This is a genomic window from Pseudaquabacterium rugosum, from assembly GCF_038066575.1.
Lineage (GTDB): Bacteria > Pseudomonadota > Gammaproteobacteria > Burkholderiales > Burkholderiaceae_C > Pseudaquabacterium > Pseudaquabacterium rugosum.
Genome location: NZ_JBBUTF010000014.1, coordinates 56,808 through 169,710, shown reverse-complemented (window position 1 = coordinate 169,710; position 112,903 = coordinate 56,808). Strand labels below are relative to the sequence as shown.

Below are 112,903 nucleotides of genomic sequence, written 5' to 3'. Positions count from 1 at the left end.
GCGGGGTCGCAGGCGACGGCCCGCGGGCCCGCCCCCGGTCCCGCGCTGACGCCCGCCGGGCGCACCGGTCGGCGGCCGCCGGCCACTTTCTTGCTATGGTCCCACGGCCTGTCCGGTCGCGCCCCGGCACCCGCCGACCGCGCGACGGCCCGGATCCCCGCCGTCTTCGCCCCGCCCCGCACCATGACGATCCACGCCCTGACCTCCCCGTCCACCGCCCGCGCCGCCACCGGGCGCCGCCGCCTGCTGGCCGCCGGTGCCACGCTGGCCCTGGCCGCGCTGCAGGCGCTGGCCCCCGCCCACGCCGAAGGCCAGCCCTACCGGCTGCTGGTGGGCTTTCCGGCCGGCGGCGGCAGCGACGCCATCGCCCGCGTGCTGGCCGACAAGCTCAAGGACGAACTGGGCGCACCGGTGCTGGTCGAGAACAAGCCCGGGGCCGGCGGGCAGCTGGCCGCACAGGCGCTCAAGACCGCGCCGGCGGACGGCCACACGCTGTTCCTGACCCACGACCACACCGTCTCCATCCTGCCGCTGGTGGTGCGCACGCCCGGCTTCGACACCGCGCGCGACTTCGTGCCGGTGGCCGGCATCGCCACCTTCGTCAACGCGCTGGCGGTGGCGCCGGGCACGCCGGCGAAGTCGGTCGGCGACTGGGTGCAGTGGGTCAAGGGCCCGGGCGGCGGCAAGGGGGCGGTCGGCATCCCGGCACCGGCCTCGGTGCCGGAGTTCCTGGTCAAGGTGCTGGCGCAGAAGTACGGCCTCGACCTGGTGGCCGCGCCCTACCGCGGCAGCGCGCCGCTGATGGCCGACATGATGGGCAACCAGGTCGGCGCCGGCATCGCGTCGATCCCCGACTTCATCGAGCACCACCGCCAGGGCAAGCTGCGGGTGGTCGCGGTGCTGGGCCCGGGCCGCCAGCCGGCGCTGCCCGAGGTGCCGACGCTGGGCGAGCTGGGCCTGGCCGGCTTCGAGGAAACGCCGTTCTACGGCGTCTACGCACCGGCCGGCACCCCGGCGCCCCAGCTGGCCACGCTGGGCCAGGCCCTGGCCAAGGTCGTCGCCCAGCCCGAGGTGCGCGAGCGCCTGACCGCGATGGGGCTGAACGTCGGCTGGCAGAGCGGCACGCAGCTCGGCCAGCGCGAACGGGCCTACGCGGCCGGCTGGGCGCGCATCATCAAGGCCAGCGGCTTCCAGCCGCAGTGAGGCGACGGGCGGTGGCGTGACCTGCGGCTGCGGCTGCGCGCCATGGCTGGGGGGCGGGTGGGCTGGATGGACGCGCAGGCCGGATGCCCGGATGCCGGGTCGTGCTTCAGTGCTTCAGTGCTTCAGTGCTCTGGATGCCCGGATGCCCCAGGTGCCGCGATGCACGACGGTCGCGGCGACCGTCGTCGCGCGCACGCCACGCCCGGCGTGCGGCACACCGCCTCGGCGTGACGGAATGCCCGTCCGGACCCGGCCTGACGTGACGCCCTCCACGGCGGTCATCCGCCGTCCGACCGCGGCGGCCTAGCATGCCGGCGTCGCGGACGGACGACGGGCACGACCCGCATCCCGGCACCGCGACGTCCCGCCATCCGGCCGGGCCCGCCGCAGGTGACGGCCGTGCCCCGGCCACCACTCGCCCGAGGCAGTCCATGAGCATTTTCGGCAGCATCCTCTCGAAGCTGGGTTTCGGTGACAAGACCGAGGCCGCCGCACCTGCAGCCGCCGCCGCGCCGGCCGCACCCGAGGCCAGCGCCGCGCCGGTCGCCGCCGCGGCGCCGGCCGTGACCGCGATCAGCGTGGTCGATGTCGTCGCCCACCTGGAGAGCGCGGCCGCCGGCCACGCCGAAAAGCTGAACTGGAAGACCTCGATCGTCGACCTGATGAAGCTGCTGGGCCTGGACAGCAGCCTGGCCGCCCGCAAGGACCTGGCCACCGAGCTGGGCTGCCCGGCCGACAAGATGGGCGACTCGGCCCAGATGAACGTCTGGCTGCACAAGACCGTGCTGCAGAAGCTCGCGGCCAACGGCGGCAACGTGCCGGCCGAGCTGCTCTGAGATCCGCGCGCGGGCCGTACCGCCGCCCGCGCCGCCCTCGCAACAGCCCGAGTGGCCGCCCACGGCGGCCGTCAGGCGGCCGGTCCGACCTGCGTGCGTTCCGGCGGGTCGCCCGGACGGGCGTGGGGCGCGGACCGTGGGGCCAGGGCCCCGTGCCCGACACGGCCGGAGCCGCCACGGCCGAGGCCCTGACGCTCAGGGCCGGTCAGGACCGCTCAGGCCGGTCGGGGCCGCTCGCCGCGCACAGCGCGCGCGCCTGACGCGCCGCCACCCGTCCCTCGTCGGTCGGCACGACCCAGATCTCGGTGCGGCTGTCGGCCGCGTCGATGCGGCACACCGTATCCCCGGTGGCCGCCCGGTTGGCCTGCGCATCCAGCCGCAGGCCGAGGAAGGCCAGCCCCTCGACGAGCCCGGCGCGCACCGCCGCATCGTGCTCGCCGATGCCGCCGGTGAAGGCCAGCAGGTCCAGACCGCCGAGCACCGCCGTCAGCGCGCCGGCCTCGCGCAGCAGCCGCCGCGCGAACAGCGCCAGCGCCCGCTGCGCGCCGGCATGGCCTTGGGCGGCGGCCGCATGCAGCACGCGCATGTCGGCCGACAGGCCGGAGACGCCCTTCAGGCCCGACTCGCGGTAGAGCAGCCGCTCCAGCGAGGCGGCGTCGTCGCCGTGGGCCAGCAGGTAGAGCAGCACGCCGGCGTCCAGGCTGCCGCTGCGCGTGCCCATCATCAGACCGTCCAGCGCCGAGAAGCCCATGGTACTGGCCACGCTGCGGCCGTCGTGCACCGCGCACAGGCTGGCGCCGTTGCCCAGATGGGCCAGCAGCGCGCGGCCACCGGCCCAACGCGCGCTGCGGGCGGCCAGCTCGCCGGCCAGGTATGCGTAGCTCAGGCCGTGGAAGCCGTAGCGGCGCAGGCCGGCGGCCTCGGTGCGCGCCGGCGGCAGGGGCAGCAGGCGCTCGACCTCGGGCTGGCCGGCGTGGAAGGCGGTGTCGAAGCAGCCGATCTGCGGCACATCCGGAAAGGCCGCGCGCAACGCCCGCACGCCGTCCAGGTTGTGCGGCTGGTGCAGCGGGGCCAGCGGCGACAGGGCCGCCAGCCGCGCCAGCGCCGCATCGTCCAGCACCTGCGGGCCGTCGCCCTGCGCACCACCGTGGACGATGCGGTGGGCCACCGCCAGCAGGCCCTGCGGCGCATGGTCGACGACCGTGGCCTGCAGGCGCTGCAAGGCCGCATCGAAGGCCCCCGCCGCGCCGGCACCCTCCGCGGCACCGGCGGCCTGGGCGGCAGCGGCCACGGCCGGGCCCTCCCCCCCGAGCGCGGGCAGCGCTCCGACGGTGCGCTGTGGCTCGATGTCCAGCGCCTGTTCCGGCCCGCCGGCCAACCGCCAGCGCGGCCGCCCACCCGGCTCCAGGCCGCTGGCCTCACCGGCGAAGCAGGCCGGTCCCGTCGCCGGATAGAGGCCGAACTTCAGCGACGAGGACCCGGCGTTGACGGCCAGCACCGGGCGGGGATCGGCCCGCTGCGGCGTGTCCGCGCCCGCTCGGCCGGCCGCCGCGGGATCGGCCGCGCGGCTCATGCCAGCGCGCCGGTCGGCGACGTGCGGCCATGGCGCGCATGCAGCGCGGCCAGGGCGGTCGAGGCCATGCGGGAGGTCGCACCGTCGGCGCGGCTGGTCAGCGCGATCGGCACCCGTGCGCCCAGCACCACGCCACAGCTGGCGGCACCGGCCAGGTATTCGAGCTGCTTGGCCAGCATGTTGCCGGACTCCAGATCGGGCACGACCAGGATGTCGGCCTGACCGGCCACCGGCGAGACGATGCCCTTGATGCGTGCGGCCTCGGCCGAGATCGCGTTGTCGAAGGCCAGCGGGCCGTCGAGCAGCGCGCCGCTGATCTGGCCGCGGTCGGCCATCTTGCACAGGGCGGCCGCGTCCAGCGTGCTGGCGATGTCGGGCGTCACCGTCTCGACGGCCGACAGGATGGCCACCCGCGGCTGGGCGACGCCGAGGGCCTGCGCCAGCTCGATGGCATTGCGGATGATGTCGGCCTTGTCGGCCAGCGTGGGCGCGATGTTGATCGCCGCGTCCGTCACCAGCAGCGGCTTCGCGTAGGCCGGCACCTCGAAGCGGAAGACGTGGCTGAAGCGCCGGCCGGTGCGCAGCCGCGGCTGCTGCAGCACGGCACGCATCAGTTCATCGGTGTGCAGACTGCCCTTCATCAGCATCTGCACCCGGCCCTCGGCGGCGAGGGCGGCGGCGCGCTCGGCCGCGGCATGGCTGTGCTCGACCGCCTCGACCGGCAGCCCGCCCAGGTCCAGCCCGGCGGCCGCGGCCACCGCCTGGATGCGGGCCGGTGGGCCGACCAGCAGCGGCGCGATCAGGCCCCGGGCGGCGGCGTCGAGCGCGCCGCGCAGCGAGCCCTCGTCACACGGGTGGACCACCGCGCAGGGCACCGGGCCGCCGGCCGCCAGCGTCGGCGTCAGCGCGTCGACCCAGGCCTGCAGCCGGCCCTCGGGATGGAACAGGTGCAGCGTGGGCAGGGCCGCGCGCGGCCGCGTGATCTTCTCGGTCGGGGCCTTGACCTCGGCCAGGCCATCGACCACCACCTCGCCGGCCTGGTTGCTGACGCGGCAGTCCAGGCGCACCGTGTGGTGGGCCGGATCCTTGTCGCGCACCGTCAGCTCGACGCTCAGCGTGTCGCCCACGCGCACCGGGCGGCGGAAGCTCAGGCTCTGCGACAGGTAGATCGTGCCGGGCCCCGGGAACCCGGTGCCCAGCAGGCTGGAGATCAACGCGCCGGCCCACATGCCGTGGCCGATCACGCCGTGGAAGCGGGTGTGCTCGGCATAGTCCGGATCGACGTGGGCCGGGTTGACGTCGCCCGAGACCAGGGCGAAGGCCTGGATGTCGGCCAGCGTCAGCTGGCGCTGCAGCCGCGCGCTCTGGCCGGGCTGCAGCTCGTCGAAGGTCCGGTTCTCGATCAGGTCGTCGGCCTGGGCCATGGTCTGCGCGTCGGAAGACGGTGTGGGGAGGAGGATGCGGCCCGCGCCCCGGGGCGCCGCGGCCGCGCAGGATTCAGCCGACGGCGTGCAGGCCGCCGTCGACGTAGAGCGTCTGGCCGCTCATGCCGGCCGCGCCCGGCCCGAGCAGAAAGGCCGCGGCGTCGCCGACCTCGGCCAGCGTGACCAGGCGGCGCAGCGGCGCGCGCCGGCGCGCATCGGCCATCAGGCCGTCGAAGTCCGTCAGACCGGAGGCCGCGCGGGTGGGCATCGGTCCGGGTGACAGCGCGTGCACCCGCACCTGGCGCGGGCCGAGCTCCAGCGCCATGTAGCGCACCATCGACTCCAGCGCGGCCTTGACCGGCCCCATCAGCCCGTAGTGCGGCACCGCCTCGACCGCGCCCTGGTAGCTGACCGTCAGCAGGGTCGCGCCGTCGGCCGGCCAGTGCGGCTCACAGCAGCGCGCCAGCTCGGCGAAGCTGTGACAGGACACCTGCATGGCCTGGGCATAGCCCTCGGCACTGGTGTCGATGACGCGGCCGTGCAGCTCCTGCAGCGGCGCCCAGGCGATCGAGTGGACGGCGAAGTCGAGCCGGCCCTCCAGCAGCTCGGCGGCACGGGCCACGGTGGCGGCCAGCGCGCCGGGCTCGCGCACATCGCATTCGAGCAGCGGCGCGCCGATCGCGTCGGCCAGTGGCTGCACCTGGGCGCGGGCCTTGGCGTTCAGACAGGTCAGCACCAGGCGCGCGCCCTGGATCGCGCAGCGCTGGGCGATGCCCCAGGCGATGCTGTGGGCATTGGCCACGCCGAGGATCAGGCCATGGTGGCCCCGCAACGGGGGCAACCAGCGGGGCATGGCGTCGAGCGGCTCGGCCGCCGCATCGGCAAGGGACGGTGCATCGGGGCACATCGGCGGACTCCTGTGCGGACGCCCCGGTCGCGGACCATCCGCCCGGCCATCCTGCTGCAGTGCAGCATAACGGAGCCCGCCCGTGGACAGGATGTCGGCGCGATGACGCCCCCACGGTGCTTGATGCGCATCAAGCGTCGGCCCGGCGCCAGATGGGGTGAAATCAGCCCATGCCACATGCCGACGAGGACATCGACCGCCGCCTGACCGATCTGGAGGTCAAGGCCTGCTACCAGGACGACCTGCTGGAGACGCTCAACCGCCTGGTGGCCGAGCAGAGCGCGCAGATCACCCAGCTGCGCATGGCGCTGGCCCGGCTGGCCGAGCAGCAGTCCGATGCGCGGCCCGAGGGCTTCCGCAGCCTGCGCGACGAGCTGCCGCCGCACTACTGAGCGCTGGCCCGGCGCCGGACCGCGGGCGGCCCGGCCGTGGGACTCAGTCCGCCAGCACGGACGCCATCGCCTCGGCCACGCGGCCGACGTTGGCCTGGCTCAGACCGGCGATGCACATGCGGCCCGAGGCGATCAGGTAGACCGCGTGCTCGTCGCGCAGGCGGGCGACCTGCGCGGCGCTCAGGCCGGTGTAGCTGAACATGCCGCGCTGGGTCAGGAAGTAGCTGAAGTCGCGGCCGGGCAGGCGGGCCACCAGCGCGTCGTGCAGCGCACGGCGCATGGCGGCGATGCGCTCGCGCATCTCGGCCACCTCGGCGGTCCACATCGCGCGCAGATCGGCCTCGCCCAGCACGCGTGCCACCAGCTTGGCGGCGTGGATGCCGGGGCTGGAGTACAGGCGGCGCACGGTGTAGGCCAGCTGGCCGCGCACCAGCCCGGCCTCGGCGGCGCTGGTGCACACCACCGTCAGCGCGCCGCAGCGCTCGCCGTACAGGCTCATGCTCTTGCTGAAGCTGTTGGCGCAGAAGAAGGTGATGCCGGCGTCGGCCAGCGCGCGCACGGCGTAGGCGTCCTCGTCGATGCCGTCGCCGAAGCCCTGGTAGGCCAGGTCCAGATAGGGCAGCAGCTCGCGTTCCTTCAGCACCGGGATCAGCGCCTGCCACTGGGCGGGCGTCAGGTCGACGCCGGTCGGGTTGTGGCAGCAGGCGTGCAGCAGCACGATGCTGCGCGCCGGCAGCGTGCGCAGCGTGGCCAGCATGTCGTCGAAGCGCAGGCCGCCGGTGGCCGCGTCGTAGTACGGGTAGCGGTTCACCGTGATGCCGCTGCCCTCGAACATCGAGCGGTGGTTGTCCCAGGTCGGATCGCTGACCCAGACCGCGCTGTCGGGCAGCCAGGTCTTGAGGAAGTCAGCGCCCACCTTCAGGCCGCCGGACGAGCCGACCGTCTGGATCGTCACCGTGCGGCCGTCGGCCAGCGCCGGATGCGCGGCACCCAGCAGCAGCTGGCCGACCTCGGCCCGGCAGGCGGCGTCGCCTTCCATCGGCAGGTAGGGCTTGGCGCCACCGGCGGCCAGGATGCGCTTCTCGGCCTCCTGCACGCTGGGCAGCACCGGCAGGCGGCCTTCCTCGTCGAAGTAGATGCCGATCGACAGGTTGACCTTCTGCGGCCGGGCATCGGCCATGAAGGCGTTGACGACGGCGAAGATCGGATCGCCCGCGTAGGGCTGGATGTGCTCGAACATGGCGAAGAGGGCCGGCGACCGGCCGTTGCAGGGTGGGCGCGGAATGAAAGCGTGAATTGTCGCGTATCAAACCGCCTCAGGCGGCCGGCGTCGGGGCGGCCAGCGCCCGTGCGATGGCCTCGTCGAGGCGGGCCGGGGCGGTCTGCGGCGCATAGCGGTCGATCACCTGACCGTCGCGGCCGACCAGGAACTTGGTGAAGTTCCACTTGATGGCCTCGGTACCGAGCAGGCCCGGCGCCGCGCCCTTGAGCCAGCGCATCAGCGGATGGGCGGCCGGGCCGTTGACCTCGGTCTTGGCCAGCAGCGGGAAGTCCACGCCGTGCTCCAGGCTGCAGAAGGACGCGATCTGCTCCGCCGTGCCGGGCTCCTGGCCGCCGAACTCGTTGCTCGGCACGCCCAGCACGACCAGGCCGGCCTCGCGGTGGCGCGCCCACAGCTGCTGCAGGCCGCCGAGCTGGGGCGTGAAGCCGCAGCGGCTGGCGGTGTTGACCACCAGCAGCACGCGGCCGTCCCAGTCGCGCAGGCGCAGCGGGCGGCCGTGCAGATCGGTCAGGTCGAGGTCGGGCAGGGCCATGGCGGGAGCGGGACGGATCAGGCGGATCGGGTGCGGCGTGGACGGACCGCGCCGGGCTCAGTGCGCGTCGTCGCTGCGGGCGATCTGGAGCAGGCGCTCGACCTCGCCCCGGTGCTCGACGCAGTTGCGCAGGTGCCAGCGGCGGATCAGCTCCATCACGCCGGCCACGACGAGGCCGAAGACGGTGATGGCGATGAAGGTCGACAGGCCGAAGCGCGACATGCCGGCGTAGAAGGCGCCCAGGCCCAGGATGCAGGCCTGCTCGTTGAAGTTCTGCACCGCGATCGAGCGGCCGGCGCCCATCAGGTTGTGGCCCCGGTGCTGCAGCAGCGCGTTCATCGGCACCACCAGGTAGCCGCCGGCCGCACCCAGCAGGATCAGGAAGGGCACCGCCAGCCAGAGGTTGGTGACGAAGTTCAGCAGCACCGTCAGCAGGCCCAGCGCGATGCCCAGCGGGATCACGCCGACCGCGCGGTCCAGCCGCATCTGCATCGAGGCCGCCACCGCGCCCAGCGCCGTGCCCACCGCCACCACGCCCTGCAGGCTGGTGGCCTGGGTGGTGGTGTAGCCCAGCGCCACAGCCGCCCAGGCCAGCACCAGGTAGCGCAGATTGCCGGCCACGCCCCAGAACAGCGTGGTCGTGCCCAGCGAGATCTGGCCCAGCTTGTCGTGCCACAGGCGGCGGTTGCAGCCGGCGAAGTCGCGCACCATCGACAGCGCGCTGCCGGTCATCGGCACCAGCGGCGCCTCGGTGCGCGGGATGCGCAGGTTGAACAGCGCGGCGATCACGTAGACGAAGACCAGCACCGAGATCGCGGCCTCGGGTGCGGTGTCGATGCCGGTGCTCAGCAGCGGGACATCGAAGGCCAGCAGGTGCGGCGCGACGTGCGGGCCGACCAGCTGGCCGCCGAGCACCGCGCCGAGAATGATCGAGGCGATCGTCAGCCCCTCGATCCAGCCGTTGGCCTTGACCAGCTGCGAGGGCGGCAGCAGCTCGGTGAGGATGCCGTACTTGGCCGGCGAGTAGGCCGCCGCGCCCAGGCCGACGATGGCGTAGGACAGCAGCGGGTGGCTGCCGAACAGCATCATCAGACAGCCCGCGACCTTGATGGTGTTCGAGATGAACATCACCTTGCCCTTGGGCAGCGCATCGGCGAAGGCGCCGACGAAGGGCGCCAGCACCACGTAGAACAGCGCGAACATCGGCACCAGGGCGGCGCGCTGCCATTCGGGAGCGCCGCCGGTGCGCAGCAGCTCGACGGCGGCGATGAAGACGGCGTTGTCAGCCAGCGAGCTGAAGAACTGCGCCGACATGATGGTGGAGAAGCCTTTTTTCATCGTCCCGCGCAGTCAACCCAACGTCATTCCGGAAACTGCCGGCCGGACCGGCGCCGACATCTGTACGTCCGCGCCGACCGCCGGTCTGGATTGCGCGCATCCGCCGCCACCCGAGATCCCCGCCGGCGCCGTCCGCGGAGGGTAGGCCGCGCACAGCACCGTCGGTGCGGCGCGCGTTATAGCACGCCCCTGTCCCGCGTCCTGTGCCATCCGGGAACGCCACAGCGGCGGTGGACACGGCCAGCGCCGCGGCGCGACAGGGCCGCCCCCCGCCCGAACGGCGGGCCGGCCCGCACCGCCCCCGGGCGCGCCGGGGGCTGGCTGGCAGAATCCGGGCCTTTCCCAACGCAGGCTGCCCGCCCGACCCGCCGTGCCCCGCCCGATCCAGGCCCTGATCCATGTCGCGGCGCTGTCGCACAACCTGGCCCGCGCCCGCGCGCTGGCGCCCGATGCCCGGCTGTGGTCGGTGGTCAAGGCCGACGCCTACGGCCACGGCATCGAGCGGGTGTTCGACGCGCTGCGCGCGGCCGACGGCTTCGCGCTGCTGGACCTGGCCGAGGCCCAGCGCCTGCGCGCGCTCGACTGGCGCGGCCCCATCCTGCTGCTCGAAGGGGTGTTCGAGCCGCGCGATCTGGAGCTGTGCTCGCGCCTGGGCCTGTGGCACGTGGTGCACTGCGAGCAGCAGATCGACTGGCTGAGCCGCCACAAGACCCACGAGCCGCACCGCGTCTTCCTCAAGATCAACAGCGGCATGAACCGGCTGGGCTTCACGCCGACGGCCGCGCGCGGCGCCTGGGTGCGGCTGAACGCGCTGCCGCAGGTCGACGAGATCTCGCTGATGACCCACTTCAGCGACGCCGACGGCCCGCGCGGCATCGCCCACCAGGTGCAGGCCTTCGATGCCGCGACGGCCGACCTGCCCGGTGAGCGCTCACTCTCCAACAGCGCGGCCATCCTGCGCCACCCGGCGCTGTCGGTCGGACGCAGCGACGGCGCGGTCACCCGCAGCGACTGGGTGCGCGCCGGCATCCTGCAGTACGGCTGCGCGCCCGACTTCCCGGCGCACGACATCGCCCACTGGGACCTGCGGCCGACGATGACGCTGAGATCCGCGCTGATCGCCACCCAGCAGCTGCAGCCCGGCGAGCGCGTCGGCTACGGCGGCACCCATGTGGCCGAGCGGCCGCAGCGCATCGGCATCGTGGCCTGCGGCTATGCCGACGGCTACCCGCGCCACGCCCCCGGCGGCACGCCGGTGCTGGTCGACGGCCGGCGCTGCACGACGGTCGGCCGGGTGTCGATGGACATGCTGGCGGTCGATCTGACGCCGGCCCCGCAGGCGGCCATCGGCAGCACGGTCACGCTGTGGGGCGAAGGCCCGCAGGGCAGCCGGCTGCCGATCGACGAGGTCGCCCAGGCCGCCGGCACCATCGGCTACGAGCTGATGTGCGCGCTGGCACGGCGGGTGCCGGTCAGCGTGGTCTGAGCGGCCCGTGGCCGGCGGGAGCGCCGGCACCGCGCGGCCGTGGGCCGCGGGGCACGGACCGGACGCGGCTCAGGCCGCCCGGGCCAGCGCGGTGTCGATGGACTGCGGCAGGTGGGCCGCCGCGCAGGGGCGGTGGTAGCGGAAGCCCTGCATCGCCTCGCAGCCGAGCGCCTGCAGATGGGCCTCCTGCGTCGCCTGCTCGACGCCCTCGGCCGTGCAGGCCAGCCCCAGCGCGCGGGCCAGGGTGACGATCGCACCGACCAGGGCCAGCGCCTGGCCGGCATCGGCCGCGGCCAGGGGCGCGACGAAGGCCCGGTCGATCTTCAGGCGGTCGAAGCCGTGGCGCTGCAACTGGGCCAACGACGAATGCCCGGTGCCGAAGTCATCCAGCGCCAGCCGCACGCCCAGGGCCCGCAGCGCCCGCAGCACGTCGGCCACCTCGTCGCCGGCCACCGCGCTCTCGGTCAGTTCGAGCTCCAGGCGCTGCGGCGGCAGACCGCTGTCGTGCAGGGCCGCGGCGACGTCGTCGACCAGCCCGGGGCAGCGCAGCTGCACCGGCGACAGGTTGACCGCCACCGTCAGCGGGCGGGACCAGCCGGCCGCATCGCGGCAGGCCTGCCGCAGCACCCAGCGGCCGATGTCCAGGATCTGCCCGCCCTCCTCGGCCAGCGTGACGAAGATCGCCGGCTCGACGGCCCCGTGGTGCGGATGGCGCCAGCGCAGCAGCGCCTCGGCGGCCAGCGGCCGGCCGGCCGGGCCGTCGACGATCAGCTGGTAGTCCAGCATGAGCTGGCCATCGCGCAGCGCATGGCCGAGATCCTGCAGCAGCAGCGCGCGCTGGCGCGCCCGCTCGCCCAGCACCGGCGTGTACAGCGCCCAGGCGTCACGGCCGCGGTGCTTGGCCGCGTACAGCGCGATGTCGGCCGCACGCTGCAGCGCGTCGGCATCGGTGGCATGGCGCGGCGCGGCGGCGATGCCCAGGCTGGCGCGCACGTTCAGCTGCAGGCCGCCGAGGCGCAAGGGCGCGCGCAGCGCCGTCAGCACCGCCTCGGCGCGGCGGGCCAGGGCCTCGTCGCGCCACTCACCGGGCAGCAGCAGCGCGAACTCGTCCCCGCCGAGACGGGCCAGACAGTCCGGCCCGCCGCTGCAGGTCGCCAGCCGCCGGGCGACGGCCTGCAGCAGCTGATCCCCGACGGCATGGCCGTGGCCGTCGTTGATCGCCTTGAAGCGGTCGAGGTCCAGCATGATCAGCGCCGCCGGTTGCAGGCTGCCGTCCTCGCGCCGCAGCTGGCGCAGCCGCTCGTTGAAGCCGAGGCGGCTGGACAGGCCGGTCAGCACGTCGGTGCGGGCCAGCCGGCCGAGCGCCAGCTGGTGCTGGTGGGACTCGGTGACGTCGATGCCCACGCCGCGCCAGCCGGCCGCCGCGCCATCGGCCGCCCGCAGCGGCTTGGCACTGAGCGACCACCAGCGCTGCACGTGCTCGTCGCGGCGCACCGGCAGCAGCAGCTCGCGGAACGGCTTGCCCGCAGCCAGGCGGGCGTCGAGCTGGCGCAGGGCGGAGAAATCCACGCCGGCGCCCGCCAGCGTGTCGCTCAGACGACGGCCGGGCAGCTCGGCGGGCGGGCAGCCCAGCCAGTCGGCCAGCCGGGGCGAGGCATGGGTCAGCCGGCCCTCGTCGTCACAGTCCCAGAACCAGTCGCGCGAGGCGCCCTCGACGTCGTCGAGCAGCAGCTGCAGCACATGGGCCTGGCGCTCGGCGTCGAACTCGCGCCGGCAGGCCTGCACGAACTGGCGCGAGATGTTGAGGATGGTGACCAGCAGCAGCAGCACCCAGAGCAGCAGCGCGATGAAGACGGCCGTCTCCATGCGCCGCGGCATCAGCGCCAGGGTGATGACGCCGATCACGCCGTGGACCAGGATCCAGACCGCGGCGGCCTGCGGCAGGCGGGCGCGTCGCAACGCCCCGCCGCACATGGCCCCGACCGACACGCCGGCGATCATCACCCGCAGCGTGTCGTCGCGGTGCAGATAGAGCCAGGCCAGACCGCTGCCGAAGACCGCCGCCTTGAGCACCAGCCACAGGCACAGCGGCGCGAGGCGGAAATCGCGCGGCCCGCCGCCCCGCGTCTCGGACGAGGACTCGGCCCGCTGGCCGATGCCGCGCCCCAGCAGATCACAGCCCAGCATGGCCAGCAGCCACAGCGGCGCCCAGGCGGGCGGGGCCGGATCGGCGGCCAGCACCGCCGCAGCCACCACCAGCAACACCACGTCGCCCAGCCAGCCGGTGACGGCCACGCTGGCCGCCTGCAGGTTCAGCAGGCGCCGTCGCTCGTCGGGCGTGGCCTCGGGCAGGGTCCAGCACAGCCGCAGCACATGCCCGTACGCGGGCCGGACACGGCGGGGAGCGGCGGCGGTCGGGTCGGGCGGCATCTTCAGCTCAAAGACAGCAGGGGCCCGATTTGTAACAGCTGTACGACACGGGCCGGTGCCGGCCGTCGTGTGTGATGGCGGCGCAACGGCCGATGGCGCGCGGTGAATCCAGGGTGAGCCCCGAGCCGGCGTGGCCGGCTTCGGCACGGGCGCTGCCGATAATCCGCCGATGAGCACGCCTGTCCCGCACCGTCCGCCGACCTCGGGCCGCCGCCTGCCGCGCTGGGCCCGTCGCACGCTGCTCGGTGCCGGGCTGACCGTGGCCGGCGGCATCGGGGCCGGCGCGCTGGCCCTGGCCTGGTATCTGCCGCAGCTGCCGCCGCTGGACACGGTGGTGAACTACGTGCCGCGCGAGCCGCTGCAGGTCTACACCGCCGACGGCCAGGAGATCGCCCAGTTCGGCAGCGAGCGGCGGCGCTTCACGCCGATCGAGCGCATCCCGCAGCGCATGCAGGACGCGGTGCTGGCGGTCGAGGACCGCCGCTTCCACGAGCATGCCGGCGTCGACCTGCGCGGCATCGCCCGCGCGCTGCTGGCCAATCTGGCCGGCCGGCGGGAAGGCGCCTCGACCATCACCCAGCAGGTCGCGCGCAACTTCTTCCTCAGCTCGCGGATCAGCGTCGACCGCAAGATCCGCGAGGCGCTGCTGGCGCTGCGCATCGAGCGCGAGCTGGACAAGCCGCGCATCCTCGAGCTGTACATGAACCAGATCTTCCTGGGTCAGCGCAGCTACGGCTTCGCGGCGGCGGCCGAGACCTACTTCGGCAAGACGCTGGAGCAGCTCGATGCCGGCGAGATCGCGATGCTGGCCGGCCTGCCGCAGAACCCGTCCTTCGCCAACCCGGTCAGCAACATGGCGCGCGCACGCAAGCGCCAGGCCGAGGTGCTCAAGCGCATGGTGGCCGCCGGCGTGATCGACGAGGCCGAAGCCGAGGCCGCCGCCGCCCGGCCGCTGCGTCTGCGCTCACCGCTGCAGGTCGACGTCCATGCCGAGCACGTGGCCGAGATGGCCCGCCAGGCCGTGGTCGAGCGCTTCGGCACCGCCGCCTACGCCCAGGGCCTGCGCGTCTACACCACGCTGCAGGCGGCCGAGCAGCAGGCCGCCTGGCAGGCGCTGCGCCGCGGCGTGCTGGCCTACGACGCCCGCCAGGCCTGGCGCGGGCCGGAAGACACCGAGAGCCTGCCGCCCGAAGGCGACCCCGACACCGAGCGCGCCGCCGCCCTCGCCCTGCGCGACCGCCGCGACGACGACCAGCTGCGCCTGGCCATCGTGCTCAAGGCGTCCCCGCGCGAGCTGCAGCTGCAGCTGGCCAGCGGCGATGCCCTGACCCTGCGCGGCGAGGCCCTGCGGGTGGCCACCCCCGGCCTGGCCGCCCGGGCGCCGGACGCGCTGGCCGTGCGCCGCGGCGCCGTGCTGCGGGTGATGGCCGACGACAAGGGCGTCTGGCGCGTCGTGCAATGGCCCGAGGTGCAGGGCGCGCTGGTCGCGCTCGATGCGGCCAGCGGCCGCGTGCGCGCGCTGGTCGGCGGCTTCGACTTCGTGCGCCAGCCCTTCAACCACGTCACCCAGGCCCAGCGCCAGCCCGGCTCGTCCTTCAAGCCCTTCATCTACGCGGCGGCGATGGAGTACGGCTTCTCGCCCGACTCGGTCGTCAACGACGCCCCGATCGAGACCGCCGACGGCTGGAGCCCCGGCAACAGCGACGGCCAGTACGACGGCCCGCTGACGCTGCGCCAGGCGCTGGCGCGCAGCAAGAACACCGTCAGCGTGCGCCTGCTGCAGACCATCGGCGTGGCCGATGCGCTGGCCTGGTCCGGCCGCTACGGCATCGAGACCCGCCGCCAGCCCGACAACCTGACCCTGGCGCTGGGCGCCGGCAGCGTGAGCCCGATGCAGCTGGCCCAGGCCTACGCGGTGCTGGCCAACGGTGGCTGGCGCGTCAGCCCGCTGCTGATCGCGCGCATCACCGACGCGCGCGGCCAGGTGCTGTACGAGGCCCCGGCGCCCGCCGCGCCGACCGAGGAATCGCGGGCCGTGCCCGAGCGCAACATCGTGCTGACCAACAGCCTGCTCAACGACGTGACCCGCGTGGGCACCGCCGCCCGCGCACAGGCCCGCCTGGGCCGCAGCGACCTCTACGGCAAGACCGGCACCACCAACGACGCGGTCGACGCCTGGTTCGCCGGCTTCCAGACCACCGGCCGCCAGGGCGTGGTGGCGGTGTCGTGGATCGGCTTCGACCAGCCGCGCAGCCTGGGCGAACGCGAGAGCGGTGGCGGCCTGGCCCTGCCGGTGTGGATGGACTACATGGCGACCGCGCTGCGCAAGGTGCCGGCCAGCCCGCCGCTGCGCCCGCCCGCCGAGCCCCCGCTGCTGCTGCCCGGGCTGACCCTGGTCGGCGGCGACTGGCGCTATGACGACTGGACCCAGCGCGAGCGCCACAGCGGCATCGGCCTGGATCCGGAAGCGGCCGCCTCGGAGGCCGAGGACGCCGCGAGCGCCGAGAGCCCGGACGCCCCCGCGGCCAGCGCCCCCCCGGGCCTGCTGCCCGGCGCACCGGCCCTGCCGCCGGCCGACCTCCGGCGCTGAACGGGCGCCGAGTGCCCGGTACCCGGCGCCGGGTGCGCCGCCCGCCGGCGCCTCAGCGCCCGCCGCTGACGTCGAGCAAGGTGCCCGTGGTGTAGCTGGCCTGCGGCGAGATCAACCAGACGATCGCCTCGGCCACCTCCTCGGCACGGCCGGGACGCTGCATCGGGATCACGCTGGCCGAGCGCTGGGCGCGCTCCGGCTCGCCGCTGTCGGCGTGGATGCCCGTGTCGATGATGCCCGGGCGCACCCCGTTGACGCGCACCCCCTCGGTCGCCAGCTCACGCGCCATGCCGACGGTGAAGCTGTCGATCGCGCCCTTGCTGGCGGCGTAGTCGACGTACATGGCCGGTGCGCCGAGCACCGCGGCCATGCTGCTCAGATTGACGATGGCGCCGCCGCGCCCGCCATGCAGCGTGCTCATGCGGCGCACCGCGGCCTGGGTGCACAGCATGGTGCCCAGCACGTTGACCTCGAACATGTGGCGCCAGCGGGCCACGACCATCTCGTCGAGACGGCTGCGCCGCGCGACGATGCCGGCGTTGTTGACCAGGGCGCCGAGGCGGCCGAGCTCGACGTCGATGCGGGCGAACATCGCCTGCACCGCGCGCTCGTCGGCCACGTCGGCCCGCACGGTGATCGCCCGGCGGCCGCAGGCGCGCACCGCATCGGCGACCCGGCTGGCAGCATCGATGTCGCGGCTGTAATTGACCGCCACGTCCCAGCCGGCCTGGGCGGCCAGGCGAGCGGTGGCCGCGCCGATGCCGCGTCCGGCGCCGGTGATCAGGAGAACCTTGTCGGAAGCGGGGACGGGGGACGACGGTGACATGGATCGATGTTACAGCCGGGTCTGTCCTGGCAGGCCGATCCCCCCCAGGCTGGAATTGACGGGCGTCAAGTCCGTGCCGGCCCGCCGTCAGCCGGCGCTGCAGCGGAAGCTGGCCGCCTCCTCCGGGTCGCCGCCGCCGTAGCGCGGCACCCGCGGCCAGGGGCACAGCGGCCGGCTGCGCACCGGCGACCAGGCGGCCGGCCGCTCGCCATTGTCCGGACGTGTCCGCGCCTCGATGCGCTGCGGGGCTTCGCCCTGCTCGACCCAGTCGGTGAGCGCCTGCAGCGCGTCGAAGCGATCGGTGGCGGGTCCGCCCTGGCAATGGCCCATGCCAGGCACCAGGAACAGGCGCGCGGTCTCGTCGGCCGCCCCCTGGCCGAGCGCCGACTGCACCTGCTCGATCCAGCGCGTGCTGTCCCAGGGCGAGACCACCGCATCGCCGCTGCCGTGGTAGATCAGCAGCCGCCCGCCGCGCTGGCGCAGCGTCGCCATGCGCTGCGGCAGGTCGGCCGGCAGATCGAACAGCTCGCGCGCCGAAGCCTCGTAGGGCGCGATGCGCAGGCCGGCCGCGCGCGCCGCCTCGTCGAGGTCGAGCTGCTGCAGGAACTCCCGCAGCGCCTGCGGCGTGCCGGCCACCGTCTGCGGCGGCGTGCGCCACAGATAGGCCAGCGCCGCACCGCCATGGATCACGCCGATGGGCTGCTGCTGCCAGGCCTCGATGTCGGTCTCGAGTTTCCAGCGTCGCCAGGCCGCACTGGCGATGCCCACGTCCAGCGGCCAGTCGACATAGAGCGCCTGACCGGCGCGGCTCTGCGGCCCGCCGAGCGCGACGCGCAGGGCCTCGACCTGCTCGGCACGCAGGCAGTTGGCCCCGGTGCCGGCGGCGCCCTCGCGGCAGCGCAGCTCGTCCCAGCGCAGGCGGGACTGGCAGCGGCGGACATCCAGCACCTGGCCGTCGCGCAGCTGGTCGAGCACATCACAGCGCTCGACCACCCAGTCCGCGACACGGCGCAGATCGACCGGGCTGAAGGCCCGGCGCAGGTCGTCGCCCAGGGGCTGGAACTGGCGCAGGTCCCAGGCATGCTGCAGCGCGGACGCGGTGGGCCGCCACTGCGGCGCGCCGGCCAGATAGCCGTCGTAATCCTGTGGCCGGCGGGCGGCGGCGGCCAGCACCTGGCGGCCGCCGTCGCTGCAGCCGGCCGCGTAGCGGTGGCGCGCCGGCTGGCGGTAGTAGGCGCCCACCATCCGGCCGGCCAAGGGCGCGAGCGCGGCCGCCGCATCGCCGGCCAGATCGCGGCGGGCCTGGGGCTCCAGCGCGAAGACGAAGGGCTGGACCAGTCCGTAGCGCGACAGGCCGTCGGCCTGGGCATCGTGGCCCTCGTCCGAGGCCAGCACCGCCCAGCCCTGGCTCAAGGCGTCGTGCTCCTGGACACCGAGACGGCCCCAGGCCTGCGGCGCCTGGCCACCGGGGCCACCGTCGAAGGTGTGCAGCAGGCGGCGGTTCCAGCGCTCGGGCAGGCGCAGCTCGAAGCGGATCGCGTAGTCGCGGCCATCGGCGCCGGTGCGGCGGTTCAGCCGGCCCTGCACCACGCAGTGGGCCGGATGGCCCTGGGCATCCGCCTCCTGCGGGCGCACCCGGTCCAGGCGCAGAGCGGGATGCACCTGGCGCAGATCCCCGAGCGCATCCGGCAGATCACGGCAGCCGATGGCCGCCGCCACCCACACCGGCTGCGCGGCGGCCGAGGCGATCGCCGCGGCGGCCGGCGCGGCCTTGGCGACCTGCGCCACGCCGGGCAGGGCGGGCGGCACCAGCGGGCCACGCGGCGTGCCCCACAGACCGTTGAGCGCAGCGCCGAGGCCGCAGGCCGACAGCAGGCTCGTCGCGCCACAGACCGACAGCCAGACCAGGCCGCGGGTCACGGTCACGGCGCGCGCCGGCGTGAGGACCGGACGGGGCCGGTCGCCATCGCGGTCACGGGTGGCACCGCGCAGCGGGGCGGACAGGTCGTCGGAATCGCAGGGCATCGGCGGATCGCACGGGCGCAGGAAGGCGGGTGCGGCCATCGTGCACGGCGAGCCGGGCCGGCCATCGCCGGATCAGCGCGACCGGTGGCCGGCTGTTCGGGGTGTTTGGGCGGCTTCGGTGGCTCCGGTGGTCCGTGCACCGGCATCGGCACGGCGGCCGCTGCGCCCCGCGGGCAGCGGCCGGAAACGACGACGGGACGCCGAAGCGTCCCGTCGCGGGGTGTCCGATCAGACGGTGGCCGCCACCCGCCAGGGGCGACCGCCACCCATCCGCATCAGAACGTGTAGTTCACGCGCACGCGGCCGGTAACTTGCGTCGGCGAGCCACTGACCTTCGAGTAGGCAACCGCCGGGGTGATCGTCGCTCCCGTGTCGAGCAACTGGAAGACCAAGGCCGTATAAACGTTGTGTTCGGTCTTGGTGTTGTCGTTCTTGTCCGAGATGTAGCCCAGACCGAAGTTGCCGAAGGTACCGTTCAGGCCGACGCTGGTGCCCTTGACCTTCACGCCCAGGGCGTTCTCGACCTTGCCCGAATTGACGCTGGCGTTGACGGTGCCGCCGGCAACCGGCACACCGACGGTGACGCCCAGGCCGCTGATGGCACGCTTGGCAGAGGCACCACCAGAGCCCGGGCCAATCTTGCCGGCGTCCACCCCGGCGCGCACGACCATACCGTTGGCGCTGTAGGTGACGACAGGACGCACGGCGACGGATTGGTTATCGCCGATCACGCCCAGCTCGACCGACAGCGCGGACGATGCGTTGAACGTTGCCGCAGCGTGAGCAACATCGCTCGCGAAACGACCGCGCAGCACATTGCGGTAGCCGCTGACGCCAGCATCTTCAATGATCGTGTCCTTGCCGACCATGAACAGGTCCGCAGCTTCGAAACGGCCCAGCTTCAGGTCGGCGGAGGCGTTGCCGAACTGCACCCAGACGTCGTCGGTCGCGACGCCGCCGCCCTTCTGGCCCAGGAAGCTCACACGACCGGCGACGAAGCCGCCCTTTTCGGTCTTGCCGGCGACGTTCAGCTCGACACGACCGGCTTGACGGAAGCCCTTCTCAGAAGAGCCATCGGCCTTGGCCTTCGAGGCATAGTCGGTGTCCATCTCGATGTTGGCATCGACGCTCGGCGCGGCGAAAGCCAGGCCGGACAGAACGGTCAGAGCAGCAGCGGCCGTGGCCTTGATCATGCGGGTCATGCGAAATCTCCTGTATGGAATGGCAGCACCAGACAGCGGTGCCTTCTTGAGCGTCCCGTTTGCGAGACGACACTCAGGACGAACGGATTGAACCCGACAAGCGTGCAGAACTGAAAGCGCGACCTGCAACGGTTACGCGTGATTCCACCCGGCCCCTCGTCTCCAACCCGTTGTCACAAAACGGTTATTTTTATGTTTGACCGGCCTTCACCGGATCTTTACCGAGGCCCGAAAACTGTCGTAGTTACACAACAGTGCAGGCGGAACGTGCTGATTCGCAGCCTCACGCCCCGCCTGTGGCGGCCTTACTTCGACACCGGGAAGCCGAACTCGGGGCCCTTGGCGATGCTCTCGGGCCAGCGCTGCATGACGCTCTTCTGCTTGGTGTAGAAGCGCACGCCCTCTTCGCCGTAGGCGTGCATGTCGCCGAACAGGCTCTTCTTCCAGCCGCCGAAGCCGTGCCAGGCCATCGGCACCGGGATCGGCACGTTGACGCCGACCATGCCGACCTCGACCCGGCGCGAGAACTCGCGCGCGATGCCGCCGTCGGTGGTGTAGATCGCCACGCCGTTGCCGAACTCGTGGGCGTTGATCAGCTTGAGCGCCGAGGCGAAGTCCGGCACGCGCACGCAGGCCAGCACCGGGCCGAAGATCTCTTCCTTGTAGATCGTCATCTCGGGCGTCACGTGGTCGAACAGCGTGCCACCGGTGAAGAAGCCGCCCTCGAAGCCCGCCACCTTCAGGCCGCGGCCGTCGACCACCAGCTGGGCGCCTTCCTCGACGCCCTTGCCGATGTAGCCCTCGATGCGGTCACGCGCCTGGGCGGTGACGATCGGGCCCATCTCGGCCTTCAGGTCCATCGGGTCGGTCACGTTCAGCGTGCGGGCGCGCTCGGCCACCTTGGCGACGACCTGGTCGGCGATGTCGCCGACCAGCACCGCCACCGAGATCGCCATGCAGCGCTCGCCGGCCGAGCCGTAGGCCGCGCCGACCAGCGCGTCGACGACCTGGTCGACGTTGGCGTCGGGCATGGCCACCAGGTGGTTCTTGGCGCCGCCGAGCGCCTGCACGCGCTTGCCGTGCTTCGCGCCGGTCTCGTAGATGTACTGGGCGATCGGGGTCGAGCCGACGAAGCTGACGGCGCGCACGTCCGGATGGGTCAGCAGCGTGTCGACGGCCAGCTTGTCGCCCTGGACGACGTTGAAGACGCCGTCGGGCAGACCGGCCTGCTTGAGCAGGCGGGCCATCAGGATGGCCGGGCTCGGATCGCGCTCGCTGGGCTTGAGGATGAAGGCGTTGCCGGTGGCGAGTGCGACCGGGAACATCCACATCGGGACCATGCAGGGGAAGTTGAACGGCGTGATGCCGGCCACCACGCCCAGCGGCTGGCGCAGCACGTGGTTGTCGATGCCGGTCGAGACCTGGTCGGTGAAGCCGGTCTTCAGCAGCTGCGGCACGCCGCAGGCGAATTCCAGGATGTCGATGCCGCGGGCAACCTCGCCCTGGGCGTCGGTGAAGACCTTGCCGTGCTCGGCGCTGATCATCGCGGCCAGCTCGTCGCGGTGCGCGTTCATCAGCTCCAGGAACTTCAGCAGCACGCGGGCGCGGCGGATCGGCGGCACGTCGGCCCAGGCCGGCTGGGCCTTCTTGGCGCTGGCGATCGCGGCCTCGACCTCGTCGACCGATGCCAGCGCGACCTGGCGTGCGACGGCACCGGTGGACGGGTTGAACACGGCCTGGCTGCGGCCGCTGCGGCCGGCGACGGCTTCGCCGCCGATGAAGTGACCGACGTCGGCCGAGGAGGTGAAGGCTGCGGGTGCGCCCATGGTCGTGATGCTCCGTGACGAGGGGGGATGGGGAATGGACGGCAGTCTAGGCAGCCCCCCGGAACGCGACCAGACGGCCGGCGCTGGACTTGTTGTTCACGAGACTGAACAATCCTCCGTGAAAACGCTGAACAAACCCGCCGCATGAACCCGTCCGCCCCTGCCGATCCGCCCACGGCCCCGACCCGGGTCCCGGCAGACGCCACACGGCCATCGACCGGGCCCGGGCCCGACGCGGCCGCTCAGCCCAGCCCGCAGGCCGGTGCCAGTGGCGACGGCCCGACCGCGCCTGCCGGCAGCGAGGCAGCGCCCGCACCAATGGCCGATGCGCGGCGCGACGTGCGCGTCGAGAGCCTCTGGGGCCATCTGCACTGGCTGGGGGTGCTGGGCCTGCACGGCAGCTACACCGCCGCGGCCCGGCGGCTGGGCGTCAGCAAGGCCGCGGTCAGCCAGCGCATGGCCGAACTCGAACGGGCCGCCGGCGTGCCGCTGGTCTCACGCACCACCCGCAGCGTGCGGCTGACCGAGGCCGGACAGCGCCTGGTCGACGGCACCGGCAGCGCCTATGCGCAGATCGCGGCCGCCTTCGCCGGCATCCAGGACCTGGCCTCGGCGCCGCAGGGCCGGGTCCGGGTGACGGCCCCGGTGGCGCTGGCCCGCCAGCAGATCATGCCGCTGCTGCCGGACTTCCTGCGCGAGCACCCGCAGGTGCGCATCGAGCTCGATCTGTCGGACCGGCTGGTGGCGCTGGCCCCCGAGGGCTTCGATCTGGCCATCCGCCACACCCACGCGCCGCCCGAGACCCACGTGGCCTGGACGCTGTGCGCGACGCGCTCGCTGCTGGTGGCCAGCGCCGGCTACCTGCAGGAGCGTGGCGTGCCGGCCGTGCCCGGGGATCTGGTGCGTCACGACTGCCTGCACTACCTGCGTCCCGGCGACACGCCGGCCTGGCAGTTGCAGCATGCGGACGGCCGCAAGCAGACGGTGCCGGTGGCCGGCTGCCTGGCCGCAGGCAACAGCGAGATCCTGCGCGAGGCGGCGATCGCCGGCCTGGGCATCGCCCTGCTGCCGGACTTCAGTGCGCAGGGCGCGCTGCGCGACGGGCGGCTGCGGGTGGTGCTGCCGGACTGGCAGCCGGTGGGCAGCTTCGGCGGCCAGCTCTACGCGATCCGGCCCTACAGCCCGCACGTGCCACGGGCGGTGCAGGCGCTGGTGGCCCATCTGCGCGAGCGCCTGCGCGCGGGCTTCGCGCCCTGAAGGTCCCCGTCCAGGGCAAAAAAAGAGCGCCTGCCAGTTGCCCGGCAGGCGCGCAAAGTCCTCAGAAAGGACGTCGTTGGGACAGGTTGCCGATGACGGCGGCCTTCAAGACGGTCGCTCAGGCCTCGCACCCCAGCCCCTGGACGATCCGGGGCGCTGGCGGCGGCTACCGCATCCACAGACCTTGCGGCCTGTAGGCATGCGCACACTATGCCCTTCAAACCGGGGGGCATGACATCCCTAAATCCACCATCGCGGCGCTTGACAGATTCTGATAACAGCCAACCCGCCCACGATGCGCGTCATGGGCGGGCCGTCGGTCTGCCGCCGAGCGGGGCGTCGCGGGCGACAATGGCGCATGCCTGCCAAGCCCCCTGCCCCGCCTTCACGCCCGCCGCGCCGCGCCCCGCCCGCGCAAGGCCCCGCTCACGCGCCGCGCACCGCGCGGCCGGAGGTCGCCGCCACCGGGCGGGTGCTCGACCTCGACGCGCTGCAGGCCCTGCTCGACACCTTGCCCGCCACCTTCGACGGCCTGGACGTGGTGCAGATCGACGGTTATCTGTGCGGTCTGCTGCTGCAGCCGCAGCCGGTGCCCGAGGCGCGCTGGCTGCCGCCGGTGATCGACCTCGACGGCAAGCAGGCCCCGACCCGCTTCGACCGCGAATCCCTGGCCGCCACGCTGCGGGCACGGCTGGACGAACTGCACCAGGCCATCGCCGGCCGCCAGTGGTTCGACCCCTGGATCTACGAGCTGGACGAGGAGGCCACACCCGGTGAAATGGTGTTGCCCTGGGTCGCCGGCTTCGCCACCGCGGTCGACCTGTTCCCGGCGCTGATGGACGAACACGAGGACGCGCTGCTGGAGCCGCTGGCCACGCTCTACCGCCACTTCGATCCCGAGGACCTGGAGGACGCGGACGAACTGCTGGCCGAGATCGAGACCCTCGCGCCGCCGGAGAGCCTGGACGAGGCGGTCGAGGACCTGGTGCGCAGCGTGCTGCTGATGGCCGACGTCGTGCATCCGCAGGCCGCCGCGCGGCCCGCGGCCCCGCGCCAGGGCGCGGGCGCGCCGCTCAGGCGCCGTACAGGCGCCGCGCCTGCAGGCCCAGACCGCGCGCCACCGAGGCCAGACGATCGCCGTGGACCACGCGGGCCTGCGGACAGCGCGCCGCGATCGCCGCGGTCAAGGGGCGCAGGCCGGTCGAACCCCCGGTGAAGTACAGCGTGTCGACCTGATCGGCACGCAGGCCGGCCCGCCGCAGCGTCTCCTCCAGCGCGTCGGCGATGCGGCGCAGGTCGGGCTGCAGCGCGGCCAGCGCCAGCGGCGCGTCCAGCGGCAGGCGCAGGCCGCGCTCGATGTCGTCGACGGCGAGTTCGGCCGCGGCGGTGGCCGCCACGGCATCGACCGCCTCCAGCGCATCGGACAGCGCGATCTTGGCGCCCTCGGCGCGCGCCAGCAGCGCATGGCCGAGCTGCTCGCGCAGCACGTGCAGCAGGCGGGCGTGGTGGCGCGCGTCGGCATAGTCGCCCTTCATGCGCGCGATCTCGGCCACCCGCGACGGCTGCTGCGCGGCATGCACCAGATGCCAGGTCGCCAGATCGAAGTAGATGCGGCTGGGCACCTCGCGGCCGCTGGGGCCGCGGGTGCGGTAGCCGCAGGCCGGCAGCAGCAGGGCCAGATCGATGTGGCGGTCGAAATCGGTGCCGGCCACGTGCACGCCGTGGCTGGCCAGGATGTCGTCGGCACGGTCCAGGCGGGCACGGCGTTGCGGGCCCACGCGCACGATGGAGAAGTCCGAGGTGCCGCCGCCGATGTCGGCCACCAGCACCCGCTCCTCGGCCTGCAGGCCAGCCTCGTGGTCGAGCGCCGCGGCGATGGGCTCGAACTGGAAGGCGACCTCGCGCAGGCCGGCGGCCCGGGCGGCGGCTTCCAGTTCGGCCTGGGCCTGGGCATCGCGCTGCGGGTCGTCATCGACGAAATGCACCGGGCGGCCGAGCACCGCGTGCTGCGGCAGCGGGCGATCGGGTGCGGCCACGCGGGCCTGCTCCAGCAGGCGGCCGAGCAGGTGGCCGACCACGTCCTGGCCACGCACCGCATGGCCGGCGCCGATGTCGGTGGCCTGGCCGGCCAGCGCACTGCCGAGGATGCTCTTGATCGAGCGCATCAGCCGGCCTTCACGGCCCTCGCGGTAGGCGGCGAGCGCGGCGCGGCCGTAGAGCCGGCGCGGCGCCTGGGCGCCGCGGGGCAGGTCCTCGATGTCGTAGAAGACGGCACTCGGCAGGGTGACGTCCGCGCCTTCGAGGGGCACCAGGCGGACACCGTCGGCGGCCTGGGCGTCGGCCAGGGCCAGCGCCGAGTTGGAGGTACCGAAATCGATCGCGCACCAGTCGGCGCGGACATCCGGGCGGGATTCAGGGGCAGCGCCGGGACGCGCGGGAGACGAGACGGGATCGGACATGTGCGGGCATTCTAGGAGGCGGGCCGCCCGCCCGGCCCGCCGCGGCGGCGCCGCGCCGGGGGCCTCAGCCGCGCGCGGGCACCGCGACCATCGGCCGGCGCGCCGGCAGATCGCTGCCGCAGAAGCGGAAGTCGAGTGCCGGCTGGCGGCCGCTGATCAGCTCGGCCATCGCCTTGCCGGAGCCCGCGCCATGGGTCCAGCCCAGCGTGCCGTGGCCGGTGTTCAGCCACAGATTGGGCAGGCGGCTGCGGCCGATCAGGGGCACGTTGTCCGGCGTGCTGGGGCGCAGGCCGGTCCAGTAGTTGGGCTCGGAGGTGTCGGCCACGCCGGGGAACAGCTCCTCGTAGCGGCGCACCAGGGCCTCGCAACGTGCGCGGGCGGTGCGGCTGTCCAGGTTCGTGTCATAACCGGCCATCTCGGCGGTGCCGGCGATGCGGATGCGGTCGCCCAGGCGGCTGATCGCGATCTTGCGCGTGTCGTCGAGCAGGCTGACCACGCTGGCGGCCTCCGGCCGCTTGAGCTTCATCGTCGCCGAGTAGCCCTTGGCCGGGTACAGGTTGAGCGAGACGCCGAGCGGACGCAGCAACGGCACGCTGTACGAACCGAGCGCGACGACGAACTGCGCGCCCTCCAGGCGCTGGGCCTGGCCGGTCAGACGGTCGCGCAGGCGGGCGGCGACGACGCGGCCGCCGGCCGTCTCCAGCGCCTCGATGTCGGTGTCGAACATCATCCGCGCGCCGGCCTCGCGGCAGCGGCGGGCCAGCTGCTGGGTGAAGACCAGCGCGTCGCCCGATTCGTCGCTGGGTGTGAAGGTGCCGCCGTGGATGTTCGGGCCGAAGGCGGCCAGCGCGGGCTCGACCTTGAGCACCGCCTCGCGGTCCAGCACGCGGCGGTCGACGCCGTACTGGCGCATCAGCTCGGCGGCCTTGGCGCCGGATTCGAAATCGGCCTGCGACGAGAAGAAGTGCAGGATGCCGCGCTCCAGCCGGTCATAGACGATGCCGGTGTCGGCGACCACGGCCTTGAGCGCCTCGTGGCTGTAGCTGCCGAGTGCCACCAACTGGCGCACGTTGCGCGCGAAGGCCGCGTCCGAGCACTGGGTCAGGAAGCTCAGGCCCCAACGCCACTGCTGCGGGTCCAGCCGCGGGCGGAACAGCAGCGGCGAATCGTCACGCAGCAGCCACTTGGCGACCTTGAGCGGCGCGTCCTTGCTGGCCCAGGGCTCGCAGAAGCTGACCGAGATCTGGGCGCCGTTCGCATAACTGGTTTCCAGCGCCGCATCGGGCTGGCGGTCGACGACGATGACCTGGTGGCCGGCCTGCAGCAGATGCCAGGCAGTGCTGATGCCGATGATGCCGGCACCGAGCACGACGATCGGGGCGGCGGAGGAACGGGTCGGGGACATGGCGGGCTCCGGTGCGGGCAGCGATGCCGGCATCTTCGGCGCGAGCGGCCGTCGACATGAAGCGGCATTCATGGAATTCCGACTCCATCAGCTGTACTGATGGAAGCCGATGGCCCGACCGACCCGATCCGGCCGCGCCCGCCGAGGCGGCGGCCCCCAGGCGCCGATCCACTCATCCCCCCCGGACACGTGATGTCGTGCGCACCGGACACGGCAGGACCGGGGGATCCGGCAATTCGTCGCAGCGCTGTCATCGACCTGATGCCAGACTGTTTCCCCATGCGCGCTCGTGGTCAGCGCGGCGTCCTGCGGTCCGGGACGCCGATGCCCGCCCTGCCGCGCCCACCGGCACACGCCGACTGCAACCCCCCATTTCCGTCCGACCATGGCCCTGCCCGCCCTGACCTCGATGACCCGCTGGTTGCGCCAACGCGGACGCGGTCAGGTGCGAACGCCGGAGCCCGCGGATCTCGGCACCGCCTTCGGCATGGAATGCTGGCTCGATGAGTCCGCGCCGGCGCCGCTGGGCGCCTCCGCGCCGGCGGACAAGCCGGCCGGCCGCCGCTGGTGGCCCGGCCGTCGCCAGGGCAGCGGCCAACGGTGAACCCGGCGCGGGCGTGCTGAACTGATCAGTTCACACGGCGTCCGGGAGGTTCACGGCGGCGTCCACAGGCGTAGACTCGCCCGCCGTGAGCACCAAACTGAGTTTCCGACAGAAGGTCCATCTGGCCCGCGAGGACGCGATCGTCACCGCGGTCAAGCGCCTGCTCGCCGACAAGGGCTTCGACCTGATGACGGTCGACGAGGTGGCGGCCGAGGTCGGCATCGCCAAGGCCAGCCTCTACAAGCACTTCCCGTCGAAGGAGGCGCTGGCCGCCGCGGCGATGGTGCAGGTGATGGACAGCGCGCTGGCCGAGAGCGCGCGGCTGCAGGCCGATGCCGGCCTGGATGCCGGTGCGCGGCTGCGGGAGATCACCCGCTGGACGCTGCGCACGCAACTGGCCGGCGAGATGCCGACGCTGCCCAGCGAAAACTCCAGCCTGCGCGCCGCCCTGCTGGCCCACGAGGGCTACATGACGCGGCTGATGGACTTGAGCGACCGGCTCGGTGAGTGGATCGTCCAGGCCCAGGCCGACGGCACGATCGATCCGGCGCTGCCGCCGGAGGTCGTGCTCTACACGGTGTTCGCCCGCGCCTGCGACCCGGTGGTCGGGTTCCTGAAGGCCGGCGGGCGGCACGACGATGCGGCCATCGTCGAACACGTGATGCGCAGCTGCTTCGGCGGCCTGCAGACGCGGCCGCCGAGCGCCGCGTGATCAGCGGATGATCAGCACCGGGGTCTTGCAGTGGGCCATCACCTTGGTGGTGGTCGAGCCCAGCACCAGCGTGCCCAGCAGGCCGTGGCCATGCGAGCCCATCATCACCAGATCGAACTCGCCCTTGGCGGCGACGGCGGCGATGACGTCGGACGCGGCGCCGGTCTTGGCGACGAACTCGGCCTCGATCTTCTGCTTCTTGAAGAAGGTGCGGATCGGCTTGAAGACCTTGTCGCTCTCCTCGGCGTAGTAGCCCTGCAGCGTGGCCTTGTCGAGCACGGCGGCCGCGCGCGGCGGCACCGGGGTGGCCACGTGCAGCAGCGTGTACTGCTGCGTCGGGCCCAGCCATTCGTCGTGGGCGGCCAGATAGGCCAGCATGCGCTTGGTGAACGGGCTGCCGTCGACGGGCACGAGGATCTTCATGGGGGCTCCTGGTTCAGGGTGAGGTCAGTATCGCGCCAGCCGAGCGGCCGGGCTTGTCGGACATCAAGGGCGAAGCCCGGTTCCGCCATGCCGGTGGCCGGTGGCCGTGCACAGGCCGCGTGCGCTCACGCCACGGTCGGCAGCGGCACCTCGATCAGGCGCAAGGGGTCGTGGCCGTCGGCCTCGCCCTTGCGCGCCAGGCCGCGGGCCTGGCTGATGACCCGGGCCGGTGCGCGGCCCTCGCCGCGCTCGACCGCGTAGTCGTGACGGCAGTGCACATGGCCGTGCAGCCACAGGTCGGCCAGCGGGATCAGCGCATCGTCGGCATTGCAGAAGCTGGCGGTGCCGGGCTGCTGGCCGAAGCGTCGATCGCCACTGCGCAGGCTGGGCGCGAAATGGGTGATGACGACGGTGGCGTCCCAGCGCTGGCCGGCCGGCAGGGCCTCGGGCGTGCGGGCCAGTTCGTCGGCGAGCCAGTCGCGGCAGGCCAGGGCCTGCTCGCGCAGGCGCTCGGCATCGAGCGGCTGGCCGCCGACGGTCGCCCGCATCAGGCGCTGGAAGTAGCTGGCGGCCCGCATCGCGCGCGGCCGCTGGGCCTCGCCCAGGCCGTCGAAATCGCTCCAGCGGACGGTGCCGAGAAAGCGCACGCGCCGCCCGTCACGGTCGGCCAGCACGCAGGCCTCGCGTTCGAGCAGGCGGATGCCGCAGCGCTCGGCGTGCTCGCGCAGCGCCGGCCAGGCTTCGTCGAGCTCGCGGCCGTCGAACTCGTGGTTGCCGGCCACCATCAGCACCGGCACCGGCCAGCCGGCGAAGCGTTCGAGCGCGGACCAGGTGGTGTCGATGTCGCCGGCCAGCACCAGCAGGTCGGCGCCGGGCGCCGGGCGCGGATCGAAATCCTCGGTTTCGAGGTGCAGGTCGGACAGCAGTTGCAGGTGCATCAGCGGCGCGGCGCGCCGCGGCCGCAGGCCGCACGCACCCGGTTGGGCCATGAAAAAAGGCCCGTCCACCCCGGGCAGGGTGGACGGGCCGTCGCAGTGTAGGGCGGGCGCGGTGCTGCAGCGGCGCGCCGTGGCCGATCAGGCCAGATCGGCCTCGATGCGGGCCTTGATCTGGCCGAGCTCGGCCGGCAGGCGCGCGGCCAGCTGGGCGAACAGCTCGCCGTGCAGCGCCATCTCGGCGCGCCAGGCGTCACGGTCGATCGAGACCACGCTGTCGAACTGCGCGCGGCTGAAGTCCAGGCCGGTGAAGTCCAGGTCCTCGTAGCGCGGGCTGGTGCCGAACAGGTTGGCGTCGCCACCGGCCTGGCCCTCGATGCGCTCCAGCATCCACTTCAGGACGCGGGCGTTGTCGCCGTAGCCCGGCCAGACGAACTTGCCGTCGGCGCCCTTGCGGAACCAGTTGACGCAGTAGATGGCCGGCAGCTTGGCGCCCGCGGCTTCCAGCGTGGCGCCCAGCTTCAGCCAGTGGCCGAAGTAGTCGCCCATGTGGTAGCCGGCGAAGGGCAGCATCGCGAACGGGTCGCGGCGCACCACGCCCTGCGCGCCGAAGGCGGCGGCGGTGGTCTCCGAGCCCATCGTGGCGGCCATGTAGACGCCTTCGGCCCAGTTGCGGGCCTCGGTGGCCAGCGGCACGGTGGTCGAGCGGCGGCCGCCGAAGATGAAGGCGTCGATGGCCACGCCCTTGGCGTCGTCCCAGGCCGGGTCCAGCACCGGGTTGTTGGTGGCGGCCACGGTGAAGCGGGCGTTCGGGTGGGCGGCCTTGGCGCCGGTTTCCTTGGCGATGGCCGGCGTCCAGTCCTTGCCCTGCCAGTCGATGGCGTGGGCCGGGGCGTCGCCGTCCATGCCTTCCCACCACACGTCACCGTCGTCGGTCAGCGCGACGTTGGTGAAGATCACGTCGCGCTTGAGCGACTCCATGCAGTTCGGGTTGGTCTTGAAGTTGGTGCCCGGGGCGACGCCGAAGTAGCCGGCTTCCGGGTTGATCGCGTAGAGCTTGCCGTCGGCCGCCGGCTTGATCCAGGCGATGTCGTCACCGATGGTGGTGACCTTCCAGCCGGCGAAGCTGGCCGGCGGCACCAGCATGGCGAAGTTGGTCTTGCCGCAGGCGCTCGGGAAGGCGGCGGCGACGTGGTACTTCTTGCCGGCCGGGTTGGTCACGCCCAGGATCAGCATGTGCTCGGCCAGCCAGCCCTGGTCGCGGCCCATCATCGAGGCGATGCGCAGCGCGAAGCACTTCTTGCCCAGCAGCGCGTTGCCGCCGTAGCCCGAGCCGTAGGACCAGATCTCGCGCGTCTCGGGGTAGTGGACGATGTACTTGGTCTTGTTGCAGGGCCAGGCGCTGTCCTTCTGGCCGGCCTCCAGCGGCGCGCCGACGGTGTGCACGCAGGGCACGAACTCGCCGTCATCGCCCAGCACCTCGAACACGGCCTTGCCCATGCGGGTCATCAGGCGCATGTTGACGGCCACGTAGGGGCTGTCGCTCAGTTCGATGCCGATGTGGGCGATCGGCGAGCCCAGCGGGCCCATCGAGAACGGCACCACGTACAGCGTGCGGCCCTTCATCGCGCCCTTGAACAGCGCGGGGGTGCCGTCGGCCTGGCCGGTCTGCAGCAGCGCGCGCATGTCGGCCGGCGCCATCCAGTTGTTGGTCGGGCCGGCGTCGTCCTTCTGCGCGCTGCAGATGAAGGTGCGGTCCTCGACGCGGGCGACGTCGCTCGGGTCCGACCAGGCCAGGTAGCTGTTCGGACGCAGCTCGGGGTTGAGCTTCTTGAAGGTGCCGGCGGCCACGAGCTGGGCGCACAGGCGGTCGTATTCGGCCTCGGAGCCGTCACACCAGTAGACCTCGGCGGCCTCGGTCAGGGCGGCGATCTCGGCCACCCAGGACACGAGACGCGCGTGCTTGACGTAGGCGGGGACGTTCAGGCGCAGACCTTCCATCACGGGCTGGTTCATGGTGCGGGCTCCAAAGGTTGGGATACGGAAAAGACGAAAGACGGATCGGGGGCCACACGGGCTTGCACCAGCACCTGCGGGAGGTGCTCGGGCAAGGCCGCCAGAGCGCTTGACGCCGTAACCCGGACGATCCGGTTACAGCGCTTGACCGGTCGCGACGGATCTTCTGCCTGGGACGACATTGTCAAAACGCTGTAATTACACGGTAACCACCTGAGCCCAGGGTGTCCCATGCAAAAACGACATGACCTGATGCCGGACTTCGCGGGCGTCGTTCACGACTCGGATGGCCGGACCGGAACGGCAGCGCTAGCATCGGGCGATCCCCCACCCGCCACGGTCGTCCGCACGGCCGCGCCGACCGATGTCCGATCCCGCCCCCTGCGTCCTGAGCGTCAACGTCTCCCGCGTGCAACCGGTGCTGATCGACGGCCGCCGGGTGCTGACGGCCATCGGCAAGCGGGCCGTGGACGGACCTGTGCGCGTGTCCGCGCTGGGCCTGGACGGCGACGAGCAGGCCGACCCCACCGTGCACGGTGGCGTGTCGAAGGCGATCTATGCCTACCCGCAGGCGCACTACGCGTTCTGGCAGGGCGTGCGCGCCCAGGCCCGGGTGGCGGATGCCGACGCGGCCTTGCCGCACGGCTTTCTCGGCGAGAACCTGACGCTGCAGGGGATCGACGAATCCCGGCTGTGGGTCGGTGACCGGCTGGCGCTGCCGGGCTGCGTGCTGGCCGTCAGCGAGCCGCGCCAGCCCTGCTTCAAGTTCAACCACGTGATGGGCTTCAACCAGGCGTCGAAGCTGATGGCCCAGAGCGGCTGGTGCGGCAGCTACCTGGCCGTGATCGAGCCGGGCGTGGTCCAGGCCGGCGACGCGATCCGCATCGTGCCCGGCCCGCGCGAGGTCAACATCCGCGAGCTCTTCCTGTCGAAGATGAAGCGCAAGCGGCTCTGAGGACGGGCCGGGTGCGTTGAGGCTCAGCCGCCCAGCGTCGGGTAGTCGGTGTAGCCGCGGGCGCCACCGCCGTAGAGCGTGGCCGGGTCGATCGCCTGCAGCGCCGCGCCTTCACGCAGCCGCAGGCCCAGATCCGGGTTGGCGATGAACGGCCGGCCGAAGGCGACCACGTCGGCCCGGCCCTCGGCCACGGCGGCCTGCGCCATCGCGCGGTCGTAGCCGTTGTTCAGCATCCACGGCGTGCCGGCGAAGCGCTGGCGCAGCGCGGCGTAGTCGAACGGCGCCACGCCCTGCTCGCTCAGGTCGCGCGGGCCGCCGGTCATGCCCTCGACGACGTGGACATAGGCCAGACCCAGCGGGGCCAGCGCGTCGGCCACGGCGCCGAAGAGCGCGGCCGGATCGCTGTCCTGGCCGATGCCGTTGGACGGCGTGACCGGCGACAGGCGGATGCCGGTGCGCCCGGCGCCGATCTCGGCGGTGACGGCCTGCATCACCTCGACCAGCAGGCGGATGCGGTTCGCGATCGGGCCGCCGTAGGCGTCGGTGCGGTCGTTGCAGCTGTCGCGCAGGAACTGCTCGATCAGGTAGCCGTTGGCCGCGTGCACCTCGACGCCGTCGAAGCCGGCCTCGATCGCCCGCCGGGCGGCGGCGCGGTAGTCGGCCACGAGGGCGGGCAGCTCGTCGGTGGCCAGTGCGCGCGGCGTGCTCACCGGCTGGAAGCCGTCGGCGGTGTAGGTCTTGGCATCGGCCGCGCGGGCGGTCGAGGACACCGGCTGCGCGCCGCCCAGCAGGCTGCCGTGCGAGATGCGGCCCACATGCCACAGCTGCACGACGATGCGGCCGCCGCGCGCGTGCACCGCGTCGGTGACCGGGCGCCAGGCGGCGACCTGGGCCTCGGTGTGCAGGCCGGGGGTGTCGAGGTAGCCGTGGGCCAGCGGGCTGATCGGCGTGGCCTCGGTGATCAGCAGGCCGGCGCCGGTGGCCGGATCGGCGCGCTGGGCGTAGTACTCGGCCATCAGCGCGTTCGGCAGCTGACCGGTGGCGCGGTTGCGGGTCAGCGGGGCCATCGCGATGCGGCTGGCCAGATCGATGGCGCCGAGGCGCACGGGGTCGAACAAGGTGGTCATGGCCGCAGGCTAGCGCAGCCCGCCCTGCCCTTGCCTGATGCAGGCTCAAGCCGGATGTGGCAGGCGGACCCGGGCCGTCCCCGCCGTGCGGGCAGAGCGGGCCGGACGGGCCGGCGGCGGCGCGACAGAATCCGCCCACCATGAGCGAACGCACCCAGCCCCCGCCCGCGGCCCGCGCCGCCACCGAGACACCTGCAGAGACGCCTGCCGTCGCGCCCGCCCCGGCACCCGCGGCCACCGGCCCGCTGGCCGGCCTGCGCGTGCTGGAGCTCGGCCAGCTGATCGCCGGCCCCTTCGCCGGCAAGACCCTGGCCGACTTCGGCGCCGAGGTGGTCAAGATCGAGCCGCCCGGCGACGGCGACCCGCTGCGCCGCTGGCGGATGCTGCACGAGGGCACCAGCGTCTGGTGGCAGGTGCAGAGCCGGGGCAAGCACAGCGTGGTGGCCGATCTGCGCACGCCCGAGGGCCGCGACGACGTGCGCCGCCTGGCGGCCGAGGCCGACGTGCTGATCGAGAACTTCAAGCCCGGCGCGATGGAGAAGTGGGGCCTGGGCCCCGACGTGCTGATGGCCGACAACCCGGGCCTGATCGTGCTGCGCATCAGCGGCTACGGCCAGAGCGGCCCCTACCGCGACCTGCCGGGCTTCGCCGTCGTGGCCGAGGCGATGGGCGGGCTGCGCCACCTGATGGGCGAGCCGGGCCGCCCGCCGGTGCGCGCCGGCGTCAGCCTGGGCGACACGCTGGCCGCGCTGCACGGCGTGATCGGCGTGCTGCTGGCGCTGCAGGCGCGCAGCCGCAGCGTCAGCGCCGAGGCGCCCAAGGGCCGCGGCCAGGTGGTCGACGTCGCGCTCTACGAATCGGTCTTCAACTGCATGGAGAGCCTGCTGCCCGAGTACGCCGCCTTCGGCGCCGTGCGCCAGCCCGCCGGCAGCGCGCTGCCGGGCATCGCACCGAGCAACGCCTACCGCTGCGCCGACGGCCAGGCCGTCATCGGCGGCAACGGCGACTCGATCTTCCGCCGGCTGATGCAGGCCATCGGCCGTGACGATCTGGCGGCCGATCCGACGCTGGCCGACAACGCCGGCCGCGCCGCCCGGGCCGATGCGCTGGATGCCGCCATCACCGCCTGGACCGTGCAGCGCCCGGTGGCCGAGGTGGTGGCCGTGCTGCAGGCCGCCCAGGTGCCGGCCGGCCGCATCTACACCGTGGCCGACATCGCCGCCGATCCGCACTACGCGGCGCGCGGCATGCTGCAGACGGCGCACACGCCCGACGGCCTGGCGCTGCAGGTGCCCGGCGTGGTGCCGCGGCTCGACGGCACGCCCGGCGCGATCGGCCGACCGGCGCCGACGCTGGGCCAGGACACGGCCGCGGTGCACGCACGCTGGCTGGGCCGGCCGGCCGCCGCGGTGCGGGACGAGACGGACGGCGTGGCCTGAGCCGCCCACCGAAGCCGCCGAAGCCGCCGCGGGACCGCGGCCCGACGCCGCCGCCCCCGCCTGTTCGCGCGCCCCGCCCGCCACCGCACACCGTGGCGCAGGCCAGAATCCGCCCATGCCCTTGAACCTGCCTGCCCCGGCCACGCTGCAGCGCGTGGCGCCCTTCGCCGCCTTCATGGCCATCCTGATGCTGCGCGGCGCCGCCCCGCAGGACGACCGTTGGGGATTCGACACCCGCTGGCTCTACGGCCTGTCGCTGCCGGTCGTCGGCGGACTGCTGGTGTACTGGTGGCGCCAGTACGGCGAGCTGGCGCGGCAGAACCTGACGGACCTGCGCGAGACGCTGGAGGCGGTGGCCGTCGGCCTGATCGTCTGCGTGCTGTGGGTGCTGCTGGACGCGCCCTGGATGCAGCTGGGCCAGGCGGCGGCCGGCTTCGTGCCGCTGGATGCCGACGGGCAGCTGATCTGGCCGCTGGTGGCCGTGCGCTGGGCCGGTGCCGCGCTGCTGGTGCCGGTGATGGAGGAGCTGTTCTGGCGCTCCTGGCTGATGCGCTGGCTGCAGCAGCCGGCCTTCGCCGCGCTGGCGCCGCAGGACGTCGGTCTGCGCGCGATCGTGCTGTCGACCTTCGTCTTCATGCTCGCGCACACGCTGTGGCTGGCGGCCATCGTCGCCGGCCTGGCCTATGCGCTGCTCTACCGCCGCACCGGCAAGCTGTGGAGCGCGGTGATCGCCCACGCGGTGACCAACGGCGCCCTCGGCATCTGGGTGGTGGCCACGCGGCAGTGGCAGTTCTGGTGAGCGCCGCGGTGCCGGGTCCGGGTCCGGGCCCGGCCTGAGACGGCCCCGAGCCACCGACAGCCCGGGCCGGACAGCGCGGACCGGGCCGACCGCGCCTGACGCGGCCGGCCCCGCCGGCGGCCGGACTCAGGCGTCGGCCACCGGCCGCGGCAGCGCCTCCAGCGCGGCGCGCACCGCGCCCAGCCAGGCCTGCAGCTTCTCGCCGCCGAGGAAGCCCTTGCCGTTGTCGGCCGCGCTGCGCGGCGCATCGACACGGGCGGCCTGGGTCTCGGCCAGCGCCTGCTCCAGGCTGTCCTGGGCGACCACGCTGACGCACAGCGCGCCGCGCGGCGCGTCCGGGCCGCGCAGCTTGCGGGCGCGCCAGGGCGCACCGACCTGCAGCAGGGCCTGGGCCGTCTCGGGCAGCGGCGACTCGGGCGGCACCAGCAGCAGGCCCGGATGACGCGGCAGCAGCCGCGCGGTGAGCTGCTGCAGGTCGGCGGCGGTCGCGCACGGCAGCGCGACGGCGGTCAGGCCGCTGTCGGCCCAGTCCTGCAGCTGGGCATCGAGCGCGGCCAGCGTGGCCTCGGCCAGCGCGCTGTCGGCACGCGCCGGCTCGGCGCGCTGGCAGGCCTGCTGCGCGGCCTGCAGCGCGACGCCGAGCGCCCACTGGTCGCTGTCGCTGAGCCAGCCGCTGCGCTGCCAGCGCGCCACCAGACGGCGCATCTGCGCGACCTGGGCGTCGTGCGCGGCGCGCTGCGCCGGGCCCATCGGCACCAGGCGCTCGGCCTGCACCAGGCCCGGCAGCTGGCCCGCGACTTCCTCGCGCTGGCGCTGCAGCATCACGCGCGAGAGCTGCTCGCTGATCTGCTCCAGCGCGGCCTCGTCGAGGTCCCGCCCGTCACGCTGGGCGGCCTGCACGCGGCGCAGCGCGGCCAGCGCGCCCTGACGGTACGGATCCAGCCAGTCGACCAGCGATTCCAGCAGTTCGGGGCGGGTGTCCAGCGGCTGGCTGCACAGCACCAGCGCGAACGGCGCCGCCAGCTGCGACCAGGCGGCCAGCTGCTGCGGCTCGTCGACCACCACCAGCTCCGGATCCCAGTCGGCGATCAGCGCGGCATCGGCCTGCAGCTGCTCGGGGCTGATCAGCAGCACGCCGGCCTCGCGGGACCAGGCCGCCTGACGCTGCGGCGGCGAGCCCTCGACGGCCTCCAGCAGCGTGCCGGTGAAGCGGGCCCAGGCCCGCTGCCAGGCGGCGCGCTGCTCGGGCGCGCACAGCAGCAGCACGCGCTGCAGACCCATGTGGCGGCGCCACAGCTGGATCGCGGCCATCGCCTGCACGCTCTTGCCCAGACCGCGTTCGTCGGCGATCAGCGCGCGGCCGGCGACGACCGAGAACAGCGCGCCCTCGGCCTGGAACGGCGCCAGCGGCGCGCGCAGCAGACGGTTGAGCGCCGGGCTGTCCAGGCCCTCGGGGTACTGGCGCTCCAGGCGGGCGGCGCGCGCACGGGCATCGCGGTGGGCGGCCAGCAGCGGCCACAGGCCGGCGGGCACCGCATAGCCCTGCCGCGGCTCGGCGGCCTGGCGCAGGATGGCGCCGACCAGGGCGTCGTCCGCGAGCGGCACGCGGCCGTCCGCGCCGCCGCGCTGGGCCATCAGCTGACGCAGACCGCCCGGGCAGTGGCGACCGGGGATGAAGCGCAGCCAGCGCTCGTCATCGGCCTCGACCAGCTCCAACGTGCTGTGCGGCGGGCCGACGGGCTCGGGCGGCGGCGGGGCGACGGGCGCCACCGCCAGCTCGGCGGCGGGGCGGACCGCCGGCTCGGCGGTCTTGGCGCGGGCCGGCGCCGCGGGGCCCGCCGCTGCGGGCTCGGGCTCGGGCTCGGCTTCGGTCGCCGGCGGGGCGGCGGCGTCGTGCAGGGGCGTCGGTGCGCGCTCGGCCGCAGGCGGGGCCGCGACCGGTGCGGTCGGTGCCCGGGTGGCGGCCTCGGCATCGGCCAGCAGCTGGCTGACTTCAGCGGCCAGACCAGCGGCGGCGTCGGGGGACGGGGAAGGAGCCGGTGCGGCAGCGGCGGGCGGCTCGGCCTGGACGGCGACCCAGGTCGCGGCGACAGACCGCGCATCGGGCTCGGGCATCGGCGACTCGACGGCCTCGACCGCCGCCTCGACGGCCGCGCTCAGCGCCGGTGCGGGCGGCCGGCGACCGCGCTTGCGGGCAGCGGGCGAGGCGGCTGGAGCGGCATCGGCGGACGCGGCCGTGGGAGCAGGCGCGGCAACGGCCGCCGGAGCGGCAACAGCCACCGGCGCGGCCTCGGCCGCCGCGACGGGCTGGGGCCGGACCTCGGCGGACGCGGCCGCCGGGCGGGCGGCCCGGCCGCGGCCGCTGGCGGTCCCGGTCGCGGTTGCGGTCTTGCCGGCGACGGTCTTGCCGGCCGGGGTCTTCCCTGAGGGCCGGGCGGCCGCGGTCTTGCCCGTGCCGTCGGCGCGCCCGGCGGCGGGGGCCTGGTCCGCGGCAGCGGGTGCGCGAACGGGGCGCGGCGCGGCAGCCGTGGCCGACGGCGCCGTGGCCGCCGTGGAGACAGCGGCCGGCACCGGCGCGACGGCTGCGGCCGTCTTGCGGGCCACCTTGCCTGCCGTCTTTTCAGTCGTCTTTTCAACCGCCTTGCCCGCCGTCTTGCGACCTGCGGCGGCCGGCGTCACGGCGGGGGACTCGGCGGCGGGCGCCGCCACGGCCGTGGTGACCGGCGCCGCGGCCACCGTGTCCGCACCGCCCTTGCGGCGGGCGCTCTTGCGGGCCGGCGGCGTGGGCTCGACCGGCGCAGGGGCCGGGGCCGCCGCGGTCTGCGGCGCAGCCGCCGTCGTGGTGCGCCGGCGCGGGGCACGTGCCGGTGCCGCGGCGGGGGAAGTCTCGGAGATCACGGCCTGGTCGGCGGGGGCTGCAGCGGCAGCCGGAGCGGCCGTCTTGCGGGCCCGGGGGGTGGTCTTGGTCGCCATGGGGCGTGGACTGTAGACGGTTCAAGGCCGGTCGCCGTGGCGCGCAGCACACGGTGACATCGGCTCGGGGTGGTCGGGTCGGCGCTCGGCCGCGTGGCGCAGCGTCCGCGCCCGGTCGGCACGGCGGTCGCTCACGGCGCGGCGCGCCGGGGAAGGGTGGCGGGCGTTCAGACGCCGCGCGCCCGGTCCTCGGCGAAGCGCTGGCGCCAGGCAGCGAACTGCCCGGCGTCCAGCGCCTCGCGGATCTCGCGCATCAGGTTCAGGTAGTAATGGAGGTTGTGGATGCTCGTGAGCATCGGGCCCAGCATCTCGCCACAGCGGTCCAGGTGGTGCAGGTACGCGCGGCTGATGCCGGTGGCGCAGGCGTGGCAGGCGCAGGTCTCGTCGATCGGCCGCTCGTCGGTCTTGTAGCGCGCGTTGCGCAGCCGCAGATCGCCGTAGCGGGTGAACAGGTGGCCGTTGCGCGCGTTGCGGGTCGGCATCACGCAGTCGAACATGTCGACGCCGCAGGCCACGCCGTCGACCAGGTCCTCGGGCGTGCCCACGCCCATCAGATAACGGGGTTTGTGCGCCGGCAGCCGGTGCGGGGTGTGCGCCATGATGCGCAGCATCTCGTCCTTGGGCTCGCCGACGCTGACGCCGCCGACCGCATAGCCGGGAAAGTCCATCTCGACCAGCGCGTCGAGCGACTCCTGGCGCAGGTTCTCGAACATGCCGCCCTGGACGATGCCGAACAGCGCGTTGGGATTGCCCAGCCGCTCGAACTCGGTCTTGCAGCGCAGCGCCCAGCGGCGGCTCAGCTCCATCGAGCTGCGGGCCTGGGCCTCGGTGGTCAGCACGCCGGCGGTCTGCCAGGGCGTGCACTCGTCGAACTGCATGACGATGTCGCTGTTGAGCACCGTCTGGATCTGCATGCTGACTTCGGGCGTCAGCAGCAGCTTGTCGCCGTTGACCGGGGAGGCGAAGCGGACGCCTTCCTCGGTGATCTTGCGGCCCTTGCCGTCGGCGCCGCCCAGGCTCCAGACCTGGAAGCCGCCGGAGTCGGTCAGGATGGGCTTGTCCCAGCCCTCGAAGCGGTGCAGGCCGCCGAACTGGGCCATCACGTCGAGGCCCGGGCGCAGCCACAGGTGGAAGGTGTTGCCCAGGATGATCTGGGCGCCCATGTCCTTGAGGCTCTGCGGCAGCACGCCCTTGACGGTGCCGTAGGTGCCCACGGGCATGAAGATGGGCGTCTCCACCACGCCATGGTTGAGCGTCAGGCGGCCGCGACGGGCGTGGCCTTCGGTGGAGAGCAGGTCGAAGCGCAGCATGGTGGCGGCGATTGTCGCAGCCCCATGGCCGGTCCTGGCACCGGGATGTGTGCCGGTGTCCGGCGGCCCGATGCCGGCATGCGCCGGCGTCACCGCCGCGGCCGTGTCCGGCACGGCCCGCGCGGCGGCACGCGCACCGGCGCTCAGGACTTCTTCGACGCGTCCAGCTTCAGGATCCAGTTGACCAGCTTCTTCGCGTCGGCGTCCGTGATCGCGACCTTGTTGGGCGGCATGGCCAGGCCGGAGACCTTGCCCTTCCAGTGGCTCTCGTAGGGGTTGGAGCCGGCCAGCACGGTCTGCGTGAGCTTGGCGGTGGCGTCCTTCTGGCCCTGGTACTTGGCAGCGACGTCCTTCCAGGCCGGGCCGATCGGGGCCAGGCCGTCCGGGCCCTTGGCGCCGGGCTCGATGTGGTGGCAGGTCATGCAGCCGCTGGTGCTGGCCAGCTTGAGCATGGCGTCGTCCGCGCCGGCGGCCCAGGCCGGTGCGGCGAGGGCAGCGGCCAGCAGCGAGGCGGATGCGAGGGTGGGGATGCGGATCATGGCGCGCTCTCCTGAGGCGGTTGGACGAAGGGCCGGGGCCGCGGCGCAGACGACCGCCGCATCCGGTGGCCGGCGGGGCCGCGACCCCGTTGATGGCCATCTTCGGCAGCGCCCCGGCCCCCCGGTTGACCCCGCTCAAGTCGCTCAGGGTTTTCGCCAATCTGGAACAGTCGGCACAGCGCCCGCGGGACCGGCTGTGGCGCGCTGCAACAACCGGCCCGCCCGCCCGCCGGACGGCCACGCGGCGCACCGTGCGGCCGGGGCCGCCGCGGGTGACGAGCGCCGGCCGCAAGCCCGGTGGGTCGACCGATAATCCGCACCCCGCCACCCATCGCCTTCGCGTCCCGGCCATGACCCGCGTCTTCAACTTCAGCCCCGGCCCCGCCGCCCTGCCCGAGGAGGTGCTGCGCACCGCCGCCGCCGAGATGCTGGACTGGCAGGGCTCAGGCCTGTCGGTGATGGAGATGAGCCACCGCGGCAAGGAGTTCATGTCCATCGCCGCCGAGGCGGAAAGCCTGCTGCGCGAACTGCTGGCGGTGCCGGCGAACTACCGCATCCTGTTCATGCAGGGCGGCGCGCTGGCCGAGAACGCCATCCTGCCGATGAACCTGCTGCGCGGCCGCGCCAGCGCCGACTACGTCGACACCGGCGAATGGTCGAAGAAATCGCTGGCCGAGGCCCGCCGCTACGGCGGCGTCAACATCGTGGCCAGCGGCCAGGACAGCGGCTACACCCGCATCCCCGACCGCGCCGACTGGCGCCTGGACCCGCAGGCCGCCTACGTCCACATCTGCTCGAACGAGACCATCGGCGGCCTGCAGTACCCCGAGTACCCGGACGTCGGCGACGTGCCGCTGGTGGCCGACGTCTCCAGCGACATCCTCAGCCGCCCGCTGGACGTCTCCCGCTTCGGCGCGCTGTACGGCGGCGCGCAGAAGAACATCGGTCCCTCGGGCCTGACCCTGGTGATCCTCCGCGAGGACCTGCTCGGCGGCGCCCTGCCCTGCACGCCGACGGCCTTCGACTACAAGGTCGTGGCCGACAACGGCAGCATGTACAACACGCCGCCGACCTACTCCTGGTACATCGCCGGCCTGGTGTTCAAGTGGCTGAAGGCCCAGGGCGGCGTGGCCGAGATGGCGCGCCGCAACGATGCCAAGGCCGCGCTGCTGTACGGCACGCTGGACGCGAGCGACTTCTGGCTCAAGCCGGTCGCGCGCGAGCACCGCTCGAAGATGAACGTGGTCTTCCGCCTGCAGGACGAGTCGCTGGACGAGGCCTTCCTGGCCGGCGCCAAGGCGCGCGGCCTGGTGCAGCTCAAGGGCCACCGGGTGGTCGGCGGCATGCGCGCGTCGATCTACAACGCGATGCCGATCGAGGGCGTGCAGGCCCTGGTCGACTGGATGCGCGAGTTCGAACGCAGCCACGGCTGAGGCCGCCGGCCGGCCCGCGCACGGCGGGCCGCCGCGCTCAGCGCGGCACCGGCGCCTCGGTGCGCGCCAGCAGCATCGCGTCGCCGTAGCTGAAGAAGCGGTAGCGCGACTCGATCGCGTGGCGGTAGAGCGCGCGCACATGGGCATGGCCGGCGAAGGCCGAGACCAGCATCAGCAGCGTGCTCCTGGGCAGGTGGAAGTTGGTCACCAGCCGGTCGACCACGCGGAAGCGGAAGCCCGGGGTGATGAACAGCGCGGTGTCGCGCGCGCCGATGGCGGGCAGGTCGTCGCTGGCGCCCTGCTCCGCCGCCCAGGCGGCGGCCGATTCGAGCGCGCGCAGCGTGGTCGTGCCGGCGCTCACCACGCGGCCGCCGCGCGCGCGGCAGGCGGCGATGGCCTCGCGCGTGGCCGCGGGCACCTCGTACCACTCGCTGTGCATCTTGTGCTCGGCCAGGGATTCGGTGCGCACCGGCTGGAAGGTGCCGGCGCCCACGTGCAGCGTGACGGTGGCGCGCTGCACGCCGCGCTCGTCGAGCGCGGCCAGCACCGCATCGTCGAAGTGCAGGCTGGCGGTCGGGGCGGCCACCGCGCCGGGGCGGGCGGCGAACACCGTCTGGTAGCGCTGCACGTCCTCGGCGCCGTCCTCGTGCGTGATGTAGGGCGGCAGCGGCACGTGGCCGTGGGCCTCCAGCAGCGCGAAGGGATCGGCCGGGAAGCGCAGGTGGAACAAGCCGCCGTCGGGGCCGCCACGGCCGAGCACTTCGGCCTCGAAGGCGCCGTGGGCGAAGCGCACGGTGGTGCCGGGCTTGGGCGACTTGCTGGCGCGCACGTGGGCCAGCACCTCGTGGTCCGGCAGCACGCGTTCGATCAGCGCCTCGACCGCGCCGCCGGTGGCCTTCTCGCCGTGCAGGCGGGCCTTGATCACGCGGGTGTCGTTGCTGATCAGCAGATCGCCGGGCTGCAGCAGGCCGGGCAGCACGCGGAAGACGCGGTCGACCGGCAGGTCACCGCTGCCGTCGAGCAGGCGCGAGGCGCTGCGCTCGGCCGCCGGGTGTTGGGCGATCAGCTCGGGCGGCAGCTCGAAATCGAAATCGGACAGGGTCCAGGCGGCGCCCGGACGGGCATCAGGAGACACGCTCATCGTCAGCGGGCTTGACCGGCCCGTCGGCAGTTGCATCGGGGCCGGATTGTTCCACGCAGGCCCTTCGGCGGGGCCCCCCGGGAGACCGCCCGGGCGGTGTGGGGAATCGTCGGCATCGGGATCGGGGCGCGGCCGGCCGGGCCTCAGAACCGCCACTCGGCACGCGCGGTCAGCACGCGCCAGGTGTCGTCGCGCTCGGTCGTGGTCTGCACGCGGCCGTCGTCGAACACGCGGCGGGTGCCGGTGATCCAGTCGCGGGCCAGGGCATTGGCCAGGCTCACGCGCACCGTCAGGTCGGTGCCGCGGCGCCAGGCGGCGTACAGGTCCAGCGCCCGCTTGTCGCCCTGCCAGGTGCTCAGGCCATCGACACCGGCGGTGGTGAAGCCGGGCGTGTGGGCCAGGCTGCCGCCGACGGTCCAGGCGGTGCCGCGCAGCGTCCAGTCGGCGCCCACGGTCAGCTGCCAGGGCGCCTGGCCGTCGAGCCGGTTGTCGGGGCCGGGGATGCCGTCGATGCGCGAGCGCATCAGCGCGGCGCTGGTGCGCAGCTGCAGGTCCTCGCTGCCGCCCTCGCCCAGCAGCGTGCGCGCGCTGCCGCGGGCCTCGGCCTCCAGGCCCCAGGCGGTGGCCGGGCCCAGGTTCTCGGGCGCGCGCACCCAGCGCTGGACATCGGCATAGCCGACATCGCGCAGCCGGGTGACGTTGCGGATCACGTCGTCGATGCGGCGCACCCAGCTGTTGAGGCTGAGCAGGCCGCCGGCGGCCGGGTAGTGCTCCCAGCCGGCCTCCAGGCCCCAGGCCAGTTCGGGCCGCAGCGTGGGGTTGCCCTGGCGGTCGGGCCGGTCGGCGGTGTTGGTGCCGCTGCCGTCGCCCACCGGATACATCGAGTTGACGCTGCGCCGTCCGATCAGCTGGCCGGTGTCGGGGCTGCGGTAGCTGCGGGTCAGGCTGGCGCGGATCTGGTCGCGGCCGGGCTTGCCGTCGGCCCCGGGCAGGCGCCACAGCAGGTGGGCCAGCGGGGTGAGCACCGCGCTGCGGTGGTCGACCGCGCCGTCGGTGGTGTCGCCGCGGGTGCGGATGCCCTCCCAGCGCGCACCGAGGTAGACGCTCAGGCCCGGGCGCAGCGTCCACTCGTCCTGCGCATAGACGGCCAGACGCTGCGTGCGGGCGACGAAGGTGGCGCCGGCATCGGGATCGCTGGTGTCGGCGGCGCCGTCGACGGTGCTGGTGGCCAGGTCCTCGCGGCGGTTGAACTGCAGCTCCCAGCCGCTGGCCAGGCTGTGGCCGTCGCCGATCAGCACCGCGTGCTTGCCGGACCACTCCAGGTTGCGGTCCTCGGCCTCGCTGCGGCTGGTCTTGTGGGCATCGCCCAGGCCGCCGGACTCGTCGCGCACGGTGCGGCTGTCGCTGCGGCCCTGGGTCAGGCCGAAGCGGGTGGTCAGCCGGCTGCCGTCGCCCAGCGTGGTCTGGGCATTGCCCTGCAGCCGGGCCATGGCCCAGGACGAGCGGGTGTCCCACTGCGCATCGGTGTAGGCCGGCCAGGTGTCGGCGTCGGCCGCGTCGGGCACGGGCACGTCCTGGTCGAGCGTGGCGCTGCCCCGGCGGTGGCTGCGCGAGGCATGCAGAAAGGGCTGCAGCTCCAGCTTGTCGCCCGCCTGCTCGCCCTTCCAGCTGAAGCGGGCGTTGGCGAACAGGCCCTCGCTGGTGCGCTGGCTGCGGTCGCTGCGCTGCTGGCGCAGCGTGGGCGTGCCGTCGGCCGCGTCGTGGGCGGTGTCGGTGCGGCTGCGGTTCTCGCTGCCGCGGCGGAAGGCGGAGACGGCCACCGTGTGGTCCAGCGCCTCGTCCTGGCCGGTGTCCTCGAGGTTGACGTTGAACTGCGGCCGCTCGCCATCGACACCGCCGCCGACCACCGCCTGGCGCGTCTTGCGGCGGGCCCCGTCGCGCAGCACGATGTTGATCGTGCCGGCGATGGCGCGGGCGCCGAACTCGGCCGTCGGCGCGCGCAGGATCTCGACGCGCTCGACCTGCTCGGGCGAGATGGCGTCCAGCGAGAAGCCCGGCGGCATGCGCTGGCCGTCGATCAGGATCTGGGTGTAGCCGCCGCCCATGCCGCGCAGGCGCGGGCCGCCGCCGCGGCCGGGCGCGCCGTCGACGGTGACGCCGGGCAGGCGCTTGAGCGATTCGGCCAGCGTCTGGTCGCCGTGGCGCTCCAGCTCCTCGCGCGGCACGACGATGCGCGAGGCGCTGGCCTGGCGGCGCTCGTCGAGCGCGGCGTCACGGCCGGCGGGGCGGGCGTTGACCTCGACGCGCTGCAACGTGACCGGAGGAGCGACCGGCGCGACGGCGGAGGACGGCACGGTGGTCGCCGCGGGCGTCGTGGGCGCCGAGGCGGCGGGGGCCGGCGCGGCACCGGCCGGCAACGCCTGCGCGAAGACACCTCCGGCCGGGACCGCGAGGCCGGCCCACAGCGCGGCACGCAGCAGCGTGGGCCGGAACGGTCGCGCGTCCTCGGGCGATCGCCCGGCGACCGGGTGACGGCGGTGGGCGGAGCGGGCGGGACGACGGACGAGATGGCGGACGGACATGGGGCGGGATGATCGCCGACGATCGTGGAGGTTCCGTGCAGACGCACGGGGCGGGCCTCAGCGCCGCTCGACCACCATCGGTCGGCCGCCGGTCAGCGCCTGCAGGCGAGGGACGGCGGCCTCGGCCTCGGTCCGGCTGGCCCAGGGGCCGGCCTGCAGACGGTGCCACGGCCCGTCGGCGAACACCCGCAGACCGGTGCCGAGCGCCTCGACGCGCGGTGCCAGCTCGCCCTGTCGCTGTCGGGCGCCCTCCGACTGGCGGAAGGCGCCGATCTGCAGCCACCAGCCACGGGCGTCGACCGCGGCGGCCGTCGTCAGGGCGGGCCGGGCCGCGCTGCCGCCCGTCGCGGAGACCGGCACGACGCCTGGCCGGCCGGCGGCCGAGGGTGTGGCGCCGACGGGCGCGGCGGGCGGCAGCTCCTGAACCGACCAGGCCACCGGTGCGACCGCCGCCGGGGCGGTGGCCGCGGACGACAGCACGGGCGTCGCGGTCGCGCTCAAGGCCGACGACGAGGGACCCGCCGCCGGCGCCGTGGCGCCCGCCCCGATCGGCCGCAGCGGTGCCGGCGAGGCGGCGGCGAGCGCCACCGGCGTGGGGCCATCCCGCCAGGCGCCGCTGGCGATCACCTCGTGCGTCAGGCGCTCGACCTCGACCGGCGCCACGCCGCCGAGCACGCCCAGCTTGGCGGCGGCGGTGTAGCTGAGGTCGATCACGCGCTCGGCGTGGAAGGGGCCGCGGTCGTTGATGCGCACGATCACGCTGCGGCCGTTGGCCGGGTTGCGCACCCGGGCGTAGCTGGGCAGCGGCATCGTGCGGTGCGCGGCCGTCATGCCGTACATGTCGTAGGGCTCGCCGCTGGCGGTGGGGCGGCCGTGGAACTGGCGGCCGTACCAGCTGGCCAGGCCCTGCTCGCGCAGCGGCCGATCGGCGTTCATCGGCTCGTAGTCGATGCCGAGCACGCGGTAGGGCTTGTTGGGCCCGCCCACGCGCAGGGGCTCGACGCGCGGCACGGCGTCGGGGCGGTCGATCACGTCGGCGGGGGTGAGCGCGCCAGGGCCGTCGCGGCGCGGGTCGCCGGAGGCCTCGCGGGTGCGGCCGCCGTCGGCCGGCGGCGTGCTGCTGCAGCCGGCCAGGGCCGCGGCCAGCAGGCACAGCCCGCCGGCCAGCCAGCCGCGGGAGGCGCGAGGCGCCGCCGGCAGGCCGCGCGGCGGGGACGGAAGAAGGCGGTTCATCCCCCGTACCCTAACGCGAAACGTCGGCAGCGGTCGGGCCGGACGGGCCGATCGGCCGCGGGCCGCGACGACCGGCCTCGGCCCGGCGGGCGGCCTGCGGCGGCCACCGGCGCCACGGCCCCGGACGCCTCGGCCCCCGTCAGACCGCCTCGGGCATGCCGCTCTGGAGCGAGCGGGCGATGGCCAGGCCGATGCGCGTGGCCTCGGTCGCGTCGCCCAGCGTGGCGCCGCGCATCGCGCCGCCGCGGCAGGCGTCGACGAAGGCCTGCATCTCGTGCACGAAGGCGTCGGCGAAGCGCTGGTGGAAGTCCTGCAGCGCGTCGTGGCGCACGCCCTGGGCGTCGGCATAGACGACACGGTCCGAGGCGGCGCCCGCCCCCACCAGCAGCTTGCCGCCGGTGCCGATCAGCTCGGTGCTGGTCTCGTGGCCGTGGGCCAGCGTGCGCGAGGCGTAGAACACCCCGCGCGCGCCGCCCTCGAACTCGACGATGGCCAGGCCGTTGTCGACGTCGCCGATCGGCGCCAGATCCGGATGCATCGCGATGGTGCCGCTGGCGAAGGCGCGCAGCGCCTTCGGCGCGGTGCCGGCGTCGCCGGGCGTGGTGGCCAGCAGCCAGCGCGCCAGGTCGATGTCGTGCACGCTGCAGTCCATGAAGATGCCGCCCGAGGTCGGCGCGAACTGCACGAAGAAGCCGTTCGGATCGTGGCGGTCGCAGGTCTGCGAACGCACCAGGAAGGGCCGGCCGACGCGCCCCGCGGCGACCGCCTGCTGCGCCGCGGCGTAGCTGGGGTCGAAGCGGCGCACGAAGCCCACCATCGCGACCTGGCGGCCGTGCTCGGCGGCCACCGCCTGCACCCGCTCGCAGTCCTCGACGTTGAGCGCCAGCGGCTTCTCGACGAAGACATGCTTGCCGGCGCGCAACGCGGCGATCACCTGATCGGCATGCAGGCTGGTCGGCGTGACCAGCACCACGGCATCGACGTCGGCCTCGGCCAGGAAGGCGTCGAAGTCGGCGTGCAGGCGATCGGCGGCGAGGCCGAGCTCCTGCGCCGCCCACTCGCGTTCGGCCGGCACCGGGCTGCAGGCGCTGACCAGACGGCAGCCCTGCGTCACGCGCGCCAGCTGGCGCGCGTGGGCCTTGCCCAGCCGGCCGAGGCCGGCGATCCCGACGCGCACGATCGCGCCGGGTAGGGCCTGGGCGCTCACAGCGTGATCACCCGACCGGTGGCCAGGGACTCGGCCGCGGCGTCCGACAGCTTCTGCGCGGCCACGCCATCGGCGATGGTGCTGCGGAAGGTGCCGCCGTTGTTCAGCACGTCGAAGAAGTGCGTCAGCTCCAGGCGGTAGGCCTCGCGGTAGCGCTGCAGGAAGAAGTTCTCCGGCTTGTCGATGGCCACGCCGTTGGCATCGCTCTGCGTGACTTCGCTGGGCTTGTGGTTGCCGGCCTGCAGCATGCCCTTGGAGCCCAGCACCTCGAAGCGCTGGTCGTAGCCGTAGGCGGCGCGGCGGCTGGTGTTGATCTGGGCGAGGCGGCCCTTCTTCGTGCGGATGTTGACGATGCTGCAGTCGATGTCGGGCACGTCGGCGATCGCCGGGTCGATCAGCACCGAGCCGGTGGCGTGCAGGGTCGCGGCCTCGTCACCGTCGCTGCACAGGATCCAGCGGAAGATGTCGAAGTCGTGGATCAGCATGTCGCGGAAGATGCCGCCCGAGGCCTTCAGGTAGTGGGCCGGCGGGGCACCCGGATCGCGGCTGGTGACCACCAGCATCTCGGGCACGCCGATGACGCCGGCGTCCAGGCGGGTCTTGACCTCGTTGAACGTCGGGTCGAAGCGGCGCTGGAAGCCGATCATGCAGGCGATGCCGGCGGCCTGGACGGCCTCGGCGCAGGCCACTGCGCGCGGCACCGACAGGTCGATCGGCTTCTCGCAGAAGATGTGCTTGCGGGCGGCGGCGGCGCGGCTGATCAGGTCGCTGTGGGTGTCGGTCGGCGAGCCGACGACGACGGCGTCGATGCTCGGATCGGCGAACACGGCCTCGGGCGTGGAGACCTCGGCGCCCAGGCTCTGCGCCAGCTGCGCGGCGGCGTCACCGAAGGGATCGCAGACGTACTTGAGGGTGACGCCCGGCAGGGCCGCGACGTTGGTGGCATGGATGCGGCCGATGCGGCCGGCGCCGAGCACGGCGACGTTCTTCATGGGGACGGTCTCCTCGGAGGGCGGGTCGGGATGGGCGCCGGGTCAGGCGTGGCCGCACAGGTCCGGCGTCAGGATCGGGTCCGTTCCGGCAGCGGCAGCCGGGGCGGATGGCGTCGCATGATAGTTCTCGAACCCCGGAATTGGAAAAATTTTTCCGTTATTGAAGATTAGAGAAATCCCGATGCACGATTGAACAGATCTGTTCAAAGATGGCGAACCGTTCACGCCATGCTCCGCCTAGATTGCGGCTCCCGGCGCCGACCGACCGGCCGGCCCGACGCCCCCCGCCACGGAGACCGCACCCCATGTCCACCCCGATCCGCTTCGCCCTCAACCGCATGGCCCTGCCGCAGCAGGCCTGGCCCGAGTTCCTGGCCATCGTCCGCCGCCTGGGCGTCAGCGCCATCGAGATCCGCAACGACCTGCCCGGTGTCGAGATCACCGACGGCACGCCGGCGCGCACCCTCGGCACCCAGGCCCGCGAGGCCGGCCTGACCATCCGCTCGATCAACGCGCTGCAGCGCTTCGACCAGTGGACGCCGGAGCGCCAGGCCGAGGCCCAGGCACTGATCGACTACTGCGCCGAATGCGGCGCCGAGGCCCTGGTGCTGTGCCCGACCAACTCGCGCGCCGACGCCCGCAGCGCCGAGCAGCGCCATGCCGATCTGGTGCAGGCCCTGACCGGCCTGCGCCCGATGCTGCAGGCCGCCGGCCTGACCGGTCTGGTCGAGCCGCTGGGCTTCGAGGAATGCGCGGTGCGCCGCAAGAGCCAGGCCGTGCGCGCCTTCGAGGCCATCGGCCAGGGCCCGGGCGCCGGCCCCTTCCGCCTGGTGCACGACACCTTCCACCACCACCTGGCCGGCGAGGACCTGTTCTTCCCCGAGCTGACCGGTCTGGTCCACATCAGCGGCGTCGAGGACGGCCACCTGGGCGTCGACCAGATGCGTGACGGCCACCGCGTGCTGGTCGGCGCCGCCGACCGCCTGGGCAACGTCGCCCAGATCCGCCGCCTGCTGGCCGCCGGCTACGGCGGTCTGCTGTCGTTCGAGCCCTTCGCCGACGAGATCGGCCGCGCGACCGACATCGAGGCCCGCCTGGCCGCCAGCATGGACTGGCTGCGCGCGCAGCTGGCCTGACGGCCAGGCCCGACCCGAGCCCGTGAGCCCGCGACCGCCGCCCCGCACCGAGACCCTGGCCGAGGCCGAACCCGGCCCGGCCGTCGGCCGCCGCAAGCGCAGCCCGCGCTTCGACGACATCGCGCAGGCGGCCGGCGTCAGCGCCTCGACCGTCAACCGGGTGCTCAACGAGCTCGGCAGCGTGGCCCCGGCCACGCGCGAGCGGGTGGTGGCCGCGGCGCGCGCGCTGGCGGTGCCGCGCGTGCTGCCCGACACCCGCCACGGCCTGACCCGCCTGGACGTGGTGCTGACGCGCAGCGACACGCCCTTCTTCCGCCGGCTGGAGCTGGCGCTGGCGCGCGCCGGCCAGATGCTGGACCGGCGCGTGCTGCTGCAGCGGCTGACGGTGGACGTCCGCGATGCCGACGGCGAGGCCGGCGACCGCCGCCTGGCCGAGGCCATCGCCCGCCACCGCTGGCGCCGCGACGGCCTGCTGGTGCTGGCGCGCGACAGCACGCCGGTGCGCGAGGCGCTGCGCGCCCAGCGCGCGGCCGGCGTGCCGGTGGCGCTGCTGATGAGCGAGATCGCCACCCTGCACGGCGCCCACTACGCCGGCATCGACAACCTGCAGGCCGGGCGCTGTGCCGGCCATCTGCTGGCGCGGCTCAATGCCCAGGCACCGCCGGGCAGCCGCGTGCTGGTGATCACGAACGCGCTGAGCTTCCGCGCCCATGCCGACCGGGTCGAAGGCTGCCGCGCCGCGCTGGCCCAGCATGCGCCGCAGCTGACGGTGGGCGCGGCCGTCGAATGCCATGACGACGCCGACCGCTGCCACCTCGTGCTGCGCGAGGCGCTGGCCGGGCCGCAACCGCCGGTGGCCGTCTACGCGACCGGCGCGGGCGGGGCCGGCATCGCCGCCGCATTGCGCCAGGCGGGTGCTGCGGCGGGTGCGGCGGGCACGGCAGGTGCGGCGGCCATGGCAGGCACGGCCGGTGCGGGCCACGGCGGGCCCGCGCCCCGCATCGCCTGGATCGGCCACGAGCTCAGCGACGAGCACCGCGCCAGCCTGCGCGAGGGCCTGCTCGATCTGGTGATCGACCAGGCCCCGGACGACCAGGTGGCCGGCGCGCTGCAGCACCTGCTGCACGCCTGCGGCCATGTCGACGCGCCGCCCGAGCGGGCGCCGACGGAGTTCCGGCTGTTCAGCGCCGAGCACCTGCCGCGCGGTGCCGGACCGTCCTATCTGGACGCCCCGCTGGGCGGGCACTGGCCGCGGCTGTGAGCCGGCGGGTGATCCGCAGGATCAGCGGTAGAAGGCCTCGACCGTGCCCTTGAGCTTGATCAGCAGCGGATAGCCGCGGCGGTCGACCTTCTTGCCCACCGGCACCTTGATCCAGCCTTCGCTGATGCAGTACTCCTCGACATCGAAACGGTCCTTGCCGTTGTAGCGGATGACGATGTCGTGCTCGAAGAACTCGGGGCGGTGGAAGGGGCTGCGCGCGTCGGTGCACAGGCGGTCGGGCAGCGCCGGACGCTCGGCGGCGGGCACGGAGGCGACGTCGGTCGCGGGGGTGGAAGCGGGGGTGTCGTTCATGGTGCGGTTTCCTCTGGGGCCGCGGCGGCGCGGGCGCCGGCACCCGCGTCCGGGCACCGGACGGCACGACGCCACCGACGGCAAGCCCGCGATTGTCCGTCGAAGGCCGACCGGGCGTCGACGGCCCGGACGACCCCGCACCTCAGCGCGGCACCGCCAGCGTCGCGCCCGACCACACGATGCGGTCGGCGTCCGCGGGCACGGCCGCGATGTCGGGCAGCTGGCCGCGGGTGATGGCCGGCGCCGCGCCGGCACTGCCGCCGCGCGGCACGGGCCGCACCACCTGTGACGGCGGCAGCGGCGTGCCGCTGTCCAGATGGGCCCACAGGCGGTCCATCGCCTGGTTGAAGTAGTGGTGCATCGGGATGAACAGCGCGTCGTAGCCGGGCACGCCGCCGGCCGCCGGCAGGAAGCCGTCGAAGTGCTGGCCGTGCAGCACCTCGACGTAGCGGAGCGCCGACGACCCGCGGGCCTGCGCGTAGGCGGCGTAGGCGCGGCCGGCGTGGTTGACCGGCAGCAGCGCGTCGCTGCGGCCGGCGACGATCAGCGTCGGCACCCGGCCCAGGCGGCCGCTGAGCCGCACCTCGGCCAGGCCGGCGCGCACGCGGGCGCTCTGCGCGGCGCGGGTGGCGTCCAGCGCGCCACCGGTCACGGTGTCGACGCCGGTGACCAGATCGCGCAGGCAGAGCTGGGCATCGAGCGCGCCGTCGACGCGGCCGGTCGAGGCCGAGACGCCCAGGTGGTAGAGCCGCGCGCCGCCGACCGAATCGTCGTGGATCACCTCGGCGCCGGTGTTCAGCCCGTTGCCGGTGGAAAACAGCAGCGCCTGGGTGGCGGCCTGGGCGGTCGGCCGGCCGCTGGCGTCGACGGCGGCCAGGCTCAGGCCGCAGACCGGCTCGTCGAAGGCGAAGCGGCCGTAGGCCACCACATAACCCCAGGCGACGTAGAAGTCGGCCAGCCGGTAGTGCGAGGCGTGCAGCGCGTCGATGCCGCCGTCGTCCCAGCCGTGGTCGCGCAGCTTCTGCAGCGCGGCGGCGGCCTGGGCGGCGGTGTCGGTGCCGCTGATCAGGCCCTTGTCGGCCAGGCTCTGGCAGCGGCCGGCGGCGATGGTGGCCAGCTCGACGCCGGCGACCTGGGTCAGCCCGTTGCCCAGCGGCGCCGTGCCTGCGCCCAGCCAGCCCGGGCGCAGGCCGTTGGCCGCCTGCGCGCCGGCAGCGATCGCCGCGCACGGCTCGTAGAGCATGCGCAAGCTGAAGTAGTCGACCAGCGGCAGGCCGGCCACGGCCTGGGTCGTGCCGTCGAAGCGCAGGCTCAGGCCGCTCATGTCGCCGGGCTGGGCATTGGGCTCGGAGACGGCCACGCCGTCGATCAGGCCCTCGGTGTCCTGCTCGGCCGCGGCCAGCGAGGCGCCGCCGCCGTTGGACACCGACGAGGCGATGACGCGCACGTTGTCGGCGGTGAAGGTGCGCAGGTGCCGGCCGCTGGCGGCGTCGAGCGCGGCATGGCGCTCGTTGATCGCCCACAGCGCCAGGCGGATGCTGGCCAGCACGGCCGCGCCCCAGTCGCGCTCGGGGTTGGCGCGCGAGTGCAGGTGCTTGTAGGCGATGCGGTGGGGCGCGGACGCGGTGTAGGCGGCCAGCGCGGCGGTGTCGGTCGAGGCCGCGAAGTGCACGTCGGCGGCGTCGAGGCTGCCGCGCGCGACCAGCCGGCCATCGATGCGGTTGACCTTGTCGGCGGCCAGATCGTGGTAGCCGGTGCCCTTGCCGGCATCGGTGTAGGCCACGGCGCAGCCGCGCTTGAGGCCCCATTCGCCGGCCGAGCCGATCGCGCCATAGACACCGCGCGAGCCCGAGGACGGCGCGGCGATGATGCAGGGCCGGGCCGGATCGAAGCTGTCGGGCAGCTGCACCATCAGCGCGACGCGGCTGCCGGCGCCGACCTCGGCCCAGGCCAGCCATTCGGTGCCGGGGATCTTGCCGTCGCCGGTGCCGGCCGTGCCGTCGCTGGCGACGTTCGGGCCGTAGAGCGTGCCGTAGCCGCCGGCCGCGCTGATGTCGAGGATGGCGCGGTAGTTGGTCCAGATCGCGCGCCGGCGCAGCTCGGCGGCGGTCGGCGCCGTGGCGTCGGCGAAGCCGGGCGCGGTGGCGGCCAGGCCCGCCTTGCCGAGCCCGGCGGTCAGCAGATCCTGCATGTCGGCACCGGTGGCCGTGCCCGCCGAGGTATCACGCCAGGCGAGCGTGCTGTCGATGCGCACGCCGGCCGGCAGCGTGTTCAGGGCCGGGGGATCGCTGTCGAGCGTGCAGCCGCTGGCGGCCAGCAGCAGGGTGGCGCCGCCCAGGCCCAGGCCCGGGTGCCAGCGGCGCCGGGGCCGGGGCCTGGGTTGGCCATGGGCCGCGTGCGGCTCACGGCAGGCGGCCGGACGGGCCGGCGCAGCGGCCGCAGCCGCGAGGACGGAACGGAGACGGAACACGGTCATGACACACCCCCCGATGCGATGGACGATCCATCGATGCTGGGGGCTGGGCCGGCCGCTTCCGATCGGGACACACCCGCAGCGGCGGGCCGCGCGCTCCTGTGTTCTGGGGATGCGGGGCCGGCAGCCGCCGGGCCTGCAAGGCCCCGCCGACCTGCGGCCTGCGCTCCCGTGCGCTCCTCAGCCGGCGCGACGCCCTTCGGCCACCAGCTGCTCGAAGCGCGCGGCGAAGGCCTGCAGCTCCTCGGGGCGGATGCGCTGCAGATGCTCGGGCTGCGGATAGGCGCCGGTGGTGACGTCGGCGTGGAACTCCTGGAAGGCGGCCACGCGTTCGGCCTGCAGACGGTCGTACTCGTCGGCCAGCCGGCGGTAGACCTTGCTGTGCTTGGGCATGAAGCCGCGGTTGGTGCCCAGCACGTCGCAGGCCCACAGGTACTGCGCGTCGCAGCCGGGGCCCGAGCCCATGCTGATGGTGAACAGCGCGGTGTGGCGGCAGATCAGCGTCGCCACCTCGGCCGGCACGGCCTCGACCTCGACCGAGAACGCACCCGCAGCCTCCAGCGCCTGGATCTGCTGCCAGACCACCTCGGCCAGATCGGCGGTCTTGCCCACGGCCTTGAAGCCGCCGGTCCAGGTCGCGCGGCTGGGCACGAGACCCGCATGGCCGCAGACGGCGATGCCCTCGTCGCGCAGGCGGCGGATGGTCTGCGAGGAGGCGGCGCAGTACACCGCGTCGGCACCGTGGCGCATCATCTTGAACGCGTGGCGCAGATGGTCTTCCTCGGTCACCAGGTCGCCGTAGTCGCCGCCGGGGATGGTGTAGGCCTGTGGCGCGGCATCGCGGTACTGCGGGTTCAGCAGCAGGTTCGGATGCACGCTGAGGATGTCGACGCCGGCCTTCTCGGCGGCCTCGGCCTCCTCCAGCGTCTCCACGCGCAGCATGCTGAGCTGGCGCTGGCCCTTGAGGGCCATCAGGTCGGCGACGGTCAGTCGGCTGTGCAGATTCATCGGTGTCTCCGGTGTTCGAACGTGAGGCACCCGGCGTGACGGCAGCCACGGACGGCCGGCGGTGCCCGGGTGGAGGGAGGAAGGAAGGGATCGGCGGGCGCGCCGGTGAGGGCCGCGCACACGGTGGTGGCGCGGCCCGTTGACCGCTCGCCTGCCGCTCGTGGGTCGGCGCGGTACCGGTGCCGCCCCCGCCGTGAACGGTGCTCAGGCCGCGGCCAGCAGGGCCTTGAGCTTGTGCGCCGGATCGGCCAGCGCCGCGGCCTCGGGCGCGGCCCGGCGCTCGACCAGCATGCGGGCCAGCTTCATCTCGCGGCCCATCAGGCTGGCCGGGCCGTAGCCGGCGGCACCGACCAGGCGGCCGTCGGCGCCGAAGTGGAAACGGATGGCCGCACCGGACGCGTCCAGCGGCCGCAAGGCCTCGCGCACGCCGAGGGCCGGCTCGCCGGCCACCTGCAGCTGGTGGTCGTACTGATCGGACCAGAACCAGGGCAGCCCGACCCAGTCCTGCGCCGCCGCGCCGCGCAGCGCGGCCAGCACGTTGTGGGCGACCACCGGCGCCTGGGTTTCGGCGTTGTGCCAGGTCTCCTGCCGCTGCGGCCAGCCGTTGAGCGGGCTCGGGAACAGCGCCACGTCGCCCAGCGCCCAGACCGGCCCGGCCGAGGCGCGCAGGCCGGCATCGACGATGACGCCGCCCGGCGCCTCATCGCGCACGGCCAGGCCGCCGGAGCGCGCCAGCGCCACATCGGGCGCGATGCCGATGCCCACGACGAGGCTGTCGGCGGCGATCAGGCGCTCGCCCAGGCGCAGCTGCAGCGTGCCATCGGCCGCGCGGACGATGCCGCTGGGCGCCTGGCCGATGCACAGCTCGACGCCGTGGGCCCGGTGCAGATCGGCGACCTGCTGCGCGACATCGGCCGGCACGGCACGGCCCAGCAGCCGCGGACCGGCCTCGACCACGGTGACCGTGCAGCCCCGCTCGCGCGCCGAGGCGGCGACCTCCAGGCCGATGAAGCCCCCGCCGATGACGACGATGCGCGCACCGGGCCGCAGCCGCGGCGCCAGCACGGCCGCATCGGCCAGCGTGCGCAGCGTGCAGACGCCGTCCAGCTCGGCGCCGGGCAGGGCCAGCGGACGGGCCCGGCCCCCGGTGGCCAGCACCAGCGCGGCAAAGCGCAGGCTGCGGCCGTCGGCCAGCGTCAGCGTGCGGCCCGCCACGTCCAGCCCGCGGGCCAGGCCCTGGATCCGCTCGATGCGGTCGGCCGACCAGTCGGCATCCGGCCGCAGCGCGCACTGCGCCGGCGACTGCGCGCCGGTGAGCAGGCCCTTGGACAGCGGCGGGCGCTCGTAGGGCGCGGCCGGCTCGTCGCCGACCAGCAGCAGCGGGCCGTCCCAGCCCTGGGCGCGCAGGGCCTGGGCGGTGCGGCCGCCGGCCTGGCCGGCACCGACGATGACGATGGGATCAGACATGATGGCGCTCACGGACGCGGTGGATGGGCATGGCGCAGGCCGCTCAGATCTGGATCCAGACCTGGCCACCCTCGACCTTGGCCGGCCAGGTCTTGAGGTTGACGCACACCGGCGCGCCGAGCGCGCGGCCGTCGCGGATGTCGAAGCGGCCGTTGTGCTTCGGGCACTCGATGACGTGCTCCATCACCAGGCCGTCGCACAGGTGCACCTGCTCGTGCGTGCACAGGCCGTCGGTGGCGTAGACCTGGCCGTCGACGCGGTAGACGGCGAAGGTGCGGCCCTCGTGGTCGAAGCGGATCAGGTCCTCTTCCTCGATGTCGTCGTAGGCACCGACGGCGATCCATTGGCTCATGTCTGTCTCCTGTTGTCTGGCGTTGGGCTGGAAAGATGGGCGGAGCGGGCCGGCGGCGTCAGCCACCGGTGGCGGCGCGTCGGGCCACTGGCCGCTGCACATGCCACTGCGGCTCACGGGTCTGGCGCAGCAGCGCGGGGATGATCTCGGCATAGGCCTCGATCGTGCTGCGGTAGGCCGGCGGGCAGTCGTCCTTCATCGCGGCGTGCAGGCCCGGCAGCTGGTGGTAGGGCACCATCGGGAACATGTGGTGCTCGACGTGGTAGTTCATGTTCCAGTACAGGAAGCGGAACACCGGGTTCATGTGCACCGTGCGGCAGTTCAGTCGGTGGTCGGTGACGTTCTCCGGCAGGCCGGCGTGCTGGGTCAGGCCGAAGAAGTTGTAGAGCCAGGCGCCGCCCAGGCTGGGCAGGCCGAGCATCAGCACCGGCAGCCAGCTCTGCAGGCCGACCGCCACGCCGATGATGGCCAGGTACAGCGCCAGCCAGGCGCGAGCCTCGCGCACCACCTTCGGCCACTCCATCTCGGGGATGAAGGTCTGCTCGTCGGGCGTCAGCCGGCCGCTGGCATTGCGCAGCAGCTTGCAGGTCTCGCCCCAGACGTGGGGAATGGCCAGCAGGTTGAGCAGCATCCTGAACCAGCGCGTGGGCACCGGCGCGGCGATCTCCGGGTCGCGGCCGACCACCAGCGTGTCGGTGTGGTGGCGGGTGTGGCTCCAGCGCCAGACGGTCGGCCGGCGGAAGACCTGGAAGCAGGCGATCTGGTAGACCACGTCGTTCATCCAGCGGGTCTTGAAGGCGGTGCCGTGGCTGCACTCGTGCCAGCGGCTGTCGGCCGGGCCGCAGTACAGCGTCGCGTACAGCACCCAGGCGGCGATCTGCCAGCCGAGCGCCGCGCCGCTGGTCCAGGTCCACAGGAACAGCGCGCCGGTGGCCAGCACGCTGGCGTACCAGAGCGCGGTGTCGCGGATGGCCCGCGCGTCCTCGCGCTGCATCAGCGCCTTCATCGTGGCGCGGGGCACCGGGCACTTGTACCAGTCGGCATTGACCAGACCGGCGGCCTGGGCCTCATCGCCGGCACCGCCGACCAGACGGTATTCGTCACCTTCGTAGCGGCGCTGCGGCAGCGTCGCGCTCATCACCGAGGACATGCTCGTGTCTCCGTGCCTGTTTGATGTTTTTGCATCATCAGCCTGATGCCGTGATGCAGCGGATGGGAGCGAATCCTAGTTTTGAGCCTTGAACTGGCGCAATGCCGTGCCATCATCTGCCATCAGAATCCATCAGAACCACGGTACTGAAGATGTCATTTATTGCATTCGGCGGCCACGGCCTCAGGGTCTGCCCGGATGGCCGGGCCGCATCCGGCCGACGCGCCCGATGAGCCGCCGCCCGACCCTGGCCGACGTCGCCCGCGAGGCCGGCGTCAGCAGCGCGACGGTCGACCGCGTGCTCAACGGCCGCCTGCCGGTGCGCGCCGGCACCACGCAGCGCGTGATCGCCGCGGCCGAGCGCATCGGCTACCACGCGGCCGCCCTGATGCGCGAGCGCCAGCACGAGGGCGGCGTGCGCCGCACGCTGGCCTTCTGCCTGCAGAAGCGCAGCGACCCCTTCTACTGCGCGCTGGCCGAGGCGCTGCAGAGCGCCTGCGAGAGCCGCCACCCGACGCCCTGCATCGCCCGCATCAGCTTCCAGGACGCGCTGGAGCCGGCGGCCATCGCCGACCAGCTGCGCGAGGCCGCGCGGGCGGCCGACGCGGTGGCGGTGGTGGCGGTCGACCATCCGCACGTCAACGCCGCCATCGCCGAGCTGCAGGCGCAGGGCAAGCCGGTGTTCACGCTGCTGTCGGACCTGAGCGCGCCGGAGCGTGCCGGCTATGTCGGCGTCGATGCCCGCCACAGCGGGCGCACCGTGGCCTGGCTGCTGAGCCGGCTGGCCGCGCCGGGGCCCTTCGCCGTCTTCCTCGGCAGCCACCGCTACCTGGGCCAGGAGGCGGCCGAGGGCGCCTTCCGCAGCTGGCTGCGCGAGCATGCGCCGCAGCGCGTGGTGCTCGACACCCAGGTCAATCTGGAGGACGAGCGCCTGGCCTACGAGGCGCTGCAGTCGCTGCTGGCGCGCGAGCCCGGCCTGGCCGGGCTGTACGTGGCCGGTGGCGGGGTGCCCGGCATCGTGCGCGCGCTGCGCGAACACCCGACCCATGTGGTCAGTGCCTGCACCGAGCTGATGCCCGACCGCCGCGCCGCGATGATCGACGGCGTGCTCGACCTGGTGCTGGTCTCGCCGCGCGAGCGCATCGCCACCACGGCCGTGGCCCGCATGCTGGAGGCCGTGCAGTGCGCGGCCGAAGGCCGGCCCTGGCCGGTGGCCCAGTCCTTCACCCAGCCCTTCGAGCTGCACACGCCGGAGAACCTGTGAGCCGCCACCGCCATCCCGCCGCCCCGCCCTGCCCCACGGAGATCCGATGACCCTCAACGACCTCGTCAGCTGGCTGGACATCGGCCGCATCAAGGGCGTGATCGGCGCCCTGCTGCTGCCGCCCGGCGGCCTGCTGCTGACCGGCATCCTGCTGACCCTGTCGATGCAGCGGCGCGTGCCGGCCTCCGAAGCCCGGCAGGCCCGCCCGCTGTACCGCGTCGCCCCCTGGCTGCTGCTGGCCATGGCCTGGACGCTGTGCACGCCCGGCGCCGGCCGCTGGCTGGTGCGCACGCTGACGGAGCCGCCGCCGGCACTCGCGCCGCCGCTGCACGGCGCCCTGCGCGATGCGCCGGCCACCGCCATCGTCGTGCTGGGCGGCGGTGCCCGCAATCACGTGCCCGAGGTGCAGGGCATGGACCTGAAGCCGCTGACGGCCGAGCGCCTGCGCCACGGCATCTGGCTGGCGCGGCAGACGCGGCTGCCGATCCTGTTCTCGGGCGGCACCGGCTTCGACGATGCGGCCGCCGGCCCCAACGAATCGCAGGCCGCCGACCGCGTGGCCCGCGAGAGCTACGACTGGCCGCTGCGCTGGCTCGAGGGCCGTTCGCGCGACACGCGCGAGAACGCCACCTACAGCCTGGAGATCCTGCGCGCCCAGGGCATCCACCGGGTGCTGCTGGTGACCCACGCCTTCCACCAGCAGCGGGCGATCGCCAACTTCCGCCGTGCCGCGCAGGAGGCCGGTTGGGCGTTGCAGATCGTGCCGGTACCCATCGGCCTGCAGCCGCCGTCCGACGGCCCGACGCTCAACGACCTGCTGCCGCACTGGGAAGGTCTGCAGCAGAGCTATTTCGCGCTGCACGAGTGGCTGGGGCGACGGGCCGGGGCCTGAGGTGCGGCCCGCCTGCGCACGGCGCCCCGGCGGCGGCGCGCCGGGGCCGTCACCTCACTGCTGCAGGTAGCCGTCGACCAGCGGCAGCGGGGCGGGCACCGGCTCGCCCAGCAGCTGCCACAGACTGCGCTGCACGCCGTGCACCAGCGCGTCCAGCGGCAGATCGTTGGGCGCGAGGCCGAAGGGCTCCTCGATCTCGTCGCTGAGCGCCTCCAGCGCGAAGAAGGTGTAGCTGACGAAGCCGACGACCAGCGGCGTGGCCAGGCCGATCGCGTCGACCAGGCCGAAAGGCAGCAGCAGACAGTAGGTGTAGACGCTGCGGTGCAGGATCACGCCGTAGGTGAAGGGCAGCGGCGTGACGGCGATGCGCTCGCAACTGCCCCAGGCCGCCAGCAGGTCGTCCAGCGTGTCCTCCATCTGCGCGGCCAGCCAGGGATCGAGCCGGCCAGCGGCCCGCTGCGCGGCCAGCTGACGGCCCAGCCACAGGCCGATGGCCAGTGGCGGATTGGCCTCGCCCGGCAGCCGGGCCAGCAGCGCCGCCGGCAACAGCCCGGCCAGCGCCTGGTCGGCCGGCAGGCCGCGCAACTGGTTGCGCATCGCCGCGGCGAAGGCCATCAGGCCGAGGACCAGCGGACGACCCGGATGATCGGCCGGCACCGGGCCCTCGGGCACCACGGTGCCGACACCGGCACCGGACGCCGGCACGGACGTACGGCCTGTCGCCGCATCGAGCACACGGCGGGCCGGCACGCCGGGCACCGTCGCCGGCCGCACGGACGCGACGGCCGGCGGCACGTCGAGCAGGGTCAGCGCATGGCGACCCAGATTGCGGCAGGCGATCAGCACCCCGCCCCAGAGCTTGCGCGCCTCCCACCAGCGGTCATAGCTGGCGTTGATGCGAAAGCCCAGGAAGATCGCCAGCGAGACCCCCATCAGCGAGAACACGCCCGCGTTCAGCGGCACCTTCCAGTGCCACAGCGTGCCGTGGGCCAGGGCCACGCCCAAGGCGATCGCCAGCGCCGTCAACTGCTGCGGCAGGATCCGCCACAGCAAGGAACCGCGGCGCACGAACAGCAGGTGCAACCAGTGGGGACGGGGGCGGACGATCATCGGGGCTCCAGGAACGAGCCCGCGATGATCGCCGAAGGCGCAGCGCACCGTCGCGGCAGCCTGCGCCGTCCGGGTGACCCGGTGCGACGGGACTGAATCGGCGGCCGGAAACGAAAAACGCACCCTGGTGGGTGCGTTCTCGGAGGGCCCGTTCAGGGCCTGGATCTGGTGCGACCGGCAGGAATCGAACCTGCGCCACAGCCTTCGGAGGGCTGGATGATATCCACTTCACCACGGTCGCCGGGTATCGGCAGCCACCATTCTATGCCAGACCGCGGGCCGCTTCGCGTGCGCGGGACGGATCGCGATCGAAGCGGGAAATTGACCTGCATCAGAGCATGGTCGCTGGCGTCTCGCCGCGGGCCATTACCAGGGTCGGAGCGCGACCCTGACTCCTATACTTCGCGGGTTTTGCCCGATCTGCTTTGCCGCACATGGCCTGCGGCCGCGCAGGCTTTTTCGGGCGCCGGCCCCACGCAAGCATTGAGGATGCCATGAGCGACGCGCAGCACACCGAAGCCCACGAAGGTCCGATCAAGTCCGTCAAGCAGCTCGTCACCGCGGTGATCGCGGCCTTCATGCTGCCGGTCATCGCCATCATCCTGCTGGCCAACTATGTCGATTTCGGTGGCCGCAAGGGCGCCGGCAGCGACAGCCTGTCGGCCGAACAGGTCGCGTTGCGCCTGCAGCCGGTGGGCAACGTGTCGTTCAAGGAAGCCGGCAGCGGCGCGCTGCGCACCGGCGAGCAGCTCTACACCGAGAAGTGCGCCGCCTGCCATGCCGCCGGCGCGCTCGGTGCACCGAAGTTCGGCGATGCCGGCGCCTGGGGCCCGCGCATCGGCAAGGGCTACGACACGCTGCTGACGCATGCGGCCAAGGGCTTCAACGCGATGCCGGCGCAGGCCGCGGCCGACACCCAGGACGTCGAGCTCGGCCGTGCGGTGGTCTACATGGCCAACAAGGCCGGCGGCAGCTTCGCCGAGCCCAAGGCGCCGGAGGCCGCGGCCTCGAAGTGAGTGCGGTGGGTGGCCTGTCCACCCACCCGGCCAGAAGGACCGCCCACCCGGGCGGTTTTTTTTCGCCCGCGGGACGGAACGAGCGGATCGCGCCCCCGGGCACCGGCCGTGCGGCGGGATGTCTGGACGGCGCCCGGACCGATCCCCGCTCAGCCCCGCCGCGGCTCCCGCACGAAGCCGAAGCGCGCGGGCAGATCCTGCGCCGGCCAGGGCTGGGCATCCAGCGGCCACTGCCCGGCCTCCAGCGCCTGGCTGGCGTCGAGCAGGTCCTGCGGATGGACGCGGCCCAGGCCCCGATCGGTGGCCAGGTAGAGCAGCCCGTCCTCGTCCAGGCCGGCGCCGTGCACCGCGGCCGGCGCGACGCCGGTGTGGCCGTGCAGCTCGGCCCGGCCGGCGGCCGCATCCCAGCGCACGCGCCAGATCCAGGGGGTGGCCTCCAGCGTCACGTAGACGCGCTGCGGCCCGTTCTGGAAGTACCAGGCGCCCTGCGCGTCGGCCAGGTAGTTGCGGCCGATGAAGCCCAGCAGCTTCTCGTGCGTGACGCGGCTGCCCTTGACCTGCGGGAAGGCGCCGGCGGCCTGCACGCGCTCGTCGCGCATGTACCAGTCGCCGCGGCCGTCCAGCGCCAGCCAGCCGTGGCAGTGCGGCACGTCCGGCCATTTGGCCATCGCGGCCTTGACGATGTCGTCCATCAGAGCGCTCCCGGGTTGCCGTGGCGGCCGCGCACGCGGCGGCGCCGTGTCACGAATGCTGCCGCAACCAGCCGCCGACCGCACGCGGCAGCTGCCGCACGTCGCCCGGCGGACGGCGCCCGCGGGCGAAGCCGACATGGCCGCCATGGGCCGGCTGCCACAGCGTGACGTGGCCGCCGGCCGGCGCGCGGGTCGGCAGATGGGCGGCCGGCAGGAAGGGATCGTTGCGCGGATTGAGCACCAGCGCCGGGATGCGGATCTCGCCCAGCCGCGGGCCCGAGGAGGCGCGCCGCCAGTAGTCGTCGGTGTCGCGGAAACCGTGCAGCGGCGCGGTGAAGACGTTGTCGAAGTCGTGCAGGTCGCGCGCGGCCAGCAGGCGCTCGCGGTCGAACAGGCCCGGATGGCGCGCCAGGCGTTCGAGCGCCCGCGGCTTCATCGTGCGCAGGAACCAGGGCGTGTAGAACAGACGGTTGAGGCCGCGGCCGATCGCGTGGCCGGCGGCCGTCAGGTCCAGCGGCGCGCAGACGGCGGCCACGGCCCGCACCGTGGCCGCGGCGCTGGCCCCGGCCTCCTCGGCCCAGCGCAGCAGCGCGTTGCCGCCCAGCGAGATGCCGACGGCCAGCAGCGGGCCGTCATGACCTGCACGCAGGCGGCCCAGCAGCCAGCCGATCTCCTCGAAGTCGCCCGAGTGGTAGGCGCGCGGCGCGCGGTTGATCTCGCCCGAGCAACCGCGGAAATGCGGTACCGCATAACGCCAGCCCTGCGCGCGCGCCCAGTCGGCGAAGGCCAGCGCGTAAGGGCTGGCGGACGAGCCTTCGAGACCGTGGAACAGCACCAGCAGCGGCCGCAGGGCGCGGGCCGCGGCCGCACGGCCGCCGGACGCCGTCATCGGGTGCTGCGCCGGCATCGCGGCCTCGCACAGGACGTCGACATCGACGAAGTCGCCGTCGGGCGTGTCCCAGCGCTCGCGCACGAAGCGCGGGCGGGTGCCGGTCCAGGACCGGGCGTGCAGCGCCGGCCAGATCGTCTGTGCATGGCCGCCGGGCAGCCACCAGGGGGCGTCCAGCCGCAGCGGCGTGTCGCCCGCGGCCGGGCCGGGCAGGCGGTCGGCGGTGCAGGGCACGGCGGTGGCCGCGGTCAATGCAGCACCGCGGGCGCCTCGATGATCTCGGGCACCTCGGCCTCGGTGCCGGGGCTGGCGTGGTGGGCGACGATGCGCCAGCCCGCAGGCGTCTTCACATAGACGTTGGTGGCCAGCACATGGCCGGTGCGCGGCCCCTCGGCACTCATGAACTCGACCCGCTCGACCAGGTTGTGCATCGCCGAGTCCAGCGTCTGCACGCGGCGCACCCGCTCGGGCACGGCCCGCACCGGGCCGTTCTGGAACATGGCCTCGAAGGCGACACGGATGGCGCCGATGCCGATCAGCCGCGGACCGCCCGGATGCACGCAGACGACCTCGTCGTCGTCGGCCCACAGCGCCATCAGCTTGTCGAGATCGGCCTCGCGCAGGGCCTCGTAGAACTGGACCTCGACGTCGTCGGGAGAGGCCAGCAGATGGACAGCGGGGGCTCGGGACATGGGACGCGCCTCAGCGGAAGACGACCGACTTGTGGCCGTTCATCAGCACGCGGTGCTCGACATGCCAGCGCACGGCGCGGGCCAGCACCACGCACTCGACGTCGCGCCCGGTGGCCGTCAGGTCCTCGGCCGAGAGCGCGTGGTCCACGCGGGCCACGTCCTGCTCGATGATCGGGCCCTCGTCCAGATCGGCCGTCACGTAGTGGGCCGTGGCGCCGATCAGCTTCACGCCGCGGGCATGGGCCTGGTAGTACGGCTTGGCGCCCTTGAAGCTGGGCAGGAAGCTGTGGTGGATGTTGATCGCGCGGCCGTGCAGCGTCTGGCAGAAGTCCTGGCTGAGGATCTGCATGTAGCGCGCCAGCACGACCAGATCGACCTGCTGCTCGGCGATCAGCGCCTCGACCTGGCGCTCCTGGGCGCGCTTGACCTCGGCGCTGCTGCCGGTGGGCAGCGGCAGGTGGTGGAAGGGCAGCTTGTAGCTGGCCGCCAGCTCGGCGAAGGTCGGGTGGTTGCTGACGATGCCGGCGATCTCGACCGGCAGCTGGCCGCTGTGCCAGCGGAACAGCAGGTCGTTCAGGCAGTGGCCGTGCTGGCTGACCATCAGCAGCAGGCGCGCGCGCCGGGCCAGCGGATGGAAGCGCAGGTCCATGCCGTACTGCTGGCGGACGTGGCCGAACAGCGTCTCCAGCTGCGTGGCATCGGCCAGGTGCGGCGGCGCGATGAAGTGCACGCGCATGAAGAACAGCCCCGTGGCGTCCTCGCCCGTGACGTCACCGAACTGCTGCGAGTCGATGATGTTGCAGCCGGCCTGGTAGAGCAGACCGGAGACCGCGTAGACGATGCCGGTGGTGTCGCGGCAGGCCAGCGTGAGGACGAATTCGTGGGACGACGGGGCAGCCATGGGCACGCGGGGTACGGTCAGGACACGCCGGCGCGCACGGGGCGCACCGGTGGTGCGGCCCCCGGCGGCGCCGGCCTCGGGCGCCTCAGTGGGCGTGCGACAGGTGCTCGCCGGCCTTCAGGCGGTAGACGGTGCCGCAGTACGGGCACTTGCCGCCGCCGTCATGGGTGACGTCGACGAAGACGCGCGGGTGGTTGCTCCACAGCGCCATCTTCGGGTTCGGGCAGGCCACCACGCCGGGGCCCTGGACTTCCTTGGCGGTCAGCTCGACCACCGACTTCGCGTCGCTCATCGCTGCGTTCTCCTTGCGCGGGCCCGGGCTCAGACCGGGGTCAGCCACTCGGCGTACTTCGGGTTGCGGCCGTTGACGATGTCGAAGAAGGCCGACTGGATCTTCTCGGTGATCGGGCCGCGCGAGCCGATGCCGATCTCGATGCGGTCGAGCTCGCGGATCGGCGTGACCTCAGCGGCGGTGCCGGTGAAGAAGGCCTCGTCGGCGATGTAGACCTCGTCGCGGGTGATGCGCTTCTGCACGATCTCCAGGCCCAGGTCCTTGGCGATGTGGAAGATGGTGTTGCGGGTGATGCCGTTGAGGGCACCGGCCGACAGGTCCGGCGTGTAGATGACGCCGTTCTTGACGACGAAGATGTTCTCGCCCGCGCCTTCGGAGACGAAGCCGGCCGAGTCCAGCAGCAGGGCCTCGTCGTAGCCGTCGTCCGTGGCTTCCATGTTGGCCAGGATCGAGTTGCTGTAGTTGCTGACCGCCTTGGCCTGCGTCATCGTGATGTTGACGTGGTGGCGGGTGTAGCTGGAGGTCTTGACGCGGATGCCGCGCTTCAGGCCCTCTTCGCCCAGGTAGGCGCCCCAGGCCCAGGCCGCGACCATCGCGTGGATGGTGTTGCCCTTGGGGCTGACGCCCAGCTTCTGGTCACCGATCCAGACCAGCGGACGCAGGTAGCAGCTCTCGAGCTTGTTCTCGCGCACGACGGCCTTCTGCGCCTCTTCCAGCTGCTCGATGCTGAAGGGCACCTTCATGCGCAGGATCTTGGCGCTGTTGAGCAGACGTTCGGTGTGCTCGCGCAGGCGGAAGATGGCGGTGCCGTTGACCGTGTTGTACGCGCGTACGCCCTCGAAGGCGCCGCAGCCGTAGTGCAGCGTGTGGGACAGGACGTGGATCTTGGCGTCGCGCCAATCCACCATCTGACCGTCCATCCAGATCTTGCCGTCGCGGTCGGACATGGACATGGGGCGTCTCCTTCGAGGGATGCGGTGAGGAACTGAGGAATCGGGTGGGGCTTGCCCGGCCGGCACGGCGCCGGCGCGTGCGGCACGCACACGCCCGCAGCCCCGGGATCAGGCAAAACGCGGATTCTAGGCGCCGGGGGCCGGCGGCGGCACGTCGGCGGCCGGCGCGGCCGCACGCTCGAGGGTCCAGTGCGTCACACGGGCCTCGGCCAGCTGCACGACGACGCGGTCACCGGCCTCGTCGGCCCAGACCCAGGTCTCGGGCGCATCGGCCGTCTTGCGGCCCAGCGCACGGGCGATCTCGACCACTTCCAGCAGCTTGAGCCCGGCCTTGAGCCGGGCGTGGAACATCACCGCGCTCGGCACCAGGCCCACCGGCGAGGCCCCGGCCGCGCGCAGCACGCGCATCGTGCGGTTGAACTGCAGCAGCAGCCAGAAGACGACGACGCTCAGGCCCAGCAGGGCGCCCTTCCAGCCGCCGGTGATCGCACCGACGGCCAGCGCGACCACGGCCAGCAGCAGGCCGAAGAGGTTGGAGTTCAGGAATTGCATCGGTCGAGGATAAGCGCCGGGGCCGGGACCGGCGCTGCGGGGATCACGCAGTCGCGCGCGGCGCCGCCGGCCCACGCCCGGCCTGCGCCAGCACCTCGGCGCGCAGGTCGGCCGGCAGCAGCTTGAACAGCCCGCGCAGCAGCAGCGGCACGATGACGAGGTCGTCCATCACGCCGATGACCGGCAGCACGTCGGGAATGATGTCGATCGGCGAGATCAGGTAGGCCAGCACGCCCAGACAGCCGAACTTCAGCCAGCCCGGTGCGCGCGGATGGCGCAGCGCCAGCCAGATCAGACGGGCATCGGTGCGCACCACCGCCCACAGACGCACCAGGCGTCGCCACAGCAACATGGTCAGTCCCTCCGACGGGGCCAGGCCGGCCCCGGATCCACCGCCCGATCGGCGGCCCGGCTCTGATCCGGGTGCGGCCCGGGGGTTCCCCCGCCGGCCAGCCGCGGCCACCCGGAGCCCGGGAGCCCGCCGGCCGCCGCCACCGGCTCAGCCACGCATCACAGCCCGCGCAGCACGTCCACCGCCTCGTCGATGCGGCCGATGGCATGCACCGTCAGGCCCTCGATCGGCTTCTTCGGCGCGTTGGCCTTGGGCACCAGCGCGACGGAGAAGCCCAGCTTGGCCGCCTCCTTCAGGCGCTCCTGGCCGTGCGGCGCCGGGCGCACCTCGCCGGCCAGGCCGACCTCGCCGAAGGCCAGGAAGCCGCGCGGCAGCGGCTTGCCGCGCAGCGAGCTCTGGATGGCCAGCAGCACCGCCAGATCGGCCGCCGGCTCGGAGATGCGCACGCCGCCGACCGCGTTGACGAACACGTCCTGATCGCCGCACTGCACGCCGGCATGGCGGTGCAGCACCGCCAGCAGCATGGCCAGGCGGTCGCGCTCCAGGCCGACCGACAGCCGCCGCGGGCTGGGCCCGCCGGCATCGACCAGGGCCTGGATCTCGACCAGCAGCGGGCGCGTGCCCTCCAGCGTCACCAGCACGCAGCTGCCGGGCACCGGCTCGCCGTGGGTCGACAGGAAGATCGCGCTCGGGTTGCTGACGCCCTTCAGGCCCTTCTCGGTCATCGCGAAGACGCCGATCTCGTTGACCGCGCCGAAGCGGTTCTTGATCGCCCGCACCAGGCGGAAGCTCGAATGCGTGTCGCCCTCGAAGTACAGCACCGTGTCGACGATGTGCTCCAGAACGCGCGGGCCGGCGATCGCGCCCTCCTTCGTCACGTGGCCGACCAGCACGATCGCGCAGCCGCCGGACTTGGCGGTGCGGGTGAGCTGGGCCGCGCACTCGCGCACCTGGGCCACGCTGCCGGGGGCGCTGGTCAGCTGGTCGGAGTACAGCGTCTGGATCGAGTCGATGACGCAGAAGTCGGGCTGCTCGGTGGCGATGGCGGCCTGGATCTTCTCCAGCTGGATCTCGGCCAGCACGCGCAGCCGCGCGCCGTCCAGCCCCAGCCGCCGCGCGCGCAGCGCGACCTGGGCGCCCGACTCCTCGCCGGTGACGTAGAGCACCTTCATCTGCCGCGGAGCGCCGTCGGCCTCGACGCCGCGCTGCGATGACTGGCGGGCCAGCGACTCGGCCGCCTGCAGCAGCAGCGTGGACTTGCCGATGCCCGGATCGCCGCCGATCAGCACCACCCCGCCCTCGACGATGCCGCCGCCGAGCACGCGGTCGAGCTCGGGATGGCCGGTGGGCGTGCGCGCGACGTCGGCGGCCTCGATCTCGCTGAGCGTGGCCACCGGCTGGCCCGGCGCCAGCGCCTGGTAGCGGTTGCGGCCGCTGCCGGCGGCCGGCTCGGCCACCGTCTCCTCCAGCGTGTTCCAGGCCTTGCAGTGCGGGCACTGGCCCAGCCAGCGGGGGCTCGTTCCGCCACAGGCGGAGCAGGTGTAGACGGTCTTGGCGCGCGACATCGGGGGATTGTCGTCGGGTGGGTGGCGCGGGGAGTGAGCCAGCGGGGCGCTGGGTCGGCGGGTCGGTGGCGGCGGCAGCGCCCGCACGCGCACGGCGCAGCCACCGTGGCCCGGCCGCCGTGCGGCATCATCGGCGCCCCACCGCCCTGCCCTGACCATGGATACCGCCCCGACCTCCGCCGGCATCGGCTGGCGCGCGCCGCACGAGGCCGCGCTGCTGGAGCGGCGGCCGCCGCTGGGCTTCATCGAGGTCCACAGCGAGAACTTCTTCGGCGACGGCGGCCCGGCCCTGGCCTGCCTGCAGGCCGCGCGGGCCCACTGGCCGGTCAGCCTGCATGGCGTGGGCCTGGGGCTGGCCTCGCCGGCCGGGCTCGACCCCTGGCATCTGGACCGGCTGGCGCGGCTGGTCGAGCGCGTCGAGCCCTGGGCTGTCAGCGACCACGCCTGCTTCGCCCGCGCGCCGCGCACGCCCGGCGGCCCGGTCATCCACGCCGCCGACCTGCTGCCGCCGCCGCGCGACGCCGCCACGCTGGACCGCCTGGTGGCCCAGGTGCAGCAGGTGCAGGACCGGCTGCGCCGGCCGATCCTGGTCGAGAACCTGAGCGCCGCGCTCGCCTGGCGCGACGACGCGATGAACGAGGCCGAGTGGCTGACTGCGCTGGCCCGGCGCAGCGGCTGCCGCCTGCTGCTGGACCTGAACAACCTGGCCGTCAACGCCCGCAACGCGCTGGCCGGCGCCGACGGCCACGCCGCCGCGCTCGACGACCCGCGCGTGGCCGCCGCGGTGCGCGCCACCGTCGACCGCATCCCCGTCGGCCTGATCGGCGAGCTGCACGTGGCCGGCCACACCGTGCACGAGGGCCTGGCGCTGGATGACCACGGCAGCGCCGTGTCCGACACCGTCTGGGCCCTGCTCGCCCACACGCTGGCGCGCCACGGTGCGCTGCCGGTGCTGGTCGAATGGGACACGGCGGTGCCGGCGCTGGACGTGCTGCTGGCCGAGGCACGGCGGGCGGATGCGGTGGCGGCCGACGTGGCGGTGCGGCGCGGCCTGGCGCCCGGGGTGCCGCTCGACGCCGGAACGGTGGATGTCGCCCGGGCAGAACCCATGGCATCGGCGCATCACCCGGCCGACGGCGGGCACCGCCCCACCTCGCCATCGCCCGCACTGGCACCAGCACCAGCACCCACGACCTCGGCCGCCCCCGCCGACGACCCGCGCCCGCAACGCCTGCTGCACGCCCTGTTCCAGCCCATCGGCAGCGCCGCCGCCGCGCAGGCCGATGCCGCGCTGGCGCCCGGGCTGGCCGGCGACGCCGCCACGCAGTCCCGCGCGCTGGCCGCACTGCGCGGCCAGCAGCGCGCCACCGCCGTGCACGCGCTGCGCGCCGTCTACCCGGCGCTGCGCGACCAGCTCGGCGACGAGGCCTTCGCCGTGCTGGCCCGCCGCCACGGTCTGGCACGGCCCCCCACCCGCGGCGACCTCGGCCAGTGGGGCGGCGATCTGGCCGACGCGATCGCCGCCGAGCCGCAGCTGGCCGACTGGCCCTGGCTGGCGGATCTGGCGCGGCTGGAGTGGGCGGTCCACCAGGCGCAGCACGCGGCCGATGCGCCGGCACTGACGACCACGGATCTGCAGGCGCTGGCCGCGGCGGATCCGGCGCAGGTCCGGCTGCGCCCACCGCCCGGCAGCGCGCTGTTGCCGCTCGACGCCCTGGTGCCGGCGCTCTGGCGGGAGACGCGCGGCGGCACGCCGCCGGACGGCGATGACCGCACCACGGCGGCGGCAGCCCCCTCGCCCGACGACCAGGTCAAGCGCCACGACAGCCGCCACGACCGCCGCCGTGACGGCGCTGACAACGAAACCGGCCCCCACGCCGAACGCGACGCGGAAGACCCCGCCGAGGGTGAACACACCGGCGCCACGGACGGCCCCGCGCCGCCCGATACCCGATCGCCCTGGCTGATCTGGCGCCCGGCCGGCCGCTGGCAGGTGCGCCTGCGACCGCTGGGCCCGGGCGACGCCGCCTGCGTGGCCGCCACCCTGGACGGCGCCCCGCTGGCCACGGCAATGGCCGCCGCCACCGCGGCCGATGCCCGCTGGCGGCTCGACGGCCTGTTGCGCGCCGCCCTGGACGACGGCCTGCTGGTGCGGGCGAGCCCGCCCCCGGGCGGCGAACCGGACCGCCCACCCGCCAGCCGCAACGGCGTTGAGGACGCGGGCTGAAGCGCCCGCCCGTCCTCAGTCCCCCATCCGCTGCTGGAACACCAGCCCCGCGTGCTCGCGCAGCGCGTGGAACCTGATCTTCGGCCAGTTGGCCTCGATCGCGCGCAGCTCGGGCGCGTACTCGACCAGCAGCGTCGGCGCGTTGACCGCGTCGTAGGCCATGCGGTGGCTGTTGCCGTCGATGAAGCGGTTGAGCTCGCGCTCGTCGGCGGCCGGGCCCTCGCCGGTGTCGGCCGTCACCCAGCGCGCCACCTGGAAGCGGCAGGGGCTGATGCGGGCCTTGCAGCTGTACTCATGCTCCAGGCGGTGGGCCACCACCTCGAACTGCAGCTGGCCGACGGCGCCCAGCATCAGCACCGAGCCGGCCACCGGGCGGAAGACCTGGATCGCGCCCTCCTCGCCCAGCTGCTGCAGGCCGGCCTTGAGCTGCTTGGTCTTCAGCGGGTCGGCCACCTCGACCATGCGGAACATTTCCGGCGCGAAGAAGGGCAGGCCGGTGTACTGCAGCGCCTCGCCTTCGGTGATGGTGTCGCCCAGCTGCAGCACGCCGTGGTTGGGGATGCCGATGATGTCGCCGGCATAGGCCTCGTCCAGCAGCTCGCGCTTCTGGCTCATGAAGGTCACCACCGTGTTCGGGCGCATGCTCTTGCCGCTGCGCACCACCTTCAGGTTCATGCCGCGGCTGAACTTGCCCGAAGCCACGCGCAGGAAGGCGATGCGGTCGCGGTGGGCCGGGTCCATGTTGGCCTGGATCTTGAAGACCACGCCGGTGAACTTGGGCTCGTCGGGATGGACGGTGCGCTGCATCGCCGCGCGCTCGCCGGGCGACGGGGCGAGGTCGACCAGCGCGTCCAGCACCTCCTGCACGCCGAAGTTGTTGACGGCCGAGCCGAAGAACATCGGCGTCTGGCGGCCGGACAGGAAGGCCTCGTGGTCGAACTCGGGCGCTGCCTCGCGCACCAGCTCGATCTCGCCGGCCGCCTGCTCGTAGGCGGGGCCGAAACGGTCGGCCAGCACCGGGTTGGCCAGGCCCTGCACCACTTCCTCGGTGCCGGCGACGCGGTCCTCGCCGGGGCTGAACACGCGCATCTGGTCCTTGCGCAGGTCCAGCACGCCGCCGAAGAACTTGGCCATGCCCACCGGCCAGGTGAAGGGCACCACCGTCATGCCCAGCTCGCGCTCGATCTCGTCCATCAGCGCCAGCGGCTCCTGCACCTCGCGGTCCAGCTTGTTGACGAAGGTGAGGATGGGCGTGTTGCGCGCGCGGCAGACCTGCAGCAGGCGGCGGGTCTGCGGCTCCACGCCGTTGGCCGCGTCGATCACCATCAGCGCGGCGTCCACGGCCGTCAGCACGCGATAGGTGTCTTCCGAGAAGTCCTGGTGGCCCGGGGTGTCGAGCAGGTTGATGACGCAGTCGCGGTATTCCATCTGCATGACGGACGACGCCACCGAGATGCCGCGCTGCTTCTCGATCTCCATCCAGTCCGACGTCGCGTGGCGCGAGGCCTTGCGTGCCTTCACCGAGCCGGCGATCTGGATCGCGCCCGAGAACAGCAGCAGCTTTTCCGTCAGCGTGGTCTTGCCGGCATCGGGGTGGCTGATGATGGCGAAGGTGCGGCGACGCTTCACCTGGGGCGTGAGTTCGGACATGGCGGACGGCCGCGACCGCGTGGGCGGCGCTGCGGAATCGGGTGGGGGCGGGGGACGGGGTCGGCCGCGCGAAGGGCCGGGCAGGCCGTGGCGGCAACGACGAAGGGCCCGGCAAGGGCCGAGCCCGCGATTATCGGACGCCGCGGCCGGATCGTGGCGGCGGCGGGACTGGCGGATCACACGCGACCGGCCGGGCCGGGTCGGCGCGCGGCGAACACCCGGTGGCGGCGAGCGCGGCGCGAGGCCGACGTCCGCGCGGTCGCCCTGGCGCCGCCGGTCAGCCCGGCACCGGCCTCGCGCGTTGTCAGCGTCGTGGCGCGCGCCGCCTGCGGCGGCCGACCTGCACCGCCTGCCCGCGCCGCCTGCCGGCCGTCCCCTCGTCCTCCGGAATCCACACCATGCCCCAGCCGTCCTCGCCCCGCCCGCCCGCGCCCCTGACCGTTGCCCCGGTGGCGGCCGGCCGCCGCCGCTTCACCGGGCTGGCGCTGCTGGCGCCTCTGGCCTCGGCGCTCGGGCTGACGGCCTGCGCGAATCTGGGCGTCGACCGCCGGCCGCGCGTGACGCTGGCCGGGCTGGAGCCGCTGGGCGGTGAGGGGCTGGAGCTGCGGGTGATGGCCAGGCTGCGGGTGCAGAACCCGGGCGACGCCCCGCTCGACTACGACGGCGTGTGGATCGACCTCGACGTCGATGGCCGGCCGCTGGCCAGCGGCGGCGGACCGGTGCAGGGCCGCATCCCGCGCTACGGCGATGCGGTCATCAGCCTGCCGCTGACCGTCTCCGGCCTGGCGATGATGCGCCAGGCGCTCGGCCTGTGGTCCCGGGCGAACGCGCCCGACGGGCTGCGCGCGCCGGTGCGCTACGCGCTGCGCGGCCACGTCGGCGGCGGCGCCTTCGGCAGCGTGCCCTTCAGCAGCAGCGGCGAGGTCGATCTGGGCGCGGCACTGCGCTGATGCGGCGGCCACTCGCGGCCGCACCGCCCCCCGGACGCGCACGCATGCCGCGGCGCCGCCAGGCGGCGGCCGCTGCGGGTGGCGCCGTGGTGCTCACTCCTCCAGCAGCGAGCGCAGCATCCAGGCGGTCTGCTCGTGCACCGTCAGGCGCTGCGTCAGCAGATCGGCGGTCGGCTCGTCACCGGCCTTGTCGGCCAGCGGGAACAGGCTGCGCGCGGTGCGGGCCACCGCCTCGTGGCCGTCGACCAGGATCTGCACCATGGCCAGCGCCTTGGGCGGCACGGCCGGCGCATCGGGCACCGAGGCCAGCGCGCCGAACTGCGCGTACGAGCCCGGCGCCGTGTGGCCCAGCGAGCGGATGCGCTCGGCGATCGGGTCGACCGCGCCCCACAGCTCGGTGTACTGCGCCATGAACATGGTGTGCAGCGTGTTGAACATCGGCCCGGTGACGTTCCAGTGGAAGTTGTGGGTCGTCAGGTAGAGCGTGTAGGTATCGGCCAGCAGGCGCGACAGGCCCTGCGCGATGGCGGCGCGGTCCTTCTCGTCGATGCCGATGTTGATCGGCATGCGGCTGGCGGTGGCGGCAGGCTTCTTGGCCATGGATCGGGTCTCCGGGAGATCAGGGCATCACCGGCGCGCGGACCGCACCGGCTCGGGCCGATTCTGTGCCGCCACACCGGGCGGCACCCATCGGATGAACACATGCACCCGATAGCCTAATCCGATCGGACCCCGGCCCGCCTTGCGTCAGGACAGCCGCGTGACACCCGGCAACGCGCAGGCATAGACGGCGTTGCGCAGCGCGGCGATCGCCTCGTAGCGGGTGAAGCTGCGGCGCCAGGCCAGCACCACCCGCCGCGTGGGCACCGGGTCGGCGAAGGGGACGTAGCGCACGTGCTCCTGCGGATCGCGCGGCATGCTGAGCTGCGGCACCACCGTCACGCCCATGCCCGAGGCCACCATGTGCTTGATCGTCTCCAGCGAGCTGCCCTCGAAGCTGCGGCGGATGCCCTCGGCATCGCTGGCGAAGCGGGCGAACTCCGGGCAGACCTCCAGCACATGGTCGCGGAAGCAGTGGCCATTGCCCAGCAGCAGCATGGTCTCCTGCTTGAGCTCCGCGCTGCTGATGGCCGTGCGGGCGGCCAGCGGATGGCTCGCCGGCACCGCGACGACGAAGGGCTCGTCGTAGAGCTCGGCCATCGCCAGACCGGTGTCGGGGAAGGGCTCGGCCAGGATCGCGCAATCGAGCTCGCCGGTGCGCAGCATGTCCAGCAGCTTGACGGTGAAGTGCTCCTGCAGCATCAGCGGCATCTGCGGCGTCAGCCGGATCGCGTGGCGCACCAGCTCGGGCAGCAGGTAGGGCCCGATGGTGTAGATGATGCCCAGGCGCAGCGGTCCCGACAGCGGATCCTTGCCGCGCTGGGCGATCTCCTTGATGGCGGCGGCCTGCTCCAGCACCGACTGGGCCTGGCGCACGATGGCCTCGCCCAGCGGCGTGGTGCTGACCTCGCTGCCGCCGCGCTCGAAGAGCTTGACGTCGAGCTCCTCCTCGAGCTTCTTGATCGCCACGCTGAGCGTGGGCTGCGAGACGAAGCAGGCCTCGGCCGCGCGGCCGAAGTGTTTCTCGCGCGCGACCGCGACGATGTAGCGCAGCTCGGTCAGGGTCATGCGGCCCATTATCGGCAGGCGCGCCGCCCGGTGTGCGGGCGCGGCCTTGGGGTCAGGCGGACGCCGCCCGGTTCAGCGCGCCCAGCGCAGCACCAGCGGATCGAGCCGGCGGGCGATGTCGAGCAGACCGGCGCGCACGCCGTCGGGCATCGGCGGCCAGGGCGCGCGCGGCGCGTCACAGCGGATCACGCCGCCGGCGGCCATCAGCGCCTTGGCGGTCAGGAAGCCGCCCTGGCGGTTCTCCCAGTTGATCAGTGGCAGCCAGCGGGCGTATGCGGCACAGGCCTCGTCGTGGCGGCCGGCGCGCCAGGGGTCGAGGATCTGGCGCATGCCGTCGGGAAAGCCGCCGCCGGTCATCGCCCCGGTGGCACCGGCCAGCAGGTCGGCCCACAGCGTGATGCCCTCCTCGCCATCCCACGGCCCCTCGATGGCGTCACCACCGAGCGCGATCAGCGTGCGCAGCTTCTCGGCCGCCTGCGGCACCTCGATCTTGAAGTAGCGCACGGCCGGCAGCTCGCGCGCCAGCTGCGCCAGGAAGGCGGCCGACAGCGGCGTGCCCGAGACCGGCGCGTCCTGGATCATCAGCGGGATGTCCAGGCCCTCGGTGACGGTGCGGAAGAAGGCGGCGATCTGCGCCTCGCCCACCCGCAGCGTGGCGCCGTGGTACGGCGGCATCACCATCACCATGGCGGCACCGAGGGCCTGCGCCTGGCGGTTGCGCGCCGCGCAGACCGCCGCACTGAAGTGGCTGGTGGTGACGATCACCGGCACCCGGCCGGCGACATGGGCCAGGATCTCGCGCGTCAGCGTCTCGCGCTCGGCGTCGGTCAGCGCGAACTGCTCGGAGAAGTTGGCCAGGATGCACAGCCCGTCCGAGCCGGCATCGATCATGAAATCCACGCAGCGCCGCTGGCCATCGAGGTCCAGCGCGCCATCGGCGTGGAAGACCGTCGGCACGACGGGGAAGACGCCCTGGTGGCGCGGGGTCGGACGGGGCATCGCGGCAGCGCTCATCGAAGTCGGGCCCTCAACGGCCATTCATATGATGAAACCATCATGCCCCGCCCCCTTCACGCCGCCCATCGCGACAGACCCGGAGTCCGCGGCCCGTCGCCACCCGCCATCGCCCAGCGGAACGAAGACCGGCCCATCACGGCCCACACGCCGCCGCCCCGCTCCCTACAATGGCCCGATGATCTCGCGCGAACCTTCCCTTGAGCGCCTGGCGCTGGCCCAGCAACTGCTGATCGACCCGTTCGGTCTGGACGAGAGCAAGCTCGCCAAGGCGCTGGGCGCCATCGGCGAGCACCGGGTCGATGATGCCGACCTGTACTTCCAGATCACCCGCCACGAGGGCTGGAGCCTGGAGGAAGGCATCGTCAAGAGCGGCAGCTTCTCGATCGATCAGGGCGTCGGCGTGCGGGCGGTGGCCGGCGAGAAGACGGCCTTCGCCTACAGCGACGACATCTCCGAGGCCTCGCTGCTGGATGCGGCGGCCACGGTGCGCACCATCGCCGCGGCCGGCCAGAGCCGCCGCGTGAAGGTCGGCACCAGGACGAAGATCGCGCACAGCCGCGCGCTGTACGCGCCCACCGACCCGATCGGCACGCTCGACAGCGCGCAGAAGGTGGCGCTGCTGGAACGCATCGAACGCATGGCCCGCGCCCGCGACCCGCGCATCGTGCAGGTGATGGCCGGCGTGGCCGCCGAGTACGACGTGGTCTACATCGCGCGCGCCGACGGCACGCGTGCGGCCGACGTGCGCCCGCTGGTGCGCCTGTCGGTCACCGTGATCGCCGAGTCCAACGGCCGGCGCGAGGTCGGCACCGGCGGCGGCGGCGGCCGTTTCGGCCTCGGCTACTTCCGCGACGAGCTGCTGGAGCAGTACGTGGACCAGGCCGTCAACGCGGCGCTGACCAACCTCGAATCGCGGCCGGTGCCGGCCGGACAGATGACGGTCGTGCTCGGCCCGGGCTGGCCCGGCGTGCTGCTGCACGAGGCCGTCGGCCACGGCCTGGAAGGCGACTTCAACCGCAAGGGCTCCAGCGTGTTCTCGGGCCGCATCGGCCAGCGCGTGGCGGCCAAGGGCGTGACCGTGCTCGACGACGGCACCATCCCGGATCGCCGCGGCAGTCTGAACGTCGATGACGAGGGCTGCGCCAGCCAGCGCAACGTGCTGATCGAGGACGGCATCCTCAAGGGCTACATCCAGGACAGCATGAACGCCCGCCTGATGGGCGTGAAGCCCACCGGCAACGGCCGCCGCGAGAGCTATGCCCACGTGCCGATGCCGCGCATGACCAACACCTACATGCTGGCCGGCGACAAGAGCAAGGACGAGATCGTCGCGTCGATCAAGCGCGGCCTGTACGCGACCAACTTCGGCGGTGGCCAGGTCGACATCACCAGCGGCAAGTTCGTCTTCTCGGCCTCCGAGGCCTACTGGGTCGAGAACGGCCGCATCCAGTACCCGGTCAAGGGCGCGACCATCATCGGCAACGGCCCCGAGTCGCTCAAGCAGATCACGATGATCGGCAACGACCTGCAGCTCGACACCGGCGTCGGCGTCTGCGGCAAGGAAGGCCAGAGCGTGCCGGTGGGCGTCGGCCAGCCGACGCTGCGCATCGAGGGCCTGACGGTCGGCGGCACGGCCTGAGTTTGATCTCGGTAAAAACCCTGCACCCCAGACCTCCACCGGCGCTGCTACATTCCACCGCCATGCGTGCTCCGCGTTTCTTCTTTGCCTATTTTTGGTTCTCGCCCCCCACCGGCGGCTGGAGAGGCAAGCGCGCGTAAGCACCGCACCCGAACCCAGAAAAGACCGCCGGCACCCCCGGCGGTTTTTTTTCGCCCCTGCCCTGCGCAGCCCCGCCCCGGACACCCGTTCCACCTCACCGCTCCGCTCCCCGAAAGACCGCCATGCCGCACCAGCCGCCCGCCATCCGCGCCGACCAGGGCCACGCCTACGCCCTGCACGAGAAGACCAGCCAGACCGACGACCAGCGCATCGAGGAGGTCACCCCCTTGCCCCCGCCCGAGCACCTGATCCGCTTCTTCCCGATCGCCGGCAGCGCGGTCGAGGTCCTGGTCAATGACACCCGTCGCAACATCGGCCGCATCCTGGCCGGTGAGGATGACCGCCTGCTGGTGGTCATCGGCCCCTGCTCGATCCACGATCCGGCCGCCGCGATGGACTACGCGCGCCGCCTGAAGCCGCTGCGCGAGCAGTACGGCGACACGCTGGAGGTCGTGATGCGCGTGTACTTCGAGAAGCCGCGCACCACGGTCGGCTGGAAGGGCCTGATCAACGACCCCTACCTGGATGGCAGCTTCCGCATCGACGAGGGCCTGCGCATCGCCCGCCAGCTGCTGCTGGACATCAACCGTCTGGGCATGCCGGCGGCCGGCGAGTTCCTCGACACCATCAGCCCGCAGTACATCGGCGACCTGATCGCCTGGGGCGCGATCGGTGCGCGCACCACCGAGAGCCAGGTGCACCGCGAGCTGGCCTCCGGCCTGTCGGCGCCGATCGGCTTCAAGAACGGCACCGACGGCAATCTGAAGATCGCCACCGACGCCATCCAGGCCGCCTCGCGCCCGCACCACTTCCTGTCGGTGCACAAGAACGGCCAGGTCGCCATCGTGCAGACCAAGGGCAATCCGGACTGCCACGTGATCCTGCGCGGCGGCAAGACGCCGAACTACGGCGCCGAACACGTGGCCGCCACCTGCACCGAGCTGGACAAGGCCGGCCTGCCGCGCAAGGTGATGATCGACTGCAGCCATGCCAACAGCAGCAAGCAGCACCAGAAGCAGATCGAGGTCGCGGCCGACATCGCCCGGCAGATGGCCGGCGGTGAGCAGGCCATCATGGGCGTGATGGTCGAGAGCCATCTGGTGGGGGGCGCCCAGAAGTTCACGCCGGGCACCGACGATGCGTCCCAGCTGATCTACGGCTGCAGCATCACGGACGCGTGCATCGGCTGGGACGACTCGGTCGCGCTGCTGGACACGCTGTCGCAAGCGGTTCGGGCGCGTCGCGCGCGCGGCTGACGCCACATTCCGGGCGGAACCGCCCCCTCGGACCGCCCGGATTGACCGCTGGCCCCCCCCCCCAAGCTCAAGGGGGGGATGCACCAGCAGACTGCGCGATCAGGATCAAACGCCGCGCGTTTCGTCCCCAGAACAGTGCAAAAGGCCCGCTTTCAGTGCGGGCTTACACCAGTTCCTGCTGCATCGCAACATCACCCACAGGTGGCCACCGGTTGCTTGTCACCTGCGTGTAAACCCCGGGTATCGTCCGGCTTCGTGTAGTTGCCGCGCAGGTCGTCGTGAACGTCCTTTCCTCCTCCTCTTCGCAGTCATCGCCGTCGCAGACCTGCGAACTGCTGGACATCGTCGACTTCAAGTGGCTGATGGCCGGAGCCGGCCATTCGATCCACGTCGAACGTCTGCAGCGGGACACGGCCTATGCCCAGGCCTGTCTGCAATTGGGCTGCGAGCAGCCGGTGCTGGCGCTGCGCCAGGCGGCGCAGAGGGTGGCCAGCCGCATGGGCCTGACGCTGACGCGCTAGACCCGACCCCTCAGGTCCGGCCAGGCTGCGCGCGCTGGCGCGCATCCTCGACATGGGGACGCAGCACGGCCGGCAGTTCGCGGGGTGATGCCGGCCCCCACGCCGCGACGGCGCGGCGTGCGACATCGGCCGCGGCCACCGGACGGCCCAGCGCCGCCAGCGCGGCCGCCTCCTCGCCCAGGGCCTGGGCCTGCCACCAGCGGCGGGCGGCATGGTCGGTCGATGCGGCCGCGGGCACGGGCGCCATCAGCAGCGCGGCCTCGTGGGCCCAGCCGTGGGCCCGGCCCGGGGCCGTGGTGCGCCAGGCTCGCGCCGCCCACACCAGCAGTTCGGCACGCCGCTGCAAGGCCTGGTAGGACGCGCCGGCCACCGGCGGCAGTTGCTCCAGGCCGTACTCGGCGAGACGGCGCGCCGTTTCGCCGTCCCCGGTGCGCACCTGCATGGCCAGCTGCTGCAGGAGCAGGGGCATCTGCCAGCGGGCCGCCATCGCGCCGCCCTGCCGCAAGGCCAGGCGACGGGCCTGTTCCCAGGCCGCACGGGCGGCATCCGGCCGGTTGCGCAGGGACTCGATGTCGGCGTGCAGCAGGTGCAGGCGCACACCGGCGATGCCGTCCAGCGCATGGCCTCCGGCCTCGATCACCGGCGCCAGCAGCGCCGCGGCCTCGGCGGTCTTGCCTTCGTAGAGACGGCAGCGGGCCTGGGCCTCGGTGGCCAGCACCACCGGATCGACCGGCCACGCGGCACGGGCCGGAGTTCCCTCGGTGGGCGACGGGTCGGGCGCGACGGCGTCGGCCGCATCGACGGGCAGGACCGCCGCGCCCCCATCCGCCCGGGCCGTCGCCGCACGGGCGGTGGCCAGACCCCAGTGGCCCGTCGTCACGGGCTCGGCATCCGCCGAGCCGGCGGTGGCCCGACCGGTGCCGGCCGCGGCCTGGGCCGCGACATCGGCCACCGCGCAGGCCTCTTGCCAGCGGCCGAGATGGGGCAGATCCGGGCTCAGGCCCAGCACCTGGGCCTGCATGGCCAGCAGCTGCGCCCGCCGGGCCGATACCCCGCCCGGCGCCGGCCAGGCCAGGGCGGACGCCAGCGCCTGCTCGGCGCGCTGCGGCTGCTCGGCCCGCCACCACAGCGCCGCCTGGCTGAGGACGATGGCCTCCGCCTGGCCCCGCTCCAGGCTGACCGGGGCCAGCTCGGCACCGCGCCGTTCGGCCAACTGCACCGCCTTGCCCAGGCTCTGGACCGCCGCGCTGGAGGCCACGACCGGCCCCTCCAGCCGCTCCAGCCCCTGCAACAGGCTGAGCCGGTGGTACTCGGCGGCCCGCTGGGCGGCCCACCGCGCATCGTTCGGCCCGTCGCCATCGAGCCGGTCGAGCAGGCGGGCGGTCTCGGCCAGCACCTCGTCACGCAGACCGCCGGCCGCCGAGGGCTGCGCCGCGAGCCGGTGGTAGAGGCCGAAGCCGAGATCGGCCGCCAGACGCCGGGCCTGGGCCAGCTGCTGCAGCGCGGCCTGCCGTTGGGACTGGGCGAGCTCGACCGCGCGCTCGCGCCGCTCGTGCTGCACGCCCAGCAGCAGCAGGGCGCTGCCCCCCAGCGCGATGCCGGCGGCCACCGCCAGGCTGCTCAGACGGTGCCGGCGCACCAGCTTGCGCAGGCGGACCCAGCGTCCGGCACGGCAGGCGGTCACGGGGCGGTGCTCCAGCCAGGCCCGCAGATCGGAGGCCAGCGCATCGACCGTCGGATAGCGCTGGGCCACGTTCTTGGCCATCGCCTTGAGCAGGATGGCGTCCAGATCCCCCTGGAGCTGGGCGCGCAGCCGCGGCCAGCTCTCGCGCTGCAGGCCGGGCGTGTCGGGCTTGAGCTGGCTGGGGCGGGTCGGTGCCTCCAGCAGCACGCTGCGCGCGGCCTCCAGCGGCGAGCGGGCATCCCGGCCGTAGGGCCGCACGCCGGTCAGCGACAGGTACAGCAGCACGCCCAGGCTGTAGACGTCGCTGGCCACGCCCAGCGGCTCGCCGCGCACCTGCTCGGGGCTGGCGAAATGGGGCGAGAACGGCCGCTCGGTGACGCCGGGCGGCGGGCCGGGATCGTCCTCGTCCAGCGGGTCGATGGCCCGTGCATGGCCGAGGTCGAGCAGCTGCACCTGGCCCGGCTGCACGCGGGCCTGCGGCGACTGGCGCAGCACGCTGGCCCCGCTGACGCGCACGTTCGACGGCTTGAGGTCGCGGTGCAGCAGCAGGTGGTGATGGGCCTGGGTCAGCGCATCGGCCAGCTGCAGGAACAGCGCGATGCGCTGGTGCAGCGTCAAGCCATTGCAGGCCCGGTCGATGGGCTGGCCGCGCGCCATGTCGCTGACCAGGTAGGGGCGGCCCTCCATCGTCAGGCCGGCATCGACCAGGCCCACGATGTTCGGATGCTGCAGCCGCTGCAGCCGTGGCAGCTCCTGGGTCAGCCGTTCGAGCACCCGCACGCCGTCGAGCCCCGGACGCAGCACCTTGACCGCGGCACGCCCCTCGAAGGCGCCATCGGCGCGCTCGGCCAGCCAGACCTCGCCCTGGGCGCCGCGGCCGATCGGCGAGACCATGCGCCAGGGCCCGAGCCGCTGCCAGGCCGGCGCATCGGCCGACGGCAGCACCTCGGTGGCCAGGGCCATGGTCTGGCGCACCTGGTCGACGGCGCTGGAGCGGTCGAGCAGGCCACGGACGTCGTCCTTGACTTCCGGGGCGATGCCGCTGCCGGCCAGCTCACGCTCGCGCTGGGCCTCCGGCAGCGGCAGCAGGCGGTCGAACAGCTGGCACAGATCGCGCCACTGGGTATTCTCGAATTCGTGGGACGAGGACATCGACGGGGCTGCGGCAGGCGACGCAGCTCATCTGGCCGGCCGCCGGCAGGGCAGCCGTCTGACGCGCCGGATACGCGTCCGGCCGCATGGGAAAGGCGTCCGGATTGTCCGGCGCCGGCGCCGTGGCGCAGTCCCCGGCGCGGGTGTTCCGGCCCCCTCGTCCCGGGGGCGCGGCACACGCGCAGCCGCCGTGCGGCCGGCGCGCTCAGGTCGCCGGCGGCGCCTCGCTGGCCAGGCGGGGACTGCGCCAGTACACATCGTCACCGCCCAGGCCGTCCAGCCGCGCGCGGTTGAGCACCCGGGCCAGCACGAACAGCAGGTCCGACAGGCGGTTGAGGTACTGGCGCGGCGCCGGCCGCACCGGCTCGGCCGCCCCCAGCTGCACGACCGCGCGCTCGGCCCGGCGGGCCACCGCGCGGGCCACGTGGGCCAGCGCCGCCGCCCGGGTGCCGGCCGGCAGGATGAACTCGGCCAGCCGCGGCAGCGTCGCGTTGTGCTGCGCCAGCGCCGCGTCGAGCGCGGCCAGCGCCTCGTCACCCAGCAGCGTGTAGCCCGGAATCGACAGCTCGCCACCGAGGTTGAACAGCTCGTGCTGCACCGACTGCAGCAGCGCCCGCACGTCGGACGGCAGCGGCTCGGCCAGCAGCACGCCGAGATGGCTGTTGAGCTCGTCGACATCGCCCATCGCGTGCACCCGCAGGTGGTCCTTGGGGACACGGGTCCCGTCGCCGAGGCCGGTCGTGCCGTCGTCTCCGGTGCGGGTGGCGATCTGGGTGAGGCGGTTGGCCATGGTGATGCTGCGTGAAGGTCGGTCGGCGGAAGCCGGGATCTGCCGATCGCTGCAGGGCCGTCCTGCAGCGCGGCGGGGTCGCATCTTGCCTCAGGCCCGCCGGCCCCAGGGTCCGCGGGCCTACCATCGACGACCCCACGGTGCGCATCCGCCCCTGTCCGTCACCCGCCCGCCGCCGACCGCCCATGACCGCCACCGCCCCCTCCGAGAGCTGGCCGCAGCGCCCGCTGCCCGCCGCGATGATCGACGCGCTGAAGACCCGCTTCGGCGAGCGCTGCTCGACCGCCCGCGCCGTGCGCGAGCAGCACGGCCGCGACGAGTCGCCGTTCGACGTGCCGCCGCCCGATGCCGTGCTGTTCGCCGAATCCGCCGAGGAGGTGGCCGAGGCGGTGGCGCTGGCCGCCGCCCATGCGGTGCCGGTGATCCCCTACGGCGCCGGCTCCTCGCTGGAGGGCCATCTGCTGGCCGTCAGCGGCGGGCTGTCGATCGACGTCTCGCGCATGAACCGCGTGCTGCGCATCGAGCCCGATGACCTGACGGTGACGGTGCAGCCCGGCGTCACCCGCCACCAGCTCAACCAGGAGCTGCGCCACCTGGGCCTGTTCTTCCCGATCGACCCCGGCGCCGACGCCTCGATCGGCGGCATGTGCGCAACGCGCGCCAGCGGCACCAACGCCGTGCGCTACGGCACGATGCGCGAGAACGTGCTGGCGCTGCAGGTCGTCACGGCCGAGGGCACGCGGCTGCGCACCGGCAGCCGCGCGCGCAAGAGCAGCGCCGGCTATGACCTGACGCGGCTGTTCGTCGGCAGCGAGGGCACGCTCGGCGTGATCACCGAGGTCACGCTCAAGCTCTATCCGCTGCCGGAGTCGGTGTCGGCCGCGGTCTGCAGCTTCCCGTCGATCGACGCGGCGGTGCGCACCACCATCGCCATCATCCAGCTGGGCGTGCCGATCGCCCGCTGCGAGCTGCTGGACCCGAACGCGGTGCGCGCGGTCAACCGCCACGACAAGCTGGCGCTGCCCGAGCAGCCGATGCTGCTGATGGAGTTCCACGGCAGCGAGGCCGGCGTGCGCGAGCAGGCCGAGGCGGTGCAGCTGGTGGCGCAGGAGCACGGCGGCGCCGACTTCGCCTGGGCCGTCACGCCCGAGGAACGCACCCGGCTGTGGACCGCGCGCCACCGCGCCTACTTCGCCGGTCTGGCCCAGCGCCCGGGCTGCCGCGCGGTGACCACCGACTGCTGCGTGCCGATCAGCCGGCTGGCCGAATGCATCGGCCGCGCGGTGGCCGATGTCGAGGCCGACGGCCTGCCCTACTTCATGGTCGGCCACGTCGGCGACGGCAACTTCCACATCGCCTATCTGGTCGACCCCGAACAGCCGGCCGAGCGCGAGCGGGCCGAGGCGCTGAACGAGCGCCTGGTGCGCCACGCGATCACGCTCGACGGCACCTGCACCGGCGAGCACGGCATCGGCCTGCACAAGCAGGGCTTCCTGCTGGAGGAGGCCGGCGCCGACGGGGTGGCGCTGATGCGGCGCATCAAGGCCGCGCTCGATCCGCGGCAGATCATGAACCCGGGCAAGATCTTCCGCGCCTGAGGCGGCGCGCCGCCACTGGCGCTCAGGCCTGCCGCGGCACCGTCACGGCGGACATCGCGGCCGACACGGCCGCCGCCGGCGGCGGCAGGGCGGCGGCAGGCGTCGCTGCGGCACGGGCCTGCAGCCAGGCCAGCAGTTCGGCGTCGGGCAGCGGTCGGGCGTACAGATAGCCCTGCCCCCGGTCACAGCCCAGCTCGCGCATCAGCGCGTCCTCACCGTGGCCCTCGATGCCTTCGGCCACGGTGGTCATGCCCAGCGTGCGCGCCACGCGCACCGTGGCCTCGATCAGCACGCGGTGGTATTCGCTGGCCTCGGCATGCATGACGAAGGAGCGGTCGACCTTGACCGTGTCCACCGGCAACTGGTGCAGGCAGGCCAGCGACGAGTAGCCGGTGCCGAAGTCGTCGAGCGCGATCAGCACGCCCAGGTCCTTGAGGGCCCGCAGGCGCTGCATCGCCTCGTCCCCGCGCACGGCCATGCTCTCGGTGACTTCGAGCTGCAGCGCGGCGGCCGGCATGCCGACGTCGGCCAGCGCGCGCCGCACCTGGTCGACGATGTCGGGCGCCTGCAGCTGGGCCGGTGACAGGTTGACGGCCATGCGCCGCGGGGCGTCCGGCCCGCAGGACCGCTGCCAGGCCATGAAGGCCTTGCAGGCGGTACGCAGCACGAACTCGCCGATCTCCAGGATCAGGCCGCAGCGCTCGGCCACACCGATGAACTGCAGCGGCGGCACCAGCCCGCGCTGCGGATGGCGCCAGCGCAGCAGCGCCTCCACCCCCAGCGTCGCACCGTCGCGCAGCGGCACCACCGGCTGGTAGACCAGGAACAGCTGCTGCTCGCGCAGGGCGTCGCGCAGGCCGTGTTCGAGCAGCGCACGCTCCGACAGCCGGGCCTGCAGCGCAGGATCGAACAGCAGGCACCCATCGCCGCCGCTGGCCACCAGCCGCTTGGCTTCCTGACTGGCGGTGTCGGCGTCGCGCAGCACGGCCTCCGCATCGCCCTCGACCTGGGCGCTGGTGACCACGCCGATGTTCAAGCGCAGCGACAGCCAGTGGCCGCCCAGCCGGCTGGGTGCGCCGAGCTGGCGCGCCAGGCGCTGCGCGAGGGCCAGGGCGCTCGTCGCGTCATCGGGCCCACTGAGCAGGACGACGAACTCGTCGCCGCCGATGCGACCGACCAGCGGGGGCTCGCCCTCGGTCGGCGCCAGCAGCTGCGACAGGCGCTGGGCCAGCGTGCACAGCAGCAGGTCGCCGACGCGATGGCCAAGGGTGTCGTTGATCTGCTTGAGGCGGTCGATGTCCAGGTGCAGCAGGCTCCAGCCGGCGCCACCGGCACGGCGGGCCTCGATCACCCGCTGCACGCGGTCGAACAGCGCCGCGCGGTTGGGCAGCCCCGTCAGGCTGTCGGTGCGCGCGGCCAGCGCCAGCGCCTCCTGCAGCCGGCGCTCGGCGCTGAGGTCGATGTTGATGCCCGACATCATCAGCGCACGGCCCTGCGCGTCGCGCTCCAGCACCGCGCCACAGCTGTCGATCACCGACCAACCCCCATCGCTGCGGCGCACGCGCAACTCGGCGCGGCAGGGCGCGCTCGCGTCCTGCAGGTGCGCCCGCAGGGCCGCCTGCCAGCGGCGCTGGTCGTCCGGATGGACCAGGGCGCTCCAGGCATCGACCGTGGGCGCGATCTCGTCGAGCGGCCAGCCCAGCATCTCCAGCAGACGGTCGTTGCCGCGCATGCGGCCCGAACGCATGTCCCAGACCCAGGTCCCCAGGCCGGCCGTGTCGACCGCATGGCCCAGCAGCCGGTACTGGCGCCGGACCATGCGCACCGTGGGCTCGCCGACGACGACCGCCAGCAGCACCAGCAGCAGCAGCAGCGCGACGGCGGAATGCTGCATCTGCCGCAGGGCCTGGGTGCGACGGGCTTCGAGCACGGCCTGGGCGCGCTGGGCCAGCGTGTCCGCCGCCGCCGCCGCGGGCTCGGCCGCCGCCTGCGCCGCACGGGCCACCGAGCGCAGGCGCAGCGGATCCCCCGCCGCGTCGTCGATCCGCTGGTGCAGGATCTCGGCCTGGTACCAGAGGCGCTCACGCCGGGCCTGCCAGGCATCGACGGCGGCGATCAGCCGCTCCTTGAGCGCCGCATCGGCCACCCCGTCCTGCAGCCGCAGCTGCTCGATGAGGTCGAGTGCATGCTGCTGCGAGCGCCCTTGCACCGCCTCCAGCGCCTGCACCAGCGCGACGCGGTCGCCCGCGCAGTCCAGCAGACAGCCCAACGCGATGCGGCCGACCTGCTCGGCCAGCCGGGCCTCGTCGCGCACCAGCTGCAGCAGCTCGGCATCGTTGCGCCGCTGCTGTTCCAGCGGCTGCCAGGCCAGGTACAGGCCGGTGGCCAGCGCAGCCACGCTGCCCAGCATCGCCCACAGCGTCACGCGCACACGGCGGTGCGGGCTGGCGATCTGGCGATCATCGGCAAGACAGCTCGGCAGCAAGGCGGCGTTCTCCGGCATCGCCCGGCCACCGCCACCGGCCTTGCCGGCGACCTGACCGGGCGCTGCCCGGACTTTCGGCCGGGGCCGCCAGCGGCTTGACCCTGCCGGTGCCGCCGCCCGCACCGGGCGTGCAGCGCGTCACGGGCGCCGGGGCCGAGGCGCCGGCGCCCTCCCGGGCTCAGGCGTGGGCCGGGGCCCCCACCGCGAAACGCTTGCTCACGTCGCCGCGGCCGTTGACGCTCTCCAGGTGCACGCCGAAGCCCCACAGCCGGGCCACATGGCGGATCACCTCCTGCGCGCTGTCGTCCAGCGGACGGTCGTTGTGCTGGAAGTGGCGCAGCGTCAGGCTGCGGTCGCCACGCGTGTTGACGTTCCAGACCTGGATGTTGGGCTCGCGCGAGCCGAGGTCGTACTGCCGCGACAGCGCCTCGCGCACCGCGCGGTAGCCGCTGTCGTCGTGGATGGCGCTGACCTCCAGCTCGCTGCGCTTGTCGTCATCGAGGATGGCGAACAGACGCAGGTCACGCATCAGCTTGGGGCTGAGGTACTGGCCGACGAAGCTCTCGTCCTTGAAGTTGCGCATCGCCTGGTCGAGCGCCGGGATCCACGGCGTGCCGGCGATCTCGGGGAACCACTGGCGGTCCTCGTCGGTCGGCCGTTCGCAGATGCGCTTGATGTCGGTGTACATCGCGAAGCCCAGCGCATACGGGTTGAAGCCCGAATAGCCCCGGTCACCGACGCGCGGCTGGTAGACGACGTTGGTGTGGCTCTTCAGCCATTCGATCATCACGCCGTCGGCCAGCCAGCCATCGTCGTACATCTGGTTGAGCAGCCGGTGGTGCCAGAACGTGGCCCAGCCCTCGTTCATCACCTGGGTCTGTCGCTGCGGATAGAAGTACTGCGCGACCTTGCGCACGATGCGCACGATCTCGCGCTGCCAGGGCTCCAGCAGCGGCGCGTTCTTCTCGATGAAGTACAGCAGGTTCTCCTGCGGCTCGGCCGGGAAGCGCCGGGCCTCGGCCGGCTCGTCGGCCTTGTCGGCCTTGCGCGGCAGCGTGCGCCACAGGTCGTTGACCTGCTGCTGGGCGTAGGCCTCGCGCTCGCGGCGCGCCGCCAGCTCCTGCGCCAGGGTCTTGCGGCTGGGCCGGCGGTAGCGGTCGACGCCGTGGTTCTGCAGCGCATGGCAGCTGTCGAGGAACTCCTCGACCGTCTCCAGGCCGTGGCGCGCCTCGCATTCGGCGACGTAGTTCTTCGCGTAGACCAGGTAGTCGATGATCGACGACGCGTCGGTCCACATCCGGAACAGGTAGTTGCCCTTGAAGAAGCTGTTGTGGCCGTAGGCGGCATGCGCGATGACGAGCGCCTGCATCGCCATCGTGTTCTCCTCCATCAGGTAGCTGATGCAGGGGTTGGAGTTGATGACGATCTCGTAGGCCAGGCCCATCGCGCCACGCTTGTAGTTCTTCTCGGTCGAGATGAACTCCTTGCCGTAGCTCCAGTGGCGGTAGTTCACCGGCATGCCGACCGACGCGTAGGCGTCCATCATCTGCTCGGCGGTGATGATCTCCAGCTGGTTCGGGTAGGTGTCCAGGCCGTAGCGTTCAGCCGTCTGGCGGATCACGTCGTGGTACTGGTCGATCAGCTCGAAGGACCAGTCGCTGGGCGCGGCCAGCCGCTGGACCGTGCCGCGCAGCGGCAGCGGCCCGGTCAGCGGCCGCTCGGGCGGCACGGCGGCGCCCGGTGTGCGGGCGGGGACATCCAGACGGGGGCTCGGTTCGAGGCTCATGCGCGTTCCTCCGGATCTCGGTGGCGGGGGCGTTGCCGCTCAGGCCGCGGCCTGGGTGGCGCCCTCCTTCTTGAACAGGTCGCGGAAGACCGGGTAGATCTGGTCGGCCGAGACGGCCTTGCGCATCGCGAAGTGCGGGTGCGCGGCCTGCAGATGGGTGTACTCCTCCCAGAGGTTCTGCTCCTCCTCGGCCACCTGCACGTAGGCGAAGTAGCGCACCAGCGGCAGCAGCTTCTGGTCCAGCAGCTCGCGGCAGCGACCGGAGTCGTGGTGCCAGTTGTCGCCGTCGCTGGCCTGGGCGCCGTAGATGTTCCACTCGGTCGGTGAGTAGCGGGCGCGGATGATCTCCTCCATCAGCACCAGGGCGCTCGACACCACCGTGCCACCGGTCTCGCGGGCATGGAAGAAGTTCTCCTCGTCCACTTCCTGGGCCTGGGTGTGGTGGCGGATGAAGACGATCTCGATCTTCTCGTAGTGCCGCGTCAGGAACATGTAGAGCAGGATGAAGAAGCGCTTGGACAGCTCCTTGCGCGATTCGTCCATCGAGCCCGAGACGTCCATCAGGCAGAACATCACCGCCTTGGACGTCGGCACCGGCGTCTTGACCCGGCTGCGGAACTTCAGGTCGATCGGGTCCAGGAAGGGGATGCGGCCGATGCGCTCGCGCAGCGCGGTGATGCGCACCAGCAGCTCGGGCAGCGCGGCGCGGGCCTCGGCATCGCCGGCCTCGGCCGCGGCCTCGGTCAGCGCGCGTTCGGCCTCCAGCTCGGCCAGCTCGCCGCGCGCGCCCATGCCGAGGGCGATGCGCCGGCCGAGCGCGCCGCGCAGCGAGCGCACCACGTGCAGGTTGTTGGGCGTGCCGTCGCTGGTGAAGCCGGCGCGGTGGGTCTTGAACTCCGGCGTCTCGGCCAGCTGGGTGCGGATCAGATGGGGCAGCGCCAGGTCCTCGAAGAAGACCTGCATGAACTCCTCCTTGCTCAGCGCGAAGGTGAAGTCGTCCTCGCCCTCGCCCTGGTCGGAGGCCTGGCCCTTGCCGCTGCCGCCGCCCTGCCCGCCGTCGGGCCGCTTGATGCGGTCACCGCGGATGTAGTCCTGGTTGCCCGGATGCACGACATCACGCGAGCCACCCTGGGCATGGTGGAACACCGGCTCGGACAGGTCCTTCTTCGGGATCCGGACCTCCTCGCCGCGCTCCAGGTCCCGGATGCCGCGCCCGTCGACCGCCCGCCGCACCGCCTCGCGGATCTGCTGCTTGTAGCGCCGCATGAAGCGCTCACGGTTGCCGATGGACTTGTTCTTGCCCGCTAGGCGTCTGTCGATGATGCTCTGAAGTGCCATGGTCTGCGCAGTCAGAAGGCCAAGCCAAGCAGCCGTCGCGGAACCGGCTGGGCCGGGCCGCTGGCGGCGCCCCCTGGAGGGGGAGCGCCGCAGGCGCTACGGGGGTGGGATTAGCTGCTCTTGCGCACGCGCAGGTACCACTCGCACAGCAGGCGCACCTGCTTGGCGGTGTAGCCCTTGGCGACCATGCGCTGGACGAAGTCCTCGTGCTTCTTGGCCTCGTCGGCCGAGGCCTTGGCGTTGAAGCTGATCACCGGCAGCAGTTCCTCGGTGTTCGAGAACATCTTCTTCTCGATCACCGTGCGCAGCTTCTCGTAGCTGGTCCACACCGGGTTGTTGCCCTGGTTGTTGGCGCGCGCCCGCAGCACGAAGTTGACGATCTCGTTGCGGAAGTCCTTCGGGTTGGCGATGCCGGCGGGCTTCTCGATCTTCTCCAGCTCGGCGTTCAGCGCCACGCGGTCGAACACCTCACCGGTGTCGGTGTCGCGGTACTCCTGGTCCTGGATCCAGTAGTCGGCGTAGGTGACGTAGCGGTCGAAGATGTTCTGGCCGTACTCGGAGTAACTCTCCAGATAGGCGGTCTGGATCTCCTTGCCGATGAACTCCGCGTACTTCGGCGCCAGCAGCTCCTTGATGAAGTTGGTGTACTTCTGCTCCAGCTCCTGCGGGAACTGCTCGCGCTCGATCTGCTGCTCCAGCACGTACATCAGGTGCACCGGATTGGCCGCCACCTCCTGGCTGTCGAAGTTGAAGACCTTGGACAGGATCTTGTAGGCGAAGCGGGTGGAGATGCCGCTCATGCCCTCGTCGACACCGGCGTAGTCGCGGTACTCCTGGATGCTCTTGGCGCGCGGATCCGTGTCCTTCAGGTTCTCGCCGTCATAGACCTGCATCTTGCTGTACAGGCTCGAGTTCTCCGGCTCCTTCACCCGCGTCAGCATCGCGAACTGGGCCATCATCTTCAGCGTGCCCGGGGCGCACTTGGCATCCCCCAGCGAGCTGCCCTTGACCAGCTTCTCGTAGATCTTCACCTCTTCCGAGACGCGCAGGCAGTACGGCACCTTGACGATGTAGATGCGGTCGAGGAAGGCCTCGTTGTTCTTGTTGTTGCGGAAGGTCTTCCACTCGCTCTCGTTGCTGTGGGCCAGCACCACACCATCGAAGGGGATGGCGCCGAAGCCTTCCGTGCCCTTGAAGTTGGCCTCCTGCGTGGCGGTCAGCAACGGGTGCAGCACCTTGATCGGCGCCTTGAACATCTCGACGAACTCCAGCAGGCCCTGGTTGGCCAGGCACAGGCCACCGGAGAAGCTGTAGGCGTCCGGATCGTCCTGGGCGAAGGTCTCGAGCTTGCGGATGTCGACCTTGCCGACCAGGCTGGAGATGTCCTGGTTGTTCTCGTCACCCGGCTCGGTCTTGGCGATGCCGACCTGCTTGAGGATGCTCGGATAGCGCTTGACGACCTTGAACTTGCGGATGTCGCCGCCGAACTCCTCCAGGCGCTTGACCGCCCACGGCGACATGATGCGCTGCAGGTAGCGGCGCGGGATGCCGAACTGCTCCTCCAGGATCGGGCCGTCCTCGATCGGATCGAACAGCCCCAGCGGCGACTCGTTCACCGGCGAGCCCTTGATCGCGTAGAACGGCACCTCCTGCATCAGCGCCTTCAGGCGCTCGGCGATCGACGACTTGCCGCCGCCCACCGGGCCGAGCAGGTAGAGCACCTGCTTCTTCTCCTCCAGACCCTGGGCCGCATGGCGGAAGTAGGAGACGACCTGCTCGATCGCGTCCTCCATGCCGTAGAACTCGGCGAAGGCCGGATAGATCTTGATGACCTTGTTGGCGAAGATGCGCGACAGCCGCGGATCGTTGCGCGTGTCGATCATCTGCGGCTCGCCGATCGCCCGGAGCATGCGCTCGGCGGCGGTGGCGTAGGCCAGGGGGTTGCGCTTGCACTCCGCGAGATAGTCCTCGAGGGACATCTCCTCTTCGCGGGTGCGTTCGTAACGGGCGGCGAAGCTGCTGATCACGTCCATGGGACCTCCTTGATCGGACTGGCGCCGACAGGGGGATCAGACCCCATCAGCGGCGGGGGAAGTTCTGATGAAGTCCCGGCTTCACAGGCCCGGGCGCCATCAGAGCTTTCCGGTCGGCATGGCCATCGCAACAGCGTTCGGCGTGGTCTCCAGCGATTTCAGTGTGCGCCCCGTGCGGTGCGGCGTAACGCCGATATGGCACGGAAACGGGGGTCAGACGGAACGGTTCAAGGAGGCTTTGCAAGCGGCGGGCCAGCACAAGCCGGCCAGGCCCGAGGGTGGGATCCGGACCGCGGTCCGGAGTTCACACCCCGGGCGGCAGGACCGGCCGTCGACCCGGAACCTGACCGGCATCCTCAGGACGCCGCCGGTCCATGATGCGACGATTCCGCCAGCGCTGCATGGGGAGATCACCACATCCGGCTGTAGGGTGTGGTGTTTCCCGCACAGCAGCGATGCCGGACGCGGCCGGGCCAGGACGGGGGCCGCGAGACCGTCGGGCCGGCCGCCCCGGGCGCATCGCCAGGCGGCAGGCGGTGCGCCCCAGGAAGCGGCGCACAAGCCCCTGGCGGGTGCAGGGGCGTGATCCGCGCCGGACAGGGCGGGATCGTGAGCGGCACCGCCGCCGAGGGCGGCGCCGTCCGGCGCTCAGCGCTCGCGCACGCCGAGCTTGTCGAGCAGGCCGTTGAGCTCGTCGAGCGAGCCGAAAGCGATCGCGACCTCGCCCTGTTCACCGCGACGCGTCGCGCGGTGGATGCGGATCTCGACCTGGGCGGTCAGCGCATCGGCCAGCTGCTCCTCGATGCGCACGATGTCGCGCGACTTTTCCTTCTTGACGCGCAGCAGCGGGGTCTGCCGCCCGCCCGCGCCCTGGGTGCGCTGCACCAGTTTCTCGGCGTCGCGCACGCTGAGCTTCTTGGCCACGATCTCGTTGGCGCTCAGGATCTGCTGCGCGTTGTCGAGCGCCAGCAGCGCACGGGCATGGCCCATGTCGAGGTCGCCCGCCATCAGCATCTGCTGCACCGGCGCGCTGAGGTTGAGCAGGCGCAGCAGATTGCTGGCGGCGCTGCGCGAACGGCCGACGGCCTGGGCCGCCTGCTCGTGCGTGAGGTGGAACTCCTGCACCAGGCGGTGCAGGCCCTGGGCCTCTTCCAGCGGGTTGAGGTCCTCGCGCTGGATGTTCTCGATCAGGGCCATGACGGCCGCGGCCTCGTCGGGCACGTGCTTGACCAGCACCGGCACCTCGTCGAGCCCGGCCAGCTGAGCGGCGCGGAAGCGGCGTTCGCCGGCGATGATCTCGTGATCGGCGCCGGCGCCCGTGCGCCCGTCCAGCGGACGCACCAGGATGGGCTGCATGATGCCCTGGCTCTTGATGCTCTCGGCCAGTTCGTAGAGCGAGCCCTCGTCCATCCGCGTGCGCGGCTGGTACTTGCCGGCCTGCAGGCGGGCGATCTTCAGCGTGCCGGGCTGCAGCTTGTCGTCGACGACCGGTGTGTCGGCGACCTTGGGGCCGAGCAGTGCCTCCAGGCCGAGGCCCAGGCCCTTGGGTTTCTTGGTGACCATCGGTTGATTTTCTGTCAGATCGGGACCGCGCCCGGCGCCAGCGTGCGCAGCAGGGCCCAGCCGGCCGGCCAGTCGCCCAGCGCGCTGTCCGCGTTCAGGTGTCCGGCCGCGCCGGCGGACACCCGGCGGGCGCCCCAGTCGGCGGCCAGCGCATGGGCACGCGAGGGTACGCACCAGGGGTCATCCTCGCTGGCGACCAGCACGGCGGGAAACGGCAGCCGCTGCCGCGCGACGTCCGCCCACGGGGCGAGCTGCGGCGGCCGGTCGTCGCGCGCCAGATCGGGGGGCGCGACCAGCAGGGCACCGGCCACCGGCGCGTGCCGGCCCGCCCAGGCCGCCCAGCGGGCCACCAGCAGACAACCCAGGCTGTGGGCGGCCAGCAGCACCGGCCGGCCGGGGTCATGGGCCGCGGCGTCGCGCACCGTCTCGTCCAGGCGCGCCATCCAGTCGCCACGGCGCGGCCACCACCAGTCGTCCTGCTCCAGGCGCTCCACCTGTGCGGGATACAGGGCCTCCCAGCGGCTCTGCCAGTGGCCGGGGCCGCTGCCCTGCCAGCCGGGCAGGGTCAGCACCCGGCAGCGGGCCAGCGCGGCCACTGCAGCGGCCTCGTCGGGCCCCGGGGACGCCACGGCGCCCGGAGCGGGTGACGGGCCTGCGGCGGGGCTCACGCGGGGTTGGCCGGCGCGGGCCGGAGCGTCATCGGCGGTCATCGGGCTTGGCTTATCCTCGGCGGCTTCCATTTCTCCTCCGATTGTCAGCCAGGATCCCCGCACCATGACCTACCGCATCTACGTCGACGGACAGGAAGGCACCACCGGCCTGCGCATCCACGAGATGCTGGCCCGCCGCGATGACGTGGAGGTGCTGCGGATCGAGGCCGACAAGCGCAAGGACGCGGCCGAGCGCGCCCGCCTGCTGAACGCCGCCGACGTCGCCTTCCTGTGCCTGCCCGATGCGGCCTCGAAGGAAGCCGCGGCCATGGTCACCAACCCGTCGACCTGCCTGATCGATGCCAGCACCGCGCACCGCACGGCGCCGGGCTGGGCCTTCGGCATGCCCGAGCTGGCACCGGGCCAGCGCGAGGCGCTGCGCACGTCCAAGCGCATCGCCAACCCGGGCTGCCATGCCAGCGCCTTCATCCTGCTGCTGCGCCCGCTGGTCGATGCCGGCCTGGTGCGCGCCGACCTGCCGGTGGCGGCCACCTCGCTGACCGGTTATTCGGGTGGCGGCAAGTCGATGATCGCCCAGTACGAGGCTGGCGGCGATCCGCTGCTGGCCGCCCCGCGCCCCTACGCGCTGGGCCTGCAGCACAAGCACGTGCCGGAGATGATGGCCCACACCGGCCTGCGCCTGGCGCCGACCTTCGTGCCGGTGGTCGGCCCGTTCTACAAGGGCCTGGCCGTCAGCGTGCCGCTGCACTTCAGCCAACTGGCGGCCGGCACCACCGGCGCCACGCTGCAGCAGGCGCTGGCCGAGCGTTATGCCGGCGAGCGCTTCGTGCGCGTGATGCCGCTGTCGGACCCCGAGACGCTGGCCGGCGGCTTCTTCGACGTGCAGGCCTGCAACGACACCAACCGCGCCGACCTCTTCGTCTTCGCCAACGACCAGCAGGCGGTGCTGCTGTGCCGGATCGACAACCTGGGCAAGGGCGCCAGCGGTGCGGCCGTGCAGTCGATGAACGTGCACCTGGGGCTGGACGAGGGGCTGGGGCTCTGAGCGCCGCGCCGGCGCCTCAGGCGCCGGCCTGGCCGGAACATGAACAAGGCCGCCCTCGGGCGGCCTTGTGCTTTGTGGCCACCGCATGAAGCCGGCGGGCCGGGGCTCGCCAGAGGCGCCAGGAGCGCCGCGACCGCCCGCCGCACCCCTGCCCTTGACCGTCACCGGATCGGCGATCCTGGGGGCTTCTGGCGCCATCCGGGCACGGCCCGGTGCCGCCGCCGTCAGCGCAGCTGCGGCGCGCGGCGCACCAGCTCCTGCGCGAAGGCCACGTAGGCCTGGGCGCCGCGGGACGAGGGATCGAAGACCACGCCCGGCTGGCCGTAGCTGGGCGCCTCGGCCAGGCGCACGTTGCGCGGGATCACGCTGTCGAACACCTTGTCACCGAAGTGCGCCTTGAGCTGGTCGCTGACCTGCTGCTGCAGCGTGATGCGCGGATCGAACATCACGCGCAGCAGGCCGATGATCTGCAGCTGCCGGTTGAGGTTGGCGTGCACCTGCTTGATGGTGTTGACCAGGTCCGACAGGCCCTCGAGCGCGAAGTACTCGCACTGCATCGGCACGATCACGCCGTGGGCGCTGCACAGGCCGTTGAGGGTCAGCATGCTCAGCGACGGTGGGCAGTCGATCAGCACGAAGTCGTACTCGGCATCGACGACCTGCAGCGCACGGCTCAGGCGCTCGTGGCGGTGCGGCAGCGGCACCAGTTCGACCTCGGCGCCGGCGAGCTCGCGGTTGGCGCCCAGCACGTCGTAGCGGCCGGACTCGCTGCGTGCACGCGCCTCGGCCACGCTGGCCGACTCCAGCAGCACGTCGTAGACCGACTGCGCCATGGCGCGCTTGTCGATGCCCGAGCCCATGGTGGCATTGCCCTGGGGATCCAGGTCGACGACGAGGACGCGCTGGTCGACCTTGGCCAGTCCGGCCGCCAGGTTGACCGTGGTGGTCGTCTTGCCGACGCCGCCCTTCTGGTTCGCGATGCAAAAGACTTTGGCCATGGCGGAAGTATCGCCGCTGGCGGGGGCGCCGCGATGACGTCGGCGATGCCGGCATGACGCGACGGATGAGGGGCGCGCTGCGCCGGTGCGCCGGGCCGTCGCACGCGGGCCCGACGAGCCGGGATGCCCGGCGGACGGCCGCGTACTTGTCCACCGCGGGACAGGGCTGTCCGCCACTTGTTCTCAGCTTGTCCCGGTGCTTGTCCACAGCAGCGGGCCAGGAGGTGCACAGCTTGTGCACGGTGACAGGCGTGCTTGTGCACCGGCTGTGCACGGGCTGAGCGGACTTGTGCGCAGTGGATGCACAGCTTGTCCACAGCAGGTGTTGCGGGGGCGCGATCGTGTGGTGAGGGCGATGGTTCGCGGGTGGCGATGGCGTGGGGGGCCATCGGGGTGATGGATGGGCGGCTCGGCGGCTCGGCGGCTCGGCGGCTCGGTGGCTCGGTGGCTCGGTGGCTCGGTGGCTCGGTGGCTCGGTGGCTCGGTGGCTCGGTGGCTCGGTGGCTCGGTGGCTCGGTGGCTCGGTGGCTCGGTGGCTCGGTGGCTCGGCGGCGTCACGGGTCGACCCACGTCAACCGCCCCGCCTGACGCCGCACATGAGCGACCGCAGGGACACGCCCTGCCCTGATTGACCCGCAACCAGCTCGTACGGGAGAGTGCACCGATTCCGTCGAACAGGGGACGCGCCCCTTGAGCGACGACGGCACGGCGTCCACGGCCGGGCGCGGCGCCGCGGGCAGGTGGGCTCGGGCCGAGCCGCTCGGCATTCGCTGCAGCCACCCAGAAGACGGTGACGCCCGGCGCAGGTGGCTGCCTGACGTTCAATCTACGGGGCACACCGCCGCAGGAGACGGACGTCGGAAGGCATCGGCCGGCGTGCCCGCATTGAGATGAAGACGTGCCGCTGCGGTGAAGAGACGGTTCATCGCATCCAACGGTGTTTCACGTGGAACAGCGAACGTCGTCGGTCAGGTCAAATCGACAGACGGTGCGTACGGCTCACACGACTCAAGAATGGCCGCTCATCGAAAACCGGTCTCTGCTCGGTACAGCGGCTGCAAACCTCGGCCGAAGCGGTGGTGATGCCTGACCTTGATCCACGCCACCGGATGGCGGACCAAGACGTCAGAACGGCGGGATGCCTGCAGATGCAAGCGTCATGGCTTCGGCGCATGCCCTCACCGCGTTGCCTCACCGCCCGCACACATCGATCCCGCCGGCTCTCATCCACCCTGCTCGATGCGCTGCAGCGGCGGGGCCACCGACGAGGGCGTGTCCCACTCCATCATCGCAGCGTGGCACGACAGCGGGCCCGCTGTTCGAGATTCTCGGTGCGCCACGCGTGATCCCGCGGCCTCGGCGTCCTGCACGCGTCGGGTGCGTGTGCCCTACCCGCTCGACCCGAAGGTCAGACACCGCCCAACCCAGGGGACAGGTCGCGGGTGAAGGTGGCGGGCCACCAACCTGTGTCCCACCGCCGAACAAGCCCGAACGCCTCCGGGACGCCCGTTGCCCACGTGTCGTCATGGTCACAGGTCTGCGACACACGGCGACGGCGTTCAAGGGCCTGGACTCGAATGACGGCCTACCGCCCGCCCGGGCAACGGACGCCGTCAATCGACGGCGCACGCAGCGCCATCGTCAGCGGGCCCCACGCAGCCCACGTCACCCTGAGAGGCATCCGCCCTGCCCGGCACAGACCGGGCCGAACCAAGCCAGAACAAACTCCGGCGCTCGTCCGGATCAGCCGCACCGGATCACCACGACACAGCGTGGCTGACATGATCCGCCCCCATCAGCATTCCCATCGGCGGACCACCACACCCGACGGCATCCCATCGGGACCACACCAGCAACGGACGCCGCTGCAGGCGGCTTCAGCTCACCTGGCCGCCGATGGCATCGGCTCCTGCGGATCGACGGCAGGCCCATCGACCCCGCAAGGAAACGGCGGAGCAAGCCGCCCGAGCGGCCTGCGCCACTCAGCGCGGGGTCGTGTCCGAGCCTTGCGCCGCACGCATCCACACCAGGCAGCGTTCCGCATCCAGACCGGGCACGACGAGTTGTTCCACGTGAAACACGGACACGTGCGCGTCCAGCTCGGCCTCTTCCTGGGCCGTGGATTTGCCTTTCATCGCGGCCCAGACACCGGTCGGCCGCAGCAGCCCGGCCGTCAGATCGGTGAACAGGCGCAAGGAGGCGAAGGCGCGGGAGGTGATGAGATCGGCCGCATGCTGTGCCGGATCCAGGGTTTCGACCCGTGCATGCACGCCCCGCAGATTGGGCAGCCCCAACTCTGCCGCCACCTGGCTGATGAAGCTGGTCTTCTTGGCCACGGTGTCGACACAGTGCACCTGCCACTCCGGCTGCAGGATGGCCAGCACCACGCCGGGTAGCCCCCCGCCGCTGCCGACGTCCAGCACCGACAGCGGCCGCGCTGCTGCGACACGGCCGTCCGCTCCCAGGAGCCCGGCCTCGATCAAGCCTCGACGCAGGGCCGGCAACACGGCCAGACAGTCCACCACATGGTGGCTGATCATCTCGCCCGGATCCCGCAGCGCCGTCAGGTTGTAGACCTGGTTCCAGCGCTGCAGCAGATGCCAGTACGCGAGCAGACGCTGCCCAGCACGTTCATCCAGCGCCACGTCCAGCGCGCGGGCCGCATCCTGCAGCGCCTGCAGCGCGGCCTCGTCGGACACGGGAAGCGGCACCGGCCGGGCCGTCGGCGCCGCCGCTCTGGCGCTGGCCGGGCCACCGCTGGTGACGGCCGGCCGGTGACCCGCCCCCCGACGGTCCGCACCGCCACGCGGCATCCATCCTCCGGGACGACGACCGGCGCTCATGCGGCCACCTCGCCCGTCGGACCCAGATCGGCAGCGCCTGCAGTGTCAGCAGCCGGCACCTCGGCAAAGCCCTTGAAGCGCCCTTTCTTCAGATGAACCAGCAGCAAGGAGATCGCCGCCGGTGTCACGCCGGAAATGCGCGAGGCCTGGCCCAGGGTCTCCGGCCGGTGGCGCGACAGCTTCTGCCGCACCTCGAAGCTCAGGGCGGAGACCTGGCCGTAGTCCAGCTCCTCCGGCAGCTTCAGATGCTCGAAGTGCGCGGCACGCTGCACCTCTTCGGTCTGCTTGCCGATGTAGCCCGCGTACTTGGTGGCGATTTCGACCTGCTCGATCACCTCGCCCGCCATGCGCGCATCCTGCAGTTGGGCCGTCAACGTTTCACGTGAAACAGCGCCGTCGCCACGCAAGGCATCGGGGCGGGCCAGACGGGTCACCTCGGCAATCGTCTCGAAGCCGATGCCCGGGCGCCGCAGCAGGTCGATCAGGGTGTACTCCCGCTCGATGGCCTTGCCCAGCAGCCGCTCGGCATCGGCGGCCTGCAGGATGCCGGGGTGCACCCAGGTGGACTTCAGCCGCTCGGACAGCCGGGCCACCGCATCGCGCTTGCGGTTGAACGCATCCCAGCGCCGGTCATCGATCAGGCCGATCGCGCGGCCGGCCTCGGTCAGACGCATGTCGGCGTTGTCCTCGCGCAGCTGCAGGCGGAACTCGGCCCGGCTGGTAAACATGCGGTAGGGCTCGCTGACGCCCTTGGTGATCAGGTCATCGACCAGCACGCCCAGATAGGCCTGGTCACGGCGCAGCGTGAATTCATCACGGCCCCGGGCCTGCAGGGCCGCGTTGATGCCGGCGTACAGGCCCTGGGCCGCCGCCTCTTCGTAGCCGGTCGTGCCGTTGATCTGGCCGGCGAAGAACAGGCCGCGGATGGCCCGCGTCTCGAAGGTGGTGCGCAGCTCACGCGGATCGAAGAAGTCGTACTCGATCGCGTAGCCAGGCCGCAGGATGTGGGCCTGCTCCAGGCCCGGCATGGTGTGCAGCGCCGCCAGCTGGATGTCGAAGGGCAGCGAGGTCGAGATGCCGTTCGGGTAGAACTCGTTCGTCGTCAGGCCTTCGGGCTCCAGGAAGATCTGGTGCGAGTCCTTGTCGGCGAAGCGGTTGATCTTGTCCTCGATGCTCGGGCAGTAGCGCGGCCCCACCCCCTCGATCACGCCGGTGAACATTGGGCTGCGGTCGAAGCCCGAGCGGATCACCTCGTGCGTGGCGGCATTGGTGTGCGTGATCCAGCACGGCAGCTGGGCCGGGTGCTGCCCGGGCGAGCCGAGAAAGCTGAACACCGGCACGTCCGGACCGGTGGGCGCCGACGCTCCCCAACGCCCGACATGAGCGACACCATCGCCCGGCTGTTCGACCAGCTTCGAGAAGTCGATCGAGCGGCCGTCGATGCGCGGCGGCGTGCCGGTCTTCAGCCGTCCCTGCGGCAGCTTCAGCTCCTTGAGCCGGGCCGACAGCGCCACCGCGGGCGGATCACCGGCGCGGCCGGCCGCATGGTTGCGCAGGCCCACGTGCACCTTGCCATCGAGGAAGGTGCCGGCCGTCAGCACCACGGCCTTGGCGCGGAAGCGGATGCCGATCTGCGTGACCGCACCGACCACCCGCTCGACGCCGTCGACCGACTCGACCTCCAGATCATCGACCGCCTGCTGGAACAGCCACAGATTCGGCTGGTTCTCCAGCCGGCGGCGGATCGCGGCCTTGTAGAGGATGCGGTCGGCCTGGGCCCGGGTGGCGCGCACCGCCGGCCCCTTGCTGCCGTTGAGGATGCGGAACTGGATGCCGCCCTCGTCGGTGGCCTCGGCCATCGCGCCGCCGAGCGCGTCGACCTCCTTGACCAGGTGCCCCTTGCCGATGCCGCCGATGCTGGGATTGCAGCTCATCTGGCCCAGCGTCTCGATGTTGTGCGTCAGCAGCAGCGTGGCGCAGCCCATGCGGGCGGCGGCGAGCGCGGCCTCGGTACCGGCGTGTCCGCCGCCGACGACGATGACGTCAAAGTGTTGTGGGTGCAGCATGGCATGGCGGCGCCACACGGATCACGCACGGCGCCAGCTCTCAAGGATGAAGGGGGAAACCGCGAATTGTAGAAAGCCGCCCTGCCTGACGGTGCAGATCAAGGCCTTGTCCGTGGCACGGGCGCGTGGATGGCGGCCTCGGGCGGTGAAGCGGGTCACGCACCGCCGGGCGCCACGTGGAGGGACCGGGGACGCAGGGAGCGACCGCGCGCAGCACGCGGGTCAGGTCGGGCGCGACCGGCGCATCCAACCCCGTGTCGGCGGCCGAGCCTGCGACGACGGGTGGCGCGGTCAACACTGGCAGCGCCGACGACACAGGCGGCACAGGCGGCACAGGCGGCACGGGCAGCGCGTGCGGCGCGCGGGCAGCACTGCCGCACACGCTACAGTGCGCTCCCGCCCACCCGCCTCCACCCGTCTGCGCCTGCCGTCCCCCGGCGTGCCGGACCCGCCGCTCACGCCATGGACTGCCGCCCTGGATGCGGTGCCTGCTGCACCGCCCCGTCGATCACCCGCCCGCTGCCCGGCATGCCCCAGGGCAAGCCGGCCGGCGTGCCCTGCGTGCAACTCGATGCACAGCAGCGATGCCAGATCTTCGGGCGGCCGGAGCGGCCCGATTTCTGCGGCGGGCTGCAGCCCTCGGCCGAGATGTGCGGCAGCCAGCGCGAACACGCGATGCGGTGGCTGGCCCGGCTGGAGGACGCCACGCGGCCGGATCCACCCGCCGGCACGGCGGCGCTCCGGGGATGAGCGACACGGCGGGCCTTGCCACTCCCGCGGCCACTCCGGGCACGTCAGACGCCGCGGGACGGTCCATCGGCCCCTGAACGGAACGCCCCCCGCACAGGCGCAAGGACAGCGCGCGCCCTCGACCGGAACCGCGCAGTCCCGCCCCCTGCGACCGCCACGGCGCCGACAGGCGCGCCCGACCGCTGCGCGGCACGGGGGGCTCAAGGCACGGGATCCAGCGCCCGGGGCACCGGAGCCGGGGCTCCGCCACCCGCCTCCGATCACAAGGCCCATCACCGCCCCATCAGGCGGCCAGACGGGCCCGCAGCGCCCAGCCGTGGGCCACCTGTTCCTGGGTCTGAAGCTGCGGCCGGGATCCGACGGGGCCGGACGCCATCGCCGCCGACGGCGCCCGCACAGGCACCGCCCCCTCCCCGGCCGACCACCGTGGCGCCTGGGACGCGGCCGCCGCGGCCCGGGCCGCCCCCTTCGCCGCCTCGCGCCGCGCCCACCAGCCGTCGAAGAAATAATGCGCCACCATGTTGCACAGGGGCTCGACCAGCGTCACCGCACCGGCCACGGCCACGCTGCCGGACAGGGCGTAGCTGACGCCGAAGGCGATGCCCAGGTGCAGCACGCCGAAGCTGAGGGTCTTGGCCATGGTCGAACTCCTGTCCGGTCGGAAGGCCACCGCGGGCGCCAGGCCACGGTCGGCAACGAGGAAGAAAGGCACGTGCCGTGCGGCTTGCGGGCCGGCACCGGCACGCGGTGAATGGAGCGGATTGTGGAAAAACCTATCGTCTCATGCCAATCGATTGACCCAATCGGAGACATAGCCGAGCCGACGCTGGCCACACGGCTGTGCGCCGCCTATCCGGCCCTCGGCGCCCTGCCGCCGGCCGTGCTGGGCGATCTGCTGGCCCGCCAGGCGCACCATCTGCACGTGCCCGCCGGCCAGCACCTGTTCGACGAGGGATCGCCCTGCGCCGGCTTCCCGCTGCTGCTCGACGGCGAGGTGCGTGTGGCGCGTGGATCGCCCGGTGGGCGCAGTCTGGAGCTCTACCGCGTCGGCGTGGGCGAGCTGTGCGTGGCCTCGACGGCCAGCCTGTTCGGTCAGCGACCACTGGTGGCCCACGGCCGCACCAGCGCGCCCAGCGAGCTGGTGGTGCTCAGCCCCGCCGCCTTCGAGCGCTGCTGCGAGACGCCGGCCTTCCGCCGCCATGTCTTCGGCATCTTCGGCGACCGTCTGGCCGACCTGATGACCCTGGTCGAGGCCGTGGCCTTCCAGCGGGTGGACCAGCGTCTGGCCGCCGCGTTGCTCGGCCATGGCCCGGTACGCCAGGTCACCCAGCAGGCCCTGGCCGACGAGCTGGGCACGGTGCGCGAGATCGTCTCGCGCCTGCTCAAGCGCTTCGAACGCGCGGGCTGGATCCGGCTCGGTCGCGAACGCATCGAACTGCGGGATGCCGGCGCCCTGCGCCGCCACGCGGCAGGAGAACCTGCCACGCCCACCGACACCCGCACCGATACCCGACCCGATCGCCGGCCCGACACGCGCCCCGACACCTGAACCACCGCTCCCCCGGCGCCACGGCACACCGCAACGCCACCTGTCGAATCACCCGCCGCAGACGGCCCGCCGACGCCTGCGCCCGCGCAGGACGGCCGGTGACCCAGGTCACAGACCGACCGGCGCCCCCGGCGCAGCATGGTGGCCTCGTTCCACGCAGTCCACAGGAGGACACCATGACCCCGAACGTCGGCGGTTTCGACCGCATCGCCCGCATCGTCGCCGGCCTGCTGCTGATCGTGCTGGCGGCCACCGGCACCATCGGCCTGTGGGGCTGGATCGGCCTGGTGCCGCTGGCCACCGGCCTGTCGCGCTTCTGCCCGCTGTACCCGTTGCTGGGCCTGCGCACCTGTCCGCTGAAGGCGGGCGAGCCGCGGTGATCGGCGCGCGGCGGGCGGGCCCCGGCGCCGAGCGCTGAGCGCCTGAAACGCCCAGGGACGGCTGACGCGTCTGACGCGTCTGAAGCAGCCGATTCGGCCGATTCGGCCGGGACACCCGGCGCGCCAGGCCGGCACAGCCGGGTCGGACCGGACATCGGCAGGCCGACACCCGTGGCCACCGACCCATGAGCCCCGCGCTGCCCCCCCCCTCGGCAGCGCGGCGCCCCGCCCCACCACCACCTCGACGGCCGGCCAGGATGCCGCACCGCAGTCGATGGCCGGATTGATTCTCGCCAACGAGAATATCCACCCGACACGGGCAGGCCCGCACCCCGCGCAGGCCGGACCTGCGGCCCTGCAGCGGCCCGCGGCCGTGCGCTGGCACGACGGCGGACGTAACCTCGCGGCGGCGCGAGCGCTGCGCTGTGCAGCGCCAGAGCACCAGGACACCGGCGCCGACACGCGACCGCCCCACACGAGGAGCCAAACCCATGTACACCCTCTACTACAGCCCCGGCGCCTGCTCGCTGAGCCCGCACATCGTGCTGCACGAGTCCGGCCTGCCCTTCCAGGCGATTCCGGCCCCGACCAAGACCAAGCAGCTGCCCGACGGCAGCGACTACCGTCGCATCAACCCGCTGGGCTATGTGCCGCTGCTGCAACTGCCCGATGGCCAGACCCTGACCGAAGGCACGGTCATCGCGCAGTACATCGCCGACCAGGTTCCCGCCCTGGGCCTGGCCCCGGCCGCCGGCACGATGGCGCGCTACCGTCTGATGGAGTGGATGAGCTTCATCAGCACCGAGCTGCACAAGGGCGGATTCACGCCGCTGTTCAACCCCGCCGCCAACGACGACTTCAAGGCCGCCAGCCGCGAGCGCCTGGCCACCCGCTTCGCCCATGTCGAGGCCGCGCTGGCCGACCGCGCCTTCCTGCTCGGCGACACCTTCACCGTGGCCGACGCCTATCTGTTCGTCGTCACCGGCTGGACGCGCCCGACCGGCATCGACCTCACGCCCTGGCCGCGCATCGTCGCCTTCCGCGCGCGCGTCGCGGCCCGACCGGCCGTGCAGGCCGCGCTGAAGGCCGAAGGCCTGGGCTGAGGCGGGAGTCGCCGCCGGCCGGGCTCCGGCGGACACACATCTGGCGGCGGCCCGGCACCTGCGGCTGAGGCCGCCCCATCACCCGCCGGCCTCAGCCGCACGCAGGCGACGCCGCACCGTCCGCGATGGCCCCGCCCAGCCAGGCCTGGGCCGCCTCGTCGGCCGGGCCTTCCGGCATCGCCCGCGCCAGCGCCATCCAGACCATGAACGGCAGCCGCGGCAAGGCCCGCGCCGGCGCAGGGCGCAACACCTGCAACGCGCCGCCATCACGCGGCGCGACCATCACGCCGTAGACCGACGGGATCTCGGCCACATCGGCGATACCCTCGGCCAGCACGTACCAGCATTCGGCACTCAGCCAGCGGTAGGCCTCGCCCTTGGCGGTCTTGCGCAGATCAGCCAGCAGGTCCGCGCGACGCACCTTGATCTCGTGGACCGTCGGCACCAGGAAGGCCTCGACCGAGCTCTGGCGGATCGAGTAGACATCGGGCATCACCACCGCCCAGCGGCCGTCCACGGCCGGGGATGGTGGTGCCGGGCCGTCGGCAGGGGCTGGATCCCCGTCGCCAGTGCCAGTGCCAGTGCCAGTGCCAGTGCCAGTGCCAGTGCCAGTGCCAGTGCCAGTGCCCACATCCGCCGCCGCCAGGACCGCCTGCGCGCCACCGTCGCCCCCCGGCCCTGACGGCGCGCCGGAGGCGCCGTCGTGCGCCGGCGGCATCGCCCATTCCAGCCCGGGCAGAGCGGCCGAATGGACGTCGCGGGCCCGCGCCGCCGCCCGTCGTGGCCGCAAGGGCAGCGCCGGCACCGGATCCTCGTCGACGCGCGCCCGCAGGCTCAAGCCGCGCCAGACCAGGCGGCCGCCGCGCTGCAGCTCGCGCGCGACCCGCTCGACCAGCGCCTCATGCGCATCACGTGCCGCCCGGTTGCGCTGCAGCGTCTGCGCCAGGGCCGCGATGCCGGCATCGGTCAGCTGCAGGGTCTCGCGGCCCTCGCCATCGGTGCAGCGCCGCAGCAGGCCGAAGGACAGGAGTTCGGCCTCCAGCACGTCACGCACCGGCCAGCCGGCGGAACGCCACAGCTCACGCAGGCGCCGCCGGTGGGCGGCACCGAGCGGGCCGGACACAGGCGTGGCGGCCACGGCAGATTCCGGCCCGGGCGGGGGCGATCGATCGACGCTCATGCGCGCGAGCCTAGCCGACCACCCGCTCATCCAGCGAGCCTGTGCACGCCACGGACCACGATCGGCCCGCATGCCCGTGCGCGACACGGTGCAGCCCGGCAGAGCCCACCCGAGCCATGCCGCCGCCCGGCGCACCGCCCCCGCCACCTTGAAACGCGCTGAACGCGGGCTTCAAGCCGGCTGCGCCTGCCGCCCACCCCGCCATGCCACAGTGCATCCCATGAGCACGACCCCCACCCCGATCGCCACCCCGGCCCACGCGCTGCGGCAGCCACGCACCGTCGAACGCCTGGTCACCGGCCAGCCCACGCGCGACGGCGCCGGCGTGACGCTGACCCGGGTGCTGACCCACGATCTGCAGCAGCGTCTGGACCCGTTCCTGATGCTCGACGCCTTCGGCTCCGACCGGCCGGACGACTACATCGCCGGCTTCCCCGACCATCCGCACCGCGGCTTCGAGACCGTCACCTACATGATCGCCGGTCGCATGCGCCACCGCGACTCGGCCGGCAACGAAGGCCTGCTGGAGAACGGCGGCGTGCAATGGATGACCGCCGGCCGCGGCCTGATCCACAGCGAGCTGCCGGAGCAGGAGGACGGCGTGATGGAGGGCTTCCAGCTGTGGCTGAACCTGCACAGCGACGACAAGATGCAGGAACCCGGCTACCGCGACATCCCGTCGGCGCAGATCCCCGAATGGCACGGCGCCGAGGCCACCGTGCGGGTCATCGCCGGTGAGCACGCCGGCGTGCGCGGCGCGATCCAGCGCCCACGCACCGAGCCGCTGTTCCTCGACCTGCAGCTGCAGCCCGGCGCGGTGATCGAGCAGCCGCTGCCGGCCGGCCACCATGCCTTCATCTACGTCTATCGCGGCGCGCTGCAGGTCGAGGGCCAGGCCGCCGATGGCAGCGCCCGCACGACCGAGGTGCCCGTGCAACGCATGGCCATCCTGGCCCAGCAGCCGCAGGCCGACGGCGTGCGGCTGCGTGCGGTCGGCGCACAGCCGGTGCGCGCCCTGCTGATCGCCGGCGCACCGCTGCGCCAGCCGATCGCGCAGTACGGCCCCTTCGTGATGAACACCCGCGAGCAGGTGCTGCAGGCCGTGCAGGACTTCCAGTCGGGCCGCTTCGCCTGAGCCGGGAAGGCCACGACATCCGGGCGGCCGTCGCAAACGCCACGCCAGGGGCGACATTCCGTGGTGCCGGGCCCGGCGCGCCGGGCTCCGTGGCTCAAGTCGGTACGCCGTCAGGCCGAGAACGCTGCACAGCCTTGTCGAACCCTGCCCGGCCGCCGCGGTACGGCCCCTCCGCCCATGTCCAGTGCCTCCAGTTCTTCCCCACTCCGCGACCTCGATGTCCAGACCGACCGCATGCTGTGCGGTGCGATCGGCCTCTACATCGCCTTGGCGATCGGCCTCGGCCTGCAGTTCGAGCAGCTCACCACGGCCCTGATCGGCAGCCTGCTGATCGGCGGCGGCACCGTGGCCGTCACGTTGCTGGCCCCCGGCACCGTGGTGTCGCGCCTGATGATGGCCTGCGGCCTGATGGGCATGACGGCGCTGCACATCCAGCTCGGCCGAGGCACGACGGAGCTGCACTTCGGCGTCTTCGTCACGCTGGCCCTGCTGCTGCTCTACCGTGACTGGCGCCCGATCGTCGCCGCGGCCGCCCTGATCGCGGTCCACCACCTGGCCTTCGACCGTCTGCAGGCGGCTGGCGCCGGGGTCTACTGCCTGTCCACCCCCAGCATCGGCACCGTGCTGCTGCATGCCGGCTATGTGGTGCTGCAGACCGGATTCGAGTGCGTGATGGCCGTGCGCATGCGCGCCGCCGGCCGCACCGGAGACGAGATGGCGCGCCTGGTCGCCCACGTCGACCGCGGCCAGCAGGTGTCGCTGGACGTCGCCCGCATCGATGTCGAGACCCCGCAGGCCTGCGCCCTGAAGGCCACGCTGGCCCAGTTGAACGAGGCGATGCAGACCGTCAGCCACAGCATCGGCAACATCCAGACCGCCTCGGGCGAGATCGCCAGCGGCTCGACCGATCTGAGCCACCGCACCGAGCAGACCGCATCGAGCCTGCAGCAGACCGCCAGCTCGATGGAGCAGCTGACGGCCACCGTGCGCCAGAGCGCCGAGGCCGCATCGACCGCCAACCAACTCGCGAACTCAGCGGTACAGGCCGCACAACGTGGCGGTCAGGTGGTCGAACAGGTGGTGACCAACATGCAGGACATCGCCGCCTCCAGCCGCCGCATCAACGACATCATCGGCACCATCGACGGCATCGCCTTCCAGACCAACATCCTGGCGCTGAACGCCGCGGTGGAAGCCGCCCGTGCCGGTGAACAGGGCCGCGGCTTCGCGGTGGTGGCCGGCGAGGTGCGCAGCCTGGCCCAACGCAGCGCCGACGCGGCCCGCGAGATCAAGAGCCTGATCAGCGCCAGCGTCGAGAAGGTCGAGTCCGGCACGCAGCTGGTGCAGGACGCCGGGGCCACCATGGGCGAGATCGTCCAGGGCATCGCCCGCGTCAACGACATCATCGGCGAGATCAGCGCCCAGGCGGCCGACCAGAGCCAGGGCATCGGCTCGGTCAACCAGGCGGTGACGCAGCTCGACGGCATGACGCAGCAGAACGCCGCCCTGGTCGAGGAAAGCGCCGCGGCCGCCGAGAGCCTGCGCGAGCAGGCCGACCAACTGGCCCAGGTGATCGGCCGCTTCCGCGTGACGGCCTGAGCGTCACGGCGGCGGTGCGCGCCTGCGGGCCGCACCGCGGCCCGGCCCGGATGGCGGCGGCCGGCGCGGCCTCAGCTGGCGCGCACCGGCGACTCGCGCTGCCAGATGTAGGTCGGCGCGCTGCTGTCACCCAGCGCGTAGAAGGTGTAGAGGTTCTTGGCCACCAGCGTCGTGCCATCGCTGTCGACGGTGGCCACCGTGGTGCCGGTGCTGGCGTTGACCAGGTTGACGACGATGCTGCTGCCGGCCGTCACCGAACCGAAGGACGACAGCCCGCCCTGGGCCTGACCGGAGACCATCGACACATAGTCGACGGTCAGGCCGAGCGCCGTGGTCTGACCGTTGAGCGCGTGCAGCACACGCACCTTGGCCTTGGTGCTGACGGTCGGCAGGCTGTTGTCCTCGCTGATCAGCGAGACGGTCGGCGCGGACGCATCGCCCCACACCAGCAGCGTGTAGTCGTGGCCGGCGACCAGGGTCTGCGAGCTGGTGGCCAGCGCGGTGCCTGCCACGGTCAGCGCCAGCGTCTGCGCACCGGCCGTCACCAGCTGATAACTGCCGATGCGCGGAGATGCCGCGCCGCTGATCAGCGCCACGCCGCCCAGCGTGGCGGTGACGCTCGCACCACCGGCCACCGAGCAGACGACGCGCACCCGTGATTGGGTGTTGGGCAGCGAGGTCAGCGCCCCCTGTTGCACCAGCTGCAGCGCATGCACCAGCACGCCGCCCTTGCCCTGGGTCAGCACCAGGGTGACGTTCTTCGTGCTGCCCAGCGTGACGCCGGAGGTGTCCAGCCGCAGATCGGTCTTGTCGCCGGCGCCGGTGACCACCAGGCGGTAGCTGCCCGAGGTCATCGTGGTGCGACCGTAGCTGGAGCCGGCAGCCAGGCTGGAGGACAGCGCCACGGCATCGTCCAGCGTGTCGCTGCCGCTGAGCAGGAAGACATCGACCGCACCCGCCTCGGTGGCCAGATGCTCGATCAGCAGCGAGGCCTCGCCGCTGTCGGCGTCATCCTCGTCCTCGGCCAGCAGCAGCGAGCTCAGCGCGCCGGCCTGGCCATAGGCCAGGACCGTCGCATGGTCGCCACTGGAGAACGACCGGTTGGCGGTGTTCAGCGCCGAGCTGGAGCCGGCGTTCTTCAGCACCACGCTCAACGAGCCCTCGTCGACCGAGGCATAGCTGCCGACCGCGCCGTAGGCGATGGACGACTGCTCCTTGGTGCCGTCGACATAGAGATCGAGCGCGCTGTAGCCGGTGCTGGCATTGAGCAGCCGGACCTGCGGCTGGTCATCGGACTCGCCGTTGCCGCTGCAGCCGACGAGGGACAGCGTGGTGGTACCGAGCAGGGCAGCGCCGAAGCGGCGACGGGACAGATCCATGATGGGTGGCGCAGGAAAGCAGTGACGGACTGGCCCCGGATTGGGCCGGCGGCGTGTCAGTCCCGCATGGGGCGGGCGTTGCCGCCCGGTAAAGGCAGGCCCGACCGGCACGCCATCCCGCGGTCGCAGCCAGGCCAGCCCGGGCCGCACCGCCAGAATGGCGTCATGACGAGCATCGCACATCCGGATGGCTGGAGCTGGATCACCCGCCTGGGGGAGGCCACGCTGCTGCTGCCGCTGATGGTGGGGGTATGCACCGCCCTGTGGCGGCTGCCGGCACAACGCACGCTGGTGCGGCGCTGGGTGGGCGCGCTGCTGCCGGTGACGGTGCTGACCACCGCCAGCAAGGTCGCCTTCATGGGCTGGGGCCTCGGTTCGGCCCGGCTGGACTACACCGGCATCTCCGGCCACGCGATGTTCGCCAGCGCACTGCTGCCGGTGCTGGGCCATCTGGCCCACCGGACCTGGCTCGGCCCACGGGCGGCCGTGACCGGCATCGGCACCTGCAGTGGCGGGGTTCTGGCCGTGCTGGTGGCCGTCTCGCGGGTCCAGGTCGGCGCCCACAGCTGGAGCGAGGTCCTGCTGGGCCTGGGTGCAGGCGCGATCGTCAGCGCCTGGACGCTGGTGCGCGTGCCCGGACACGCCGTGCTGCCCTGGCATCGCGGTGCGAGCGCGGCACTGGCCGTCGCCCTGCCGCTGGCGATGGTCTGGGCACCGCCATCGCGCACCCATGACTGGGTCACGCGTCTGGCGCTGGAGGCCAGCGGGCGGCGTGAGCCCTGGCAGCGCGGGGAGCTGAAGGCCCGCACACCGCGGCCGGCCGCCAGGACGCAGCCTGTCGGCGACCGGGCGCCCGCGCTCAGGCTGCCGCAGGTTCGGTCGCCAGGTCCGCCACCCACAAACCTTCGGTCAGGCTGAGACTGGAGTCGAACCAGCCGCAGCCTTCCCAGCCGGTCGAGCGCACA

At 72.9% G+C, this 112,903-nt stretch carries 91 protein-coding genes, 1 tRNA gene and 1 pseudogene (1 of these 93 running past the window's edge); 32 read left to right on the top strand and 61 right to left on the bottom strand.

The window, feature by feature from the left end; all coding sequences use genetic code 11:
- The first annotated feature begins 183 nt into the window (after positions 1 to 183).
- Positions 184 to 1,203: a Bug family tripartite tricarboxylate transporter substrate binding protein gene (locus tag AACH11_RS16080; protein WP_341375257.1), complete on the top strand. Its 1,020-nt coding sequence runs from the start codon at positions 184 to 186 to the stop codon at positions 1,201 to 1,203.
- Positions 1,204 to 1,634: 431 nt separating this feature from the next.
- Positions 1,635 to 2,039 carry a DUF3597 domain-containing protein gene (locus tag AACH11_RS16075; RefSeq protein WP_341375256.1) on the top strand — a complete coding sequence of 135 codons (405 nt, stop codon included), beginning with the start codon at positions 1,635 to 1,637 and terminating at the stop codon, positions 2,037 to 2,039.
- 205 nt (positions 2,040 to 2,244) lie between these two features.
- Here AACH11_RS16075 and AACH11_RS16070 read toward each other — a convergent pair whose 3' ends face one another.
- From AACH11_RS16070 to AACH11_RS16060, 3 genes are all read right to left on the bottom strand, one after another.
- Positions 2,245 to 3,612 carry an acetate/propionate family kinase gene (locus AACH11_RS16070; RefSeq protein WP_341375255.1) on the bottom strand — a complete coding sequence of 456 codons (1,368 nt, stop codon included), beginning with the start codon at positions 3,610 to 3,612 and terminating at the stop codon, positions 2,245 to 2,247.
- The gene (locus AACH11_RS16065) at positions 3,609 to 5,036 is read right to left on the bottom strand and encodes a bifunctional enoyl-CoA hydratase/phosphate acetyltransferase (RefSeq protein WP_341375254.1); all 1,428 of its coding nucleotides are present in this window, start codon (positions 5,034 to 5,036) and stop codon (positions 3,609 to 3,611) included. The genes AACH11_RS16070 and AACH11_RS16065 overlap by 4 nt, the downstream gene beginning before the upstream one ends.
- Before the next feature lie 73 nt (positions 5,037 to 5,109).
- Positions 5,110 to 5,889 carry an SDR family oxidoreductase gene (locus AACH11_RS16060; protein ID WP_341375292.1) on the bottom strand — a complete coding sequence of 260 codons (780 nt, stop codon included), beginning with the start codon at positions 5,887 to 5,889 and terminating at the stop codon, positions 5,110 to 5,112.
- Positions 5,890 to 6,113: 224 nt separating this feature from the next.
- On the opposite strand from AACH11_RS16060, the gene AACH11_RS16055 reads away from it, so the two are divergent.
- Positions 6,114 to 6,335, top strand: a complete 222-nt coding sequence (locus AACH11_RS16055) for a SlyX family protein (protein ID WP_341375253.1) — start codon at positions 6,114 to 6,116, stop codon at positions 6,333 to 6,335.
- 43 nt (positions 6,336 to 6,378) lie between these two features.
- Here the strand turns inward: AACH11_RS16055 and AACH11_RS16050 are convergent, their stop codons facing one another.
- From AACH11_RS16050 to lplT, 3 genes are all read right to left on the bottom strand, one after another.
- Positions 6,379 to 7,575: an amino acid aminotransferase gene (locus AACH11_RS16050; protein ID WP_341375252.1), complete on the bottom strand. Its 1,197-nt coding sequence runs from the start codon at positions 7,573 to 7,575 to the stop codon at positions 6,379 to 6,381.
- Between the two features lie 76 nt (positions 7,576 to 7,651).
- A complete protein-coding gene (locus AACH11_RS16045; RefSeq protein ID WP_341375251.1) occupies positions 7,652 to 8,149 on the bottom strand; it encodes a glutathione peroxidase in 498 nt (165 codons plus the stop codon).
- A 57-nt stretch (positions 8,150 to 8,206) separates the two neighbouring features.
- The gene (gene lplT / locus AACH11_RS16040; RefSeq protein WP_341375250.1) at positions 8,207 to 9,487 is read right to left on the bottom strand and encodes a lysophospholipid transporter LplT; all 1,281 of its coding nucleotides are present in this window, start codon (positions 9,485 to 9,487) and stop codon (positions 8,207 to 8,209) included.
- A 370-nt stretch (positions 9,488 to 9,857) separates the two neighbouring features.
- Between lplT and alr the strand changes: the two genes are divergently transcribed.
- Complete coding sequence (gene alr / locus AACH11_RS16035) at positions 9,858 to 10,973, top strand: alanine racemase (RefSeq protein WP_341375249.1); 1,116 nt, start codon at positions 9,858 to 9,860, stop codon at positions 10,971 to 10,973.
- Positions 10,974 to 11,042: 69 nt separating this feature from the next.
- Here the strand turns inward: alr and AACH11_RS16030 are convergent, their stop codons facing one another.
- Entirely contained in the window at positions 11,043 to 13,403 is a 2,361-nt protein-coding gene (locus AACH11_RS16030) for a putative bifunctional diguanylate cyclase/phosphodiesterase (RefSeq protein ID WP_341375248.1), read from the bottom strand.
- A gap of 169 nt (positions 13,404 to 13,572) precedes the next feature.
- Between AACH11_RS16030 and AACH11_RS16025 the strand changes: the two genes are divergently transcribed.
- Complete coding sequence (locus AACH11_RS16025) at positions 13,573 to 15,993, top strand: penicillin-binding protein 1A (protein ID WP_341375247.1); 2,421 nt, start codon at positions 13,573 to 13,575, stop codon at positions 15,991 to 15,993.
- Between the two features lie 52 nt (positions 15,994 to 16,045).
- Here the strand turns inward: AACH11_RS16025 and AACH11_RS16020 are convergent, their stop codons facing one another.
- The 4 genes from AACH11_RS16020 to AACH11_RS16005 all read right to left on the bottom strand — a co-directional run bounded on the left by AACH11_RS16020 (position 16,046) and on the right by AACH11_RS16005 (position 21,872).
- Positions 16,046 to 16,819 (bottom strand): SDR family oxidoreductase, encoded by a 774-nt coding sequence (locus AACH11_RS16020; protein ID WP_341375246.1) that lies wholly within the window; start codon positions 16,817 to 16,819, stop codon positions 16,046 to 16,048.
- Between the two features lie 87 nt (positions 16,820 to 16,906).
- Positions 16,907 to 18,844 carry a tannase/feruloyl esterase family alpha/beta hydrolase gene (locus tag AACH11_RS16015; protein ID WP_341375245.1) on the bottom strand — a complete coding sequence of 646 codons (1,938 nt, stop codon included), beginning with the start codon at positions 18,842 to 18,844 and terminating at the stop codon, positions 16,907 to 16,909.
- 275 nt (positions 18,845 to 19,119) lie between these two features.
- The gene (locus AACH11_RS16010) at positions 19,120 to 20,046 is read right to left on the bottom strand and encodes a carbohydrate porin (protein WP_341375244.1); all 927 of its coding nucleotides are present in this window, start codon (positions 20,044 to 20,046) and stop codon (positions 19,120 to 19,122) included.
- A gap of 305 nt (positions 20,047 to 20,351) precedes the next feature.
- On the bottom strand, positions 20,352 to 21,872 hold the full coding sequence (locus AACH11_RS16005) for a CoA-acylating methylmalonate-semialdehyde dehydrogenase (RefSeq protein ID WP_341375243.1): 1,521 nt from the start codon (positions 21,870 to 21,872) through the stop codon (positions 20,352 to 20,354).
- 318 nt (positions 21,873 to 22,190) lie between these two features.
- Between AACH11_RS16005 and AACH11_RS16000 the strand changes: the two genes are divergently transcribed.
- Together AACH11_RS16000 and AACH11_RS15995 are read left to right on the top strand one after the other, a co-directional pair.
- The gene (locus AACH11_RS16000) at positions 22,191 to 23,129 is read left to right on the top strand and encodes a LysR family transcriptional regulator (protein ID WP_341375291.1); all 939 of its coding nucleotides are present in this window, start codon (positions 22,191 to 22,193) and stop codon (positions 23,127 to 23,129) included.
- A 295-nt stretch (positions 23,130 to 23,424) separates the two neighbouring features.
- Positions 23,425 to 24,057, top strand: a pseudogene (locus tag AACH11_RS15995) (YecA/YgfB family protein); the annotation flags it as partial.
- A 145-nt stretch (positions 24,058 to 24,202) separates the two neighbouring features.
- Here AACH11_RS15995 and AACH11_RS15990 read toward each other — a convergent pair.
- Positions 24,203 to 25,588, bottom strand: coding sequence for an Hsp70 family protein (locus AACH11_RS15990; RefSeq protein WP_341375242.1), 1,386 nt, complete (start codon positions 25,586 to 25,588; stop codon positions 24,203 to 24,205).
- 64 nt (positions 25,589 to 25,652) lie between these two features.
- On the bottom strand, positions 25,653 to 26,993 hold the full coding sequence (locus AACH11_RS15985; protein WP_341375241.1) for a D-amino acid dehydrogenase: 1,341 nt from the start codon (positions 26,991 to 26,993) through the stop codon (positions 25,653 to 25,655).
- Positions 26,994 to 27,378: 385 nt separating this feature from the next.
- On the opposite strand from AACH11_RS15985, the gene AACH11_RS15980 reads away from it, so the two are divergent.
- Positions 27,379 to 27,597: a hypothetical protein gene (locus AACH11_RS15980; RefSeq protein WP_341375240.1), complete on the top strand. Its 219-nt coding sequence runs from the start codon at positions 27,379 to 27,381 to the stop codon at positions 27,595 to 27,597.
- 85 nt (positions 27,598 to 27,682) lie between these two features.
- On the top strand, positions 27,683 to 28,309 hold the full coding sequence (locus AACH11_RS15975) for a TetR/AcrR family transcriptional regulator (RefSeq protein WP_341375239.1): 627 nt from the start codon (positions 27,683 to 27,685) through the stop codon (positions 28,307 to 28,309).
- Here the strand turns inward: AACH11_RS15975 and AACH11_RS15970 are convergent, their stop codons facing one another.
- From AACH11_RS15970 to AACH11_RS15960, 3 genes are all read right to left on the bottom strand, one after another.
- A complete protein-coding gene (locus AACH11_RS15970) occupies positions 28,310 to 28,732 on the bottom strand; it encodes a universal stress protein (protein WP_341375238.1) in 423 nt (140 codons plus the stop codon).
- Positions 28,733 to 28,857: 125 nt separating this feature from the next.
- Entirely contained in the window at positions 28,858 to 29,670 is an 813-nt protein-coding gene (locus AACH11_RS15965; protein ID WP_341375237.1) for a metallophosphoesterase, read from the bottom strand.
- A 138-nt stretch (positions 29,671 to 29,808) separates the two neighbouring features.
- On the bottom strand, positions 29,809 to 31,683 hold the full coding sequence (locus AACH11_RS15960) for a phosphoenolpyruvate carboxykinase (GTP) (RefSeq protein ID WP_341375236.1): 1,875 nt from the start codon (positions 31,681 to 31,683) through the stop codon (positions 29,809 to 29,811).
- A 364-nt stretch (positions 31,684 to 32,047) separates the two neighbouring features.
- Between AACH11_RS15960 and AACH11_RS15955 the strand changes: the two genes are divergently transcribed.
- Positions 32,048 to 32,638, top strand: a complete 591-nt coding sequence (locus tag AACH11_RS15955; protein ID WP_341375235.1) for an MOSC domain-containing protein — start codon at positions 32,048 to 32,050, stop codon at positions 32,636 to 32,638.
- A 23-nt stretch (positions 32,639 to 32,661) separates the two neighbouring features.
- Here AACH11_RS15955 and AACH11_RS15950 read toward each other — a convergent pair whose 3' ends face one another.
- On the bottom strand, positions 32,662 to 33,765 hold the full coding sequence (locus tag AACH11_RS15950) for an alkene reductase (protein WP_341375234.1): 1,104 nt from the start codon (positions 33,763 to 33,765) through the stop codon (positions 32,662 to 32,664).
- Positions 33,766 to 33,905: 140 nt separating this feature from the next.
- Here AACH11_RS15950 and AACH11_RS15945 point away from each other — a divergent pair, with 140 nt between their 5' ends.
- Positions 33,906 to 35,204: a CaiB/BaiF CoA transferase family protein gene (locus AACH11_RS15945; protein ID WP_341375233.1), complete on the top strand. Its 1,299-nt coding sequence runs from the start codon at positions 33,906 to 33,908 to the stop codon at positions 35,202 to 35,204.
- Positions 35,205 to 35,319: 115 nt separating this feature from the next.
- Positions 35,320 to 36,003 carry a CAAX prenyl protease-related protein gene (locus AACH11_RS15940; protein ID WP_341375232.1) on the top strand — a complete coding sequence of 228 codons (684 nt, stop codon included), beginning with the start codon at positions 35,320 to 35,322 and terminating at the stop codon, positions 36,001 to 36,003.
- A 126-nt stretch (positions 36,004 to 36,129) separates the two neighbouring features.
- Here the strand turns inward: AACH11_RS15940 and AACH11_RS15935 are convergent, their stop codons facing one another.
- The 3 genes from AACH11_RS15935 to AACH11_RS15925 form a co-directional block, all read right to left on the bottom strand.
- Positions 36,130 to 38,976 carry an SNF2-related protein gene (locus tag AACH11_RS15935; protein WP_341375231.1) on the bottom strand — a complete coding sequence of 949 codons (2,847 nt, stop codon included), beginning with the start codon at positions 38,974 to 38,976 and terminating at the stop codon, positions 36,130 to 36,132.
- Between the two features lie 167 nt (positions 38,977 to 39,143).
- Positions 39,144 to 40,286, bottom strand: coding sequence for a tRNA guanosine(34) transglycosylase Tgt (gene tgt / locus AACH11_RS15930; protein ID WP_341375230.1), 1,143 nt, complete (start codon positions 40,284 to 40,286; stop codon positions 39,144 to 39,146).
- A gap of 143 nt (positions 40,287 to 40,429) precedes the next feature.
- On the bottom strand, positions 40,430 to 40,825 hold the full coding sequence (locus tag AACH11_RS15925) for a c-type cytochrome (RefSeq protein ID WP_341375229.1): 396 nt from the start codon (positions 40,823 to 40,825) through the stop codon (positions 40,430 to 40,432).
- Between the two features lie 350 nt (positions 40,826 to 41,175).
- Between AACH11_RS15925 and serC the strand changes: the two genes are divergently transcribed.
- The gene (gene serC / locus AACH11_RS15920; RefSeq protein WP_341375228.1) at positions 41,176 to 42,258 is read left to right on the top strand and encodes a 3-phosphoserine/phosphohydroxythreonine transaminase; all 1,083 of its coding nucleotides are present in this window, start codon (positions 41,176 to 41,178) and stop codon (positions 42,256 to 42,258) included.
- A gap of 37 nt (positions 42,259 to 42,295) precedes the next feature.
- Here serC and queA read toward each other — a convergent pair whose 3' ends face one another.
- The 5 genes from queA to iolG all read right to left on the bottom strand — a co-directional run bounded on the left by queA (position 42,296) and on the right by iolG (position 49,413).
- Positions 42,296 to 43,399: a tRNA preQ1(34) S-adenosylmethionine ribosyltransferase-isomerase QueA gene (gene queA / locus AACH11_RS15915; RefSeq protein WP_341375227.1), complete on the bottom strand. Its 1,104-nt coding sequence runs from the start codon at positions 43,397 to 43,399 to the stop codon at positions 42,296 to 42,298.
- A 143-nt stretch (positions 43,400 to 43,542) separates the two neighbouring features.
- On the bottom strand, positions 43,543 to 45,753 hold the full coding sequence (locus tag AACH11_RS15910) for a TonB-dependent receptor plug domain-containing protein (RefSeq protein WP_341375226.1): 2,211 nt from the start codon (positions 45,751 to 45,753) through the stop codon (positions 43,543 to 43,545).
- 285 nt (positions 45,754 to 46,038) lie between these two features.
- The gene (locus AACH11_RS15905) at positions 46,039 to 47,214 is read right to left on the bottom strand and encodes a septal ring lytic transglycosylase RlpA family protein (RefSeq protein ID WP_341375225.1); all 1,176 of its coding nucleotides are present in this window, start codon (positions 47,212 to 47,214) and stop codon (positions 46,039 to 46,041) included.
- 139 nt (positions 47,215 to 47,353) lie between these two features.
- Positions 47,354 to 48,391: a Gfo/Idh/MocA family oxidoreductase gene (locus AACH11_RS15900; RefSeq protein ID WP_341375224.1), complete on the bottom strand. Its 1,038-nt coding sequence runs from the start codon at positions 48,389 to 48,391 to the stop codon at positions 47,354 to 47,356.
- Positions 48,392 to 48,417: 26 nt separating this feature from the next.
- Entirely contained in the window at positions 48,418 to 49,413 is a 996-nt protein-coding gene (gene iolG / locus AACH11_RS15895; protein WP_341375223.1) for an inositol 2-dehydrogenase, read from the bottom strand.
- Positions 49,414 to 49,718: 305 nt separating this feature from the next.
- Between iolG and AACH11_RS15890 the strand changes: the two genes are divergently transcribed.
- Together AACH11_RS15890 and AACH11_RS15885 are read left to right on the top strand one after the other, a co-directional pair.
- Positions 49,719 to 50,549: a TIM barrel protein gene (locus AACH11_RS15890; protein WP_341375222.1), complete on the top strand. Its 831-nt coding sequence runs from the start codon at positions 49,719 to 49,721 to the stop codon at positions 50,547 to 50,549.
- A 22-nt stretch (positions 50,550 to 50,571) separates the two neighbouring features.
- Positions 50,572 to 51,810: a LacI family DNA-binding transcriptional regulator gene (locus tag AACH11_RS15885; protein WP_423228763.1), complete on the top strand. Its 1,239-nt coding sequence runs from the start codon at positions 50,572 to 50,574 to the stop codon at positions 51,808 to 51,810.
- Between the two features lie 21 nt (positions 51,811 to 51,831).
- Here the strand turns inward: AACH11_RS15885 and AACH11_RS15880 are convergent, their stop codons facing one another.
- The 6 genes from AACH11_RS15880 to AACH11_RS15855 all read right to left on the bottom strand — a co-directional run bounded on the left by AACH11_RS15880 (position 51,832) and on the right by AACH11_RS15855 (position 58,572).
- Positions 51,832 to 52,122: a DUF3297 family protein gene (locus tag AACH11_RS15880; RefSeq protein WP_341375221.1), complete on the bottom strand. Its 291-nt coding sequence runs from the start codon at positions 52,120 to 52,122 to the stop codon at positions 51,832 to 51,834.
- 142 nt (positions 52,123 to 52,264) lie between these two features.
- Complete coding sequence (locus tag AACH11_RS15875) at positions 52,265 to 54,598, bottom strand: 3-hydroxybutyrate oligomer hydrolase family protein (protein ID WP_341375220.1); 2,334 nt, start codon at positions 54,596 to 54,598, stop codon at positions 52,265 to 52,267.
- Between the two features lie 177 nt (positions 54,599 to 54,775).
- Positions 54,776 to 55,603, bottom strand: a complete 828-nt coding sequence (locus AACH11_RS15870; protein WP_341375219.1) for a 3-methyl-2-oxobutanoate hydroxymethyltransferase — start codon at positions 55,601 to 55,603, stop codon at positions 54,776 to 54,778.
- 204 nt (positions 55,604 to 55,807) lie between these two features.
- Entirely contained in the window at positions 55,808 to 57,073 is a 1,266-nt protein-coding gene (locus AACH11_RS15865; protein WP_341375289.1) for an NAD(P)/FAD-dependent oxidoreductase, read from the bottom strand.
- 40 nt (positions 57,074 to 57,113) lie between these two features.
- Complete coding sequence (locus AACH11_RS15860; protein WP_341375218.1) at positions 57,114 to 57,422, bottom strand: MocE family 2Fe-2S type ferredoxin; 309 nt, start codon at positions 57,420 to 57,422, stop codon at positions 57,114 to 57,116.
- Positions 57,423 to 57,480: 58 nt separating this feature from the next.
- Entirely contained in the window at positions 57,481 to 58,572 is a 1,092-nt protein-coding gene (locus AACH11_RS15855) for a fatty acid desaturase family protein (RefSeq protein ID WP_341375217.1), read from the bottom strand.
- Between the two features lie 229 nt (positions 58,573 to 58,801).
- Between AACH11_RS15855 and AACH11_RS15850 the strand changes: the two genes are divergently transcribed.
- Entirely contained in the window at positions 58,802 to 59,836 is a 1,035-nt protein-coding gene (locus AACH11_RS15850; RefSeq protein ID WP_341375216.1) for a LacI family DNA-binding transcriptional regulator, read from the top strand.
- Positions 59,837 to 59,882: 46 nt separating this feature from the next.
- Positions 59,883 to 60,728 carry a YdcF family protein gene (locus AACH11_RS15845; RefSeq protein ID WP_341375215.1) on the top strand — a complete coding sequence of 282 codons (846 nt, stop codon included), beginning with the start codon at positions 59,883 to 59,885 and terminating at the stop codon, positions 60,726 to 60,728.
- Positions 60,729 to 60,782: 54 nt separating this feature from the next.
- On the opposite strand, the gene AACH11_RS15840 is transcribed toward AACH11_RS15845, so the two are convergent.
- Both AACH11_RS15840 and AACH11_RS15835 read right to left on the bottom strand, forming a co-directional pair.
- Positions 60,783 to 61,838, bottom strand: a complete 1,056-nt coding sequence (locus tag AACH11_RS15840; RefSeq protein ID WP_341375214.1) for a bestrophin family protein — start codon at positions 61,836 to 61,838, stop codon at positions 60,783 to 60,785.
- Positions 61,839 to 62,004: 166 nt separating this feature from the next.
- A tRNA-Arg gene (locus AACH11_RS15835) sits at positions 62,005 to 62,079 on the bottom strand.
- 253 nt (positions 62,080 to 62,332) lie between these two features.
- Here AACH11_RS15835 and AACH11_RS15830 point away from each other — a divergent pair.
- Complete coding sequence (locus tag AACH11_RS15830; protein ID WP_341375213.1) at positions 62,333 to 62,854, top strand: c-type cytochrome; 522 nt, start codon at positions 62,333 to 62,335, stop codon at positions 62,852 to 62,854.
- A 149-nt stretch (positions 62,855 to 63,003) separates the two neighbouring features.
- Here the strand turns inward: AACH11_RS15830 and AACH11_RS15825 are convergent, their stop codons facing one another.
- The 9 genes from AACH11_RS15825 to radA form a co-directional block, all read right to left on the bottom strand.
- A complete protein-coding gene (locus AACH11_RS15825) occupies positions 63,004 to 63,546 on the bottom strand; it encodes a DUF2946 family protein (RefSeq protein ID WP_341375212.1) in 543 nt (180 codons plus the stop codon).
- A gap of 49 nt (positions 63,547 to 63,595) precedes the next feature.
- Positions 63,596 to 64,618: a YheT family hydrolase gene (locus AACH11_RS15820; protein WP_341375288.1), complete on the bottom strand. Its 1,023-nt coding sequence runs from the start codon at positions 64,616 to 64,618 to the stop codon at positions 63,596 to 63,598.
- Between the two features lie 65 nt (positions 64,619 to 64,683).
- Positions 64,684 to 65,127, bottom strand: coding sequence for a YybH family protein (locus AACH11_RS15815; protein ID WP_341375211.1), 444 nt, complete (start codon positions 65,125 to 65,127; stop codon positions 64,684 to 64,686).
- Positions 65,128 to 65,137: 10 nt separating this feature from the next.
- Positions 65,138 to 66,028: a formyltetrahydrofolate deformylase gene (gene purU / locus AACH11_RS15810; RefSeq protein ID WP_341375210.1), complete on the bottom strand. Its 891-nt coding sequence runs from the start codon at positions 66,026 to 66,028 to the stop codon at positions 65,138 to 65,140.
- Between the two features lie 85 nt (positions 66,029 to 66,113).
- Complete coding sequence (locus tag AACH11_RS15805) at positions 66,114 to 66,320, bottom strand: zinc-finger domain-containing protein (RefSeq protein ID WP_341375209.1); 207 nt, start codon at positions 66,318 to 66,320, stop codon at positions 66,114 to 66,116.
- Positions 66,321 to 66,349: 29 nt separating this feature from the next.
- Positions 66,350 to 67,273, bottom strand: coding sequence for a branched-chain amino acid transaminase (locus AACH11_RS15800; RefSeq protein WP_341375208.1), 924 nt, complete (start codon positions 67,271 to 67,273; stop codon positions 66,350 to 66,352).
- A 126-nt stretch (positions 67,274 to 67,399) separates the two neighbouring features.
- A complete protein-coding gene (locus tag AACH11_RS15795) occupies positions 67,400 to 67,825 on the bottom strand; it encodes a hypothetical protein (protein ID WP_341375207.1) in 426 nt (141 codons plus the stop codon).
- Positions 67,826 to 67,868: 43 nt separating this feature from the next.
- Positions 67,869 to 68,177, bottom strand: a complete 309-nt coding sequence (locus AACH11_RS15790) for a YkvA family protein (protein ID WP_423228761.1) — start codon at positions 68,175 to 68,177, stop codon at positions 67,869 to 67,871.
- A gap of 158 nt (positions 68,178 to 68,335) precedes the next feature.
- Complete coding sequence (gene radA / locus AACH11_RS15785) at positions 68,336 to 69,742, bottom strand: DNA repair protein RadA (RefSeq protein ID WP_341375206.1); 1,407 nt, start codon at positions 69,740 to 69,742, stop codon at positions 68,336 to 68,338.
- 157 nt (positions 69,743 to 69,899) lie between these two features.
- Here radA and AACH11_RS15780 point away from each other — a divergent pair, with 157 nt between their 5' ends.
- Positions 69,900 to 71,969 (top strand): multinuclear nonheme iron-dependent oxidase, encoded by a 2,070-nt coding sequence (locus tag AACH11_RS15780; protein WP_341375205.1) that lies wholly within the window; start codon positions 69,900 to 69,902, stop codon positions 71,967 to 71,969.
- A 15-nt stretch (positions 71,970 to 71,984) separates the two neighbouring features.
- On the opposite strand, the gene AACH11_RS15775 is transcribed toward AACH11_RS15780, so the two are convergent.
- Positions 71,985 to 73,619 (bottom strand): peptide chain release factor 3, encoded by a 1,635-nt coding sequence (locus AACH11_RS15775; protein WP_341375204.1) that lies wholly within the window; start codon positions 73,617 to 73,619, stop codon positions 71,985 to 71,987.
- A 398-nt stretch (positions 73,620 to 74,017) separates the two neighbouring features.
- On the opposite strand from AACH11_RS15775, the gene AACH11_RS15770 reads away from it, so the two are divergent.
- Entirely contained in the window at positions 74,018 to 74,569 is a 552-nt protein-coding gene (locus AACH11_RS15770) for an LEA/WHy family protein (protein ID WP_341375203.1), read from the top strand.
- 93 nt (positions 74,570 to 74,662) lie between these two features.
- Here the strand turns inward: AACH11_RS15770 and AACH11_RS15765 are convergent, their stop codons facing one another.
- The 3 genes from AACH11_RS15765 to AACH11_RS15755 all read right to left on the bottom strand — a co-directional run bounded on the left by AACH11_RS15765 (position 74,663) and on the right by AACH11_RS15755 (position 77,236).
- Positions 74,663 to 75,169 (bottom strand): Dps family protein, encoded by a 507-nt coding sequence (locus AACH11_RS15765; protein ID WP_341375202.1) that lies wholly within the window; start codon positions 75,167 to 75,169, stop codon positions 74,663 to 74,665.
- A 147-nt stretch (positions 75,170 to 75,316) separates the two neighbouring features.
- Positions 75,317 to 76,237 carry a LysR substrate-binding domain-containing protein gene (locus AACH11_RS15760; RefSeq protein WP_341375201.1) on the bottom strand — a complete coding sequence of 307 codons (921 nt, stop codon included), beginning with the start codon at positions 76,235 to 76,237 and terminating at the stop codon, positions 75,317 to 75,319.
- A 72-nt stretch (positions 76,238 to 76,309) separates the two neighbouring features.
- On the bottom strand, positions 76,310 to 77,236 hold the full coding sequence (locus tag AACH11_RS15755) for a dihydrodipicolinate synthase family protein (protein ID WP_341375200.1): 927 nt from the start codon (positions 77,234 to 77,236) through the stop codon (positions 76,310 to 76,312).
- Between the two features lie 193 nt (positions 77,237 to 77,429).
- On the opposite strand from AACH11_RS15755, the gene tldD reads away from it, so the two are divergent.
- The 3 genes from tldD (at position 77,430) to AACH11_RS15740 (ending at position 80,811) form a co-directional block, all read left to right on the top strand.
- Entirely contained in the window at positions 77,430 to 78,893 is a 1,464-nt protein-coding gene (tldD, locus tag AACH11_RS15750) for a metalloprotease TldD (RefSeq protein WP_341375199.1), read from the top strand.
- 263 nt (positions 78,894 to 79,156) lie between these two features.
- A complete protein-coding gene (locus AACH11_RS15745) occupies positions 79,157 to 80,290 on the top strand; it encodes a 3-deoxy-7-phosphoheptulonate synthase (protein ID WP_341375198.1) in 1,134 nt (377 codons plus the stop codon).
- Positions 80,291 to 80,568: 278 nt separating this feature from the next.
- Complete coding sequence (locus tag AACH11_RS15740; protein ID WP_341375197.1) at positions 80,569 to 80,811, top strand: hypothetical protein; 243 nt, start codon at positions 80,569 to 80,571, stop codon at positions 80,809 to 80,811.
- 10 nt (positions 80,812 to 80,821) lie between these two features.
- Here AACH11_RS15740 and AACH11_RS15735 read toward each other — a convergent pair whose 3' ends face one another.
- Entirely contained in the window at positions 80,822 to 83,647 is a 2,826-nt protein-coding gene (locus AACH11_RS15735; RefSeq protein ID WP_341375196.1) for a protein kinase domain-containing protein, read from the bottom strand.
- A 205-nt stretch (positions 83,648 to 83,852) separates the two neighbouring features.
- Positions 83,853 to 84,437 carry a cob(I)yrinic acid a,c-diamide adenosyltransferase gene (locus AACH11_RS15730; protein WP_341375195.1) on the bottom strand — a complete coding sequence of 195 codons (585 nt, stop codon included), beginning with the start codon at positions 84,435 to 84,437 and terminating at the stop codon, positions 83,853 to 83,855.
- Between the two features lie 185 nt (positions 84,438 to 84,622).
- Here AACH11_RS15730 and AACH11_RS15725 point away from each other — a divergent pair, with 185 nt between their 5' ends.
- A complete protein-coding gene (locus AACH11_RS15725) occupies positions 84,623 to 86,035 on the top strand; it encodes an FAD-binding oxidoreductase (RefSeq protein WP_341375194.1) in 1,413 nt (470 codons plus the stop codon).
- A 22-nt stretch (positions 86,036 to 86,057) separates the two neighbouring features.
- Here the strand turns inward: AACH11_RS15725 and AACH11_RS15720 are convergent, their stop codons facing one another.
- The 6 genes from AACH11_RS15720 to AACH11_RS15695 all read right to left on the bottom strand — a co-directional run bounded on the left by AACH11_RS15720 (position 86,058) and on the right by AACH11_RS15695 (position 95,950).
- Positions 86,058 to 88,538 (bottom strand): putative bifunctional diguanylate cyclase/phosphodiesterase, encoded by a 2,481-nt coding sequence (locus AACH11_RS15720; RefSeq protein WP_341375193.1) that lies wholly within the window; start codon positions 88,536 to 88,538, stop codon positions 86,058 to 86,060.
- A gap of 160 nt (positions 88,539 to 88,698) precedes the next feature.
- Positions 88,699 to 90,306 (bottom strand): SpoVR family protein, encoded by a 1,608-nt coding sequence (locus AACH11_RS15715; RefSeq protein ID WP_341375192.1) that lies wholly within the window; start codon positions 90,304 to 90,306, stop codon positions 88,699 to 88,701.
- Between the two features lie 39 nt (positions 90,307 to 90,345).
- Positions 90,346 to 91,644: a YeaH/YhbH family protein gene (locus tag AACH11_RS15710; RefSeq protein ID WP_341375191.1), complete on the bottom strand. Its 1,299-nt coding sequence runs from the start codon at positions 91,642 to 91,644 to the stop codon at positions 90,346 to 90,348.
- Between the two features lie 110 nt (positions 91,645 to 91,754).
- Positions 91,755 to 93,677 carry a PrkA family serine protein kinase gene (locus tag AACH11_RS15705; RefSeq protein ID WP_341375190.1) on the bottom strand — a complete coding sequence of 641 codons (1,923 nt, stop codon included), beginning with the start codon at positions 93,675 to 93,677 and terminating at the stop codon, positions 91,755 to 91,757.
- 648 nt (positions 93,678 to 94,325) lie between these two features.
- Entirely contained in the window at positions 94,326 to 95,240 is a 915-nt protein-coding gene (locus tag AACH11_RS15700; protein ID WP_341375189.1) for a ParB/RepB/Spo0J family partition protein, read from the bottom strand.
- Positions 95,241 to 95,254: 14 nt separating this feature from the next.
- Complete coding sequence (locus AACH11_RS15695; RefSeq protein WP_423228760.1) at positions 95,255 to 95,950, bottom strand: RBBP9/YdeN family alpha/beta hydrolase; 696 nt, start codon at positions 95,948 to 95,950, stop codon at positions 95,255 to 95,257.
- 64 nt (positions 95,951 to 96,014) lie between these two features.
- Between AACH11_RS15695 and argC the strand changes: the two genes are divergently transcribed.
- A complete protein-coding gene (gene argC / locus AACH11_RS15690) occupies positions 96,015 to 96,956 on the top strand; it encodes an N-acetyl-gamma-glutamyl-phosphate reductase (RefSeq protein WP_341375188.1) in 942 nt (313 codons plus the stop codon).
- 224 nt (positions 96,957 to 97,180) lie between these two features.
- Here argC and AACH11_RS15685 read toward each other — a convergent pair whose 3' ends face one another.
- The 3 genes from AACH11_RS15685 to mnmG all read right to left on the bottom strand — a co-directional run bounded on the left by AACH11_RS15685 (position 97,181) and on the right by mnmG (position 102,863).
- Complete coding sequence (locus AACH11_RS15685) at positions 97,181 to 97,954, bottom strand: ParA family protein (RefSeq protein ID WP_341375187.1); 774 nt, start codon at positions 97,952 to 97,954, stop codon at positions 97,181 to 97,183.
- Positions 97,955 to 99,936: 1,982 nt separating this feature from the next.
- Complete coding sequence (gene rsmG / locus AACH11_RS15680; RefSeq protein ID WP_341375186.1) at positions 99,937 to 100,653, bottom strand: 16S rRNA (guanine(527)-N(7))-methyltransferase RsmG; 717 nt, start codon at positions 100,651 to 100,653, stop codon at positions 99,937 to 99,939.
- A 140-nt stretch (positions 100,654 to 100,793) separates the two neighbouring features.
- Positions 100,794 to 102,863: a tRNA uridine-5-carboxymethylaminomethyl(34) synthesis enzyme MnmG gene (gene mnmG, locus AACH11_RS15675; RefSeq protein WP_341375185.1), complete on the bottom strand. Its 2,070-nt coding sequence runs from the start codon at positions 102,861 to 102,863 to the stop codon at positions 100,794 to 100,796.
- Positions 102,864 to 103,325: 462 nt separating this feature from the next.
- Between mnmG and AACH11_RS15670 the strand changes: the two genes are divergently transcribed.
- Positions 103,326 to 103,613 carry a YkgJ family cysteine cluster protein gene (locus AACH11_RS15670; protein ID WP_341375184.1) on the top strand — a complete coding sequence of 96 codons (288 nt, stop codon included), beginning with the start codon at positions 103,326 to 103,328 and terminating at the stop codon, positions 103,611 to 103,613.
- A gap of 283 nt (positions 103,614 to 103,896) precedes the next feature.
- Here AACH11_RS15670 and AACH11_RS24830 read toward each other — a convergent pair whose 3' ends face one another.
- Positions 103,897 to 104,253, bottom strand: coding sequence for a DUF2061 domain-containing protein (locus AACH11_RS24830; protein ID WP_423228759.1), 357 nt, complete (start codon positions 104,251 to 104,253; stop codon positions 103,897 to 103,899).
- Between the two features lie 240 nt (positions 104,254 to 104,493).
- On the opposite strand from AACH11_RS24830, the gene AACH11_RS15660 reads away from it, so the two are divergent.
- The 3 genes from AACH11_RS15660 to gstA all read left to right on the top strand — a co-directional run bounded on the left by AACH11_RS15660 (position 104,494) and on the right by gstA (position 106,645).
- Positions 104,494 to 105,162: a Crp/Fnr family transcriptional regulator gene (locus tag AACH11_RS15660; protein ID WP_341375183.1), complete on the top strand. Its 669-nt coding sequence runs from the start codon at positions 104,494 to 104,496 to the stop codon at positions 105,160 to 105,162.
- A gap of 176 nt (positions 105,163 to 105,338) precedes the next feature.
- Complete coding sequence (locus tag AACH11_RS15655) at positions 105,339 to 105,542, top strand: YgaP family membrane protein (RefSeq protein ID WP_341375182.1); 204 nt, start codon at positions 105,339 to 105,341, stop codon at positions 105,540 to 105,542.
- A gap of 491 nt (positions 105,543 to 106,033) precedes the next feature.
- A complete protein-coding gene (gstA, locus tag AACH11_RS15650) occupies positions 106,034 to 106,645 on the top strand; it encodes a glutathione transferase GstA (protein ID WP_341375181.1) in 612 nt (203 codons plus the stop codon).
- 91 nt (positions 106,646 to 106,736) lie between these two features.
- Here gstA and AACH11_RS15645 read toward each other — a convergent pair whose 3' ends face one another.
- A complete protein-coding gene (locus AACH11_RS15645) occupies positions 106,737 to 107,783 on the bottom strand; it encodes a hypothetical protein (RefSeq protein WP_341375180.1) in 1,047 nt (348 codons plus the stop codon).
- A 262-nt stretch (positions 107,784 to 108,045) separates the two neighbouring features.
- Between AACH11_RS15645 and AACH11_RS15640 the strand changes: the two genes are divergently transcribed.
- Both AACH11_RS15640 and AACH11_RS15635 read left to right on the top strand, forming a co-directional pair.
- Positions 108,046 to 108,960 carry a pirin family protein gene (locus tag AACH11_RS15640; protein WP_341375179.1) on the top strand — a complete coding sequence of 305 codons (915 nt, stop codon included), beginning with the start codon at positions 108,046 to 108,048 and terminating at the stop codon, positions 108,958 to 108,960.
- Positions 108,961 to 109,137: 177 nt separating this feature from the next.
- Positions 109,138 to 110,559: a methyl-accepting chemotaxis protein gene (locus tag AACH11_RS15635; protein ID WP_341375178.1), complete on the top strand. Its 1,422-nt coding sequence runs from the start codon at positions 109,138 to 109,140 to the stop codon at positions 110,557 to 110,559.
- Between the two features lie 71 nt (positions 110,560 to 110,630).
- On the opposite strand, the gene AACH11_RS15630 is transcribed toward AACH11_RS15635, so the two are convergent.
- Positions 110,631 to 111,938 carry a DUF4397 domain-containing protein gene (locus AACH11_RS15630; RefSeq protein ID WP_341375177.1) on the bottom strand — a complete coding sequence of 436 codons (1,308 nt, stop codon included), beginning with the start codon at positions 111,936 to 111,938 and terminating at the stop codon, positions 110,631 to 110,633.
- A gap of 165 nt (positions 111,939 to 112,103) precedes the next feature.
- Here AACH11_RS15630 and AACH11_RS15625 point away from each other — a divergent pair, with 165 nt between their 5' ends.
- Positions 112,104 to 112,856, top strand: a complete 753-nt coding sequence (locus AACH11_RS15625; RefSeq protein ID WP_341375176.1) for a phosphatase PAP2 family protein — start codon at positions 112,104 to 112,106, stop codon at positions 112,854 to 112,856.
- Here the strand turns inward: AACH11_RS15625 and AACH11_RS15620 are convergent.
- Positions 112,798 to 112,903, bottom strand: the 3' portion of a protein-coding gene (locus tag AACH11_RS15620; RefSeq protein WP_341375175.1) for a hypothetical protein. The gene runs 248 nt beyond the window's last position; only the last 106 of its 354 coding nucleotides appear in the window; the start codon falls outside the window, past its right edge; it ends in the stop codon at positions 112,798 to 112,800. The two genes, AACH11_RS15625 and AACH11_RS15620, sit on opposite strands and share 59 nt — an antisense overlap.

What these genes read in the sequence shown, in the direction of transcription:
- AACH11_RS16080 (WP_341375257.1), top strand. Translation starts at nt 184, where the DNA reads ATGACGATCCACGCCCTGACCTCCCCGTCCACCGCCCGCGCCGCCACC.
- AACH11_RS16075 (WP_341375256.1), top strand. Translation starts at nt 1,635, where the DNA reads ATGAGCATTTTCGGCAGCATCCTCTCGAAGCTGGGTTTCGGTGACAAG.
- AACH11_RS16070 (WP_341375255.1), bottom strand. Translation starts at nt 3,612, where the DNA reads ATGAGCCGCGCGGCCGATCCCGCGGCGGCCGGCCGAGCGGGCGCGGAC.
- AACH11_RS16065 (WP_341375254.1), bottom strand. Translation starts at nt 5,036, where the DNA reads ATGGCCCAGGCCGACGACCTGATCGAGAACCGGACCTTCGACGAGCTG.
- AACH11_RS16060 (WP_341375292.1), bottom strand. Translation starts at nt 5,889, where the DNA reads ATGCCCCGCTGGTTGCCCCCGTTGCGGGGCCACCATGGCCTGATCCTC.
- AACH11_RS16055 (WP_341375253.1), top strand. Translation starts at nt 6,114, where the DNA reads ATGCCACATGCCGACGAGGACATCGACCGCCGCCTGACCGATCTGGAG.
- AACH11_RS16050 (WP_341375252.1), bottom strand. Translation starts at nt 7,575, where the DNA reads ATGTTCGAGCACATCCAGCCCTACGCGGGCGATCCGATCTTCGCCGTC.
- AACH11_RS16045 (WP_341375251.1), bottom strand. Translation starts at nt 8,149, where the DNA reads ATGGCCCTGCCCGACCTCGACCTGACCGATCTGCACGGCCGCCCGCTG.
- lplT (WP_341375250.1), bottom strand. Translation starts at nt 9,487, where the DNA reads ATGAAAAAAGGCTTCTCCACCATCATGTCGGCGCAGTTCTTCAGCTCG.
- AACH11_RS16030 (WP_341375248.1), bottom strand. Translation starts at nt 13,403, where the DNA reads ATGCCGCCCGACCCGACCGCCGCCGCTCCCCGCCGTGTCCGGCCCGCG.
- AACH11_RS16025 (WP_341375247.1), top strand. Translation starts at nt 13,573, where the DNA reads ATGAGCACGCCTGTCCCGCACCGTCCGCCGACCTCGGGCCGCCGCCTG.
- AACH11_RS16020 (WP_341375246.1), bottom strand. Translation starts at nt 16,819, where the DNA reads ATGTCACCGTCGTCCCCCGTCCCCGCTTCCGACAAGGTTCTCCTGATC.
- AACH11_RS16015 (WP_341375245.1), bottom strand. Translation starts at nt 18,844, where the DNA reads ATGCCCTGCGATTCCGACGACCTGTCCGCCCCGCTGCGCGGTGCCACC.
- AACH11_RS16010 (WP_341375244.1), bottom strand. Translation starts at nt 20,046, where the DNA reads ATGACCCGCATGATCAAGGCCACGGCCGCTGCTGCTCTGACCGTTCTG.
- AACH11_RS16005 (WP_341375243.1), bottom strand. Translation starts at nt 21,872, where the DNA reads ATGGGCGCACCCGCAGCCTTCACCTCCTCGGCCGACGTCGGTCACTTC.
- AACH11_RS16000 (WP_341375291.1), top strand. Translation starts at nt 22,191, where the DNA reads ATGGCCGATGCGCGGCGCGACGTGCGCGTCGAGAGCCTCTGGGGCCAT.
- AACH11_RS15990 (WP_341375242.1), bottom strand. Translation starts at nt 25,588, where the DNA reads ATGTCCGATCCCGTCTCGTCTCCCGCGCGTCCCGGCGCTGCCCCTGAA.
- AACH11_RS15985 (WP_341375241.1), bottom strand. Translation starts at nt 26,993, where the DNA reads ATGTCCCCGACCCGTTCCTCCGCCGCCCCGATCGTCGTGCTCGGTGCC.
- AACH11_RS15980 (WP_341375240.1), top strand. Translation starts at nt 27,379, where the DNA reads ATGGCCCTGCCCGCCCTGACCTCGATGACCCGCTGGTTGCGCCAACGC.
- AACH11_RS15970 (WP_341375238.1), bottom strand. Translation starts at nt 28,732, where the DNA reads ATGAAGATCCTCGTGCCCGTCGACGGCAGCCCGTTCACCAAGCGCATG.
- AACH11_RS15965 (WP_341375237.1), bottom strand. Translation starts at nt 29,670, where the DNA reads ATGCACCTGCAACTGCTGTCCGACCTGCACCTCGAAACCGAGGATTTC.
- AACH11_RS15960 (WP_341375236.1), bottom strand. Translation starts at nt 31,683, where the DNA reads ATGAACCAGCCCGTGATGGAAGGTCTGCGCCTGAACGTCCCCGCCTAC.
- AACH11_RS15955 (WP_341375235.1), top strand. Translation starts at nt 32,048, where the DNA reads ATGTCCGATCCCGCCCCCTGCGTCCTGAGCGTCAACGTCTCCCGCGTG.
- AACH11_RS15950 (WP_341375234.1), bottom strand. Translation starts at nt 33,765, where the DNA reads ATGACCACCTTGTTCGACCCCGTGCGCCTCGGCGCCATCGATCTGGCC.
- AACH11_RS15945 (WP_341375233.1), top strand. Translation starts at nt 33,906, where the DNA reads ATGAGCGAACGCACCCAGCCCCCGCCCGCGGCCCGCGCCGCCACCGAG.
- AACH11_RS15940 (WP_341375232.1), top strand. Translation starts at nt 35,320, where the DNA reads ATGCCCTTGAACCTGCCTGCCCCGGCCACGCTGCAGCGCGTGGCGCCC.
- AACH11_RS15935 (WP_341375231.1), bottom strand. Translation starts at nt 38,976, where the DNA reads ATGGCGACCAAGACCACCCCCCGGGCCCGCAAGACGGCCGCTCCGGCT.
- tgt (WP_341375230.1), bottom strand. Translation starts at nt 40,286, where the DNA reads ATGCTGCGCTTCGACCTGCTCTCCACCGAAGGCCACGCCCGTCGCGGC.
- AACH11_RS15925 (WP_341375229.1), bottom strand. Translation starts at nt 40,825, where the DNA reads ATGATCCGCATCCCCACCCTCGCATCCGCCTCGCTGCTGGCCGCTGCC.
- serC (WP_341375228.1), top strand. Translation starts at nt 41,176, where the DNA reads ATGACCCGCGTCTTCAACTTCAGCCCCGGCCCCGCCGCCCTGCCCGAG.
- queA (WP_341375227.1), bottom strand. Translation starts at nt 43,399, where the DNA reads ATGAGCGTGTCTCCTGATGCCCGTCCGGGCGCCGCCTGGACCCTGTCC.
- AACH11_RS15905 (WP_341375225.1), bottom strand. Translation starts at nt 47,214, where the DNA reads ATGAACCGCCTTCTTCCGTCCCCGCCGCGCGGCCTGCCGGCGGCGCCT.
- iolG (WP_341375223.1), bottom strand. Translation starts at nt 49,413, where the DNA reads ATGAAGAACGTCGCCGTGCTCGGCGCCGGCCGCATCGGCCGCATCCAT.
- AACH11_RS15890 (WP_341375222.1), top strand. Translation starts at nt 49,719, where the DNA reads ATGTCCACCCCGATCCGCTTCGCCCTCAACCGCATGGCCCTGCCGCAG.
- AACH11_RS15880 (WP_341375221.1), bottom strand. Translation starts at nt 52,122, where the DNA reads ATGAACGACACCCCCGCTTCCACCCCCGCGACCGACGTCGCCTCCGTG.
- AACH11_RS15875 (WP_341375220.1), bottom strand. Translation starts at nt 54,598, where the DNA reads ATGACCGTGTTCCGTCTCCGTTCCGTCCTCGCGGCTGCGGCCGCTGCG.
- AACH11_RS15870 (WP_341375219.1), bottom strand. Translation starts at nt 55,603, where the DNA reads ATGAATCTGCACAGCCGACTGACCGTCGCCGACCTGATGGCCCTCAAG.
- AACH11_RS15860 (WP_341375218.1), bottom strand. Translation starts at nt 57,422, where the DNA reads ATGAGCCAATGGATCGCCGTCGGTGCCTACGACGACATCGAGGAAGAG.
- AACH11_RS15855 (WP_341375217.1), bottom strand. Translation starts at nt 58,572, where the DNA reads ATGTCCTCGGTGATGAGCGCGACGCTGCCGCAGCGCCGCTACGAAGGT.
- AACH11_RS15850 (WP_341375216.1), top strand. Translation starts at nt 58,802, where the DNA reads ATGAGCCGCCGCCCGACCCTGGCCGACGTCGCCCGCGAGGCCGGCGTC.
- AACH11_RS15845 (WP_341375215.1), top strand. Translation starts at nt 59,883, where the DNA reads ATGACCCTCAACGACCTCGTCAGCTGGCTGGACATCGGCCGCATCAAG.
- AACH11_RS15840 (WP_341375214.1), bottom strand. Translation starts at nt 61,838, where the DNA reads ATGATCGTCCGCCCCCGTCCCCACTGGTTGCACCTGCTGTTCGTGCGC.
- AACH11_RS15830 (WP_341375213.1), top strand. Translation starts at nt 62,333, where the DNA reads ATGAGCGACGCGCAGCACACCGAAGCCCACGAAGGTCCGATCAAGTCC.
- AACH11_RS15825 (WP_341375212.1), bottom strand. Translation starts at nt 63,546, where the DNA reads ATGGACGACATCGTCAAGGCCGCGATGGCCAAATGGCCGGACGTGCCG.
- AACH11_RS15815 (WP_341375211.1), bottom strand. Translation starts at nt 65,127, where the DNA reads ATGTCCCGAGCCCCCGCTGTCCATCTGCTGGCCTCTCCCGACGACGTC.
- purU (WP_341375210.1), bottom strand. Translation starts at nt 66,028, where the DNA reads ATGGCTGCCCCGTCGTCCCACGAATTCGTCCTCACGCTGGCCTGCCGC.
- AACH11_RS15805 (WP_341375209.1), bottom strand. Translation starts at nt 66,320, where the DNA reads ATGAGCGACGCGAAGTCGGTGGTCGAGCTGACCGCCAAGGAAGTCCAG.
- AACH11_RS15800 (WP_341375208.1), bottom strand. Translation starts at nt 67,273, where the DNA reads ATGTCCATGTCCGACCGCGACGGCAAGATCTGGATGGACGGTCAGATG.
- AACH11_RS15795 (WP_341375207.1), bottom strand. Translation starts at nt 67,825, where the DNA reads ATGCAATTCCTGAACTCCAACCTCTTCGGCCTGCTGCTGGCCGTGGTC.
- AACH11_RS15790 (WP_423228761.1), bottom strand. Translation starts at nt 68,177, where the DNA reads ATGTTGCTGTGGCGACGCCTGGTGCGTCTGTGGGCGGTGGTGCGCACC.
- radA (WP_341375206.1), bottom strand. Translation starts at nt 69,742, where the DNA reads ATGTCGCGCGCCAAGACCGTCTACACCTGCTCCGCCTGTGGCGGAACG.
- AACH11_RS15780 (WP_341375205.1), top strand. Translation starts at nt 69,900, where the DNA reads ATGGATACCGCCCCGACCTCCGCCGGCATCGGCTGGCGCGCGCCGCAC.
- AACH11_RS15775 (WP_341375204.1), bottom strand. Translation starts at nt 73,619, where the DNA reads ATGTCCGAACTCACGCCCCAGGTGAAGCGTCGCCGCACCTTCGCCATC.
- AACH11_RS15770 (WP_341375203.1), top strand. Translation starts at nt 74,018, where the DNA reads ATGCCCCAGCCGTCCTCGCCCCGCCCGCCCGCGCCCCTGACCGTTGCC.
- AACH11_RS15765 (WP_341375202.1), bottom strand. Translation starts at nt 75,169, where the DNA reads ATGGCCAAGAAGCCTGCCGCCACCGCCAGCCGCATGCCGATCAACATC.
- AACH11_RS15760 (WP_341375201.1), bottom strand. Translation starts at nt 76,237, where the DNA reads ATGACCCTGACCGAGCTGCGCTACATCGTCGCGGTCGCGCGCGAGAAA.
- AACH11_RS15755 (WP_341375200.1), bottom strand. Translation starts at nt 77,236, where the DNA reads ATGCCCCGTCCGACCCCGCGCCACCAGGGCGTCTTCCCCGTCGTGCCG.
- tldD (WP_341375199.1), top strand. Translation starts at nt 77,430, where the DNA reads ATGATCTCGCGCGAACCTTCCCTTGAGCGCCTGGCGCTGGCCCAGCAA.
- AACH11_RS15745 (WP_341375198.1), top strand. Translation starts at nt 79,157, where the DNA reads ATGCCGCACCAGCCGCCCGCCATCCGCGCCGACCAGGGCCACGCCTAC.
- AACH11_RS15735 (WP_341375196.1), bottom strand. Translation starts at nt 83,647, where the DNA reads ATGTCCTCGTCCCACGAATTCGAGAATACCCAGTGGCGCGATCTGTGC.
- AACH11_RS15730 (WP_341375195.1), bottom strand. Translation starts at nt 84,437, where the DNA reads ATGGCCAACCGCCTCACCCAGATCGCCACCCGCACCGGAGACGACGGC.
- AACH11_RS15725 (WP_341375194.1), top strand. Translation starts at nt 84,623, where the DNA reads ATGACCGCCACCGCCCCCTCCGAGAGCTGGCCGCAGCGCCCGCTGCCC.
- AACH11_RS15720 (WP_341375193.1), bottom strand. Translation starts at nt 88,538, where the DNA reads ATGCCGGAGAACGCCGCCTTGCTGCCGAGCTGTCTTGCCGATGATCGC.
- AACH11_RS15715 (WP_341375192.1), bottom strand. Translation starts at nt 90,306, where the DNA reads ATGAGCCTCGAACCGAGCCCCCGTCTGGATGTCCCCGCCCGCACACCG.
- AACH11_RS15710 (WP_341375191.1), bottom strand. Translation starts at nt 91,644, where the DNA reads ATGGCACTTCAGAGCATCATCGACAGACGCCTAGCGGGCAAGAACAAG.
- AACH11_RS15705 (WP_341375190.1), bottom strand. Translation starts at nt 93,677, where the DNA reads ATGGACGTGATCAGCAGCTTCGCCGCCCGTTACGAACGCACCCGCGAA.
- AACH11_RS15700 (WP_341375189.1), bottom strand. Translation starts at nt 95,240, where the DNA reads ATGGTCACCAAGAAACCCAAGGGCCTGGGCCTCGGCCTGGAGGCACTG.
- AACH11_RS15695 (WP_423228760.1), bottom strand. Translation starts at nt 95,950, where the DNA reads ATGACCGCCGATGACGCTCCGGCCCGCGCCGGCCAACCCCGCGTGAGC.
- argC (WP_341375188.1), top strand. Translation starts at nt 96,015, where the DNA reads ATGACCTACCGCATCTACGTCGACGGACAGGAAGGCACCACCGGCCTG.
- AACH11_RS15685 (WP_341375187.1), bottom strand. Translation starts at nt 97,954, where the DNA reads ATGGCCAAAGTCTTTTGCATCGCGAACCAGAAGGGCGGCGTCGGCAAG.
- mnmG (WP_341375185.1), bottom strand. Translation starts at nt 102,863, where the DNA reads ATGCTGCACCCACAACACTTTGACGTCATCGTCGTCGGCGGCGGACAC.
- AACH11_RS15670 (WP_341375184.1), top strand. Translation starts at nt 103,326, where the DNA reads ATGGACTGCCGCCCTGGATGCGGTGCCTGCTGCACCGCCCCGTCGATC.
- AACH11_RS24830 (WP_423228759.1), bottom strand. Translation starts at nt 104,253, where the DNA reads ATGGCCAAGACCCTCAGCTTCGGCGTGCTGCACCTGGGCATCGCCTTC.
- AACH11_RS15655 (WP_341375182.1), top strand. Translation starts at nt 105,339, where the DNA reads ATGACCCCGAACGTCGGCGGTTTCGACCGCATCGCCCGCATCGTCGCC.
- gstA (WP_341375181.1), top strand. Translation starts at nt 106,034, where the DNA reads ATGTACACCCTCTACTACAGCCCCGGCGCCTGCTCGCTGAGCCCGCAC.
- AACH11_RS15640 (WP_341375179.1), top strand. Translation starts at nt 108,046, where the DNA reads ATGAGCACGACCCCCACCCCGATCGCCACCCCGGCCCACGCGCTGCGG.
- AACH11_RS15635 (WP_341375178.1), top strand. Translation starts at nt 109,138, where the DNA reads ATGTCCAGTGCCTCCAGTTCTTCCCCACTCCGCGACCTCGATGTCCAG.
- AACH11_RS15630 (WP_341375177.1), bottom strand. Translation starts at nt 111,938, where the DNA reads ATGGATCTGTCCCGTCGCCGCTTCGGCGCTGCCCTGCTCGGTACCACC.
- AACH11_RS15625 (WP_341375176.1), top strand. Translation starts at nt 112,104, where the DNA reads ATGACGAGCATCGCACATCCGGATGGCTGGAGCTGGATCACCCGCCTG.